The organism is Flaviflexus huanghaiensis (assembly GCF_014118685.1).
GTDB lineage: Bacteria > Actinomycetota > Actinomycetes > Actinomycetales > Actinomycetaceae > Flaviflexus > Flaviflexus huanghaiensis.
Genome location: NZ_JACFAK010000007.1, coordinates 57,672 through 163,658, shown reverse-complemented (window position 1 = coordinate 163,658; position 105,987 = coordinate 57,672). Strand labels below are relative to the sequence as shown.

General features: G+C 61.9%; 100 protein-coding genes, 3 tRNA genes, 1 other RNA gene and 3 pseudogenes (1 of these 107 cut by a window edge). 77 read left to right on the top strand and 30 right to left on the bottom strand.

Translation table 11 applies throughout. The features are described 5' to 3' along the window. Positions 1 to 126: 126 nt before the first annotated feature. The 9 genes and pseudogenes from H7E91_RS07110 to H7E91_RS12230 form a co-directional block, all read left to right on the top strand. Positions 127 to 288: pseudogene (locus H7E91_RS07110) on the top strand (IS30 family transposase); the annotation flags it as partial. Then, on the top strand, positions 269 to 592 hold the full coding sequence (locus H7E91_RS12005) for an integrase core domain-containing protein (RefSeq protein ID WP_338401756.1): 324 nt from the start codon (positions 269 to 271) through the stop codon (positions 590 to 592). The pseudogene H7E91_RS07110 and the gene H7E91_RS12005, both read left to right, overlap by 20 nt. A 27-nt stretch (positions 593 to 619) precedes the next feature. Beyond that, a pseudogene (locus H7E91_RS07100) lies at positions 620 to 1,012 on the top strand (transposase); the annotation flags it as partial. Between the two features lie 38 nt (positions 1,013 to 1,050). Next, positions 1,051 to 1,242: a hypothetical protein gene (locus H7E91_RS07095; protein WP_182354395.1), complete on the top strand. Its 192-nt coding sequence runs from the start codon at positions 1,051 to 1,053 to the stop codon at positions 1,240 to 1,242. Positions 1,243 to 1,339: 97 nt separating this feature from the next. Then, the gene (locus H7E91_RS07090) at positions 1,340 to 1,777 is read left to right on the top strand and encodes a helix-turn-helix transcriptional regulator (protein ID WP_182354394.1); all 438 of its coding nucleotides are present in this window, start codon (positions 1,340 to 1,342) and stop codon (positions 1,775 to 1,777) included. Further along, positions 1,770 to 2,255 carry a hypothetical protein gene (locus H7E91_RS07085; RefSeq protein ID WP_182354393.1) on the top strand — a complete coding sequence of 162 codons (486 nt, stop codon included), beginning with the start codon at positions 1,770 to 1,772 and terminating at the stop codon, positions 2,253 to 2,255. Before H7E91_RS07090 ends, H7E91_RS07085 begins: the two co-directional genes overlap by 8 nt. A 51-nt stretch (positions 2,256 to 2,306) precedes the next feature. Then, a complete protein-coding gene (locus H7E91_RS12110) occupies positions 2,307 to 2,510 on the top strand; it encodes an ImmA/IrrE family metallo-endopeptidase (RefSeq protein WP_182354392.1) in 204 nt (67 codons plus the stop codon). Next, positions 2,511 to 2,642 (top strand): hypothetical protein, encoded by a 132-nt coding sequence (locus tag H7E91_RS12000; RefSeq protein ID WP_277814791.1) that lies wholly within the window; start codon positions 2,511 to 2,513, stop codon positions 2,640 to 2,642. 41 nt (positions 2,643 to 2,683) lie between these two features. Then, entirely contained in the window at positions 2,684 to 2,908 is a 225-nt protein-coding gene (locus H7E91_RS12230) for a DUF4236 domain-containing protein (protein ID WP_422111036.1), read from the top strand. Here the strand turns inward: H7E91_RS12230 and H7E91_RS07070 are convergent. From H7E91_RS07070 to H7E91_RS07065, 3 genes and pseudogenes are all read right to left on the bottom strand, one after another. Then, a complete protein-coding gene (locus H7E91_RS07070) occupies positions 2,905 to 3,627 on the bottom strand; it encodes a tyrosine-type recombinase/integrase (protein ID WP_182354390.1) in 723 nt (240 codons plus the stop codon). The genes H7E91_RS12230 and H7E91_RS07070 overlap by 4 nt on opposite strands. Positions 3,628 to 3,642: 15 nt before the next feature. Then, positions 3,643 to 3,888: pseudogene (locus H7E91_RS12225) on the bottom strand (phage integrase central domain-containing protein); the annotation flags it as partial. A gap of 15 nt (positions 3,889 to 3,903) precedes the next feature. Then, positions 3,904 to 4,098, bottom strand: coding sequence for a hypothetical protein (locus H7E91_RS07065; protein ID WP_182354389.1), 195 nt, complete (start codon positions 4,096 to 4,098; stop codon positions 3,904 to 3,906). A gap of 429 nt (positions 4,099 to 4,527) precedes the next feature. Between H7E91_RS07065 and H7E91_RS07060 the strand changes: the two genes are divergently transcribed. The 4 genes from H7E91_RS07060 (at position 4,528) to H7E91_RS07045 (ending at position 9,156) form a co-directional block, all read left to right on the top strand. After that, positions 4,528 to 5,520: an ABC transporter substrate-binding protein gene (locus H7E91_RS07060; protein ID WP_338401755.1), complete on the top strand. Its 993-nt coding sequence runs from the start codon at positions 4,528 to 4,530 to the stop codon at positions 5,518 to 5,520. A gap of 56 nt (positions 5,521 to 5,576) precedes the next feature. Then, a complete protein-coding gene (locus H7E91_RS07055) occupies positions 5,577 to 6,554 on the top strand; it encodes an ABC transporter permease (RefSeq protein WP_182354387.1) in 978 nt (325 codons plus the stop codon). Then, complete coding sequence (locus tag H7E91_RS07050) at positions 6,554 to 7,339, top strand: ABC transporter ATP-binding protein (RefSeq protein ID WP_182354386.1); 786 nt, start codon at positions 6,554 to 6,556, stop codon at positions 7,337 to 7,339. The genes H7E91_RS07055 and H7E91_RS07050 overlap by 1 nt, the downstream gene beginning before the upstream one ends. Before the next feature lie 458 nt (positions 7,340 to 7,797). Beyond that, positions 7,798 to 9,156: an MFS transporter gene (locus H7E91_RS07045; RefSeq protein WP_182354385.1), complete on the top strand. Its 1,359-nt coding sequence runs from the start codon at positions 7,798 to 7,800 to the stop codon at positions 9,154 to 9,156. Positions 9,157 to 9,189: 33 nt separating this feature from the next. Here the strand turns inward: H7E91_RS07045 and H7E91_RS07040 are convergent, their stop codons facing one another. The 3 genes from H7E91_RS07040 to H7E91_RS07030 are packed head-to-tail and all read right to left on the bottom strand — an operon-like array spanning position 9,190 to position 11,532. Next, positions 9,190 to 9,687 (bottom strand): MarR family winged helix-turn-helix transcriptional regulator, encoded by a 498-nt coding sequence (locus H7E91_RS07040; RefSeq protein ID WP_182354384.1) that lies wholly within the window; start codon positions 9,685 to 9,687, stop codon positions 9,190 to 9,192. Further along, positions 9,665 to 10,348, bottom strand: a complete 684-nt coding sequence (locus H7E91_RS07035) for a CE1759 family FMN reductase (protein WP_182354383.1) — start codon at positions 10,346 to 10,348, stop codon at positions 9,665 to 9,667. Before H7E91_RS07035 ends, H7E91_RS07040 begins: the two co-directional genes overlap by 23 nt. Next, positions 10,348 to 11,532 carry an LLM class flavin-dependent oxidoreductase gene (locus tag H7E91_RS07030; protein WP_182354382.1) on the bottom strand — a complete coding sequence of 395 codons (1,185 nt, stop codon included), beginning with the start codon at positions 11,530 to 11,532 and terminating at the stop codon, positions 10,348 to 10,350. The genes H7E91_RS07035 and H7E91_RS07030 overlap by 1 nt, the downstream gene beginning before the upstream one ends. 211 nt (positions 11,533 to 11,743) lie before the next feature. Between H7E91_RS07030 and H7E91_RS07025 the strand changes: the two genes are divergently transcribed. The 4 genes from H7E91_RS07025 (at position 11,744) to H7E91_RS07010 (ending at position 13,843) form a co-directional block, all read left to right on the top strand. Further along, complete coding sequence (locus H7E91_RS07025; RefSeq protein ID WP_182354381.1) at positions 11,744 to 12,064, top strand: antibiotic biosynthesis monooxygenase; 321 nt, start codon at positions 11,744 to 11,746, stop codon at positions 12,062 to 12,064. A 106-nt stretch (positions 12,065 to 12,170) separates the two neighbouring features. Further along, complete coding sequence (gene aroD / locus H7E91_RS07020) at positions 12,171 to 12,887, top strand: type I 3-dehydroquinate dehydratase (RefSeq protein ID WP_182354380.1); 717 nt, start codon at positions 12,171 to 12,173, stop codon at positions 12,885 to 12,887. 10 nt (positions 12,888 to 12,897) lie between these two features. Continuing rightward, positions 12,898 to 13,059, top strand: a complete 162-nt coding sequence (locus H7E91_RS07015; RefSeq protein ID WP_182354379.1) for a hypothetical protein — start codon at positions 12,898 to 12,900, stop codon at positions 13,057 to 13,059. 46 nt (positions 13,060 to 13,105) lie between these two features. Beyond that, positions 13,106 to 13,843 (top strand): phosphoglyceromutase, encoded by a 738-nt coding sequence (locus tag H7E91_RS07010; RefSeq protein ID WP_182354378.1) that lies wholly within the window; start codon positions 13,106 to 13,108, stop codon positions 13,841 to 13,843. Between the two features lie 69 nt (positions 13,844 to 13,912). Here H7E91_RS07010 and phoU read toward each other — a convergent pair whose 3' ends face one another. Beyond that, a complete protein-coding gene (phoU, locus tag H7E91_RS07005; protein WP_182354377.1) occupies positions 13,913 to 14,605 on the bottom strand; it encodes a phosphate signaling complex protein PhoU in 693 nt (230 codons plus the stop codon). Between the two features lie 160 nt (positions 14,606 to 14,765). Between phoU and H7E91_RS07000 the strand changes: the two genes are divergently transcribed. Next, positions 14,766 to 15,920 carry a sensor histidine kinase gene (locus H7E91_RS07000; protein WP_182354376.1) on the top strand — a complete coding sequence of 385 codons (1,155 nt, stop codon included), beginning with the start codon at positions 14,766 to 14,768 and terminating at the stop codon, positions 15,918 to 15,920. Further along, the gene (locus H7E91_RS06995; RefSeq protein ID WP_182354375.1) at positions 15,917 to 16,603 is read left to right on the top strand and encodes a response regulator transcription factor; all 687 of its coding nucleotides are present in this window, start codon (positions 15,917 to 15,919) and stop codon (positions 16,601 to 16,603) included. Before H7E91_RS07000 ends, H7E91_RS06995 begins: the two co-directional genes overlap by 4 nt. Before the next feature lie 56 nt (positions 16,604 to 16,659). Here the strand turns inward: H7E91_RS06995 and H7E91_RS06990 are convergent, their stop codons facing one another. Then, on the bottom strand, positions 16,660 to 17,133 hold the full coding sequence (locus tag H7E91_RS06990) for a hypothetical protein (protein ID WP_182354374.1): 474 nt from the start codon (positions 17,131 to 17,133) through the stop codon (positions 16,660 to 16,662). 152 nt (positions 17,134 to 17,285) lie between these two features. Here H7E91_RS06990 and H7E91_RS06985 point away from each other — a divergent pair, with 152 nt between their 5' ends. Genes H7E91_RS06985 through ispF form a run of 3 tightly spaced genes read left to right on the top strand, consistent with a single transcriptional unit; the run spans position 17,286 to position 18,941 of the window. After that, a complete protein-coding gene (locus H7E91_RS06985; RefSeq protein WP_182354373.1) occupies positions 17,286 to 17,765 on the top strand; it encodes a CarD family transcriptional regulator in 480 nt (159 codons plus the stop codon). 1 nt (position 17,766) lies between these two features. Beyond that, positions 17,767 to 18,480, top strand: a complete 714-nt coding sequence (ispD, locus tag H7E91_RS06980; protein ID WP_182354372.1) for a 2-C-methyl-D-erythritol 4-phosphate cytidylyltransferase — start codon at positions 17,767 to 17,769, stop codon at positions 18,478 to 18,480. Next, positions 18,477 to 18,941 carry a 2-C-methyl-D-erythritol 2,4-cyclodiphosphate synthase gene (gene ispF / locus H7E91_RS06975; RefSeq protein WP_182354371.1) on the top strand — a complete coding sequence of 155 codons (465 nt, stop codon included), beginning with the start codon at positions 18,477 to 18,479 and terminating at the stop codon, positions 18,939 to 18,941. The genes ispD and ispF overlap by 4 nt, the downstream gene beginning before the upstream one ends. Before the next feature lie 76 nt (positions 18,942 to 19,017). On the opposite strand, the gene H7E91_RS06970 is transcribed toward ispF, so the two are convergent. After that, complete coding sequence (locus tag H7E91_RS06970; protein WP_182354370.1) at positions 19,018 to 20,343, bottom strand: MFS transporter; 1,326 nt, start codon at positions 20,341 to 20,343, stop codon at positions 19,018 to 19,020. A gap of 103 nt (positions 20,344 to 20,446) precedes the next feature. On the opposite strand from H7E91_RS06970, the gene cysS reads away from it, so the two are divergent. The 5 genes from cysS to H7E91_RS06945 are packed head-to-tail and all read left to right on the top strand — an operon-like array spanning position 20,447 to position 25,427. Next, positions 20,447 to 21,874 carry a cysteine--tRNA ligase gene (gene cysS / locus H7E91_RS06965; RefSeq protein WP_182354369.1) on the top strand — a complete coding sequence of 476 codons (1,428 nt, stop codon included), beginning with the start codon at positions 20,447 to 20,449 and terminating at the stop codon, positions 21,872 to 21,874. Continuing rightward, the gene (gene rlmB / locus H7E91_RS06960) at positions 21,871 to 22,839 is read left to right on the top strand and encodes a 23S rRNA (guanosine(2251)-2'-O)-methyltransferase RlmB (RefSeq protein WP_182354368.1); all 969 of its coding nucleotides are present in this window, start codon (positions 21,871 to 21,873) and stop codon (positions 22,837 to 22,839) included. Before cysS ends, rlmB begins: the two co-directional genes overlap by 4 nt. Further along, positions 22,836 to 24,170, top strand: a complete 1,335-nt coding sequence (locus tag H7E91_RS06955; RefSeq protein ID WP_182354367.1) for a hypothetical protein — start codon at positions 22,836 to 22,838, stop codon at positions 24,168 to 24,170. The genes rlmB and H7E91_RS06955 overlap by 4 nt, the downstream gene beginning before the upstream one ends. After that, positions 24,163 to 24,567: an ASCH domain-containing protein gene (locus tag H7E91_RS06950; protein ID WP_182354366.1), complete on the top strand. Its 405-nt coding sequence runs from the start codon at positions 24,163 to 24,165 to the stop codon at positions 24,565 to 24,567. Before H7E91_RS06955 ends, H7E91_RS06950 begins: the two co-directional genes overlap by 8 nt. A 2-nt stretch (positions 24,568 to 24,569) precedes the next feature. Continuing rightward, a complete protein-coding gene (locus H7E91_RS06945) occupies positions 24,570 to 25,427 on the top strand; it encodes an LCP family protein (RefSeq protein WP_182354365.1) in 858 nt (285 codons plus the stop codon). Positions 25,428 to 25,432: 5 nt separating this feature from the next. Here H7E91_RS06945 and H7E91_RS06940 read toward each other — a convergent pair whose 3' ends face one another. Then, positions 25,433 to 26,014: a LytR C-terminal domain-containing protein gene (locus tag H7E91_RS06940; RefSeq protein ID WP_182354364.1), complete on the bottom strand. Its 582-nt coding sequence runs from the start codon at positions 26,012 to 26,014 to the stop codon at positions 25,433 to 25,435. A 144-nt stretch (positions 26,015 to 26,158) separates the two neighbouring features. Here H7E91_RS06940 and H7E91_RS06935 point away from each other — a divergent pair, with 144 nt between their 5' ends. Next, entirely contained in the window at positions 26,159 to 26,926 is a 768-nt protein-coding gene (locus tag H7E91_RS06935) for a hypothetical protein (protein WP_182354363.1), read from the top strand. A gap of 120 nt (positions 26,927 to 27,046) precedes the next feature. Further along, positions 27,047 to 29,518, top strand: coding sequence for a DMSO/selenate family reductase complex A subunit (locus tag H7E91_RS06930; protein WP_338401754.1), 2,472 nt, complete (start codon positions 27,047 to 27,049; stop codon positions 29,516 to 29,518). Between the two features lie 82 nt (positions 29,519 to 29,600). Here the strand turns inward: H7E91_RS06930 and aspA are convergent, their stop codons facing one another. The 3 genes from aspA to H7E91_RS06915 form a co-directional block, all read right to left on the bottom strand. Then, positions 29,601 to 31,055: an aspartate ammonia-lyase gene (gene aspA, locus H7E91_RS06925; protein WP_182354361.1), complete on the bottom strand. Its 1,455-nt coding sequence runs from the start codon at positions 31,053 to 31,055 to the stop codon at positions 29,601 to 29,603. 194 nt (positions 31,056 to 31,249) lie between these two features. Continuing rightward, positions 31,250 to 32,206, bottom strand: coding sequence for a carbohydrate kinase family protein (locus tag H7E91_RS06920; protein WP_182354360.1), 957 nt, complete (start codon positions 32,204 to 32,206; stop codon positions 31,250 to 31,252). Between the two features lie 94 nt (positions 32,207 to 32,300). Continuing rightward, on the bottom strand, positions 32,301 to 32,966 hold the full coding sequence (locus H7E91_RS06915) for a DUF6198 family protein (protein ID WP_206680378.1): 666 nt from the start codon (positions 32,964 to 32,966) through the stop codon (positions 32,301 to 32,303). 218 nt (positions 32,967 to 33,184) lie between these two features. On the opposite strand from H7E91_RS06915, the gene H7E91_RS06910 reads away from it, so the two are divergent. Then, entirely contained in the window at positions 33,185 to 34,804 is a 1,620-nt protein-coding gene (locus H7E91_RS06910; protein ID WP_182354359.1) for an inorganic phosphate transporter, read from the top strand. Positions 34,805 to 35,012: 208 nt separating this feature from the next. Further along, positions 35,013 to 35,414, top strand: a complete 402-nt coding sequence (locus H7E91_RS06905) for a hypothetical protein (RefSeq protein WP_182354358.1) — start codon at positions 35,013 to 35,015, stop codon at positions 35,412 to 35,414. 29 nt (positions 35,415 to 35,443) lie between these two features. On the opposite strand, the gene ligD (H7E91_RS11545) is transcribed toward H7E91_RS06905, so the two are convergent. Together ligD (H7E91_RS11545) and ligD (H7E91_RS11540) are read right to left on the bottom strand one after the other, a co-directional pair. Continuing rightward, positions 35,444 to 36,424, bottom strand: a complete 981-nt coding sequence (gene ligD / locus H7E91_RS11545; RefSeq protein WP_206680377.1) for a non-homologous end-joining DNA ligase — start codon at positions 36,422 to 36,424, stop codon at positions 35,444 to 35,446. 137 nt (positions 36,425 to 36,561) lie between these two features. Continuing rightward, positions 36,562 to 37,950 (bottom strand): non-homologous end-joining DNA ligase, encoded by a 1,389-nt coding sequence (gene ligD / locus H7E91_RS11540; RefSeq protein ID WP_206680376.1) that lies wholly within the window; start codon positions 37,948 to 37,950, stop codon positions 36,562 to 36,564. Positions 37,951 to 38,043: 93 nt separating this feature from the next. Here ligD (H7E91_RS11540) and ku point away from each other — a divergent pair, with 93 nt between their 5' ends. Together ku and H7E91_RS06890 are read left to right on the top strand one after the other, a co-directional pair. After that, the gene (gene ku / locus H7E91_RS06895; RefSeq protein WP_182354357.1) at positions 38,044 to 38,862 is read left to right on the top strand and encodes a non-homologous end joining protein Ku; all 819 of its coding nucleotides are present in this window, start codon (positions 38,044 to 38,046) and stop codon (positions 38,860 to 38,862) included. Positions 38,863 to 39,164: 302 nt separating this feature from the next. Then, positions 39,165 to 40,853, top strand: coding sequence for an alpha/beta hydrolase (locus H7E91_RS06890; RefSeq protein WP_182354356.1), 1,689 nt, complete (start codon positions 39,165 to 39,167; stop codon positions 40,851 to 40,853). 205 nt (positions 40,854 to 41,058) lie between these two features. Here H7E91_RS06890 and H7E91_RS06885 read toward each other — a convergent pair. After that, a tRNA-Ser gene (locus H7E91_RS06885) sits at positions 41,059 to 41,146 on the bottom strand. 287 nt (positions 41,147 to 41,433) lie between these two features. On the opposite strand from H7E91_RS06885, the gene H7E91_RS06880 reads away from it, so the two are divergent. The 8 genes from H7E91_RS06880 to H7E91_RS06845 all read left to right on the top strand — a co-directional run bounded on the left by H7E91_RS06880 (position 41,434) and on the right by H7E91_RS06845 (position 48,531). Further along, positions 41,434 to 42,099 carry a VOC family protein gene (locus H7E91_RS06880; RefSeq protein WP_182354355.1) on the top strand — a complete coding sequence of 222 codons (666 nt, stop codon included), beginning with the start codon at positions 41,434 to 41,436 and terminating at the stop codon, positions 42,097 to 42,099. Between the two features lie 122 nt (positions 42,100 to 42,221). Beyond that, entirely contained in the window at positions 42,222 to 43,253 is a 1,032-nt protein-coding gene (locus tag H7E91_RS06875) for a zinc-binding dehydrogenase (RefSeq protein WP_206680375.1), read from the top strand. Then, positions 43,250 to 43,666 carry a PaaI family thioesterase gene (locus H7E91_RS06870; RefSeq protein ID WP_182354354.1) on the top strand — a complete coding sequence of 139 codons (417 nt, stop codon included), beginning with the start codon at positions 43,250 to 43,252 and terminating at the stop codon, positions 43,664 to 43,666. Before H7E91_RS06875 ends, H7E91_RS06870 begins: the two co-directional genes overlap by 4 nt. Then, positions 43,663 to 45,186, top strand: a complete 1,524-nt coding sequence (locus H7E91_RS06865) for a class I adenylate-forming enzyme family protein (RefSeq protein WP_182354353.1) — start codon at positions 43,663 to 43,665, stop codon at positions 45,184 to 45,186. Before H7E91_RS06870 ends, H7E91_RS06865 begins: the two co-directional genes overlap by 4 nt. Next, on the top strand, positions 45,183 to 45,971 hold the full coding sequence (locus H7E91_RS06860) for an ABC transporter permease (protein WP_182354352.1): 789 nt from the start codon (positions 45,183 to 45,185) through the stop codon (positions 45,969 to 45,971). The genes H7E91_RS06865 and H7E91_RS06860 overlap by 4 nt, the downstream gene beginning before the upstream one ends. Then, positions 45,968 to 46,732 (top strand): ABC transporter permease, encoded by a 765-nt coding sequence (locus H7E91_RS06855; protein WP_182354351.1) that lies wholly within the window; start codon positions 45,968 to 45,970, stop codon positions 46,730 to 46,732. The genes H7E91_RS06860 and H7E91_RS06855 overlap by 4 nt, the downstream gene beginning before the upstream one ends. Next, positions 46,729 to 47,550: an ABC transporter ATP-binding protein gene (locus H7E91_RS06850; RefSeq protein ID WP_182354350.1), complete on the top strand. Its 822-nt coding sequence runs from the start codon at positions 46,729 to 46,731 to the stop codon at positions 47,548 to 47,550. The genes H7E91_RS06855 and H7E91_RS06850 overlap by 4 nt, the downstream gene beginning before the upstream one ends. 12 nt (positions 47,551 to 47,562) lie before the next feature. Further along, positions 47,563 to 48,531 carry an ABC transporter substrate-binding protein gene (locus H7E91_RS06845; protein ID WP_182354349.1) on the top strand — a complete coding sequence of 323 codons (969 nt, stop codon included), beginning with the start codon at positions 47,563 to 47,565 and terminating at the stop codon, positions 48,529 to 48,531. Here the strand turns inward: H7E91_RS06845 and H7E91_RS06840 are convergent, their stop codons facing one another. Further along, positions 48,532 to 49,221, bottom strand: coding sequence for an SDR family NAD(P)-dependent oxidoreductase (locus tag H7E91_RS06840; RefSeq protein WP_182354348.1), 690 nt, complete (start codon positions 49,219 to 49,221; stop codon positions 48,532 to 48,534). 809 nt (positions 49,222 to 50,030) lie between these two features. On the opposite strand from H7E91_RS06840, the gene ffs reads away from it, so the two are divergent. From ffs to H7E91_RS06815, 5 genes are all read left to right on the top strand, one after another. Continuing rightward, positions 50,031 to 50,126, top strand: an RNA gene (gene ffs / locus H7E91_RS06835) — signal recognition particle sRNA small type. Positions 50,127 to 50,220: 94 nt separating this feature from the next. Further along, positions 50,221 to 52,725 carry a DNA polymerase III subunit gamma and tau gene (locus H7E91_RS06830; RefSeq protein ID WP_182354347.1) on the top strand — a complete coding sequence of 835 codons (2,505 nt, stop codon included), beginning with the start codon at positions 50,221 to 50,223 and terminating at the stop codon, positions 52,723 to 52,725. After that, positions 52,725 to 53,354, top strand: coding sequence for a recombination mediator RecR (gene recR, locus H7E91_RS06825; RefSeq protein ID WP_422111035.1), 630 nt, complete (start codon positions 52,725 to 52,727; stop codon positions 53,352 to 53,354). The genes H7E91_RS06830 and recR overlap by 1 nt, the downstream gene beginning before the upstream one ends. A 116-nt stretch (positions 53,355 to 53,470) precedes the next feature. Continuing rightward, the gene (locus H7E91_RS06820) at positions 53,471 to 54,733 is read left to right on the top strand and encodes an aspartate kinase (protein ID WP_182354346.1); all 1,263 of its coding nucleotides are present in this window, start codon (positions 53,471 to 53,473) and stop codon (positions 54,731 to 54,733) included. Next, complete coding sequence (locus tag H7E91_RS06815) at positions 54,730 to 55,773, top strand: aspartate-semialdehyde dehydrogenase (protein ID WP_182354345.1); 1,044 nt, start codon at positions 54,730 to 54,732, stop codon at positions 55,771 to 55,773. Before H7E91_RS06820 ends, H7E91_RS06815 begins: the two co-directional genes overlap by 4 nt. 175 nt (positions 55,774 to 55,948) lie before the next feature. Here the strand turns inward: H7E91_RS06815 and H7E91_RS06810 are convergent, their stop codons facing one another. Then, entirely contained in the window at positions 55,949 to 57,181 is a 1,233-nt protein-coding gene (locus H7E91_RS06810) for a DUF4032 domain-containing protein (RefSeq protein WP_182354344.1), read from the bottom strand. Between the two features lie 23 nt (positions 57,182 to 57,204). Continuing rightward, positions 57,205 to 58,335, bottom strand: coding sequence for an ABC transporter ATP-binding protein (locus H7E91_RS06805; protein WP_182354343.1), 1,131 nt, complete (start codon positions 58,333 to 58,335; stop codon positions 57,205 to 57,207). Between the two features lie 219 nt (positions 58,336 to 58,554). Between H7E91_RS06805 and H7E91_RS06800 the strand changes: the two genes are divergently transcribed. The 3 genes from H7E91_RS06800 (at position 58,555) to H7E91_RS06790 (ending at position 61,671) form a co-directional block, all read left to right on the top strand. Then, positions 58,555 to 60,279, top strand: coding sequence for a protein kinase domain-containing protein (locus H7E91_RS06800; protein ID WP_182354342.1), 1,725 nt, complete (start codon positions 58,555 to 58,557; stop codon positions 60,277 to 60,279). Positions 60,280 to 60,706: 427 nt separating this feature from the next. Then, positions 60,707 to 61,534 carry a DsbA family protein gene (locus tag H7E91_RS06795; protein WP_182354341.1) on the top strand — a complete coding sequence of 276 codons (828 nt, stop codon included), beginning with the start codon at positions 60,707 to 60,709 and terminating at the stop codon, positions 61,532 to 61,534. A 61-nt stretch (positions 61,535 to 61,595) separates the two neighbouring features. Then, positions 61,596 to 61,671, top strand: a tRNA-Thr gene (locus tag H7E91_RS06790). A 298-nt stretch (positions 61,672 to 61,969) separates the two neighbouring features. Here H7E91_RS06790 and ppc read toward each other — a convergent pair. Beyond that, complete coding sequence (ppc, locus tag H7E91_RS06785) at positions 61,970 to 64,759, bottom strand: phosphoenolpyruvate carboxylase (protein ID WP_338401753.1); 2,790 nt, start codon at positions 64,757 to 64,759, stop codon at positions 61,970 to 61,972. Between the two features lie 167 nt (positions 64,760 to 64,926). Between ppc and H7E91_RS06780 the strand changes: the two genes are divergently transcribed. From H7E91_RS06780 to H7E91_RS06765, 3 genes are read left to right on the top strand one after another with little or no spacing between them, the layout of a single operon-like run. Beyond that, on the top strand, positions 64,927 to 65,136 hold the full coding sequence (locus H7E91_RS06780; RefSeq protein ID WP_182354340.1) for a heavy-metal-associated domain-containing protein: 210 nt from the start codon (positions 64,927 to 64,929) through the stop codon (positions 65,134 to 65,136). A 29-nt stretch (positions 65,137 to 65,165) separates the two neighbouring features. Beyond that, entirely contained in the window at positions 65,166 to 67,685 is a 2,520-nt protein-coding gene (locus H7E91_RS06770; RefSeq protein WP_241698446.1) for a heavy metal translocating P-type ATPase, read from the top strand. After that, positions 67,682 to 68,017 carry a metal-sensitive transcriptional regulator gene (locus tag H7E91_RS06765; protein WP_277814790.1) on the top strand — a complete coding sequence of 112 codons (336 nt, stop codon included), beginning with the start codon at positions 67,682 to 67,684 and terminating at the stop codon, positions 68,015 to 68,017. Before H7E91_RS06770 ends, H7E91_RS06765 begins: the two co-directional genes overlap by 4 nt. A 63-nt stretch (positions 68,018 to 68,080) precedes the next feature. On the opposite strand, the gene H7E91_RS06760 is transcribed toward H7E91_RS06765, so the two are convergent. Next, on the bottom strand, positions 68,081 to 68,998 hold the full coding sequence (locus H7E91_RS06760) for an Fpg/Nei family DNA glycosylase (RefSeq protein WP_182354339.1): 918 nt from the start codon (positions 68,996 to 68,998) through the stop codon (positions 68,081 to 68,083). 125 nt (positions 68,999 to 69,123) lie between these two features. Between H7E91_RS06760 and H7E91_RS06755 the strand changes: the two genes are divergently transcribed. The 3 genes from H7E91_RS06755 to H7E91_RS06745 are packed head-to-tail and all read left to right on the top strand — an operon-like array spanning position 69,124 to position 73,652. Beyond that, positions 69,124 to 69,798, top strand: a complete 675-nt coding sequence (locus tag H7E91_RS06755; RefSeq protein WP_182354338.1) for a helix-turn-helix transcriptional regulator — start codon at positions 69,124 to 69,126, stop codon at positions 69,796 to 69,798. A gap of 45 nt (positions 69,799 to 69,843) precedes the next feature. Beyond that, positions 69,844 to 71,010: a hypothetical protein gene (locus tag H7E91_RS06750; RefSeq protein ID WP_182354337.1), complete on the top strand. Its 1,167-nt coding sequence runs from the start codon at positions 69,844 to 69,846 to the stop codon at positions 71,008 to 71,010. Further along, positions 71,010 to 73,652: a multicopper oxidase domain-containing protein gene (locus tag H7E91_RS06745; protein ID WP_182354336.1), complete on the top strand. Its 2,643-nt coding sequence runs from the start codon at positions 71,010 to 71,012 to the stop codon at positions 73,650 to 73,652. The genes H7E91_RS06750 and H7E91_RS06745 overlap by 1 nt, the downstream gene beginning before the upstream one ends. An 11-nt stretch (positions 73,653 to 73,663) precedes the next feature. Here H7E91_RS06745 and H7E91_RS06740 read toward each other — a convergent pair whose 3' ends face one another. Beyond that, the gene (locus tag H7E91_RS06740; protein ID WP_182354335.1) at positions 73,664 to 74,371 is read right to left on the bottom strand and encodes a uracil-DNA glycosylase; all 708 of its coding nucleotides are present in this window, start codon (positions 74,369 to 74,371) and stop codon (positions 73,664 to 73,666) included. Between the two features lie 23 nt (positions 74,372 to 74,394). Between H7E91_RS06740 and H7E91_RS06735 the strand changes: the two genes are divergently transcribed. The 3 genes from H7E91_RS06735 (at position 74,395) to groL (ending at position 77,087) form a co-directional block, all read left to right on the top strand. Continuing rightward, positions 74,395 to 74,661 (top strand): DUF3263 domain-containing protein, encoded by a 267-nt coding sequence (locus H7E91_RS06735; protein WP_182354334.1) that lies wholly within the window; start codon positions 74,395 to 74,397, stop codon positions 74,659 to 74,661. 18 nt (positions 74,662 to 74,679) lie between these two features. Next, positions 74,680 to 75,273, top strand: coding sequence for a hypothetical protein (locus tag H7E91_RS06730; RefSeq protein ID WP_182354333.1), 594 nt, complete (start codon positions 74,680 to 74,682; stop codon positions 75,271 to 75,273). Between the two features lie 191 nt (positions 75,274 to 75,464). Further along, positions 75,465 to 77,087 (top strand): chaperonin GroEL, encoded by a 1,623-nt coding sequence (groL, locus tag H7E91_RS06725; RefSeq protein ID WP_182354332.1) that lies wholly within the window; start codon positions 75,465 to 75,467, stop codon positions 77,085 to 77,087. Positions 77,088 to 77,196: 109 nt separating this feature from the next. Here the strand turns inward: groL and H7E91_RS06720 are convergent, their stop codons facing one another. Then, a complete protein-coding gene (locus H7E91_RS06720) occupies positions 77,197 to 78,351 on the bottom strand; it encodes an HD domain-containing protein (protein WP_182354331.1) in 1,155 nt (384 codons plus the stop codon). A gap of 129 nt (positions 78,352 to 78,480) precedes the next feature. Here H7E91_RS06720 and H7E91_RS06715 point away from each other — a divergent pair, with 129 nt between their 5' ends. Then, positions 78,481 to 79,275, top strand: coding sequence for an SDR family NAD(P)-dependent oxidoreductase (locus H7E91_RS06715; protein WP_182354330.1), 795 nt, complete (start codon positions 78,481 to 78,483; stop codon positions 79,273 to 79,275). Further along, positions 79,272 to 80,015 (top strand): lysophospholipid acyltransferase family protein, encoded by a 744-nt coding sequence (locus H7E91_RS06710; protein WP_182354329.1) that lies wholly within the window; start codon positions 79,272 to 79,274, stop codon positions 80,013 to 80,015. Before H7E91_RS06715 ends, H7E91_RS06710 begins: the two co-directional genes overlap by 4 nt. Positions 80,016 to 80,054: 39 nt before the next feature. Here H7E91_RS06710 and H7E91_RS06705 read toward each other — a convergent pair whose 3' ends face one another. From H7E91_RS06705 to H7E91_RS06690, 4 genes are all read right to left on the bottom strand, one after another. Continuing rightward, a complete protein-coding gene (locus H7E91_RS06705) occupies positions 80,055 to 81,569 on the bottom strand; it encodes a sensor histidine kinase (protein ID WP_182354328.1) in 1,515 nt (504 codons plus the stop codon). A 3-nt stretch (positions 81,570 to 81,572) separates the two neighbouring features. Continuing rightward, a complete protein-coding gene (locus tag H7E91_RS06700) occupies positions 81,573 to 82,277 on the bottom strand; it encodes a response regulator transcription factor (protein WP_422111034.1) in 705 nt (234 codons plus the stop codon). 129 nt (positions 82,278 to 82,406) lie between these two features. Next, positions 82,407 to 83,168, bottom strand: a complete 762-nt coding sequence (locus tag H7E91_RS06695; protein ID WP_182354326.1) for a PspA/IM30 family protein — start codon at positions 83,166 to 83,168, stop codon at positions 82,407 to 82,409. 64 nt (positions 83,169 to 83,232) lie between these two features. Beyond that, positions 83,233 to 85,101: a TPM domain-containing protein gene (locus tag H7E91_RS06690; protein ID WP_182354325.1), complete on the bottom strand. Its 1,869-nt coding sequence runs from the start codon at positions 85,099 to 85,101 to the stop codon at positions 83,233 to 83,235. A 213-nt stretch (positions 85,102 to 85,314) separates the two neighbouring features. On the opposite strand from H7E91_RS06690, the gene H7E91_RS06685 reads away from it, so the two are divergent. The 6 genes from H7E91_RS06685 (at position 85,315) to H7E91_RS06660 (ending at position 91,085) form a co-directional block, all read left to right on the top strand. After that, entirely contained in the window at positions 85,315 to 85,689 is a 375-nt protein-coding gene (locus H7E91_RS06685; protein ID WP_182354324.1) for a cold shock domain-containing protein, read from the top strand. After that, positions 85,686 to 86,453 (top strand): DUF3027 domain-containing protein, encoded by a 768-nt coding sequence (locus tag H7E91_RS06680; protein ID WP_182354323.1) that lies wholly within the window; start codon positions 85,686 to 85,688, stop codon positions 86,451 to 86,453. Before H7E91_RS06685 ends, H7E91_RS06680 begins: the two co-directional genes overlap by 4 nt. Further along, positions 86,453 to 87,673 (top strand): mannose-6-phosphate isomerase, class I, encoded by a 1,221-nt coding sequence (gene manA, locus H7E91_RS06675; RefSeq protein WP_182354322.1) that lies wholly within the window; start codon positions 86,453 to 86,455, stop codon positions 87,671 to 87,673. Before H7E91_RS06680 ends, manA begins: the two co-directional genes overlap by 1 nt. 84 nt (positions 87,674 to 87,757) lie before the next feature. Then, positions 87,758 to 89,218, top strand: coding sequence for an NCS2 family permease (locus H7E91_RS06670; protein ID WP_182354321.1), 1,461 nt, complete (start codon positions 87,758 to 87,760; stop codon positions 89,216 to 89,218). Between the two features lie 59 nt (positions 89,219 to 89,277). After that, complete coding sequence (locus H7E91_RS06665; protein ID WP_182354320.1) at positions 89,278 to 89,688, top strand: MarR family transcriptional regulator; 411 nt, start codon at positions 89,278 to 89,280, stop codon at positions 89,686 to 89,688. Continuing rightward, a complete protein-coding gene (locus H7E91_RS06660; RefSeq protein WP_182354319.1) occupies positions 89,685 to 91,085 on the top strand; it encodes an MFS transporter in 1,401 nt (466 codons plus the stop codon). Before H7E91_RS06665 ends, H7E91_RS06660 begins: the two co-directional genes overlap by 4 nt. Here H7E91_RS06660 and serC read toward each other — a convergent pair. Next, positions 91,030 to 92,118, bottom strand: coding sequence for a phosphoserine transaminase (gene serC / locus H7E91_RS06655; RefSeq protein ID WP_182354318.1), 1,089 nt, complete (start codon positions 92,116 to 92,118; stop codon positions 91,030 to 91,032). The genes H7E91_RS06660 and serC overlap by 56 nt on opposite strands. A 76-nt stretch (positions 92,119 to 92,194) precedes the next feature. Between serC and H7E91_RS06650 the strand changes: the two genes are divergently transcribed. From H7E91_RS06650 to H7E91_RS06625, 6 genes are all read left to right on the top strand, one after another. Then, positions 92,195 to 92,872 carry a metal-dependent transcriptional regulator gene (locus H7E91_RS06650; RefSeq protein WP_182354317.1) on the top strand — a complete coding sequence of 226 codons (678 nt, stop codon included), beginning with the start codon at positions 92,195 to 92,197 and terminating at the stop codon, positions 92,870 to 92,872. A 108-nt stretch (positions 92,873 to 92,980) separates the two neighbouring features. Then, positions 92,981 to 93,727, top strand: coding sequence for a C40 family peptidase (locus H7E91_RS06645; protein WP_182354316.1), 747 nt, complete (start codon positions 92,981 to 92,983; stop codon positions 93,725 to 93,727). Positions 93,728 to 94,275: 548 nt separating this feature from the next. After that, a complete protein-coding gene (locus tag H7E91_RS06640) occupies positions 94,276 to 95,052 on the top strand; it encodes a C40 family peptidase (RefSeq protein ID WP_182354315.1) in 777 nt (258 codons plus the stop codon). 185 nt (positions 95,053 to 95,237) lie between these two features. Then, the gene (locus H7E91_RS06635; protein ID WP_182354314.1) at positions 95,238 to 96,170 is read left to right on the top strand and encodes a universal stress protein; all 933 of its coding nucleotides are present in this window, start codon (positions 95,238 to 95,240) and stop codon (positions 96,168 to 96,170) included. 26 nt (positions 96,171 to 96,196) lie between these two features. Beyond that, a tRNA-Arg gene (locus H7E91_RS06630) sits at positions 96,197 to 96,268 on the top strand. A 349-nt stretch (positions 96,269 to 96,617) separates the two neighbouring features. Continuing rightward, positions 96,618 to 96,761: a hypothetical protein gene (locus H7E91_RS06625; protein WP_182354313.1), complete on the top strand. Its 144-nt coding sequence runs from the start codon at positions 96,618 to 96,620 to the stop codon at positions 96,759 to 96,761. A 344-nt stretch (positions 96,762 to 97,105) separates the two neighbouring features. Here H7E91_RS06625 and H7E91_RS06620 read toward each other — a convergent pair whose 3' ends face one another. Together H7E91_RS06620 and H7E91_RS06615 are read right to left on the bottom strand one after the other, a co-directional pair. Then, positions 97,106 to 97,852: an HAD family hydrolase gene (locus H7E91_RS06620; RefSeq protein ID WP_182354312.1), complete on the bottom strand. Its 747-nt coding sequence runs from the start codon at positions 97,850 to 97,852 to the stop codon at positions 97,106 to 97,108. A gap of 82 nt (positions 97,853 to 97,934) precedes the next feature. Further along, the gene (locus H7E91_RS06615) at positions 97,935 to 99,407 is read right to left on the bottom strand and encodes an NAD-dependent succinate-semialdehyde dehydrogenase (RefSeq protein ID WP_182354311.1); all 1,473 of its coding nucleotides are present in this window, start codon (positions 99,405 to 99,407) and stop codon (positions 97,935 to 97,937) included. Positions 99,408 to 99,551: 144 nt separating this feature from the next. Here H7E91_RS06615 and H7E91_RS06610 point away from each other — a divergent pair, with 144 nt between their 5' ends. The 5 genes from H7E91_RS06610 to H7E91_RS06590 form a co-directional block, all read left to right on the top strand. Beyond that, on the top strand, positions 99,552 to 101,105 hold the full coding sequence (locus tag H7E91_RS06610) for a fumarylacetoacetate hydrolase family protein (protein WP_182354310.1): 1,554 nt from the start codon (positions 99,552 to 99,554) through the stop codon (positions 101,103 to 101,105). Between the two features lie 48 nt (positions 101,106 to 101,153). Continuing rightward, the gene (locus H7E91_RS06605) at positions 101,154 to 102,686 is read left to right on the top strand and encodes an aldehyde dehydrogenase (protein ID WP_182354309.1); all 1,533 of its coding nucleotides are present in this window, start codon (positions 101,154 to 101,156) and stop codon (positions 102,684 to 102,686) included. A 117-nt stretch (positions 102,687 to 102,803) separates the two neighbouring features. Further along, positions 102,804 to 103,874: a 3,4-dihydroxyphenylacetate 2,3-dioxygenase gene (gene hpaD, locus H7E91_RS06600; RefSeq protein WP_182354308.1), complete on the top strand. Its 1,071-nt coding sequence runs from the start codon at positions 102,804 to 102,806 to the stop codon at positions 103,872 to 103,874. Then, complete coding sequence (locus tag H7E91_RS06595; RefSeq protein ID WP_182354307.1) at positions 103,874 to 105,286, top strand: MFS transporter; 1,413 nt, start codon at positions 103,874 to 103,876, stop codon at positions 105,284 to 105,286. The genes hpaD and H7E91_RS06595 overlap by 1 nt, the downstream gene beginning before the upstream one ends. 86 nt (positions 105,287 to 105,372) lie before the next feature. Then, positions 105,373 to 105,987 carry the 5' portion of a GntR family transcriptional regulator gene (locus tag H7E91_RS06590; protein WP_182354306.1) on the top strand. The gene runs 51 nt beyond the window's last position, so 615 of the gene's 666 nt are visible here — the first part of the coding sequence; it begins with the start codon at positions 105,373 to 105,375; the stop codon falls past the right edge of the window.

The following is a 105,987-nucleotide window of genomic DNA, read 5'->3' as shown; positions in this document are numbered from 1 at the left end:
AAAATGAAGGCTTCCCCTGAACGGGGATTGTCTGGCCTACTTCTTAGCGCTCTTTTGGCCTGAAACAGGCCGCTCACATGGCACACAACCAGAGCTGAAACGACCTACAAATAGTTGATCACAGACAAAGGCATCGACCTATCCAGGTGGGACGCCCACGACCTCGAAGCCGTCGCCCTAGCTCTGAATAACCGCCCCCGAAAAGTCCTGGCATTTCGAACCCCTGTAGAGGTCTTCGCCGAGCAGTTAGAATCGATTCAAGACAGCAGTGTTGCAACGACCGATTGAACCCACACAATTTACGTCCATTCGCTACGGCGAGACGCTCGGGGATTCCGAGGTGGTCGCTTCGGTGGGTTCCAAGGGCGATTCGTTCGATAACGCCATGGCCGAGGCACTGAACTCCAACTACAAAGGAGAACTCATCGACCGCAGATCCTGGTCCGGGCTGATCGAGGTTATGGCCAAGACGTCCGAATGGGTTGGGTGGTACAACCATTCCCGCCTGCACTCCTCGATCGGACACCAACCCCCACGCGAAGTCCACAACGAAGTAGTAACAGCCCCCTTCCTGCGGGCCACCGCAGCATAGAAAACCAGAAAAAGAACCCTCTACAAAAACCGGGGCTTGACATCTGATCTTGCCGTGGCCGCACTGGAAAACGCAGTCAGCATACGCGGGCCAGTTGCCGGTTGTGTCGTCCACAGCGACAGAGGCTCGCAGTTCCGTAGCCGAGATTTCTTGGCCGCGCTGAATCGCCACGGACTGGTCGGGTCAATGGGCCGGGTCGGGGCTGCTGGTGATAATGCAGCCATGGAGAGCTTCTTCGCTCTGCTACAGAACAACGTTCTCGATCGTCAGCGCTGGGCCACTCGTGACCAGCTGCGCGGTGCGATCATGGCCTGGATCGAAGGGACCTATCATCGTCGGCGCCGACAAGCCGGCCTGGGACGTTTGACTCCGATCGAATTCGAAACCATGATGAACACACCCGCCGCAACAGCGGCATGAAAACAAGCTGTCACCTAAACCTTCAGCAGACCCAAATGATGGGCTGGGATAAAGACTGGTTCCCTAAGAAGCGCCTGCGCCTGTACTTCGCTGAACCCGACAGCCGCGACGAAATCTGGTGGCTCCACTTGGCTCCGAAGAGTACACGCGGTAACTGGTATGAGGAGCAGAATGGCCATATCGAGGAGGCGGTCGAACGTGCGCATGACTGGGCGGACCGGAATATCTGAGTGGCACTTCACGTGACATCCGGAGGTCCCAGATGTAACCTTTAGGTTGAGCGCTGCTAGGCGGCGCCGATAAAGCAAGTAGGGAGGCGATTAGATCATGGACCTGTACGCGGAGCTAGGTATTGATCCGACGGAACCCGGCATGCGTAGCGCAATCGACATGGAGAGGCAACGTCGCTCTCTCATGCGCAAACTCATTGAGATCCGTAACTCGCGCGGCCTCAACACTTCGGACGTCGCTAAAGAGCTTCAGATTTCTCCTCAAGCGGCAGCACGCATCGAAGCCGGAAACCGCGATGCACGCCTGTCGACCATCACCCGCTATGCCATAGCGGTAGGCGCGCACGTCAGCATTGAAATCGAGCCTGTAGAGGATGTCTACGAGCGTCCCGAGCACGCCGTACGCGATGTGCATCGCCCGGGTCTCAAGGTGCGTCTGGAGAAGATGGCGGACCGTGCCATTTACGAGCCGCAGTTAGCAAGCGCTAGGACGCCCGCTGCGGGGACGAGCTTCAGGATGTCGGTCAATGGCTGAGAATGGACAAATGAATCCGGGGTTGGAAAGCTACCTCGGCTCACTGGACTTGACTGACCTAAAGTTCTTGAGTCTGAGTGTTGACACGCTTCTGGTGCAGGACGGTTCCCCGCCTTCGAGCAAGGCTCCCGAAGGTGCAAACGCGGCGTCAGAGCCTAAGGGTGAGTTCAATTTCGCAATCTCTGACCTTCAGGTGCGCGAGAGTGCACTTCAAGTTTCCGTAGAAGCCACCGTAATTAATCCCAAGGTGAGGGGGCGGATCAGTATAGGGGCCGCTTTTCAGTCACGAGCCGACCACCCCACAGTTGAACTAGACGAAAAGGCCCAGGCGCAGTTCGTGCGGCAGGTCGCATTCCCACATATTTATCCGCACCTGCGTGCGATCTTCCCGCCGCTCTTCGCTCTCGCGGGCCACAACATCCCGATGCTTCCAATGATTCGAATTGGGGATTTCGTAGAGCAGCCTGACGAAGGGTAACCTGCGAGTTTCACGGGCAATGTTTCCGACTCGACTCGTATCCTCGGGCTTGTGTCTGAATCCGATCTCATTGCCGCTCTCGAGGATGCGGGTGTGCATGCGGTCTTCCTGCCGTACCCGAAGCCTGGCGCCCATTGGCATGCTCAGCGGTTGATCGTGGTCGATGCTGGTCTGTCGCCGCGGTGGCAACGCTGCACTCTCGCACATGAAGCCGTCCACGCTTGGTATGGCCATGACGGTCCGTGTGGGCCGTAGGTGGATGAGCAGGCGGCCAGCCTTCTTGTCGCCGCAGAGGCTTACCGGGTGGCTGAGCGGCTACATGGTCCGGATGTGCATGCGATCGCAGACGAGCTCGACGTCACCGACTGGATCGTCCGCGCCTACTAGAGGACGCTACGCAAGGCGGCCTAAAAGCCACATTCCGCAGAATGTGGGTCCTCCCTTGGTTAGGCTTGGCAACAAGTATCTACCGAAAGGACATGACAATGGGGTTCTTCTTTCGCCGACGCAAGCGGCTTGGCAAGAACACAAGCCTGAACATCTCTAAGTCCGGCGCTTCAGTCTCTCGCAAGGCAGGTCCGATCACTTTTAACAGTCGCGGCCGCGGCAGTATCCGCCTTGGCAAAGGGAAATCCTGGCGGTTCAAGCTCTAGGCGATCTCGAGGAGTTTCGTCGAGACCTGTTCGAGCGCGAGCCGTGACTCGTCGAGGCTGACGTGGATGTAGGCCTTGGTGGAGATCATCGATGAGTGGCCCATGATGCGGATGATGACCGGCTCCGGCACGTTCAACGATGAGAGCAGTGTGCCGGTCGTGTGGCGGGCCTCGTAGAGGTGGTAAGGCCGATCGTCGCGGGCGATCTCGGCATCGACAGTGATCGACCGCCAGTCGGCCTGATCTTCGGGGTCCTTTTTCGGTCTGCCGCCGGTGCCGGGCCACACAAGCCCATACGGCGACACAGGTGAGGATGCCTGCCAGGAGGCGAGGAGTTCGGGCATCGGGTCGACGAGCGGGATGATGCGCTTGCCGGCAGCCGTCTTCGGCCGCACGAGATGCCACGCATCGACAAGGTACCGCACCTCGTGATCCTTCGGGACACGGAACCCCAACGCCCTGTCCCGCGGGATGTTGTAGCGCAGCGCCTTCAGCTGCCAGGACACATCCATCGTCAGCTCGTCGAGATCGAGCGCATCCCAGGTGAGCCCGCGGGCCTCAGCGGGCCGCAGGCCTTGGAGGAAGGCGGCGAACCAGCGAGACGCATCATCGCGCTCGAGCGCGGCCGCGAGGATGAGGCGGGCGTGGGGGAGTGGGATGTCTTCGCACGGTGACTCGCCGAGCTTGGGCGGTGGAACAGCGAACACCGAGACCGGCACTGTATGTCCTTCGGCGAGGGCTCCTTTCAAGCATTGGCGGAGGACGGAGTGGATGCGGACCGCGGTGGAGGAGGCACGCTTCGCGAGGACCGCGGTAGTGACCTCTCGGATGTGGGCGGCGGAGAGGCGTTCGAGGCGGACGTGGCCGATGGTGGGGATGATCCAGGTCGTGATGGCGGAACGGTCGGCGGTGTAGCCGTCTTGGCGGACCTGGCTGACCCGGATCTGCAGCCATTGCTCGGCCCAGGCTTTGACGGTGATGGTGCGTTGGGCGCCTTAGGCCGGGATGCCGGTGCGGGCGATCTCCCGCTCCTTGTCGCGCAGCTTGCGGAGGGCTTCGCGTTCGGTGCGTCCAGAGACGGTGATGCGCCGGCGGGTGCCTTTCGAGGTCCAGCCGGCTTCGATCGTGCCCCGCCAGCGGCAGTCGCCTGTTTGGTAGACGGAGCCGGATCCTTTCCGCCGTGTCCTCACATGCTCTCCTCACGAAAATGGTAGCCATTCTGGTAGCCATCACCAGCCCTAACTAGCCTATGCTGAGCGACGGTAAACGGCTATTTATCAACGTTTTCTCGCTTTCCATCATACCCGAACTAATCACTCGTAATGAATAGGTCAAGAGTTCGATTCTCTTAGGCGGCTCCGACATGATTCCCCGTCACTCGTGGCGGGGAATTCCCATCCCGTGGCACGCGAGCACGGCGATTCTTTACGAGCGTTCTCGAACTGGCTGGCGAGGCGTATTCGTCTCATCGTTACTGTTCACAGGTTGGGACGGTCATCCCGTCCTCTGAACGTCCTTCTACCATGTGGAGATACACGCTCGCCGTGTCGTCGGCCTGAAGGATCAAGACAACGCGGTCCATTCCTATTGACGCCGAATCTCCCATGAAAGGACACACCGTGAAGAACACGCGACATTTCCTCGCACTCGCGGCCAGCGCAACGCTTGTACTTGCTGGATGCGGCTCCGACACCGAGACCTCTGATGAGACCACCGCTGCGGCCGCAGATTCGTACTCCATCTCCGTCACCCAGATCGTTACTCACGCGTCGCTTGATGCGTCAATCCAGGGGTTCAAAGACGCGATCGATGACGCCGGTCTCGACGTGACGTTCGATGATCAGAATGCGAACAACGATCAGACCGTTGTTGCTTCGATCTCGGGCGCGGTCGCAGCGGGCGACTACGACCTCGCTCTGGCCGTGGGAACACCGATGGCCCAGGGCCTCGCGCAGGCCGTCTCTAACATCCCGGTGTTGTTCACTGCCGTGACCGATCCGGCAGGCGCTGGGCTTGTCGACACACTTGCAGAGCCGGGCGGTAACATCACGGGCACGTCCGACGCGAACCCCGTTGAGGAGCAGATCGGTCTCATTAAGGAAATCGATCCTGAGGTTGAGACGATCGGCGTCATCTATCACTCCGGCGAGCCCAACTCCCAGGTCCAGGTCGACTGGGTGAAGGAAGCCGCCGCTGACCTCGACATCACCGTTGAAGAGGCCACTGTCATTAACACGTCAGAGGTGCAGCAGGCCGCAAACTCACTCGACGTCGATGCGATCTACGTACCGACCGATAATACGGTCGTCTCCGCACTCGACTCCGTCCTTCAGGTCGGCGAGAGCAAGGGCATCCCCGTGTACCCGGCCGAGGGCGATTCGGTTGCCAACGGCGGTCTCGCCACCTACGGAATCTCCTACTACGACCTTGGCTACCAGACTGGCGAGATGGCGGTTCGGATCCTCGTTGAGGGTGAGGACCCGGCCACGATGGCGGTCGAGACCCAGCAGGACCTACTCGTCTATCTCAACCTCGCGGCAGCCGAGCGCATGAACGTGACGATTCCTCAGGCAGTCATCGACCGCGCCGAACCCGACAACATCATCGAATGACCTCGTGAGAGGCGGGTGCACGTCCCCGCCTCTCACAGGGTATGGAAGGATCCTGAATGGTCACCGCCGTTGAACTTGGACTGCTCTACGCCGTCATGGCGCTCGGCGTCTATCTCACGTTCAGGATCCTTGAGTTCGCTGACCTGACCGTCGACGGCAGCTTCACAACCGGAGCCGCCGTCGCGGCGGTCGGCATCGTCAACGGCTACCACCCCCTTGTCGCGTCAGTCGCTGCATTTGGCGCGGGGATGATCGCAGGCTCGATCACGGGACTCCTTCACACCAAGGCGAACATCGACGGGCTTCTCGCGGGAATCCTCACCCAGATCGGCCTCTATTCGATCAACCTGCGAATCATGGGTGCCGCGAACATCTCGCTTCTTCGCCAGGACACGGTTTTCTCCGGATTGCGAGAAGCCGGACACATGGGAAGCGGGTCGTGGGTTGGACCCGCAGTCCTCTTGCCGGTCGCCCTCGTCGTCCTCCTCATCATCATTTGGTTCCTCCACACTGACCTTGGGCTTGCCATGCGGGCCACGGGCGACAACGCCGAAATGATCCGCTCCTTCGGTGTTTCCACCGATACACAGAAAATCCTCGGGTTATCTTTGTCGAATGGCCTCGTCGCCCTCTCCGGTAGCCTCATCGCCCAGTACCAGGGATTCGCTGATGTCTCCATGGGAATCGGCATGATCGTTGCCGGCCTTGCCTCTGTCATCATCGGGCAGGCGATCATCGGCAGGCTCACAGTCTATCGGGCCGCCACGGCCGTTGTTCTCGGCGCGGTCCTCTACCGCATCGTCATTCAGCTGGCGCTGCAGGCGGGCCTCAACCCGAACGACATGAAGCTCATCTCTGCCGTCCTCGTCGTCCTTGCACTTGTCCTGCCTCAGATGAAGCTCTTCAAGCGAGTCCCTTCGCGATTCAAAGCGTCAGCTGACGTGCCGATCGACCGAGATCCCGTTCCCTCGGAACCGGTTGCGACGGGCGATGCGGATGCTCCCGGCCAGAACGCTCCCGGAAAGGCACTCTGATGCTTCACCTCACCAGCATCAACAAGACGTTCTTCCCTAGCACGGTGAACGAACGCAGAGCCCTCGTCGACGTCGAGCTCGAGCTCAAGGAACGAGACTTCGTTACTGTCATCGGGTCGAACGGCGCAGGCAAGTCCACCCTCCTCAACATTGTCTCCGGGTCAATTAAAACCGATACGGGGTCGGTTGAGATCGATAGTCGCGATGTCACGAAACTAACGGACTACCAGCGGGCCGCGTACGTCGGCCGGGTCTTCCAGAACCCGTCGGCAGGCACAGCACCGCACATGACGATCGAGGAGAATCTCGCGATCGCCTACATGCGGGGTAAGCGCCGCGGCGTGCGCCGCGCGGCCGCGAAGAGCCGGAGGGAGTTCTTCCGTGAGCAACTGACGTCTCTTGAGCAGGGTCTTGAAGATCGCCTCGACGACTGGGTGGGCCTGCTTTCAGGCGGTCAGCGGCAGTCTCTTTCGCTTCTCATGGCGACGTTCACTCATCCGCGGGTCCTTCTGCTCGATGAGCACACGGCAGCGCTTGACCCGCAACGAGCCGCGTCTGTGACGAAGCTGACGGTCGATCTGGTCGAACGCCACAGCCTGACGACGCTCATGGTCACGCATAACATGGAGCAGGCTCTATCAATGGGCAATCGCCTCATCATGATGCACGAAGGCCGGATCATCATGGATGTGTCCGGCGCGAAGAAGAAGTCGATGACCGTCAAGGATCTGCTCAATGCGTTCGCTAGCAGGGCTGAGCTCTCTGACCGCACCTTGCTCGGATAGGCTCCGCGATTTAATGGTTTCGGCGCTCATGGTAGGCGCGTAAGGGCGTCTCGCGTCATGGTCCAGAGTCAGATTCCGAGAATCAACGAGGCCCGTCCGATCAGGACGGGCCTCGCCAACTTTGACACTTGGGAAGTAATGTCGTGACTTCACTGTAAGCCTTCGTCCTGCAACGACATTGGGACTTAAGCCTAGTCTTTGAGTACTACTTTGGGTTTCCCCTCATGACATGTAGGTGCGTCATCACATTGATACGGTAAATATCGGAAGATTTGTGCATTCACGTCCCTCGTTATGTTTACCGTGTTCTGTGAACGGGCGCTGGTTATAGCGCCTGCCTCACAATGTGGAGCCTCGTCCTGCGTGGACGAGAATTCCAGCTCGATAGCAGTAGGCTCTGCGTGGAGGGCGTGCACAGTTGGTGTGACGCGCCGCAGATACGACCATCGAAGGGCCCGATGAATACTGAGGATGAGAAGCAGGACGTGCTTGCCCGGTCGGAACGACTCGAGCGCCTCCCGTTCACGAAAAAACTTGGGAAGCTTCTCGGCACCTCGGGTGTCGGCTGGGCATTGGACGCGATGGATGTCGGACTGATTTCCTTTATCGTTGCCGCTCTCGCGCAGCAGTGGGGGCTGACCGATACAGAACGATCGTGGATCATCTCGATCGGCTTCATCGGCATGGCGATCGGCGCAACCCTGGGAGGGCTCCTCGCCGACAGGATCGGCCGCCGCTCCGTATTCGCCCTCACACTTCTCGTCTACGGGCTGGCGACGGGAGCCTCCGCCCTCGCGGGGTCTGTTGCAGTTCTTCTTGTATTCCGCTTTATCGTTGGACTTGGCCTCGGTGCGGAGTTGCCGGTCGCCTCCACTCTCATGTCGGAGTTTGCCCCGAAGAATATTCGTGGCCGTGTCATCGTTTGGCTCGAGGCATTCTGGGCCCTCGGATGGATTGCCGCCGCCCTTATCGGCTACTTCGTCGTGGCAGGTTCCGACGACGGTTGGCGGTGGGGCCTCGTCATCGGCGCTGTGCCCGCCTTCTACGCCCTCATCATCCGCCTCCACACTCCCGAGTCCGTGAGGTTCCTCGAGACGAAGGGAAAGTACGCCGAGGCCGAGAAGATCGTGCAGGAGTTCGAGGCGTCCGCCGGTCCGGCCTATACCTACAGTGGCCCGACCGTCGAGTCGCACGAGGATGCTGAGCGGCTCGCTGTTCCCCAGCCAGACAAGAAGCTGACAATCTGGTCGAAGCCCATGAGACGGCGCACTGCCGCTCTATGGACCATTTGGTTCGCGATCAATTTCTCGTACTACGGAGCCTTCACGTGGATCCCGTCGCTGTTGACAGCTCAGGGTTTTTCTCTCGTGAGGTCGTTTGAGTTCACCCTCATCATCACGATCGCCCAGCTGCCAGGTTATTTCGTCGCGGCCTATCTCATTGAGAAAATCGGCCGCCGCAGCACACTCGCGATCTTCCTCGCTGGTTCAGCCGTCGCCGCGATCCTTTACGGTCAGGCGAGTGCGGACTGGCACATCATCAGTGCTGGCATGATGCTGAGTTTCTTCAACCTCGGCGCATGGGGCGCCCTCTACGCGATCGGTCCCGAGTTGTACCCAACGACGGTGCGCGGAACAGGGACAGGTGCGGCTGCTGGCTTCGGTCGTATCGCCTCCATCATCACTCCGCTCCTCGTGCCCGTCTTCCTGTCGGTTGGCGGCAATGTCCTCGTCTTCACGATCTTTTCGGTCGCGTTCGCGATTGCGGCGGGGGCCGTGTTCTTCCTGCCGGAACAGCGCGGAAAGCCCATTCTCTAGCTCGTCAGGCCCACGCACGGGAGCGTTATGTTCTCAGGCCTCGGCGTCGAGATGCTGCCCCACGGCGGTGAACACCCGAAGCAGAACCTCTTCGTCACCCGGTGAGAGACGGTTGAGGAAGTACTCTTCGACCTGACAGGAGTGAAGCTTGGCTGCCGCATGGAAGACGCGGCGGCCCTCCTCGGTCAGCGTCGCAACAGCGCCTCGCCGGTCGGCGTCCTCGGCCTCCCTTACAACAAGTCCGCGGTCAGCCAAGTGCCGTACGCGATACGTGATCCGCGAGGGTGCGAAGACCATGCGATTGGCGAGCTCCCCCATCCGCATCGAGCCGCCCGCCTCTGTGAGAAGAAGGAGCAAGTTGTAGTCGGTGAGTCGTAACCCCGTCTCGTCCTTGAGCGACTTCTCGAGTCGATCGCGCAGCAGGGCGGTTGCCTCCCAGTAGGCCCGCCAGGCCTGCCGGGAGATATCGGCTTCCCGATGCCCGGGAGTCGCCGCTCGCGACCAGAGATTATCTGTTAAGGAGCTGGTCAAAGGGAATCACCTCGAGCTCTTTCTCGCGAATCTGCTTCTTGCGGGGCCGGGCTGGCATGCCCTCGAGAAGGGCCGCGAGGCTCGCCCCTGCGCTTGCAATCCTCGTGTGGATGGGCTCCGTCTTAGTCGACTCGGCGGCCCCCTGAGCCTCGCCCCAATCATCCGATGCTGCGAAGACGGAAACGGGAGCGGCGACGGCCTTAAGATAGGCGAAGAGTGGCCGCATCGCCTGGTCGATGATGAGTGAGTGCCGTGCAGTGCCGCCGGTTGCCCCAAGGAGCACCGGTGTGCCAGCGAAGTCCTCTTCATCGATGAGATCCCAGAATGACTTAAACAAGCCAGAGTACGAAGCCTTGAAGGTCGGGGTGACGGCGATGACGGCGTCCGCCTGGAGGACCTGGTCGATGGCATCCTGAAGCTCCGGCGAATTGTTGTGGGCGATGAGGGCGTCGGAAATAGCGCTTGCTAGGAGCCTGAGTTCGATGACGTGCACCTCTGGAACGATGCCCACGTTGGACAGGGCGTCCGTTGTCGCCTCGGCGAGCCTGTCGGCCAGCATCCGCGACTGAGACGGATCGCCGAGACCTCCCGAGACGACAGCGATGTGTCGGGCCTCGGGCGTGAATGGGTCCGTGTTTTCAAAAGCTGCGTCGTACTGCATCAATTCCCTCCCTGGGCGGCTGCGGCCGCCTCAAGCTTCTCGAGACGCGCCTGAGCATCCTGCCAGGCGCGAGAGCCCTCCTTGCCGCCTGCGACGGGGTTGTCGCCCGACCGGGCGCGCTCGACGAGGAACTCGTGTGTCGGAGCATCCGGCACGTCGGCCGGACGATTCTTCGCGAACTCCTCGCGCAGGATCGGGAGAACGTGCTCACCAATCATGTCGATCTGCTCGAGGACGGTCTTCTGCGGCAGGCCAGCATGATCGATGAGGAACATCTGGCGTTGGTAGTCGCCTACCCACTCTCGGAATTCGAGGGTGCGATCGATGACCTGCTGGGGTGATCCGACGGTCAGCGGCGTCATCTTCGAGAAGTCCTCGAGCGACGGGCCGTGCCCGTAGACGGGGGCATTGTCGAAGTACGGCCGGAACTGGCGGACAGCCTCCTGCGAGTTCTTGTGGACGAAAGCCTGGCCGCCAAGCCCAACGTATGCCTGATGGGCTTGGCCGTGGCCGTAGTACTCGTACCGCTGGCGGTAGAGCCGCACCATCTGGATGACATGCTCCTTGTTCCAGAAGATGTTGTTGTGGAAGAAGCCATCACCGTAGTACGCGGCCTGCTCGGCGATCTCGGGGGACCGGATCGATCCGTGCCAGACGAACGGCGCGACATTGTCGAGCGGCCGTGGCGTCGACGTAAAGTTGTTGAGCGGTGTCCGGAACTGTCCCTGCCAGTCGATGTTCTCCTCGCGCCACAGGCGGTAGAGCAGGTTGTAATTCTCGACGGCGAGCTGAATCCCGTTGCGGATGTCCTTACCAAACCAGGGATACACCGGTCCCGTGTTGCCTCGGCCGAGTGCCAGATCAACACGGCCGTCCGCCAGGTGCTGAAGGTAGGCATAGTCTTCGGCAAGACGCACCGGGTCCATGGTCGTGATGAGAGTCGTTGCGGTCGAGAGAATGATTTTCTCGGTCTGCGCTGCGAGATAGGCGAGGAGCGTCGGCGGGTTGCCGGGTGCCACGAAGGGCGGGTTGTGGTGTTGGCCTGTGGCGAACACGTCAAAGCCTGCGTCCTCCGCATGCTTCGCCATCTCGACCGTGGCTTTAATGCGGGCGTTTTCCGTCGGGGTTTCCCCAGTCGTCGGGTCCGTCGTGATATCGCCGATTGTGAATATTCCGAACTGCATAGTCTCTCCTTCACCGGAATTTAAAGTAATTCAAATTTGAACTACTCGATGTAACGCAGGACTGTCCCTTTTATTCCCACGCCGTCCGGCGGCACCCGACAGCCCGGGGGACGAGTGGCTGGAGTCGGCTTGGTGATATCCAGACGAGAGTTATTCGTGGCATAACGTTGTGGTGGACCGTCCCGCAGTGGGAGGCCGGAAGGAGTGCGTTGTGATCTTCATCGTTGTCAAGTTTCCCGTTAAGCCCGAGTACGCGGACCGGTGGGGAGAGATTTCCGCAGAGTTCACCGAGGCGACCCGCGCTGAGCCAGGTAATAAGTTCTTCGAGTGGTCGCGCTCCCTCACGGATCCGAACACGTATGTTCTCGTCGAGGGATTCGAGAACGATGGGGCGGGTCCCCATGTTTCATCAGAGCATTTTAAGAAGATGCAGGAGGAGTTCCCCACGTACCTCTCCGCAACCCCGAAGATCCTCTCGCGCCACATCGATGGCGACGACTGGGACGATATGGGAGAGCTGGCGGTCGGGTAGGGACGTTCGCCACGTGGAACCGGGCGCTTGAGCAGATACATATGGGGTGTGAGGCCACTGGGTCTCGCCGTTGAGCGGCAAGAAGCCGCTGGAGCCAGGAGGAACAATGGAACCGCGTCTACCGCGCGCACTCACTGGAGTGGAATCGAAGCCTGCGCTGATCGTGCCAGTGTTCGGGACACCGCACGAACTCGCCGCAATGGTGGAGCAAGCCGCAGCGGCCGGCGCCGACGTTATCGAATGGCGGGCCGACCTGACGGATGACTGGGATTCGAGTGCCGATGTCTTGGCAGATTCTCCGCTTCCAACGATCGCGACGGTCCGCTCCGATCGCGAGGGCGGAAAGTTTCCCGGTGAAGGCCATAACTACGCGGCAGCCGCGATGAAGCTCGCAACCATGCAGTTCGACGTCCTCGACGTCGAGATCAAGCGCTCGGCTGCCTTCCAGATCGTCCCGATCGCTCACGACCACGGCATCCCCGTCATCACCTCTCACCACAACTTCGATGCGACGCCGCGCAATGAGGAGATCATCGAGACCCTCGAGGACATGGCCGTCGTGGGGGCGGATCTGCTCAAGATTGCCTTCCACCCCGCCCATGCTGACGACACGTGGCGGCAGATGGAGTTGACGAGGGGCCTGGGTCATCGTTTCGGCGCCCCCATCATCTCCATCTCCATGGGCCTCGACGCCGCGTGGACGAGGCTCGCCGCTGCCGCCTGCGGGTCGGTCGCCACTTTCGGAACCGTCGGCAGCGAGTCTGCTCCGGGCCAGATGGACGCCGTCTTGGTCCGTACTGTCCTCGATGCGCTCGATCGGTAGAATGAAGGGTGTGGAGAACCTACTCGCCGTCCTGCCGTCCATCCTCGCTCTCGGAGCCTTCGTCGCAGTTATCAAGCTGGTCATGAACTCCGACCGTCTTGAGCGCAAGGCGGAGGCCGAGCTGGATGCCCAGGAGGCGGAGAAGTCTCGTCAGGATGAACAGGCGGGCTAGGTCCGCCGTCCCGAATCCACGACATCTCTCATGGAAAGATAGATATATGGTCTACAAACTTGTCTTGCTCCGCCACGGCGAGAGCGATTGGAACGCAAAGAACCTATTTACCGGATGGGTCGATGTCCCGCTCTCCGAGAAGGGCGTGGAAGAGGCGAAGCGCGGAGGCACCCTTCTCACTGAGGCTGGCGTCTCGCCCGATATTCTCCATACGTCGCTCCTGCGCCGCGCGATCTCGACCGCGAACCTTGCGCTCGATGTCGCCGACCTCCACTGGATCCCCGTCAAGCGCAACTGGCGGCTCAACGAGCGCCACTACGGCGCCCTCCAGGGTAAAGACAAGAAGCAGATCCGTGACGAGTACGGTGAAGACCAGTTCATGCAGTGGCGCCGCTCCTACGATGTGCCGCCGCCGCCGATCGAAGCTGGCTCGGAATTCTCGCAAGATTCCGATCCGCGTTACGCGGGCGAACCCATCCCCGCAACCGAGTGCCTCAAGGATGTCCTCGAGCGCCTCTTGCCCTACTGGGAGGAAGAGATTGTCCAAGACCTGAAGTCTGGCAAGACGGTCCTCATCGCCGCGCACGGCAACTCCCTACGCGCGATCGTTAAGCATCTCGACAACATCTCCGACGAGGAGATCTCGGGCCTCAATATTCCGACCGGAATCCCGCTCTACTACGAGCTCGACGAGGATCTGTCACCCATCACTCCCCGGGGCACCTACCTCGACCCGGAGGCAGCTGAAGCCGCTATCGCGGCAGTCGCCAACCAGGGCAAGTAATACGCCTGAGCTAAAGATCTAGGCCCCGTTCAATCATGAACGGGGCCTATGTCATGTGAGCCGATTCCCTCAGCGTTGCTCTTCGACCGTCTCTGCGATCTCTCGAATCGTCTCATCGCGCTCGGCGAGGTGTCCGGTCACGAGGAAGGTAATGCGGCGAGCAATTGACACACCGTGGTCGCCGTACCGTTCCATGTAACGTGCGAGAAGGACCGTATCGATGACCTCCTGGCGAGAGAGCTCGCGAGACTCGTCGAGGATGAGCTCGAACGACTTGTGGTGTAGCGCATCGAGGACGTTATCCTCCTCCTCGATCATCTCGGCCAGCGAGAGATCGTGAGAGTCGAGAAGCTCGGCAACCCGCTGACCAACGACACTCGCGTGCTCCGCCATCTCAACCAGCAGATCGTAGACGGGCCCCGTGTTGACGCGCTCGGGGTAACGGCCGCGGGCGACGTAGGCGACATGCCGCGCGAGGTCTCCCATGCGCTCGAGGGTGGAGGAGATACGGAGGACCGAGACGACGGTACGCAGATCGGCTGCGACCGGGGCCTGCCGTGCGAGAACCGAGATGCCCATCTCGTCGAGGTTGCGTTCGAGGGCGTCGATGCGCTTATCGGCATCAATAACCTGTTCCGCCAGCGCGATGTTCGCGTCTTTCAGCGACCTGGCGGCACGTTCCATTGACCTGGCGGCTTCGCGACCCTGCTTGAGCAGATCATCGCCAAGTTGCTGCAATTCCTGCCTGAAGATCTCGCGCACAATAACTCCTGATGTTCTAAGGACGGTCCCTCATGACGTGAAGGTTTTCCTTGATTACCTCATCATACTGAGGTTAACGCGCGATGATCACGCGGTGAACTCCCGTCGCGGTAGGATGGGCGTCTGCATGCGATCTGTCAAACATGTCTATCCTGGTTTCATGCCAGACTCCGGTATCGTGTATCTCCTCGTCGCGGCGCTGGCGGGTATCGTCATCGGTGTGACCGTCATGTGGGCGCTCAATCGGTCGATGGAGACAGTCGAGGACGTCGACACCGTCGCCGCTTCCGTCGCTGACAGCGACATCCAGTCGGTGCTGACTGCCGTGCCACAGGCTTACATATTGCTCAATGCCATGCGCGATGTTGAGCGGGCGTCGACTATTGCCTACTCGCTCGGCCTCGTCCGGGGCTCACGAATCATCCGGTCCGAGATCGTCGCGGCGATCAACGAGGTATCCGGGGCGGGTGAGCCAAAGGATATGGAGCTGTCTCTGCGGCGTTCGTTTGCGAACACGGGGCGGATTGTTCTGTCGATTCGCATCGCCCCCATGAGCGGCGAGCGCACCCTCATCCTCTTCTTCGACACAACGGAAGCGAAAAGGCTTGAGGAGACGAGACGCGACTTCGTCGCCAATATCTCCCACGAGCTCAAGACGCCGATCGGCGCGATCGGGCTCTTGTCGGAAACGATCCAAGATGTGGCTGATGAGCCGGAGAATGTCCTCCTCTTCTCGGAGCAACTCCAGCGGGAGTCTGCTCGGTTGGCCTCACTGGTGCAGGACATCATCGAGCTGTCTCGCGTCCAGGACGGTGCTGCCATAGCCCACGGCGAGCTCGTTGACGTCGATACTGTGGTCAACGAAGCGATCGACAGATGCCGGATTGAGGCTGATAGCCGCAACATCACGCTCGTGACAGCCCCCTCATCGGGCGTTCAGGTTTTCGGCGACAGGCCGCTCCTCACGACCGCGGTGCGAAACCTTGTTGATAATGCGGTCCGCTACTCGAACCCGGGCGGCCGGGCCTCGGTCGGTGTCTCGCGCTTCGAGGGCGTTGTCCGTATCGCTGTCGTCGACCAGGGTGTCGGCATTCCCCCGGAGCTACGGGAGCGAGTATTCGAACGCTTCTTCCGTGGAGATAATGCGCGAACGCGAGAAGAGGGAGGCACGGGCCTCGGTCTCAGCATCGTCAAGCACGTCGCGGCCGATCACGGTGGTCGCATCGAGCTCTGGAGCGAGCCCGGCAAGGGGTCGACCTTCACTTTCATCATCCCTGAGGCATACGCGCCCGAAACTGAACAAGAGGAACAATGACGAAGATTTTCCTCGTTGAAGACGAGGCTGCCTACCGAGATACGCTCACGTTTAAGCTCAACCGGGACGGATACGATGTCGTCGCGGTTGGCGACGGCCAGGAGGCCGTTGACATGTTCGAGCGGACGAACCCCGACATTGTCCTGCTCGACCTCATGTTGCCCGGACTGTCAGGGACAGAAGTATGCCGTCAGATCCGTCAAAAGTCATCCGTCCCCGTCATCATGCTCACGGCGAAGGATTCGGAGCTCGACAAGGTCGTCGGGTTGGAGATCGGGGCCGATGATTACGTGACGAAGCCCTACTCGTACCGTGAGCTCGTAGCGCGGATCAGGGCGGTCCTGCGCCGCGGCGTGGCCGAAGATGATGAGGTTCGGGAGTCTGCCCTGCGGGTTGGTCGGGTTGCAATGAATACTGGCCGTCACGAAGTGGCGATCGACGGCGCGAAGGTGGCGATGCCGTTGCGCGAGTTCGAGCTTCTCGAACTCTTCATGCGAAATGCGGACCGTGTCCTCACCCGCGCCCAAATCATCGACCGGATTTGGGGGCCTGACTACACCGGCGACACGAAGACTCTCGACGTCCACGTCAAACGGCTCCGGTCAAAGATTGAGGTGGAGCCGTCCGCACCGACGATGCTTCTCACAGTGCGGGGCCTCGGGTACAAGCTCGTTTCCGACTAGACCCGGGTAACTCCAGTGCGCGGTATCGAGTACGCACTGGAGTTCGCGTGTGCCTGTCAGTCGCAGTCAGCGTCGAACGGGAACGCGTCGATATAGTCGCCCGTGCAGGCAGAGATCACGGGGATGGCGACGGGGGATTCGGCTCCGCCACTACTGACCGTGGCCGGCAGGTTCGTGCCGGGAGCGAAGTCGCCATTGAGTGTGATGAGATTTCCCTCTTCAGCGTCCTGCAACGTTCCCAGGTTGATGGAATCACGAGCGTCAACGGAGAACGATTCGTCGATGTCATCTGCCAAGATGACAGCCTCAACGTCGTCTGCGCTACGGTTGCTGATCGCCCCGTAGAGGACGCCCCTGCCGGATCCGTCGGAGACGACCATGAGGTTCTCGAAAACGACGTCCGATTCGAGGTGGACGCGAACCCCATCCGACGGTGCATACGGCATTTGGGTGATGGCCTCAGTTGTCAGGCTGCACGAGGCAAGCATGAATAGTGCCCCGCCAGCCGCAATCGATCGCAGTAGGTTCACAGATCCTCCTAAGTCTGTTGCCAAGGGTAGCCTAATTTCTCCAATGTGCGGCGCGAAAGGCCAGGAAAATCGGCATCTATCCGAGGACGGTCTCGCCCGAGGTGATAGAATAGGTGCCTAGTCGGGCTCACTCCGTGAAAGGCTGTCCATTTATGTCGCTCAAGATCGGCGAGACTGTTGTCTACCCTCACCATGGGGCTGCGTACATCGAAGATATCGAAACAAAAGTGGTCGACGGCGAAGAGCATCGGTATGTGACGCTTCGAGTCATCCAGGGCGATCTTGTCATTAAGGTGCCCGCTGCCAACATCGAAGATGTCGGCGTCCGCGACGTCTCCAATGAGGCTCAGCTCGAAGAGGTCTTTGACGTGCTTCGCTCAGAGGCCGCCGAGGAGCCGCAGAACTGGTCTCGTCGGTTCAAAGCCAACGGTGAGAAGCTGACGAGCGGCGATGTCATTAAGGTTGCCGAGGTTGTCCGCGACCTCACCCGCCGTGATGAGGACCGCCACCTATCAGCCGGGGAGAAGCGCATGCTGACCCAGGCACGCCAGATCCTCGGGTCCGAGGTCGCGCTCGCGAAGGACATCGACGAGGAAGAGGCCTCCGACCTGCTCGACGAGATTCTCGGCTGACGTGACCACTGCCGTTGTCGTGACGGCCGCAGGTATGGGGACCCGGCTCGGGTTCAACATGCCGAAGGCGCTCGTACCGCTGGCAGGGCGGACCCTTATCGAACATGCCCTCGACGGTGTCGTCGCCTCGAGAATCGCAGACAGGGTCGTCGTGACGATTCCTCCAGGTACCGAGGACATCTTCGGGGGTCTTATCGGTCCCGACGTCATTCTTGTGTCGGGTGGTGCGACCCGGCAGAGCTCAGTTCGGAGCGGCATCGATGCCGTCCTCGACTCGGATATCGTTCTCGTCCATGACGCAGCCCGCTGCCTGACGCCGCCGTCTGTCATGATCCGCGTCCGCGACGCAGTCGCCGCCGGCCACGCGGGCGCTGTACCCGCTATCCGCGTCACCGACACGATTAAGCAGGTGACTCCGAACGGGCCCTATGAACCGGTTATCGACACCCTCGACCGGGGCGTGTTGCGGGCCGTTCAAACACCCCAGGGTTTCAACGGCGATATCCTCCGCGCCGCCCATCGTCTCGAATGGCCGGGCGAAGAGGGTGCTCCGGACGATGCAAGCCTGGTTGAACACCTTGGCCATGATGTCGTGATCGTCGCGGGAAGCCACATGGCCGTGAAGATCACGACCGTTCTTGATCTGAAGCTGGCTGAGCTTCTCCTCGAAGAGCACGAGCGTGAACTCAAGGCTGAGCTAACGGGGGAGCGATGAGAGTCGCAACTGCGATCGACGTCCATGCCTTTGCAACAGAGCCGCGTCCCCTCATGCTCGCCTGCCTCGAATTCGCGCCGACGGGCGGCCTGGCTGGGCACAGCGATGCGGACGTCGCGGCACACGCTGCAGCGGACGCACTTCTCATTGCCTCCGGCATCGGTGAGCTCGGAACCGTCTTCGGTACGGACCGGCCCGAGTGGGCGGGAGCCTCGGGAGCGGCGCTCCTTGGTGAATCCGTGCGGTTTGTCCGCGCCGCCGGCTGGCAGATCGCCAACATCTCGATCCAGATCATTGGACAGAAGCCGAGGTTTTCACCCCGGAAGCACGAGGCTCAACAAGTCATGAGCGACATCGTCGGCGCGCCCGTCCTTATTGCGGCGACAACAACGGATGGTCTCGGCTCACTTGGCCGCATTGAGGGCATCGGCGCCCTCGCGACGGCTCTGCTCACCGACTGACGCCTGTCCCGGCGCAGACGGTCGCTTGTGAGCGTGACTGACTGGGTTCACTGAACGATGTTGCGGCTGGCTGAGATCAAGGAACAACGTTGTCGAGCACCCGCTCGTTCGATGGCCGAACGAGAAGGAAGGCGACGAAGCCGACGAGCAGGACGAGGACGATTCCGAGGATGCCGAAGTACGCGGCTTCCCTCTTCGATGAGTCGAGGAGAAGAGCGCCGAGGATGATGACGGTCGAGTACATGAAAGGTGAAAGGAACGAGACGGCCCTGCCGGTCGTCGCGTAGAGACCAAAGATTTCGCCCTCTTCGCCGGCCGGGATGATTCGGGCAAGATACGTGCGTGAGCTCGACTGCGCGGGGCCGACGAAGATACACAGGAGGAGACCCGCGATCCAGAAGACGAGTGGACCCTGGTCATGGAGGATAAAGATGAGAAGGCCGAGGGCGACCATCGAGCCGAGTGAGAAGAGAATGACGGGGCGGGCGCCGATCCGGTCGTCCAGGTAGCCGAACGTGATCGTAGCGATTCCGGCCACGAGGTTCGCGATGATGCCGAAGATGAGGACCTCACCCGAGCTGAAGCCGAATGCTTCGCCTGCAAGAACTCCGCCGAATGCAAAGACACCGGCAAGCCCGTCGCGATAGATGGCCGACGCGACGAGGAACCACACGATCGACCGATCTCGCCGCCACAGGCCTGCAATCGAGGTGAACAGCTGGCGGTAGGAACCCATGACGCCGATCCTCTTGGTTGTCTTCGGCTCCGAATTCGTTGCAGTCAGCATGAGGGGCAGGGAAAAGACGAGCGTCCACACCGCGCAGAGGACCATCGCGACGCGGATGTTCATCCCCTCCTCAGAAGTTACGCCGAACCAGCCGATCTCTGGGCCAATGATGCCGACGTAGAGGATGAGCATGAGGACAATGCCGCCAACGTAGCCCAACCCCCAGCCGAGACCGGAGATTCTGCCGATCGTCTTCGGTGTGGAAATGTCGGAGAGCATGGCGTTGTAGACGACGGAACCCGTGTCGAACGCGACATTGCCGACCGCGAGGAGGAGCAGACCCAACCACAGGTACGACTCGTCCGGACGGACAAATGCGAGCGCGGCGGTGGCGGCGATTGTTATCGCCGTTGTCGACGCGATGAGTCCCCGCTTCTTGCCGCTGCGGTCCGTCCATTGCCCAACGACAGGTGCGATGATTGCGACGAAGATGCCGGCCGCTGTCATCGTCCACCCGAGGGACGCATTGGCGTTATCGCCGAAAAGATCTGCGTTGGCGATATAGACGGAGAAAACGAAGGTTGTGACGACAGCGTTGAAGGCGGCTGAGGCCCAGTCCCACAGCGCCCATGCCGTGACCCGCCCGCGCATGGTTCGTCCTGACGTAGTGCTCATTGATGCACCGTAACGCGAATGAGGAAACGGAACGCGGTCAACGGCGAAAAATATCGCACTCGTGGCTGGTCAGTTCGGAGCCCGAGCCAGGTAGCCTAGGTGTGTGACTTTGGAAATTCATGATTCGGCATCAAAAACCCAGCGTGCCTTCGAGCCCCGTGTGCCTGGCCGGGCCAGCATCTACCTGTGCGGTGCGACCGTGCAGGGCGCGCCCCACATCGGGCACCTGCGGTCCGCACTCGCTTTCGACGTGCTCACCCGCTGGCTCACACGCTCCGGCTACCAGGTCACGACCGTTCGTAACGTCACTGACATCGATGACAAAATTCTTGCCAAGTCCGCCGAGGCTGGCTGGGAGTGGTGGGCGTGGGCGTACAGGTTCGAGCGGGAATTCTCAGACGCGTACCGGGCGCTCGGTGTCCTGCCCCCAACCTATGAACCTCGTGCGACCGGGCACATCACCGACATGATCGATCTCATCTCCACGATTATCGACCGTGGTCACGCCTATGTCGGCGACCCTGGCAACGTCTACTTTGATGTCCGGTCCCTGCCCACCTACGGCTCGTTGACGCGTCAGGACATCGGTCACATGAGCGTCGACGAAGAAGAGGCTGAGGCCGACAAGCGGGATCCGCACGACTTTGCTCTGTGGAAGGCCCCGAAGGAGGGCGAGCCGGACACCGCCTCATGGGACAGCCCGTGGGGCCGTGGCAGGCCGGGCTGGCACATTGAATGCTCGGCGATGGCGGGCCGCTACCTTGGCGACGCCTTCGACATACACGGCGGCGGCATCGACCTGCGCTTCCCACACCATGAGAACGAGCAGGCACAGTCCCATGCCGCCGGGCGGGACTTTGCAAAGTACTGGATGCACAACGCCTGGGTCACGGTCGACGGCGAAAAGATGAGCAAGTCGCTCGGCAACTCCCTCGTCGTCTCCGAAATCCTCAAGACGGTCTCGGCCCCGATCCTTCGCTTCGCTCTCACGACGGTCCACTACCGTTCCACTGTCGCGTTCTCGTCCACCACAGTGTCAGAGGCGACATCAAACTGGGAGAGGTTGTCCGGCTTCCTCTCTCGCGCTGCCGAAACAGTTGGCGAAGCCGACGCTGATCGCGTTGCTGCCCTCAGCGCAGACGAGCTCCCAACCGAATTCCGAGAGGCCATGGATGATGATCTCAACGTCTCGGTGGCGATGGCCGTCATTCACGACCACGTGACGAAGGCGAATGTCGCTCTCGGTGCCCGCGATGATGTCGCGGTTGCCGACGCACAGCTGACGATCCGCGCGATGCTCGACGTCCTCGGGCTCGACCCGCGATCCGAGCAATGGCGCGGTAGCGCCGACAGCTCGAACAGCGACGCGCTGGCTGTACTCGTCGAGGACGTGCTGAGCCGTCGCGCTCAGGCACGCGCCGATAAGGACTGGCCACTCGCGGACAGTCTGCGCGACACCCTCGCGGAAGCAGGAATCATTGTCGAAGACAGCACCGCAGGTGTGCGCTGGCACGTCAAGGAGAACTCATGAGCCACAACCCTGCTCGCAAGAAGGGCCCCAAGGTGGGCTCCGGAGGTGTCCGCAGGCGCCGCCTCGAGGGACGTGGCCCCACACCGAAGGCTACTGACCGCGAATACCATCCTGCGCACGCGAAGAAGAAGGCGAAAGAGGAGCAGGAGAAGAAGGCTGAGGCGATACGGATTGCTCGTGCAGGAGGCAAGCTACCGTCCTATCTCAAGCTCGAGCCAGGCCACGAACTCATTGTCGGCCGCAACGCGGTCCTCGAAGCAGTTCGCGCAGATGCGCCACTCACGCGAGTCTTCATCGTGTCCGGTTCCGTCGATGAACGGATGGAGGAGGCGGCGCGCGAGGCAGCGGATCGGGGAGCCCCCGTCATTGAGGTGAGCCGCGGCCATCTCGATGTCATGACGGAAAAGGCCGCCCACCAGGGCATTGCGATCGAGGTGCCGCCTTACGACTACACCGACATCGAGACGGTCGTCGCCGACATTGAGGAGTCTGGTCGGAAGGGTCTCATCCTCGCGGGCGACTCGATCACCGATCCCCACAACCTCGGTGCTGTCCTCAGATCAGCAGCCGCTTTTAACGCCGATGCCGTCCTCATCACCGAGCGCCGCTCGGCAAGTGTCAACGCGACAGTGTGGAAGGTTTCCGCGGGAGCTGTGGCCCGGGTCCCCGTCGCCCGTGAGACGAACCTCGTGCGTAGTCTCAACGATCTGAAGTCGCGCGGATATTTTGTCGTCGGTCTCGCAGGAGAGGGCGATGTCCTCCTCGATGATCTCGAGCTGGCGGACGTGCCGCTTGTTCTCGTGACGGGGTCTGAGGGCAGGGGTTTGTCGCGACTCGTCCGGGACACGTGCGACCAGATATGTTCCATTCCCATCTCCAGCGAGATGGAATCGCTTAACGCGGCAGTGGCCACCGGCATCGCACTGTACGAAGTCGACCGCCGCCGCAGGAAGGCAGGACAATGACCATGTGGCGCCCCGTGAGCGGGGATATTTATGGGCTCGATCCACACCTGTTCGACGAGGAGGCGTTCCAGCGGTTCTTTGCCGAGGAGCGGGTTCTTGCTCGCGGCAAGAATATCGAAAACGGGCATTACGAGATCGAACTGGCGGTCACCGGCCGCCGCCGCCGTGTCGCGCTCCTCGATGACGACGGCTATGTCCACCCGGGGATGCCCCTGTCGGAGCTTGTCGACACGATGGACGAGAAGCTCCGCAAGGTTCAGATCGTCATTGAGGACGAGGTTCGTTACGGCGACATCAATCTCGGCTCTGTCGCGCCCGATGTCGAGGCCGACATCGCTGTCTTCAAAGAGGGCAATGTCGCGTTTGAGAGTGAGAGTGAGTCTGATGAGGGCGAGGAACTAAGCGAGGTCGACGACGAAGAGGATCTACCTGACGTCCCGCTCCTCATGTTGAGCGATCTCGCCCTTGCGGAGGTCCCTGCACTCGCAGCTGTCACCAAGGTCCCCATGGCGGTTATTCCGCACGGCAACCTTCGGGCGGTCGTCGCGGAGCGCGCGGTCGACGTGAAGAAGAGAATTTTCCCGCGGCCTGTCTTCCACCTCACGCTGCGAACCCAGGGGGAGGACGCCCCCGTTCTCACGATCGGGTTGGACAACCAGAGGGTGCTGACGTGGACGTGGGATGAGCAGTTGCCCGTCATGGATTGGATGCGTGAGCATCGGGAAGCGATGGAGTTTGCGGACGAGCACCTCGGTGCTGGCGCCATTGCTCTGCGCTGCGTGCTCGAATCGAAACACGGATCCGCTATCGAAGTCCGTAAGGCTCTCCTGTCGTCCAAGGTGATGGGCCCAGCGTTCTTCATTCAGGCGATGGGGCTCAGCCCCGAGATCCTCGACGTGCTTGAGGGCCGCATGGATGTCAGTGAGATCCCCGACGCCGAAGTGTTTAAGCAGGCAACGCTGGCGGAGACTCTCCGGGAAGTCATTGCCCTGGAAATTTCTGGCCACGGGATTGCCAAACCGAAGCTGTGGGAGAACTACCGCAAGTTGTACTTGGACAACCCGGGGCTCATGAACGCCGTCGCGTCCGTACAGGCGGCGGTTGGCGGTTCCATCTTCGTCGGCGCACTCCAAACCAAGGGCCGCAAAGGCCGCTGGGGTGCCGGGCTCGGCGCGCTTCTCATGGTCAACTCCCTGTCCCGTATCCTCACGACCCAGTACATTCAAAAGTCTCTCGACCATTCGGAGGCGGTTAAGAAGCTCGCCGATGCTGCGGCAGAGGCTGAGGCGATGGTGAAGAAGGCCGAGTCGGGGCAGAGCGCCGATGACTGACATCGTCGAAGCGTTCTGGAACCGCGCGATTCTCAAAGCCCGGATCAACCAGCTCGAGGTAGTGACTGGGCCTGATCGGGACTCCGCGCTCATGCCTCCCACATGGTCGATGGATGACGAGAGCGTCACGGCGGCCCTGAAGAACAGAACGACCGTGCTCGCCTCGCTCGCTTCCGAGCACGAGGTGCTTCCCGAGGTCGGCGGCCTGTCCATTCTTCTGTGGCAGGATGGGGCGCCAGCAGCTCTCCTTCGGACGACGGATGTCTCTGTCCGCTCGAAAGCCGATCTCGATGATGCTGGCGAAGTTGTCGGTGACTGGGCGCAGGTGCGTGACTCAGCGCCCGAGGGCGCCGACATTGTCATCGAGCGTTTCCTTGTCATCGCCGACAATGACTAAAGTTGCGCTTCTTTTTTGCAACTACCCTGTTCCTCTCGGCGTGCGCGGGGCAGGCAGAGGCGCCGCTGACTCCCGCGGCGTCCGTCTACGAATCAGCGCCGACGGAGGATGCAGCTGAGGAGAACGTGGAGGACGAGCCGCTTACGGTGCTCCTCATCGGACTTGATCGAGACACCGGTGCCCAGCGGGCCGACGCAATTCTCCTCGTTCGGATCAATGGCGAGCGCGAGCATGCGGCCATAATGTCGATCCACCGCGACACGTGGGTAGCGATTCCCGGACACGGGGATGCCAAGATCAACGCCGCTTACGCCGACGGTGGTGCCGAACTTCTCGCGGATACGGTCGACATGCTGTATTCGGCTCGAATCGACCACACTGTGGCCGTCGACTTCGACGCCTTTGTCACCCTGTCCGAGATGCTTGGACCGATCACTGTCTCCACCTCTGCTGGCACGGTCGAGTTGGCTGGAGATGAGGCGCTGAGCTTCGTGAGGGAGAGGAGTTCCCTGCCGGGAGGTGATTTTGACCGGGTCCGCCGCCAGCAGGCATATCTGGCCGGTGTTGCAAACGCCCTGCGGGATGCGAATGCGGCGGAACGTGCGAGGACCGTCGCTGCCTTGTCCGAGCACGTGACGATTGGCGACGAGCAGACCCTGCCCCTTGGGCTACTCTCCGACGATCTCGAGATGGAGTTCTTCTCCAGCACGCATGGAGGCACCGGCTGGTCGGCGGATGGGCAATCGATCGTTCTTCCCGGCGACATCGAATCCCTTGCAGACGCGTTCGAAGGCGACACGGTCGATGAGTGGCTTGAGATGGCAGGCGCGCAGACTCTCGATAGTCGACCCGTCAGGTAGGACCGTCAGCGGTCGACGATGACACAGTCCTCCGGGTTTTGAAGCTCTTGACCGGCGGCGAGCTCGGCCAGCTCCTCGGGAGGTTTCAGGCCACCAAAGCTCTGACCGAGTACGACATCGAGAACCTCAGTCTCAGTTGTGCCGTCGAGCAAGACAACGGCGCTGGGGAACATCCGGGCGAGAGTGTAGGCCTGGTCAAGTGCGTTCTGCGCTGAGTAAATGACGACTGGTGCGCCGGGTTCCGTCCCGCCCCAATTCTCCTGTTCGGACACGGTGATGCCCTGTTCGATGAGTTGCCCGCTTACGGAGCTCGCCAATCCGGTTCTGTTCGACGCGTTGTAGACGTTGACGGTGATGGCGGAATGCTCGACAGAGGGCGTGCCTTCGGGAAGACACGGGACGGCGTTGGCCTGATCATCACTCGGCGCGGATGTGAACTCCCGATTAAACGGAGTGGGCAGGACTCCGGTGAACCACAGCATACTGACGAGCACGAGGAGGGTCAGGATCAGCGCGAGACTGCCGAAAATGACGGTCTGCCTCTGCTGGAGCCGTCGCCGATACCTGATCCGAGGATTTTCGTTCACCCTCCAACGTTAACCCACCCGATCCCTGCTGCGCCGCGCGACATAGAAGCGGCGTCAACCCGAGGCCGCGGGAAGCACTCCCCATCGGTCACCGGGATAGCACATCCTCGCGCGTTTACGATGAGCTGGATGAACAAAGGTTCGGTGAGCACTCGAGTCCTGCTGGCGACAGTAGCGATCGCTCTTGCAGGATGTGGGTCCGTCGCTGACGAGGAGTCAACGGACGGCTTCACTGGGAGCGGGACGGGGACACCGTTACCCTCCTCATCATCCGCCGAATCTCACGAGGCTCAGGGTTACCAGGCAGCCCCCTTCAACCGCGGTTTTCTCCTCGCAGAGGAGTTCACCAACAGCCGTGGAACATTCCGTCGGCTCCGCATGCCGGATCAATACGAAGGCATCTTCAGCCCCGACGTCGTGTCTCGCGCAGATATTGACACACCCGACGACGATCTCGACGAAGCGCTACTTTTTACGGGCCGCTTCGCTGCCGAAGAGCTCGCAACCTCCGAATTGGCGTTCAACTACACGGTCGAGGGTGCTGACGAATGGTTCGCAAAGCACGAACACATCTTCCGCCATCCGGAACGAGCCCGTGCCGGGCTACTCAACACCGACGAGCCAAACCAATCTCTAGCTCTGCTGTATACCGATAATGGCTGGGATCGCGGAACCCCTGAGCGGACGGGGCGTGTGCAAAACATGACAGTCGAGCTGGTCGGCCTCAACAGCGAAGGCGACCAGCTCGTCATCAGCCATCTCATCACCTTCGACGCGCGGGTGTGGGGCCCCGGCGGAGTCGACGGAGCCTTCATTGAGAAAACCCGTCTCCACGCGACCTACACGGTTGAGGACGTCGACGGCGCGTGGGTGATCGCTGATTACGAAACGGTGTGGGACACCCGGTATTGATCAACTCTTAGTTGTTCACAACTGAGAACCCATTTACGTGACGTTGACTGAGCGTAAATGGCCGCATGACGCCAATTCAGTGGGGACTATTCTCTCAGAACTGATGACGTAGGTGTGCCTATGGTTGGGGAAATTACAAGAGAGTGGGAATCAATGTCTACGACAATTGACAGTGGACTAAGTCGTCGATCATTTATGAAATGGTCCGGAGTTGCCGGTGGAACCGTTGCGCTTGTCGCCACAACGGCCAACCTCGGCATGCCGCAGGCGAGAAGTGAGAACGGCGATGGAGCGGCGGATGTCGACGCAACCGTCTGGTCGGCCTGCGTCGTCAACTGCGGTTCCCGGTGCCCGCTGCGGCTCCAGGTGAAAGACGGAACGGTCGTGCGCGTTCTCGCTGACAACACCGGCGACGACACCCTGTGGAACCGGCAGATCACGGCCTGTGTCCGCGGGCGCAACATGCGGGAGCGGATCTACAACCCAGACAGGATCAAGAAGCCCCTCAAACGAGTCGGCGCCAAGCGTTCCGACGGTGAGTTTGAGGAAATCTCGTGGGATGAGGCGCTCGACATCATCGCTGAGAAGCTCCGGTACACATACGACACGTACGGACCGGAGGCCGTCTACAACCAGTACGGATCCGGCGTGTGGAACGCCCATATCGCGAACTCCGGTGGCTGGGGCCGCCTCTTCAATCTCCTCGGCGGGCACCTGGGCTACTACGGCAACTACAGCTACCTTCAGATCTCCCAGTGCACACGGTACTTCTACGGGAGCCCGGATGAGCAGATCTCCAACTCGATCGAGGACTCGATTGAGAACTCCAAGCTCATTGTCTGGTGGGGCAACAATCCTCTCGAGACTCGCATGTCCGGAGGCGGCGTCCTCTTCACAGCGAACGAGGCGAAGCATGCCGGAGTCCGCCAGATCGTCGTCGACCCGCGCTACTCGGACAGTGCCGCCGTACTTGCCGACGACTGGGTCGCCCTCCGGCCTGGCACTGACTCCGCCCTTGTCGCCGGAATGGCGCACGTCATGATCAGCGAAAACATCCATGATCAGGAGTTCCTCGACCGCTACTGCGTCGGCTTCGACGAGGACCACATGCCTGAGGGAGCCCCGAAGAATGCCTCCTACCGCTCCTACATCGAGGGCAAGGGCCCCGATGGAGTTGAGAAGACCCCTGAGTGGGCCGCAGACATCACAGGCGTTCCAGCGGACAAGATCCGGCGGTTCGCGCGTGATGTAGCAACCGCGAAGCCGGCCAACATTGTTCAGGGCTGGGGCCCGCAACGTCACGCGAATGGCGAGAACCAGGCGAACTCCATCTACCTGCTGGCTGCCATGACGGGCAACGTTGGTATCCCGGGCGGCGGCACCGGCGGCCGCGAAGGCTACCTATGGCCCTGGACCCCATGGCTCGACGAGGGCGTGAACCCGGTCGAGACCGTCATCTCCTGCTACACGTGGACCGACGCTATCGACCACGGTCCGGAGATGACGGCGCTCGCGAACGGTGTGCAGGGGCGAGACCGGCTCGAGACTGGCATCAAGTTCATGGTGGCCTACGGCTCGAACATGCTGTCGAGCCAGCATGGCGACATTAATCGGACTCGGGAGATCCTCGACGACGAGACGAAGTGTGAGTTCATCCTTGGCATGGACAACCAGATGTGCGCGTCGATGGAAATGTGTGACCTTGTCCTTCCCGACACGACGACGGCGGAGCGCTGGGACATCATCCCATCCGAGTATACGGGCGACATGGCCTACGAGATCATGGCTGCCAAAGCCATCGAGCCGCTGTATGAGTCCAGGCCGTCGATCGAGGTGACGTACGAGCTCGCTAAGCGGTTGGGTGTTGGCGATGAGTTCGCTGAAGGTAAGGAGACGAGCGAGGACTGGGCACGCTGGGTCCAGGACACTGCCCGGGAGATGACCCCAGGATTGTTCCCGACCTTTGAAGAGCTGACGGAGATGGGAGTCTTCCGGTACACGAGCCCTGACGGGCCGACCGTCGCACTCAAGGAGTTCCGGGACGACCCCGAGGCAAACCCGCTAGGCACCCCGTCGGGCAAGATCGAGATCTATTCGACGCAGCTTGCCGAGATGGCGGCAACGTGGGAGTTCCCCGACCCTGTTGCAGGCGACGAGATCACGCCCATCCCGGCATATCTCATGACCCGCGAAGGCCCTGAGGAGGCTCGGACCAACGAGCTGTACCCGCTCCAGTGCATCGGCCATCACTTCAAGTCCCGAACGCACTCGACGTATGGCAACCTCGAGACGTTGCGTCATGCCCACCAGCAGCGCGTTTGGATCAATCCGAAAGATGCCGCCGAGCGCGACATCAAGAGCGATGACCTCGTCCACATCTACAACGATCGAGGCAGGATCGCCCTACCTGCGATGGTGACACCGAGGATCGTGCCCGGAGTGCTCTCTGTCCCTCAGGGAGCATGGATCGACCTTGATAAGGACGGCGTCGACCACGGTGGTGCGGTCAACATGCTGACAAGCCTTCGCATGACCCCGATCGCGAAGGGCAACGGCCAGCACACCAACCTCGTCCAAGCCGAGAAGGCCTGACGGGAGTGGCCAGCGAATTGACTTGCTGGCCACCCCCGTGAGCCATCGCCAATCCTCGCGACGCTTTGCTACCCCGCTCGGTTCACTTCGGGCGGGGTAGCGAGTCCGGGTCCTCCGCAGGGTAGATCTTGCCCTGATATCGCGGGTTCATGAGGTTGTCGTGGGAGAGAAGCTCATCGAGACGTTCGGGCTCAACAAGTTTCATCTCCAGCACGATGTCTCTGACGGATCTGCCCGTGCGGGCGGCCTCTTTCCCGACGATGTCGCCGTTGTGGTGGCCGATAACGGGGTTGAGGTAGGTAACGATCCCGATCGAGTTCATGACATTGCTGAGCCCAACCTCGGGGTTCGCGGTGATCCCCGTGACGCACTTGTCCCGCAGAGTTATCGTGGCATTCTTGAGAAGACTGATCGATTCGAAGAGAACCTGGGCGATGACGGGCTCCATGACGTTGAGCTGGAGCTGGCCGGCTTCGGCCGCTATCGTGACCGTCACGTCGTTGCCGATGACGTTGAAGCACACCTGGTTAACGACTTCGGGGATCACCGGGTTGACCTTCGCTGGCATAATCGACGACCCTGCCTGCATCTCCGGCAGGTTGATCTCGTTGAGCCCCGCACGAGGACCTGAGGATAGCAGTCGCAGATCGTTGCAGATCTTTCCAAGTTTGACTGCGGTGCGTTTGATGCCCGCATGCATCGACACATACGCCCCCGCATCCGACGTCGCCTCGATGAGATTGTGGGACAGGACAACTGGTAGTCCAGATACCTCGGCCAGCCATTCGACCGCGATCTCGGCGTAGCCCTCGGGTGCGTTGAGGCCAGTGCCGATTGCGGTGGCGCCGAGATTGACCTCGAGAAGAAGGCTCGCAAGGCTCTTGAGGTGCCGGACCTCTTCCCTCATGAGCACAGCGAAGGCTGTGAATTCCTGCCCTAGCGTCATCGGCACCGCATCTTGAAGCTGTGTCCGTCCCATCTTGAGATGGTCGGCAAACTCCTCGCCTTTCGCTTCGAAGGATTCCGCGAGACTTTCAATCTGCTCCCACAGCTCACAAACGCTCGTGTAGAGGGCAAGACGGAACCCGGTCGGATACGCATCGTTTGTCGACTGGCTTTTGTTCACGTGGTCGTTCGGGTTGACGACGTCGTAACGGCCCTTCTCGAATCCCATCGACTCCAGCGCGAGGTTTGCGATGACCTCGTTTGTATTCATATTGACTGACGTCCCGGCGCCGCCCTGGAAGACGTCGACTGGGAATTGGTCCAGACACCGACCCCTGACAAGAATTTCGTCGCAGGCCGTGAGAATCGCGGACGCGACATCGGAGGGAATCGCGCGTAGCTCGCGGTTTGCGTGGGCTGCGGCCTTCTTCACCTGAACCATGGCCCGGACCATTGCCGGCACATCACTGATCGTCAGGGGGCTGATCTGGAAATTGTTGATTGCTCGCTGAGTATGGATGCCGTAGTACGCGTCTGCAGGGATGTCGAGGGTGCCAAGCAGATCTCGCTCTGTTCTCGTCTCCAAGGACAATGCTCCTCTTTCGCCCGCATGGTCGGCGGGCGGTTCATGTGGTGTGGCAGGGATGCGGATGTTAGCCGCACCACATATTCAAGCACACTGGGTTGTCTTCTGGTCGGCTCTCACGGTCAGCAGATGACTGTCCCGCCGATGTCCGAGCGCTGATGAGATCCTGGATTCGTCGCGAGTGAGTCTGCAGTGATGACTCAGCGCAGGAGCGGCTGGGCGATGAGGACGTTCTCGACCTCACGGCGGGACGGGGCGTATGCACCTGCCTGGCTGACCGTAAGACCGGACGTGATGACGCCCCGATGAAGGGCAGGCTGGACGTCACTCCACCGAACCCTGCGAAGTTCCGCCTTTGCAGCTGCGCTGCCGAGGAGGTCTGCGTCGAGTAGGCCGGAGAGCAGGCCCGCCATGAATGAGTCGCCCGCACCGACGGTGTCAACGACCTCAACATCCAGGGCGTCGACCATGAGCATGTCGCGATCGCCCGAGAGTCGCGCGTAGGAGCCCCACGGACCGCGAGTGACGATGATGAGGGCCGGGCCCATGGCCGCCCAGCGGCGCATGACCTCTTCGACCGGTGTGTCCGGGTAGAGCCACTCGAGATCCTCGTCGGAGGCCTTGACGACATCGCAGTACCCGACGATCTGCTCCACCCTGCTCTTCACGAGGCTTGGCCGCTTCATGATCGCTGGTCGCAGGTTGGGGTCATAGGAGACTGTGCCCTGGATCGCCGCGCGTTTCACCGCCGCGATGACGGCCGTCCCACCGGGCTCGAGGGTGGCGCCAATCGAGCCGACGTGCAAGTGAGAGAACTCTGTCGGGGATGGCAAGGGCGGCACGTCCCAGAGCAGATCGAACTCGTAAGTGGCGCTTCCAGACTCGTCGATTGTCGCCTGTGCGACCGATGTGCGCTCTGCTCGATTACTGCCCTCGATAACGGTGAGCCCGTGTTCGGCCGCGGCGCGCTCGATGAGGTGCCCCCGAGCATCGTCGCCCCACCAGGAGGCGAGTGAGGTGGGATGGTCGAGACCTGCCAGCCCGGCCGCGACATTGAATGGACTACCGCCCACATGCTCGGAGGCCTTGCGGCCGCGTGTCACGACATCGATCAGCGCCTCACCGACACATAGGACATTCTTATTCGTGGAGTTCATGAGCTTTCCTCCTGCTTGACCGCGACGGGTCCGCGTTGACCCTCCCTACCAGAGTAATGCACCCTCGGCACGACAGTTGCTGTCCTCAGTCTGTTCAGTCATCCAAGGCGAGGGGAGGCGGATTGAGTTTGCCAAGCCAGGTCAGCCTCGTGAAATAAACGTTGACGAAGACGCCCACAAGAAAAGCACTGAGGATCGTCCCCAGGCCAACGCCGCGGAGTTCTTGAAAGAACGCGAACGAGCAGATGGTGGCAATGGCGATGAGAGTCCAGTCGAACGCAACCTTGATCGTTCCGAAACGGATCCTTGACACGATGGCGATCGCCCTAACCGCGCCCTCACCGGGTACGGCAAGCACACCGGGGGCAACCTGGACGGCGATACCGAACGCGAGAATCGCGCATCCAATGACAATGACGATGAGCTGGAGCCACAGGTCCTGCGGGTTCATCCAGCCGAGCGCCCACATCGATATGTCAATGGCTGCCGAGAAGACGACATTGACGAGGAGCTGGAGCCACTGGATCAGCGCAAACTCCCGCCTGAGAAGGACCGCCTGAAGGACGATGAAAAGGAAATTGAGGATGAAGGTGAAGACGCCAATTGACGGTGCAAACCGGAAGCTCATAACGTAGGGCAGCGATGTGATGGGAGTGGTCCCGAGCGCTGCTTTCGTGATGAAGGCGATGCCGAACGCCGTGATGACAACACCGATGAGGAACCACATATACCGAGCAGACAGGGAGGGTCGTTGAGCCACCTCCTGACTCTAAGCCCGTGCGTTCCATTTTCGTTGCCGTTAGGACGATCGTCCATTCACGCGAGCGCGCTGGAAGGGTTGCGGCTGGCCGGTGCCGAAGTGGCGGCTGAAAGTGTGAACTATCCTTAAACCAAGGGTGTCGAAACGCTGAGGCGGGCGTGTCATACTCGTTTTGGCGACTGGACGACAGCGTCCGGCACGAGACTATGTGGAGTGACATGGCGACCCGATCACCGAAGCCGAACTCAGCTGAAACTCTGGCGTTCCGCGATGTTCTTGAGAAGAACACAGGGTGGAATATTGGGTTCGCTCTTCTCATGGCCGTCTCGTTCTATCTTTTCGTGCGATGGGGGCTCAACTACATCGCACCGGACGCCAGTGTGCCCCTTTTCCTTCTGTCAAGCCTCTTTGGCCTCTTCATGGCCTTCAACATCGGAGGCAATGACGTCGCCAACTCGTTCGGCACGTCCGTAGGAGCGGGAACGCTGACGATCAAGCAGGCCCTCCTCATCGCGGCCGTGTTCGAGGTCAGCGGTGCCGTCATCGCCGGCGGCGAGGTGACGGCCACGGTCCGTAGCGGCATCGTCGACCTCGACGCGATCGCGCTGCAGCCAGAAGACTTCATGTACATCATGATGAGTTCACTCCTTGCGGCAGCGATCTGGTTGCTCTTCGCGTCGAAGAGGGGCTACCCGGTATCCACTACGCACTCGATCGTAGGAGGCATTGTCGGCGCCGCCGTCATGGTCGGCTTTGCGACAGGCGCAGACGATGCTCTCGAAATGGTTCAGTGGGGCGAGATCGGTCAGATCGTGATCTCCTGGGTCCTGTCACCGCTCCTCGGCGGATTCGTCTCTTACGTCATGTACCGATGGATCAAGAAGCACATTCTGCAGTTCAACGATGCGGCGGATGAAGCTCTGGCGGCGCTGGCCCAGCGTCGCCAGAGGCATCTCATGGAGCATAGGCGCGCCTTCGAGGTTTTGAGCGGACTGCAGAGAATGGCGTACACGGAGGCTCTTGAGCGCGACGAGAAGCAGGTGAAGACGGGCGATTACAAGCTCGATGAGCTCGAGTCCGACTATTTCCGAGAGCTTGAGCTCATCGACCGGGAGGCGCGAAAGATCGACTCCCACCGTGCGCTCGAGACCTGGGTGCCGGCGCTAGCCTCCTTCGGTGCTCTGGTCATCGGTTCGATGCTGATCTTCAAGGGCCTGTCGAACCTCAACCTTGGGCTGACAGCGGAGATGCAGTTCGGCATCCTTGCAATGGTCACCCTCGGTGCGTGGATGGCCACCTCGATTCTCGTCCGACTCCTCAAGCGGAAGTCCCTCCAGCGCTCAACCTTCCTTGTGTTTTCCTGGATGCAGGTGTTCACGGCCTCCGCTTTCGCGTTCTCACACGGTTCGAACGATATCGCTAACGCAATCGGCCCGTTTGTCGCCATCCTCGACGTTCTCCGGACTGGCAACCTCGAGGATATGGCGGTTGTCCCCACCGCAGCTCTCGTCACCTTTGGCGTCGCCCTTGTTGTCGGCCTGTGGTTTACGGGGCGTAACGTCATCCGTACTGTCGGCACGAGTCTGACGAAGATGCATCCCTCGTCCGGGTTCGCTGCGGAGCTGTCGGCCGCCATGGTTGTTATGGCAGCGTCCGTGCTCGGACTGCCCGTCTCGTCAACTCACATCCTCATCGGTGCGGTTCTCGGCATTGGCGTCGTGAACAAAGCCGCGAACTGGAAACTAATGAAGTCGATCGGCATCACGTGGGTCGTCACCTTGCCAGCCGTGTCTATCCTCTCCGCCATCATCGTTATCGCGTTGCGCTTCGTCTTCTGACGTTGGGGATGCGCTACAAGAGGAGGCCGGTCTGGCGTTGCCGACGTCGTACGCTTCCGAACGGTGCCCCGATTAGCGGGAGCATCGGGTCAATCTTTTCCTCGCCGCTGTGGCGTTGCTTTTCTCCGCTCTCAGCAATCTCACCGGTATTTTCCAAGTAGGCATGCCTAAACTCGAGAGATAGTGACAGCGACAAAGGAGACGAATCATGAAACTGAGCAACGCGGTACTTCGGGCAGTTCCCGGCGCATTCATCCTCAACTCGGGGATAGGCAAACTCGGTATGGACGATGAGACTGCCGAATATCTGCAGAACATGGCAAAAGTTGCCGTCCCCGTGCTTGGCAACATGAGCCCGAGGGAGTTCGGCAAGTTCCTCAGCTACGGTGAGACCGTCCTTGGTGTGGCGCTTCTGCTACCGATCGTCCCCACTCGCGTTGCCGGACTCGCACTCGCAACGTTCGGTGCAGGCATGGCAGCAAGCTACCTCAAGCTTCCCGGCATGACCCAGGCGGACGGCATCCGTCCGACCGATGACGGCGTTCCGCTAGCGAAGGATACCTGGCTTCTCGCCATCGGTGTCGCGCTCGCACTGCGCGGCTCCAAGTAGCCCGTGCTGCGGCCGGGTGGTCCGGCGTGTCAAACTTCCCAGCGGACCTCGCTCGGGTCTTTGTCATCGCGCCACCCGCGCCACACGGCGTGACGGACGCGACCGCCCCGAGTGCGGCCCGCGATTGAAACTTCGGCAACGTTCTTCGGCGTCACCCACCACGCATCTGCCATATCGGCCGCAGGGATGTCTGGAATGGGCGGAGTTTTGCGCTGGATTCTCTGCAGCTTCTCGTTGATATCCGCAAGTTGCGTCTGTGAGAACCCGGATCCGATCCTGCCTGCGTAGATGAGCTCGCCGTCCTCGTTCGGCACCGCGAGGAGAAGTGACCGGATACGGTCAGGGTTGTCTTCCGCACGACGGACTCCGACAACGACAACCTCCTGATGAATGTGAAGCTTGAGCTTGACCCAAGCGGAGCCTCGCTGACCGGGCAGATAGGTCGAGTCGAGCCTCTTGGCGATGACGCCCTCCAGCCCCAGCTCGCGGCTGACCCGCTGGGCAGTCTCGAGACGCCCCACATACTCCGGGGGAACGACGACAGCATCACCGTCTGCGAGAGACGCGCGAAGGGTCTCGCGGCGCTCGCGATATGGGGCCCGAAGAAGCGAGCGCACTGGCGAACCCGGTGGGCCGAGCTGAAGGATGTCGAACACCATGAAGCGAAGCTCAGCCTCGTCGCCGTTCTTGAGCGAAGCCTGCAAAAGCCCGAAGTTGGGGCGTCCCTCGTCGTCGAGCGCAACAAGCTCGCCATCGAAGATTGCTCCCCCATGTTCCTGCGCCTCACCTTGCAGCAGTACTGCAAGCTCGCCCGAGTCCCGAAACACGTGGGTGAGGTCCTTGCCGTTCCGGCTCGAGAGGACAACGCCGGAGTTGGTATCGACACCAGCGATCATGCGGTAGCCGTCCCACTTCATCTCAAACGCCCACTCCTCACCATCGGCTATCGCGCGTGCGATCTGCGATGGCGTCCCACGGGTGGCGAGCATAGGCGCGGGAAGGTCGCTCACGGTAAAACCGGGTGTAGTTTTGGCACTCCGCGCGTTCTTCTTCGCTCGGGAGGACGACGCACTATGAGGGCTCGCCGTATCCTTCGCCCGATGTTTGGGTGACGGCGGTGTCTGTCCGGGTTCTGGCTGTTCGTTGGTCAATCGGATGAGCCAGTTTTTTTATCACCCATTCCGGGTGCATTGATGAGAGCGTAGCGGCGAGGGACCCCTCCGAGCCCGCCGTCGGGTCTGCCGTGAAGGATGGCGATAATTTCTTGCCCTTCGCGCCACTTCTCGATCTCGTAGACACCGGAGTCCCAGATCCGCACCTCTCCCGCACCGTACTCGCCTTTCGCGATTGTGCCCTCGAACGTGCCGTATTCGAGGGGGTGATCCTCGGTCATGACCGCCAGCCGGTTCGTGTCCTTCTCGAGGGGAGGACTTTTCGGCACTGCCCACGAGACGAGAACTCCGGAGTGCTCGAGCCGGAAGTCCCAGTGAAGCCTCCGGGCGTCATGTTCTTGTATGACGAAGGACGGTAGTTCGCCTTCGCCGAAGTCGCGAGATGTGGGAGCGTCTGCGGGCACCGGCTCCGCCGTTTTCTTCGGGTCCCGCATCGACCGGTAGGTGGTCAGCCGGTCCACAGCAGGCTCGTCATCCTCGCTGTCGGATAAGGGTGCGATGGGGTTGAACCTGCGGGCGACCCGCTCGAGCACGTCGTCCATCGACAGGTGAGCAAGGTCCGGATCGTCCAGCTCCTCCCACGTGCGGGGCGCGGCGACTGTGGGATGGAGGCGACCTCGGAGCGAATATGGACTGATCGTCGTCTTCGACGCGCTGTTCTGGCTCCAATCGACGAATACTTTGCCGGTGCGCTTTGCCTTTTTCATGTCTGACACGACAAGGTCGCCGTGATCGGACTCAAGGGCACGGGCGAGTTCCTTTGCGACGGCCGAGATTGCATCGGAGTTATGTTTGCCGTCAAGCGGGGCATAGAGGTGGATACCCTTTGAGCCGGACGTCACGGGGTAGGTGTCCATGCCCATGTCGTCGAGAATGTCGCGGCACCAGCGTGCGACCTGTGCACATTCGACGAGTCCGACGTGAGGGCCCGGATCGAGGTCGAGGACGAGCCGATCGGGATTGCGAGGCTGCCCATTGCGCCCGAACCGCCACTGCGGCACATGCAATTCAAGAGCCGCGACCTGCGCAAACCAGGCGAGCACAGCAGGCTCTTCCGCGAGAGGATAGCGGTTGACGCCGCTCGAGTGGGTGATCTTGCCGACCGGGATCCACGAGGGCGCCGAATCTTCGAGGTCCTTTCGGAAGAACACGTCACCCGGTTTGTCCGCTGTTCCCACCCCATCAACCCAGCGTTTGCGGGTGACAGGTCGGCCGCGAAGGAGCGGAAGTATGACGTCAGCGACGGAGAGGTAGTAGTGGATGACGTCGGCCTTCGTCGTGCCACTTTCGGGGTAGAGAACCTTGTCGAGGTTCGTGACGGACAGGGATCGCTCGCCAGCCTTGAAAGTGTTCCGACGAGCCACGGCTGATCCTTCCTCCAGTGTTATCTGAGAGTAAACTCCATGCCTCAGTCTCTCAACCTTTCACAGTGCAGGCCTGCGGCTTAGGCTGGCGACATGCGAGCAGTGTGGACGGGTGCAATCACCTTCGGACTGGTCAACGTTCCGGTCAAGGCCTATAGCGCGGTGGAAGATCACGACATCCGCTTCCATCAGGTGCACGACGTGGATGGCGGCCGCATTCGATACGAACGCAAGTGCGAAGTGTGCGGCAGGAAAGTTGAGTACAAGGACATCGACAAGGCCTACCAGGAGGGTGATGAGACTGTCGTCATCACCGAGGAGGATCTCAAGTCGCTACCTTCTGCGGAAAACCGCGAGATCGAGGTCGTCCAATTTGTCCCGCGGGACCAGGTCGACCCGATCATGTTCGAACGCAGTTACTACCTCGAGCCCGAGGGGAAATCTCCGAAATCGTACCTGTTACTTCGCCAGACGCTCGACGACACCGACCTCATCGCCATCGTCCAGTTCGCGCTACGGCAGAAAACGCGGCTCGGCGCTCTGCGGGTGCGCGGAAAAGTACTCGTCCTCCACGGATTGCTGTGGGCGGATGAGGTCCGAGAGATGGACTTTCCGAACGCCAAATCAAGGGCGAAAATCAGCGACCAGGAGCTCAAGCTGTCAGCCGCGCTTGTCGATCAGTTCGCCTCCGACTTCACGCCCGAAGAGTTTGAAGACGAATACCAGATCGAGCTACGCAAGCTCATCGATGCGAAGCTCGCGGAGGGCGACACCCTCGACACGGCGGCAACCTTTGGCGAGCCCGTGGGCGATGAAGATGACGAGGCGGATGTTATCGACCTCATGGAGGCTCTGAAAGCCTCGCTCGACAAGAAGCGCGGAAAAGGGAAGAAGCCGTCAAAGAGCGCGTAAACCAGCACGCATAAAAGAGGGTATAGAAAAACTGACGTTCCTGGTTGCGGGTGGATCAGGACTTTCCCACGAGGTGTCATGAAGGGGGATACGTCAACCTCGGTGGAACCTCGTACCGCCCGACAGAAAGATCACGACTCGCTACGTTCTCTTTGATTGATCACTGCACTACGATGGTGCTCAGCCAACGTCGTGATCCGTAGTCACGGCCGCGGCTGTGGACTGATCGATAACAAGACTGGTCTCCCGCCGACAGAGTGTCCCGCCGCGTCGGAATGAGCCTGCTGATTCAGGATGACGCGATGACTGATCAAAAGACTGCCCCGGCGTACCACGGCAATGGCCTCGACCGCTCGACTATGAATACGCAACCGTGGTGGATGCCGGACCTCGTCGGCTCCCTCGTTGGCTTTATCTTCGCAGTCCTTTCCGTCACCCCGACACTCCTTCCGCGCCCCGCTGTCCTTCAGGGCATCCTCGGTGCACTCGCTTTTGCTGCCGGATACCTCATTGGTGTCGCCGCTTGGTCGGCAATCCGCAGGCTGTTGTGGAAGGACGGTGCGGTCCCGCCCTTCCGGCGAGTGTGGTGGTATGTCTACGGCCTCGCCTGGATCGCAGCGATCGTGGCTCTGTCAACAGCGACAATCACCTGGCAAAACGACGTCAGGGCGCTCGTCAGCATGCCGCCGGTCGATGAAGTTAACATCATCGGCTTCTTGACCGCCTTCCTGCCGCTCACGGTCATCCTCCTTCTCATTGGCAAAGGCGTGCGAGCCATGTATGGCCGGTTTAGGCGCAGGCGGAGTTGGATCGTCGCGAGCTCAATCACGGCCGGCATCGTCATCGCCGCCGTAGCTATCTTTGTCGCGGTCGTCATGGTCGGAATCGACCGGTACTTCTACTCACGCAACCAGACGTATGAGACGACGACTGAGCCGGGTTCGGAGCATCGCTCCGCTGGACCGGAGTCCGCAATGGAGTGGGAGGATCTGGGCCGGCATGGCGCCGCTTTCGTCGGGGGTGGCCCGACCAGAGAGGATATCGAGACCATCACCGGGAGCGAGGCGATGACACCGATCCGCGTCTATGCGGGACTGGAATCGGCAGAAACCGTGCAAGAGCGCGCCGAATTGGTCGTAGATGAACTTGAGCGGACCGGCGCCTTCGATCGCAGTGTCCTCGTCGTCGCCACACCGACCGGATCTGGTTGGCTTGAGCCGCAGACAATCGACTCAATCGAATACCTACACGGAGGCGATACCGCCATTGCCTCGATGCAGTATGCCTACACTCCAAGCTGGGTTTCCTTCATCTTTGATGAGGACGCCCCCGTTGCGTCAGCAACTGCTCTGACAGATGCGGTTCATGCCCGATGGTCAGAGCTACCTGAGGATGATCGACCCCAGCTTGTTGTCTATGGACTCAGCCTTGGTGCGCACGGCGGCCAGGCGGCGTTCGACGATGTGGCAGATCTGCGCTCGAGAACCGACGGCGCAATGTTTGCCGGCAGCCCGCCAAGTGCGGAGCTGTGGAGCACCCTGCAGTCCCAGCGGGACGAGGGGAGCCCAGCGTGGCAACCGGTCCTGGGCGGCGGCCGCGAAGTTCGCTGGATTTCAAAGACGGGCGATGAGGAGAAGCTGACAGGGCCGTGGATAGCGCCGCGGGTTCTCTACCTCCAGCATCCGTCGGACCCCGTTGTCTGGCTGTCACCAAAAGTGCTGTGGAGCTCACCCGAATGGCTGGAGCCGGATCAGCGTAGCGATGACATTAGCGCGTCGATGAGATGGATGCCGGTCGTGACGGGGTTGCAGGTGTTCATCGACATGCTAGGAGCCGAGTCCGTGCCCGCATTCTACGGTCACAACTACGGTAACGTCGCGCTCACCGGATGGCAGCAGATCACCGCCGACTCAGGTCTTGACGAGGAAGCGCTATCCAGAATTCGGGCCGAGATCGAAACCTACGCGCCCATCCCGCCCTTCGAGCAGTAGGCAACAGCAGCGCATCGCTGAGAGGATGCTCGCTGACCAATGCTTGAGCTCCCGAGCCTGTGGGGCCCGGAGGGCACACAGGGCCAGGGCGTGATGTCTCGACACGCTCGAGCCATCATCTGGCACCCCACGGTGCCCACGCACGGCGGCGCCGCTCACGTGCCCTAAACGAAAGAACCAGCCACACGTGCGTGACTGGTTCTCTTGGCGGAGGATGGGGGATTCGAACCCCCGAGGGCTTGCACCCAACCCGCTTTCCAAGCGAGCGCCATAGGCCACTAGGCGAATCCTCCTTGCATGCGACGATCCCGCAACATGCCCACTCATCGTAACGGATTCGGTTCTGCCAGAGAAATCTCGACGGTGTGGAAGGCCATGATGTTGCACACGAGAGTTCACGCGCGCGAAATGTCTCCTGTACGACCGTCTCATGGTCGAGCGTGACCCAGCATTCAACTGCAATTCAGTGCGCCAAAGTCCAAGGTGTGACCTGCTCCAACAATGAATATCTGTACAAACTAGACAGTCGCCTGCCAGAATGACAACGCACGCGACGATTGACGTCGAGGGAGGAGGGGAGATGGCTGACAGCAGTGCTGTAGTTCCACCGCTCCTCGACCACATTGTTGTGGCAAATCCTGACCTTGACGCCCTCGTGGCCGAATTCGAGTCGGCGACTGGCGTGCGGCCCGAGAAGGGCGGCTCTCACGAGAAGCTCGGCACGAGAAACTACCTTGTGAGTCTTGGGGAGGATTATTACCTCGAACTCCTCGGTATCGACCACGACCTTCCAGAGCCAAAAAATCCTCGACCATTCAACGTTGATGATCTGACGGAGACCGTCGTGTCGACGTGGGTGATCCATCCAGAGGATGCGGATGCTACGGTCGCTGCTGGCCGTGCGGCTGGCGTCGATGTCGGCGACCTCACCCCTGCCTCTCGCCGCAGGCCCAATGGCGAGCTCATTTCCTGGCGCTTCACGTCCCCGCTTCATGGGGGCATGAACGGCGCCATTCCATTTGTCATTGACTGGCAGGATTCGATCTCTCCTGCGCTGTCGACAGAGGCGCAGGCGCGCCTTGAGTCGTTCGTCATTTGCACGGACAACCCGGATTCGATCCGAATGCCCCTGGCTGCCCTTGGCACCCAGGCGTGTTGTCGCCTCTGTCCAAACGGCGAGTGTCAGGGCTGTACGCCGTGCCTTGAACTGGCCGTGAGTGGACCTGCAGGCACCTGGACTATCTGAGTTTCAGAACCGCCGCATTGCGGCACACCTGTGTCCACGACATTGCTGGGCAGCGCTAACTCACGGCCCCACCGCATCCGATCAATCCCTTGCGCGACCTTTCGCACCCTTGAGGAGACCCATTGCCGACAACCATGAGAGCCGTTGTCCTTCGAGAACACGGCACAATCGACAGACTTACGTATGAAGAGAACTACCCGAAGCCCCAGGTCGAGCCAGGCACGGTGATCGTCAAGGTCGAGGCCTCGTCGCTCAATTACCACGACATTTTCACAGTGCGTGGTATGCCGGGGATCACTATCCCCATGCCGGTCGTACCCGGTCTCGACATCGCCGGCACCGTCCACGAAGTCGGTGAGGGCGTGACCGGCATCGAGGTCGGCGATCGTGTCGTCGTCAACCCACTTGACTCAGGTTTCAACCTCATGGGCGAGGTGCGGGACGGCGGTCTCGCCCAGTACGCGCTCGTCGAAGCCAGCCAACTCATCCCGCTTCCCGACTCGGTCTCGTTCGCTGAGGCGGCGGCATTACCGGTCGCGTATGGCACGGCCCATCGCATGATCGTCGGAAAGAAAGCGGTCACGGAGGGCGACAAGGTTCTTGTTCTCGGGGCTTCGGGCGGGGTCGGCACGGCATCCGTGCTCCTCGCCAAGCAGCTCGGCGCCACCGTGGTGGCGGCCGTTGGCTCGCATGAGAAGGGTCGGGCACTCCTCTCGTACGGTGCGGACGACTATGTCAACTACCGTGAGGTCGCGATTGACCGGTGGACTCGTGAGAATGTTGGCAAGCCTTCTCGTAACTCGACAGAGACCGGCTTCGATGTCATCGTCAACAACACGGGTGGGGACACGTGGCGCCCGACTCTGAAGTCGACGAAGCTCGGTGGGACGATCCTCGTGTGCGGGGCGACCGCGGGCTTCGACCCGATCGAAGACTTGCGCTACATCTGGTCCTTCGAGCTCAAGGTCCAGGGGTCCAACGGCTTCGGACGCGAGGATATCGAAGCACTTATCACCCTTATCGATGAGCACGGCTTCCGCCCAGTCATCGACTCGGTCGTGTCGCTTGACGAGGCGGCGGATGCGCTGTGGAGGCTCGAGCGCCGTGAGGTAACCGGCAAGGTCATCATTGCTCCTTGGGGAGATAAGTCATGATCGACGCAGTTCAGGCCGCGATCGACTCCGGCCCCTACAACCGCTGGCTCGGACTCACGGTGATGGACCTGACGAAGGACAGCATCACGCTCGAGACAGAGGCGACGCGCGAGTGGACGAACGCGACGGGCGACGCCGTTGTGCACGGCGGAATCGTCTCCGCACTTCTCGATGTCGCCTCCTGCTTCGCTCTCGTTGGCTCTCTCGGCGGAACCGCCCCGACGATCGACCTCACGACTCACTTCCTTCGGGCGGTGACGCCCGGGAAGATCATCGTGACCGGCAGGCTCGTTAAACCCGGCCGGACGGTTGCCATCGCCGAGGCGGAACTGTCGAACAAGGGCGGCAAGACCGCCGCCATCGCTCGCGGCACCTTCGCCGCCTCCGCGGTCACTCCGGTGGTCCCGCGATGACAGGACATCCACGCAACGGCACTCCGCGCGGTACAGCGGGAGTCAACATCGGCGACGCCATCAGCACCGTCGAGCCGGACGCACTAGCGATCGCCGAGACGGACGGTCGCCAGGTGACATACGGCGAGTTCCTGCGCCGCATCTTCGAAGTCCAGGCGGATCTCGCCGCTCGCAAGATCGAGCGAGGTGACCATGTGGCGATCATCGGACTCAACTCGATCGACTGGCTGGCTGCGTTCTACGGGGTCATGAGGGCCGGTGCCGTCATCATCCCGATCAGCCACAAGTTTCCCGCACCGGTCCTTGACTACGTCCTCGACAATAGCGATCCGAGTCTCATCCTCGTCGACCGCGACGATCGGACGACGCGACGGGCAGTCCGACTCGACGTGCTCGGCTCCGAGGACCGCGAGCAGCCTGAGGCTGCGGACGTCGGTTGGGATGACCCGGCGCTCGTGCTCTACACCTCCGGGTCGACCGGCAGGCCAAAGGGCGTCGTCCGTTCTCACGGTTCGCACGCGTGGATCCTCGACCAGGGGGAGCGGGCCGCCGACAGCGGGCGCCGGACAATCCTCGTTGCCGCACCGCTCTACCACATGAACGGGCTGGCGACCGTTCAGGCGGCACTCCTTCATGGCGACCGCGTCGTCCTCCAGCCAGCTTTCGAGGCACGAGGCTTCCTTCGCGCCATCGCCGAGCACCGCGTCACGAAGACGACAGGAGTGCCGCCGATGATGGCGCTCGCGCTGCGCGAGAAGGATCTTCTCGCCGAGCTCGACCTCAGTTCGGTCACCGAGCACAGCCTTGGCTCGGCGCCCCTGACAGACGACCTCATCGACGATATCGAGGCGGCGTTCCCGAACTCGGCTCTATCAATCGGTTACGGGACAACAGAGTCAGGCCCGGTTGCCTTCGCACCGCCAGATGGACGTCCGACTCCGAAGAACTCCGTTGGAGTCGCCCACCCCGCTGTGCGGATCCGTCTTCTCGACGAAAACGGCCTTATCGTCGTCACCGATGGGGCAGACGCAGGCGAGGCTCCCGCCGAGGCATTCGGCAGCCTCTCGATCAGCTCACCCGCCTCCTTCTCCCGCTACCTGGGCGGGCCCGCCAGTCCGGTCGATGAGGAGGGCTTCTATCCGACAGGCGATCTGTTCCGGCGCGACGCGGAGGGCTTTTACACCTTCGCCGGGAGGGTGGATGACATGTTTGCCTCCGGCGGAGAAAACGTCCACCCAGCCGTTGTCGAACAGATCCTGCTCGAGCATCCCGATGTGCGGGAGGCCGCCGTCGTCCCCGTGGCGGATGAGGTCAAGGGTGCGAAACCGGTCGCCTTCGTCGTCATTTGCTCGGAGGTTTCCGAGCAGGATCTCAAGGAGTGGACGCTCGAGAGGTTGGAGCCGTATGCGCACCCGCGCCGCGTCTTCTTCACCGATGCCATGCCCTTGTCCGGTACGAACAAGGTCGACAAGAATGCGCTCGCGGAGCGGGCTACTGCACTTCTTGGGGGTGGCGCATGATGCTCGACTATCGCCGGCTCTCAGTGCGGATCGGGCTCCCGCTCGCCACCGCACTGCTTCTCCTCGTCCTCTGGCAGATCTCGGCGATCGCGGAATACATCCCGACAAGGTTCGCACCGGCGCCGACGCAGATCCTCTCCCAGCTCGTGAGCATGCTCGGCTCAGCCTCCCTCTGGGCTGCAGTTGGAGCGACGCTCTATGCGTGGGGCCAAGCCCTGCTCATCGCCGTCGTCCTCGGCACGACGGTCGGACTCGCGCTCGGCTCGTCGAAGCACCTGTCGGCGCTGTTCGGACCCGTCATCGAGTTCCTCAAGCCGATTCCCTCGATCGCGATGATCCCGCTCGTCATTTTCACCCTGGGCACGGGCAAGAGCGCCGAGGTGTTCATCGCGGCCTACGCCGCGCTGTTCCAGATGCTCATGTCAGCCATCTCAGCAACGAGGAACATCGATCCCGTCGCGCGGGACACGGCCGCCGCCTATTCGCTCGGGTACGTCGCGCGCCTGCGCCATCTCATCATCCCGTCGATGCTGCCCCAGGTCATGACGGGCGTCCGCATCGCCTCCAACACGGCCCTCATCTTCTGCATCACCGCCGAGTTGCTCATGGGCATGGAGGGGCTGGGAAGTTCTCTCGGCTCGGCTGACTCTGCTGGCAACCTCCCGGTCATGTACGCCTACATCCTTGTCATCGGTCTTGTCGGGTTCAGCCTCAACACAGCCTTCCTCGCCGTTCAGCGCCGGGCCCTGTCGTGGCACGAGACGTACCGGAATGAGGTCGCATGAGAACGAATGTCTCACTCGGACTACTCGGCGCAATCCTTGTCCTCGCCCTGTGGTGGGTGACGTCGACGAACTCGACTGAGCTTTACTACCCGGCCGCCCCCGACGTACTGCAATCCGTGTGGGAGTACTGGTTTATGGGGGAGGGCAGGCCCGATCTGCTGTCGAGCCTTGCGAACCTCGCGGTCGGCCTCCTCGCCGGCATCGTCGGTGGTTTCGCGCTCGGCCTCCTCATCGGCCAGGTCCCCTTCGTCCGGTACGGTCTGACGCCGACGCTCGAGTTCGTCCGAGCCATCCCCGCCACTGCACTCATCCCCTTCGCCATTGTCATCTTTGGTCTGGGCGACCAGATGAAGGTAACGATCATCGCCCTCGGCACGCTCTTCCCTGTGCTTCTCAACGTTATTGATGGGGTCCGCTCGATCCCCCGGGAATCGCACGACACGGCGAAGAGCTTCGGAATTGTTGGATGGACGAAGCAGGCGTTCGTCGTCATACCCGCGGTCCTGCCGCGTGCGGTCGCCGGGATCACCGTCGCCATTCCCCTCTCCCTCATCCTTGTCGTCACGAGTGAGATGAGGGGATCGCGAGAGGGAATTGGCGCCTACCTCGTGACGGCCTCGAACTCGTTCGACCAGAGCGCGGTCTGGGGCGTCATCGTTCTCCTTGGTGTGCTGGGTTTCGCGCTCACGACCGCCTTCACCTTCATCGAACAGCGACTGCTGGCCTGGGACCGGGGCCTGCATGGAAGGGACACGCTATGACTGACGTCCGACTGCGGATCGACGGTATCCACAAGACCTACCCGCCCCGCGGGCGCCGCGACAGCGGCACCGAGGTGCTACGCGACGTCACCCTCGACGTCTACGACGGCGAATTCCTTACGATCGTTGGCCCCTCGGGCGCCGGCAAGACGACTCTCCTGCGCACGGTGTCGGGACTGCTCGAGGCCACGAGTGGGGAGGTTCTCCTCGACGGAAAGAGGATCGACGGCCCTCCCCGGGAGATTGCCCTCGTCTTCCAGGACTACTCTCGCTCCCTCTACCCGTGGATGAGCGTGGCGAAGAACATTGCACTGCCGCTCAGGGCTCACGGCATCGATCGAGCCGAGATCAACAAGCGTGTCGAGGCGAGCCTCTACAACGTCGGCCTTGCTGGCGTTGGTGAGCGCTATCCGTGGCAATTGTCGGGCGGAATGCAGCAGCGCGTCGCGATCGCCCGCGCTATCGCCCACCGGCCGGAGGTCATGATCCTCGACGAGCCCTTTGCCTCGGTCGATGCGCAGACCCGCAACGATCTCGAAGATCTGCTCTTGCGGGTCAAGGAGCAGATGAACTCGACGTTCGTCTTCGTCACCCACGATGTCGACGAAGCCGTCTACCTGTCCGACAGGGTCGCGATCCTGTCGAAAACCCCGAGCAGGATCGAGAAGATCATCGACATCGACCTGCCGAGGGAGCGAAGCCAGCTCAAGACCCGAGCCTTGCCCGCCTTCTCGAAGCACCGCGCCGAGATCTTCGGCACGATCCGCAACCTTGTCACCCCCACCGATCAGGGCCCGCTCCCTGAATACATCATCTGAATAAGGACACTCATGAAGACACTGGGAAAGATCTCTGCGTTTGCAATTGCCGGCCTCATGGGCCTCGCGGCGTGCGGCTCCGACACGAAGGAGACGGCCGATGGGCTGACCCCTATGACCGTCTACCACATCACGACCGTCGACTCGACGCCGCTCTACCTCGGCGTCGAGGAGGGCTTCTTCGAGCAGGAGGGCCTGGACGTCAAGGTGAAGATCGCCGAGTCCGGATCCGCGATCATCCCCTCTGTCGTCAATGGCGAGAGCCCGATCGGCTACGCGAACGTCGTCTCGGACCTGGCCGCCATCGACCAGGGGCTCGACATCAAGTTCGTCTCGAACTGCTGCGGCGTCGCCGGTGAGGAGGACGAGACCTCGTCCCGCGTGTTCGTGCTTGAGGACTCCGAGATCCAGGGTCCCGAGGACCTGGCGGGGACGACGATCGCCGTTAACTCGACGAAAAACCTCGGCGACGTCACGATCCCCGTTGCTCTCGAGAACCTGGGCGTCGAAAGCTCCGGCATCGAGTACGTCCCGATGAACTTCTCGGACATGTCAGCCGCCCTCGAGCGGGGCGATGTCGATGCGATCTGGATGGTGGAGCCCTTCCAGACCATTGCCTACAACAACGGCTACCGCCCGGTGCTCGCGAACTTCGCGTCAGCGTTCCCGAACTCGACCCTCGGCTACTACATCACCTCAGGCGACTACGCGGAAGAGAACCCCGAGACGGTTGCCGCCTTCCAGAGGGCGATGAGCAGGGCGAATGAATTCGCCTCCGAGAACCCGGACCGTCTGCGCGAGCTCGCCGTTTCGGAGATCGGTCTCGAAGAGGCTGTCGCGGAGAACATCTCCTTCGCAACGTTCGAGCCGGGGCTCGATACCGAGTCCGTCGAGGTCTACGCCAAGGCCGCCGTCGAGCTCGGTGTCATCGAGGAGGAGCCGAACTACGCGACACTCTTCGTCGCGCCGGACGGCGAATAGTTAACTGTGCGGGGTAATCGTCAGTTTATCGACTGCTAAATCAGAGGGTGCTTCGAGCGCCATCTCAATCGCCCACGCGACCGAATCGGGGGACATGGCGGTGGAAGGATCGAATTCACGCAATTCCTTCTCCGCCATGTCCCTCTGCATGTCGGTGTCGATGCGGCCCGGGGTCACGGTGCTCACCCGGATCGCCCGCTCCTCGGATCGGAGCACAGCGGCCGCCTTTTCGAGGGCGGCCTTGCTCGTCGAATAGGGCAGCCAACCCGAGAAGTCGAGGTGGGCGGCCGTCGAGCCGACGTAAACGACAGTGCCGCGCGCCTGCCGCAGGCGCGGTAGGAGACCGCGGGTGAGGAGGACGGGGGAGAGGACGTTGACCGAAAAGACCTGTCGGAGGAACTCATCCGTCGTCTTCTCTAGGGGCGCCGCGCCCTCGATGCCGGCGCAGCTGACGAACGCATCGAGCCCGTCGTCCCCGAGCATGGTATCGATGCTCTCCGTGATCGACCGCGCGGCCGACTCCTGGGACAGGTTGCCGGCGATGATCGAGGCCCGGGGGTGCCGCGCCTGCAGTTCGGCCGCGCTGTCCTCATTGCGAGCAAGGAGAATGAGGCGCCACGAGTCGGCGAGGCGGTCGGCCAGGGCCGCGCCCACTCCGCGGCTAGCCCCCGTGAGGAAAAGAGTCTTCATGCGTTCAGTATCCCAGGCACCTTGCTCGCGTGATCAGCCTCTGTGAACCGGTGTCGCCAGGGGATGGAGGATGAGCGTAAAGGCCCGTCCATTCAGAGCTCGGCTTCGAGCCAGAGTCAGGTGCAACGACAACAGCAAGGCCGCCAGCCACGATGCTGAAATCAAGCAGAGGAGATTCTCTCTGCCGGGTTCTGCCGGCCCCCTTACGCAATACACACGCAGGTCACTGGTCGGGCCACAAGGAAGAGTCAGGGGATTGGAGAGACTTTATGAGTCGGTCTACTGACCAGGCTCTGGGGTCCCCATGACGCAGGAGTGTCAAAGCTGGCGAGAAGCGATGCTATGCAACTCAAGGCTTTGTTGTGCAGCCAGCTGCGGCAACGAAGACTTATGCGGCTGTCATCGTTGAACCAAAAATAGTGACCACCGCATATCCTCCAAACGGTATGAGGGGCTAGCCATGGAATCCAGTCCGACCGATGGCTTCAGTTTCGAAAACGATATCAATGTGGAGAATCCCGAATCGTTTGTCGGTAGGCGGCCCGTGGTGACGTGTGCCCAGATGGCGTGAGAGATTCAACGCGACGTTCGTTAAAGAGACAGGAATGCTCGGCTCAGAAAGACTGCGACGTGGGATCGAGAGTGCGTCGCCCTCGCGATGGAGATTCAGAAAAGACTGCCTGCGAGTGAGGTGGTTCAGCTCGACAGGTCAGGGTGATCGCAGTGTCGGAACGCGGCGATAGCTACAGGAGTCATCGGCAGCCCGTGTCTCTACATTTTCTCGTCTGCACGTTGTGCGCTAGGCTAGACGCGGCTCCCCACGTGACGCCACCTCGTATACCGCCCCAGGGTCGGAAGGCAGCAAGGCAATGCGGGCTCTGGCGGGTGCGTGGGGAGTCCTCTACATCCCGTGCGCACAGCGACGTCGCATGACCCCGAGAGAACCGCTACGGTGCACGACGTTCGAATAAAGCCGAGCGGGGGAACTAGACTGTGCCCGTGAGCATTGCACTGTATCGACGCTATCGGCCAGAGACCTTCGACGAGGTTGTCGGCCAGGAGCACGTAACCGTTCCGCTCATGGCCGCGCTCGAAGCCGACCGCACCAACCACGCTTACCTCTTTTCTGGCCCACGCGGGTGTGGAAAAACGACATCGGCGAGGATTCTCGCCCGTTGTCTCAACTGTGCTGAAGGGCCGACCGCCACACCGTGCGGGGAATGTGAATCCTGTATCGAACTATCCCGTGGTGGGACCGGCTCCCTCGATGTCGTCGAGATGGACGCAGCATCTCACGGCGGTGTCGATGACGCTCGCGAACTCCGTGAGCGCGCTAGTTTTGCGCCACTACGTGATCGCTACAAGGTGTTCATCATCGACGAGGCTCACATGGTGTCGAACCAGGGTTTCAACGCGCTTCTCAAGCTCGTAGAAGAGCCGCCCCCGCACGTGAAGTTCATCTTCGCGACGACGGAGCCGGACAAGGTCATTGGCACGATCCGCTCCCGCACACACCACTATCCTTTCCGGCTCGTCCCGCCCGGCATTCTCGAGGACTACCTCGCCGATCTCGCAACTCAGGAGGACATTGAGGTAAGAGCAGGGGTGCTCCCTCTCGTCGTCCGCGCAGGCACCGGGTCTGTGCGAGACAGCCTTTCGGTCCTCGACCAACTCATCGGCGGCGCGACGGATGGCGTTCTCGACTACCAGACCGCGGTCTCTTTACTCGGGTACACGGACGGTGCCCTGCTTGACGCGGCCGTTAACGCGATTGCCGACGTTAACGGTGAGGCACTCTTCGGCGCCGTTGCCGACGTTGTCGAATCCGGCCACGACCCGCGCCGCTTCGTCGAGGATCTACTCGACCGGCTTCGTGATCTCGTCGTCATCGCCCTCGCGGGTGACTCTGCGAAGGATGTCCTCTCCACAGTGCCGGAGGACCAGTTAGGAAGGATGAGGGAACAGGCCGAACGGATCGGAGCGGCCCGCGCCACCGCATGTGCGGACCTCACGAATAGCGCACTGTCCGACATGGTCGGTGCGACCTCTCCACGCCTTCAGCTCGAACTCTTGTGCGCGCGGCTTCTTCTTGCCTCCGATAGCGCTACACCTGCTGTGTCAAGCTCTCCGGCGGCGAGCGGAGCAGACCTCGCCGATATTCGTGCGGCGGCCCGCAGCTTCGGCAAGAAACGAGAGCCTCGGCCCGAGAGTAACCAGCAGGAGCGTCCGCCGGCGCCGCCGGTCCAGGCCGCACCACCCGCCTCCGAACCGGCTCAGCAGGCCCCCGAACGTCTTGTCCCGCCACGGGAGGAGTCGCCATCTCCGACACCTGCGGAAACCTCGCCTCAGGACCAGGCCGAAGAACAAGCCTCCCGGCAGGACCAGGCTCCCAGTGGAGAACACTCCTCAACGCGGGGTGAAGCGCGTTCGGAGAACGCCAGCTCGGCCGAAGCTGACGGTACGAGGGCTCATCCGCCTACCCCGCCAGTGACGCCACAGGAGCCGGAGATCTCGGATAAGGAGATGCTTGCCGTGCTCCGCGGCCTATGGCGTGAAGCGATGGCTGATCCGAGAGTTCCGAAGGGCACGTCCGACTTCATTCGGCATCGCGAAGGCGCAGTGTCTGTCGTCGGCGGGGTGGTGCACGTCGACTTCAAGACGAAGAACTTCGCGGACGCGTTCACCGGCGAGGGACGGGCTGTGGGCCTTGAGGTCGTCTTCAGCGAGAAGCTCGGCAAGCCCCTGACGGTGCGTGTCGGTGTCGCTGGCACGCACGAACCCGCAGGTGAAAGCGATGATCGCGAGCCTGACGATGCGGAGGCTGACTCACAGGTAGCCTCACCTGCTACCTCATCACCTGAGCGCGCCGTTGGCAGTCCGGCGTCCGCGCCGAGCGCCCATCCCACGTCCCAGTCACGCGGTGGCTCACTGTCGGCGGTCCCCGATCTCTCACGGCAATCCGCCTCATCGCCGAGCCAGCCGGAGGGGCAGGGTAGCGTAGCTGCCGCCATCGCTCGGGCTTCGGCCCGCAGTGGCGGTTCGGCTATGTCGCCGGAAGAAAGCGGGCCGTTCGGTGGCTCGCCCACGAGGGCGCAGTCCCGCGAATCGCATCCGTCGTCGTATCAGGTCGAGCCATCGCACGATGAGGACGAGTATGGGCTAGGGCCTCATTCACTGCCTCCCGACCTGCCGGATATTGTGAGGGAAGATTTCCCGGCCGCGCCGCCTGCTACGATGCCGAGGTTCCCCGCCCCGCCCCCACGAGAGGCTCCCAGTACGGCAACTCCGGGCGCTCCGTCCACCAGTAGCGCGAACACATTCGCGAGGCTCGCTAGCCATCGAGGATCCCCAGAGCCTGTCGAAGAGACCATCGACGTTGAGACCGAACATGAGCTCGTGTCGAGGGACGACCCGTTGGCGCTCGAAGCACACGGTATCGGGCTCAGTATCGTACTAGAGGTTCTCGGCGGTAGCGTCATCGAAGAAGTGGAAGAGGAGTCGTAGTGGCCGGAGTGTATGACGGGGCAGTTCAGGACCTCATCGACGAGCTCGGCCGCTTGCCCGGCATTGGCCCAAAAAGCGCTCAGCGGATCGCGTTCCACATCCTTTCCTCCGAGGAGGTGGATGTCCAGGCGCTCATCGATGCCATGAGCGCAGTGAAAGCCAGGGTTCGGTTCTGCGAGATTTGCGGCAACGTAACTGAGCAGGAGATCTGCCGAATCTGCAGTGACGCACGGCGCATCGACTCTGTCATCTGTGTTGTCGAGGAGGCCAAGGACATTGTGGCGGTCGAGCGGACGCGCGAATATCGCGGGAAGTATCACGTACTCGGCGGCTCCATCAATCCCATTGAGGGAGTCGGCCCCGAGGATCTGAGGATCCGGCAGCTCTTCACCCGGCTGGCTGACGGGAAGGTCCAGGAGATCATTATTGCGACCGATCCAAACATCGAGGGGGAAGCAACAGCCTCCTACCTCATCCGGTCGCTGGCACCCATGGGCGTCAACGTGTCGCGGCTAGCCTCCGGTCTGCCCGTGGGTGGTGACCTGGAGTATGCGGATGAGATCACGCTCTCTCGCGCGTTCGAAGGCAGGACGATGGTTCACCGCTCAAGCGGTGAAATGGCTGATTGAGACGCTGTTTGGCTATTGCGCTTCTCACCATCCGTATCGTGAGAAACGGATGACTGAGTAAGCTCTGCGACAGCAGGTTTGTCGACAATAGAGGACACCCAACGGACGGAGTCACAGTGAGCCTAATTGTCCAGAAGTATGGCGGTTCATCCGTATCGGACGCCGAGGCGCTCAAGCGCGTCGCCGCTCGCGTCGTTGCCGCCAAGAAAGCCGGCAACGATCTCGTCGTTGTTGTCTCCGCGATGGGTGATACGACGGATGAGTTGCTCGACCTCGCCGGTCAGGTGACCGAAAAGCCACCGGCACGCGAGATGGACATCCTGCTGACTGCGGGCGAGCGAGTTTCCATGGCGTTGCTGTCGATGGCAGTCAACGATCTTGGTGTGACCGCTCATGCCTACACGGGGCAGCAGGCGGGTCTGCGCACCGACAACCAGTACGGCAAAGCCTCCATCGTTGGCATTGTGCCAGAGCGGATCGCCCGCGACGTCAAAGAGGGGACCGTTGCGATCATTGCCGGTTTCCAGGGCGTCAATGAACTCAACGATGTCACGACCCTTGGCCGCGGTGGCTCCGACACCACCGCTGTTGCCCTCGCGGCCGCCATGCACGCGGATGTCTGCGAGATCTACACAGACGTCGACGGACTGTTCTCAGCCGACCCTCGGATCGTGCCGACCGCTCGCCGCGTCCGCTCCCTCGACTACGAAGAGACACTTGAGCTTGCCGGGCAAGGCGCGAAGATTTTGCACCTGCGCGCCGTCGAGTTCGCCCGCAAGTACAGCGTGCCGCTGCATGTGCGCTCCTCATATTCCGAATTGGAAGGAACCTGGATTATGAACCCGGACGAAAGGGACATGGAATCCCCCATCATCACCGGCATCGCCCACGACCGCTCGCAGGCGAAGCTGTCGATCCTCGGCGTTCCTGACGTGCCCGGAAAGGCTGCGAAGGTGTTCGGTCGGGTCGCGGAAGTGGGCGCGAACATCGACATGATTGTTCAGAACATCGCCGCCTCCGATCCAGGCAAGACAGATATCTCCTTCACCCTTCCGCACGACAGCGGCCCCGTCGCCCTCGCCGCGATCGAGGACATGAAGGATGAGCTGCAGTACCGTGAGGTCACCTACAACGAGCAGATCGGCAAGCTGTCACTCATCGGTGCCGGCATGCGATCCCATCCCGGTGTCTCTGCCAAGCTTTTCGGCGCTCTCGCCGCCGCAGGCATCAACATTGAAATGATCTCCACCTCCGAGATCCGCATCTCGGTCGTGGTCAATATCGAAGAACTAGATAAGGCGGTCCGGGCGGTCCACACGGCATTCGATCTCGATGCTGAAGACACCCAGGCTGTCGTCTACGGAGGTACAGGCCGATGAGCATCACACTCGCAGTAGTCGGAGCAACCGGGCAGGTTGGTCACGTCATGCGTGCCCTTCTCGAGGAACGGGGCACGAAGGCGGACAGGGTGCGCTTCTTCGCATCCGCCCGCTCCGCAGGTAAGGAGCTCGCGTTCCGCGGCGAGCAGATCGTCGTCGAGGACGTCGCTACGGCAGACCTCTCTGGCATCGATATCGCGCTCTTCTCCGCGGGAGGTGCGACCTCGAAGGAGTACGCGCCGAAGTTCGCAGCCGCAGGCGCAGTCGTGGTCGACAACAGTTCTGCGTGGCGCAAGGATCCCGACGTTCCGCTCGTCGTCTCCGAGGTGAACCCGGGCGCGCTGAAGAACCGTCCGAAGGGCATCATCGCGAATCCGAACTGCACGACGATGGCGGCAATGCCAGTGCTCAAGCCCCTCCACGACACGGCTGGCCTGCGCCGCCTCATTGTCTCTTCTTACCAGGCCGTTTCCGGCTCTGGCGTCGCAGGTGTCGAGGAGCTGACCAACCAGGTCAAGGCCGGTGTTGAGCAGGATCTGTCGGCACTTGCCACAGACGGTAGCGCCGTGACGCTACCGGAGCCGAAGACGTATGTTGCCCCCATCGCCTTCAACGTTGTCGCTCTCGCAGGAGCTATGACGGACGATGGCAGCCTCGAGACCGATGAAGAGCAGAAGCTCCGCTTCGAGTCGCGCAAGATCCTCGACGTTCCCGAGCTCGCGGTCTCCGGAACATGCGTCCGCGTCCCCGTTTACTCGGGCCATGGCCTCGCCATCAACGCCGAATTCGATAGCCCCATCGACGTCGAGAAGGCGAAGGAGCTCCTGGCGACCGCCGACGGCGTTCAGGTGGTCGACGTGCCGACCCCGCTCGAGGCAGCCGGCAAGGACCCCTCGCTCGTTGGCCGAATCCGCGTCGACCAGTCCGTCCCGGACGGCCGGGGACTCGCGATGTTCGTTGTCGGCGACAACCTCCGCAAGGGTGCTGCCCTCAACACGATTCAGATCGCTGAGCTTCTCATCGACGAACTCAGCGCCTGATCCCACCGCCACTCGCGGCGCTAACCGACGCAGACTGCGGCCCTTCGGGGCCGCAGTCCTTGCTTACCGACTCTCCCCGCGTGGGTTAAGATCCCGCACACACATCGGCGGGTGGTGACGCACGGGCTGTCAATCGAGTTGCGTTCGATGGAGCAGACGCTGGTGTCGAACCGACTCATAGCTCGCTGAGCAACGTGCCGAAGAGAGTCTTCTCGTCAGGGCGGTAGACGAGGATGTTGTCAATGTAGGAGCGGACCGCGTAGTTCATGGACACGTCGTGCCCCGCTTTCTCTGACATGTACCAGCGATGCTCTAGAAGTTCGTGGAACATTTCTGCGGGCTGTAACCTGCCGCGGAGATTGACCGGGATCGCGTTGACTGCAGGCGTAAAGACTGTCGCCATCCAGTCCCGGGCGACGTCAGCCAGCGGCTGGTCGTTAAGGCCAGCCAGCGCACGGTGAGACTTGATGTCATTGAGGAGTCGGCGAGCTTGGTTTTCTTCGACCTGGAGCCCGGTAAGCCGCATAATCTGCCGGTGGTAGTGGCCAGCGTCAACAACCTTTGGCTGGACGGACAGTGTCGTGCCGCCAGCTTCGGTCGTGACCGACAGTTCCCCGACATCGAAACCGAGCTCGTTGAGTCGGTTGATCCGGTCCGCCATCCGCCAGCGTTCGTTCGAGGCGAACGAATCGATTCGGGTGAGCTCGCCCCAGAGCGTGGTGTAGCGCTCTTCGAGTCGGTCGCCGAGCATGATGACATCGACGTCCTCGTCGAGCATTCCTCCCGACTGGAGGTCCATGAGCTCGCCAATAATGTTCGTCCGGGCCACGTCGATGTCGTAGGCGCGCTTCCCATCTGACAGGTTCGTGTGCAACTCGCCCGTCTCAGCGTCGACGAGATAGGCGGCGAACTCGCCAGCATCCCGTCTGAACAGTGTGTTCGACAAGGACACGTCGCCCCAGTAGAAGCCGAGCAGGTGGAGCTTGACGAGAAGGACGGACAGGGCGTCGATGAGACGGTCCGCAGTCTCGGGTCGCAGGTGCTGCCCGAAGAGCGCTCGGTACGGCAGAGAGTAGGGCAGGTGTTCCGTGACGAGAACGGCAGCGAGCTTGTTGCCGTTCTCGTCACGTCTGCCTGTCACGACCGCCAACGGGGTCACGGCAGGGGCTGACAGCCGTCCGAGGTCCCTCAGCAGTTCATATTCACCGTGGGCGACGACTTTGCCGATCTCCTTGATCGCGATAATCCTCCCGGCCATGTGCACAAAGCGCACGACATGCCGAGAGATACCGCGGGGGAGGGCAGCGATTTTCTCCTCTGGCCAGTCCTCGAGAGGAAGGTGCCACGGGAGGTCGAACAGCTCGGGTTCGACGGTTGCGGCGGTGATCTCGAAGGGCACAGTGACCATTCTGGGCGCGGAGCGCCCTGCGGTTATCGCGTGGTGAGCGTGGAGCCGTCAGCGTGGCTGAAGAAGTGACCTCCATGGTTCTTCAGCGCGACGCGGACGATGTCATCAGGCTTCGGAACTTCGTTGGGAGGAATTCGGACGACGACCTGATCAGACCCGTCACCCGAGCCGAACGTCTCAGCCTCGCGCTCCGCACCAACGATCTTGCCGTAGATGTACGCGTCGGAGCCGAGTTCTTCGACGAAGGTCACCTTGATCGGAATCTGCGAGTCGGAACCCTCGGCGGCGCGCTCAAGGTTCTCGGGGCGGAACCCCACGATCACCTTGCCGTCATCCTCCGGGCGCAAGGCAGCTACGACGTCGTCTGGAAGTGTCGTCACGGCATCACCGAAGGTCGCCTGATTGCCGTTTACGGTCCAGGAGCCAATGTTCATGGCCGGGGAGCCGATGAAGCCGGCGACGAAGCGGTTCGCGGGGCTGTCGTACATGTCGCGCGGGGTACCAACCTGCTGGAGGAGACCGTCCTTGAGGACGGCGATCCTGTCGCCCATCGTCAGGGCCTCCGTCTGGTCGTGCGTGACGTAGACGGTCGTGATGCCGAGGCGGCGTTGGAGCGAGGCGATCTGTGTGCGGGTCTGAACGCGGAGCTTCGCATCCAGGTTCGACAGCGGCTCGTCCATGAGGAACACCTGCGGCTGCCGGACGATAGCCCGGCCCATGGCGACGCGCTGACGCTGACCGCCGGAGAGGGCCTTCGGCTTGCGTTCGAGGTACTCCTCAAGGTCGAGGATTTTGGCGGCCTCGAGGACGCGCCGATCGATCTCCTCCTTGTCTGTGCCCGCGATCTTTAGAGCGAAGCCCATGTTTTGGGCAACGGTCATGTGCGGGTACAGCGCATAGTTTTGGAAGACCATGGCGATGTCGCGGTCTTTCGGCGTGACGTCGGTGACGTCGCGGTCGCCGATGTAGATGCGGCCGGAGTCGACCTCTTCGAGACCCGCAAGCATGCGGAGAGACGTGGATTTCCCACAGCCCGAGGGGCCGACAAGAACGAGGAATTCCCCATCTTCAATGTCGAGGTTGAGCCCGTCGACAGCCGGCTTTTCTGAGCCGGGGTAAATTCGGGTGGCGCTTTTAAATGTCACAGTGGCCATGAGAGGTCCCTTCACCGGCAGGTACGTGCCGGACGATCCGTAGTGAGGAAGCCGGTGCCGTGAGGTCGACACTGACGAGGTTGCCAGCCAGTGTGGACATCTGTGTCCGGTCCGACCGGGCAACCTCCTCAATAGTGCCGTTTCGCCGTGACTCTTTTCAAGTGACGCCGCCCTCACTTTGGTGATGTGTGCAGGTAAAACTCAGGTACCGTAGAAAGCGTGCGAGACCGCGACGAGATCGGCGGCTACCGGCTGGTCGAGAAGATCGGGTTCGGCGGCATGTCGACGGTGTACAGGGCGCTGGATGGCGGCGGGAACACCGTTGCTCTCAAGCTCCTTCACCCCTCCATCTCAGCCGACCCCAACGCGCGGGACCGGTTGCGCCGAGAGGTGCGCACGCTCAGACAGGTGACCGGGCCGTACGTCGCCCATGTCATCGATGCCGAGACGGAGGACGATGAGGCTTTCATTGTCACCGAACTTATCGACGGCCCCACGCTCTCCGTGGATGTGTCTGAGAATGGCGTCTTCATGGGAAGCGATCTTGCTGACCTCGCGAAAGAACTCGCGGAGGCCCTTCAGGCGATACACGACAAGGGGGTTCTCCACCGAGACCTCAAACCGTCAAACGTCATGATGAGCCATCGCGGGCCCGTCCTCATCGACTTCGGCATAGCCCAAATTGCCGAGGAGTCTCGGCTGACCGCCACGGGCCTGCTCGCACATACGCCCGGTTACGCCGCTCCGGAGGTCCTCAACGGAGAAGACCCGACCATCACTGCGGACTGGTGGTCGTGGGCCGCTACTCTCGCCTACGCTGCCACTGGTCATGCCCCGTTCGGCACAGGGCACAGCCCAAAGGTGACGAGACGTGTGCTGACGGGAGAATGCGATCTCGCAGGAGCGGATCCAGTCGTCGCCTACGCTCTTGAAGCCGCGCTTGACCCGCGCCCCGAGCGACGACCATCCCCTGAACTCGTCGTCGGCATGCTGGATGGCACAATCGAGGTCGACGACGAGACTCTCTCCCGTGGCCCTCGCCATCGGGACCACACCTCCACCCCGCCGCTCGACAGTGACATGCCGGAGGGGGGCGCCTACCCCGCCGACGCGAGGTTCTATCCTCCTGACGACGCACCGCAGAGCGCTCCGGGGGACAGGACCAACCTCGTTGCCCCGCCCCCGCAGTACCCGCCGCAGACTAGTTTGCCGCCCCTGCGGCAGGGAGAAAGTCAGTCTGGTTACGTGTCGGCGCCCAGCCACTATGACGTTGAAGGGCCTGCGGTGTTCCGCCCGACCAATGAATCGGCCGTCGTGGCGCACGCCCGCTTCGATCCGTGGTTTGATCCCCGTCTCCAACCGGCGCCGATCCCCGACTGGCTTCACCCAGCCCCGCGCCGGCCCGGCATCGTTCTCATGCTGTGGATTGTCTTCGTCGCATGGGCTGGCGTGCTTCCCACATATTCCGTCATTGTGTTTGCGATCTATGCGGCGATCACGTCAATCATTGGGGTTGCGAGGGATAGTCTCATTCGAGCCCGGCTGGAGAAGGGTGGACGGTTCAAAGCAGAGTCAATTACCGTCATCGGGCGCTTGCCGCTCTCCATTCTTGGCGGGCTGGCTCGAACCGTCGCCGCTGTGGGGTCCGGTATCGTCGTCGGCGGAGCGTTCGCATGGATGCTTCGCGACCTTTTGCTTGTCGAGGAGGTCATCGCGATCGCAGGCGGCTCAATGCTCGGTTCGTTCCTCGCGTGGGTGTACCCAAGCGGTAGACCTGCACGCGAAACGACGCGCCACCTCTTGGCCACGATTGCGCCCAGCCCCGGTTATCGACTGTTCTGGATCGTTCTAGCGGTCGCGCTTCTCTCCCTCGCGCTCGCCATGTATTCGGCCGGCGTCGAGCCCGACTGGAGCCCACTCTCGAAGCCTTTCCCTTTCGACTAGACTTGCGCCCATGAGCCCGAGGATCCTTCTCACCGCAGTGCCCGCGGCTGCGGCCACCTTTGTGGTGCTCGGATCTTCATGTGCTCAGTCAGCCCATCCGTTCCTTCTCAATGTGGGAGTCGTCCACGCAGACGCTGCGTGCGCCAGTGGGGCATCACTCGGGCCGAGTGCGCTGCAGACGCTCAGTGTCACGGCTCTGCTCCTTCTTGCAGTGACGGCAAATTCGACCTTCGTCCGCGATGCGGTCGATGCGGTTATGGGCAGGATCGGTCAGCAGCCGGTTCCTGTCCGAGTCCCCCCACCCCCGCCGGTGTCTGCGACCTATCGAGCGATGGTCACACGTCGAAGTCTTCGCGCCGCGAGCTCACGGGACCCGCCCTCGGCTTGGTGAGCACAGGCTGACGGACGACGAGGAAGAAAGATCGCAATGGCAGAAAAGAATGTGACAAAGGCAGAGCGCCGCGAGGCGGCGCGTGAGAAAGCAAGGAAACTCCAAGAGGCTGAAGCGCGGCGCGCGAAACGAAATCGGAACCTCACGATCGGCGTCATCATCGCGGCGATCGTCCTCATCGGTGTCGTCGTTTGGTCGATCGTCAGCAACGGACGGGGTGCCGCGGACGATGATTCATCGGGCAGGCAAGAATGGGACCCCGTCGCCGTCCAGGTTGAGCCCGTCGTCAAGGACGGCACCGATATCACGACCGGATGGTCGGTTGTTGGCGAGGGCGCCGAGCTGGCAACGGATGCTAATCGAGTCGATATCTACTTTGACTACATGTGCACCTACTGCAATGAACTCGAGCAGATGAACGGTGGCGATATTAACGACATCGTCGCGGCGGGCGATGCTGAATTCGTTTATCACCCGGTCGCCATCCTCCGGAACGACTTTTCGGCGAAAGGCGCGGCCGCGTTCAAGTACATCGCCGAGAACTCGCCTGAGCACCTGACGGCTTTCCACAAGAACGTCTTTGATGAGGCGGACGCGGTCCTCAACAACAGGGCATCAGCTTTGCCCGACTGGGGTAGCATCGCAAACGCGGCCCGCGATGCAGGGGTGCCGGAGGACATCGCTTCCTCAATCGAGAAGGAGGCTGATCTCGACTGGGTCAACACGGCCACGCAGTCGTTCCTTGAGGACTACCGCGGCACGCCCACGGTCCTGCTCAACGGAACCGAAACGACAGCCTGGGCCGCCAACGACTTCCCGGCCTTGCTTGGCCTGGCAGAACCGAAGGCGACGCCCACCGAATAGGATCACAGTGCGCGGGTTGGCCATGCCGGGCCGGTGTCTGGCAGAATTAACCCGGCACGTCGCCGCCTTAGCTCAGCTGGTAGAGCACCCGCCTTGTAAGCGGACGGTCGTCGGTTCGAATCCGACAGGCGGCTCCACGGGGCCCTGACAGACGCCACAAGCGTGATCAGGGCCCCGTATCCATGTGCATAGCCCCAGCGCTCGATGTGCGGCTATGCCGTCAAACAGAAATGAGGGGCATTCCCGCATTCGGAACGCCCCCCACGCCTGGTGTGGCCACTTGAAATGGTACAACTAAACACAGGCATGCGCAGGACTGCATGTTGCGGCCATTACACTCGGAACTGTCACTTAGCATGTAATTCCAGGCCGGAGAGATGAATATCACATCTAACCAGACAGTGTGACATCATCACAGCCGCTCCGGCCTGTCCTCTAGCCGGTGTTCCTCATGCCGGCGGAGATGCCGTTGATCGTCGTCAATAGAGCACGCTTGAGCTCCTCGCTAGCCTCCGGGCCAGCTTCGCGGATCCGGGTGAGGAGGCTGACCTGCATGTAGCTAATCGGGTGCAGATACTGGTCGCGGACCTCGAGGGTGCGCTTGAGAACAGGATTGGATTCCACGAGCTCGTCGCAGCCTGTCAGTGCTGTCAGCTCCTCGATTGTGATAGCGAACTCGTCGCGGATGAGGTCGAACAACGGCCACAGGTGCTGAGGCGCGAGCGAGTGAACGTAATGCTGTGCAATGCCGAGATCCGTCTTCTTCGCTGTCATCTCCACATTCGAGATCACGGCGCGGAAGAAGTGCCAGCTGTCGAACATCTCCTTGAGCTGGTCACCGTAGCCTGCCTCGCGGGCCGCGCGTAGCGCGGTTCCCACACCGAACCAGCCGGGGACAATTTGCCGAGACTGCGTCCATCCGAACACCCAGGGGATCGCTCGCAGGCCGTCGATGCCGCTGTCTGCCGTCGTCCGCTTCGCGGGCCGGGAGCCGATGTTGAGCATGCCGAGCTGCTGGACCGGGGTCGTTGTGACGAAGTATTCGGGAAGGTCCGGGTTGTCCGTGAGTTCGCGGTAACGACGGAAGGCCGCCTCTGACATGAAATCCATGAGCTCGTCGCGGGTCGCCTGAACCTCTGCGGACGCCCGAGCGGCGCGGTGCAGTGAGGACGCTTCCATGACTGCTGCGACGGTCAACTCCATGTTCTCGCGAGCGAGTTCGGGGTGGAGATACTTGTCAGAAATGACTTCACCTTGCTCGGTGAACTTGATTTCGCCGTCAAGGACTCCGTTGGGCTGGGACAGGATTGAATCGTAGGTCGGTCCGCCGCCACGGCCGACCGAGCCGCCCCTGCCATGGAACAACCGGAGCTTGATGCCATGCTTGGCCGCGACATCACGCAGGCGCCGCTGGGCCTGGTGAATCTCCCACTGAGACGTCAGCACGCCCGAATCCTTATTCGAGTCCGAGTATCCGAGCATGACTTCCTGGAGGTTGCCCCTCATGCGAACGATCGCGCGATAGGAGGGATCAGCGAACAGGGTCTCGAGGATCTCATCGGCAATCCGCAATTCGCGGACCTCTTCGAGGAGCGGCACAAAGCCGATCATCGCATGTCCCGAAGTCGTCCCGTTAGGGATGCTGACAAGACCTGCCTCACGGGCGATGACGGCGGCAGCGAGGATGTCGTGCGCTCCGTGAGTCATCGATACGATGTACGTTTCGGCGACATCGGGACCGTAGATGGCCTGGGCTCGAGCGATTTCGGCGAATGTGTCGTACGTGCGCTGAGCCGAATCGGTTAGGCCGAGGGTGCCATTGACGATTCCCGCGCCCGCCAGCGGACGCTTCGAGGCGAGTTCCCGGGAGAGCAGATCGGTGAGCTCCTCATCGGACTTCTCCGCGTAGGGGGTGCCATTCTCACCGAGTCGCGCATACAGCTGCTCCAGCAGCTCGTGATGCTTCGACGAATGCTCTCTGACGTCGATCGAGGCCAGAGTGAGCCCGATCCCGCCCAGCGTGCGGCGAATATCCCCGGCGAGACCGCTGACAGCCCGGCCGGATCCTGTTCGCTCGAGAGCGTCGGTGAGCACGGCGAGATCGCTCCGGATGTCTTCCGAGTTGGCGTAGTCTGCCCCGGCCACGTGCGGAGTGCCGTCGTTAATTCGTGTCCGTGTCCGAAGGAACTTGCCCTTCATGAGTTCGATCTTGAGACGGAACGGCTCGTCGACGAACAGCTCTTGGACAAATCGAGGGAATCGCGTCAGCGTAGCGAGGTCGGCCTGGATCGACGTCTGAAGCTGCTCATCAGGCTCAACAAGCTTCGTTGAGATCGACAGAACGTGCGATGCATAGGTGAGCTTGTCGAGGGCGACATCGATTGCCTCATTCGCCTGCATCCGCAAGATCTCGGCTGTCACCTCGGGGGTGACGAACGGGTTGCCGTCACGATCTCCGCCGATCCACGAGAACAGTTGAAGGGGTTCACTGCCAGAGGGAAGCTGAGCACCCGCGGCCTCGAGCTCGGCTGCGAGGACGCCAACAGTTTCCGGCAGAGCCTCCGTGTACAGCTCTTTCAAGTAGTAGAGGAGGTTGCGGGCCTCGTCGACCGGGGTCGGCGCGGTGCGGCGCAACTCGTCCGTCTGCCAGAGCAGCTCGATGATTTCCTCAAGCTTGCGGTCCTGACGGCGGCGCGCGGCCGTCCCCTCCTCCGTTGTTTCAGAGAGCACATCAAACAGTCGACGCAACTTTCCGAGAAGTGCCCGGCGGGATGCTTCCGTGGGATGAGCGGTGAAGACAAGTCGAACGTCGAGCTTCTCGGCTATGCGGTTGAGCTCGTCCGTGCCGAGCACCTCGCCGATCCGCGTGACCGCCCGGGTGATCCACTCTTCGCTCTCCGGCCGGTTCCTGCGAACGCGGGCACGCTGATTTTGCTCAGCCGTGTTCGCAAGCTGGAAGTAGAGAGTGAAGGCTCGGACTAGATCTGTCACGCGCTCCATCGGCAGATCGCGAAGCTCATCCACCATCTGATCGAACACTTCGACACGGTTGGTCGACAGGCGGGCGTCCTTCGTGAGCTGGCGGATTCGCTCCACCTGGTCAAGAAGGTCCTGCCCCTTTTGCTCAGCGAGAATTCGGCCGAGCATGCTGGCGAGCCGACGGACGTCCGCGCGAAGCTCTGCGTCGCTGTCCGCGTGTTGCTGAATCTGCCTGTCCTCTGTCACATGTCCTCCTCTTGTGGGACGAAGAAGACTCTAGTGCACTCCCGGGACGGTCGCGCCCACCCACTCATTTTGTGGGACAAACGTCCCGTTGCGGTATACCCCCATGGGGTATAAAGTGGACACCGCTATACCCCATGGGGGTATCCGACATGCGAAGGGAAAAGCACATGACGACGACCGAATACAAGGTGACCGGAATGACGTGCGGCCACTGCGAACGGCACGTAACCGAGGAGGTCACCCAAGTCGACGGCGTCGAGTCAGTCGATGTCTCGCACGAGACGGGCCGTCTCATCGTCACCTCGTCGAAGGACATTACAGACGCCGACATTATCGCCGCAGTCGACGAAGCCGGCTACGAGGCCGTTCGCGCCTGACCCATTCTCTCAACCTGGAAGGCTCGTCTATGACATCGATGACCGCAGCAGACTCTGTCGAGCTGGAGGTGGGCGGAATGACGTGCGCCTCCTGTGCGGCGCGCGTGGAGAAGAAGCTCAATCGCCTCGAAGGCGTATCGGCGACCGTTAACTATGCGACGGAGAAGGCCCGGGTGGAGATCCCGGAGGGCTATGACACGGACCTTCTTATTTCCCAGGTTGAATCGGCCGGCTATACCGCGAAGCTGAAAAAGCGTGAGATCCCGCCTGGCGCGCTTGAGCTCACGATCGGTGGGATGACGTGCGCTTCGTGTGCCGCTCGCGTCGAGAAGAAGCTCAATCGTCTTGAAGGCGTATCAGCGACAGTTAACTATGCGACGGAGAAGGCCCGGGTGGAGATCCCGGAGGGCTACGACACGAGCCTTCTCATTTCCCAGGTTGAATCGGCCGGGTACACAGCGGCACTGCCAGAGCCTCCGAAGGTGGATGAGCCGAGGCCCGAGGACGATGGGCCGGATCGGGAGATGGAGAGCCTGCGCCAGCGCCTTATTGGCTCCATTGTCCTCTCCGTGCCGGTCATCATCATTTCCATGATCCCTGCACTGCAGTTCACGTACTGGCAGTGGCTCAGCCTGACCCTGACGGCGCCTGTTGTCGTCTGGGCCGGCTACCCGTTCCACAGGGTTGCGTGGTCGAATCTCAAGCACGGCACTGCGACGATGGACACCCTGATCTCACTCGGCACAATGTCGGCCTTCCTCTGGTCGCTCTACGCCCTCTTCTTCGGCACTGCGGGCATGCCCGGCATGACCCACGGATTCGAGTTTGCTCCGACCCGCGCCACGGGTGAGGGCAATATCTACCTCGAAGTCGCGGCGGGAGTGACGATGTTCGTTCTCCTCGGCCGCTACTTTGAAAAGCGTTCGAAGCGCGAGGCTGGATCGGCGATGAGGGCGCTCATGGACATGGGCGCGAAGGATGTGGCCGTTCTGCGCGGCGGTACCGAAGTTCGTGTGCCGATTAGCGAGCTTGCCGTAGGCGACGAGTTCGTCGTTCGTCCCGGAGAGAAGATCGCGACCGACGGTGTCGTCATCACTGGAAATTCAGCGGTCGATGCCTCCATGCTGACGGGGGAGTCAGTCCCCGTTGAGGTTGGCGTCGGCGACAGTGTCACGGGCGCGACTGTCAACGCGGGTGGCCGCATCATCGTCCGGGCCACAAGGATTGGCGCCGATACTCAGCTTGCGCAGATGGCGCGGCTCGTCGAAGAAGCACAGACCGGCAAGGCCGAGGTTCAGCGACTTGCCGACAAAATCTCTGGAATCTTCGTCCCTATCGTTATTGTCGTCGCTCTCATGACCCTCATCGCCTGGCTGGCGACGGGTAGCGGGGCTGACATGGCGTTCACGGCGGCGGTTGCCGTTCTCATCATCGCCTGCCCCTGTGCCCTCGGGCTCGCGACGCCGACCGCACTGCTCGTTGGCACGGGCCGCGGCGCTCAGCTCGGCATTCTCATCAAGGGCCCCGAGGTTCTCGAGCAAACCCGCGTCATCGACACGATCGTCCTTGACAAGACGGGCACGGTGACAACCGGGGTTATGACACTCGAAGAGGTCCATCTCTCCGGAACCGATCGGGAAACTCTCTTGAGCGTTGCAGGAAGCCTCGAGAACGCGTCAGAACATCCGATCGCCCGCGCCATCGCTCAGGGCGCTACCGCTGAGATCGGCTCCTTCGTGGACGTCAAGGATTTCGCCAACCATGAGGGCCACGGCGTGTCCGGCACCGTCGACGGCAAACGAGTGCTCGTCGGCAAGCCGTCACTGCTAGCCGAACACGGCATGGTACTCGGCAACCTTGACAGCGTCTTCCAATCCGCCCAGCAGGCTGGCAAGACCGTTGTGGCCGCCGGCTGGGACGGCGCGGTGCGCGGAGTCCTCGTCGTTGCGGACCAGGTGAAGCCCACCTCCGCAGAAGCCGTCAGCCAACTCAAGGGTCTCGGTCTCGAGGTTGTCCTGCTGACAGGCGACAACGATCGCGTGGCCCAGCACATTGCCACCAAGGTTGGCATCGACCGTGTCATCTCCGAGGTGCTTCCGGAGGACAAGGTCGAGGTCATTGAGAAGTTGCAGAGTGAGGGGAGAAGCGTTGCCATGGTCGGCGACGGTGTCAACGATGCTCCTGCACTTGTTCAGGCAGATCTTGGCCTCGCCATGGGAACGGGCACTGACGTAGCCCTCGAGGCTGCCGACATCGCTCTCGTTCGAGGCGACCTGCGAAGCGCGGCAGATGCGATGAGGCTATCAAGGAAGACTCTTGGCACGATCAAGGGCAACCTATTTTGGGCCTTTGCCTACAACACGGCGGCAATCCCGCTCGCAGCGCTTGGCATGCTTAACCCGATGATTGCTGGCGCCGCCATGGCGTTCTCGTCCGTGTTTGTCGTGTCGAACTCGCTCCGACTGCGCAGCTTCACGTCGACGGCGGGTGGCGATGAGCGGACTGTTGAGGCCCCAGCGCCGACGGCAGTGCAGGAGGCTGCGGCATGAGCACGGACATGGTTGACGAAGCGACCGGCCAGTGCTGTGGAACCGAACATCACCACGGCTACCACGACAACAAGGCGAAGTACCTTGCCCGGCTACGCCGGATCGAGGGGCAGGCTCGCGGCATCCACCGCATGGTGGATGAAGAGGAGTACTGCATCGACATCCTCACGCAGATCGCTGCACTGACGAGCGCGCTCGAGAATGTCGGACTGTCTCTCCTCAAGGATCATCTGAGCCACTGCGTCATGGACGCCGCGAAGACGGGCGGTCAGGTCGCGGATGACAAAATCGATGAGGCGATGTCCGCGATTACGCGCTTGGTCAAGTCCTGAGAATTAGGGCGACAACGACGGTGAAGACATGCTGGGGGCAAGGGTCAAACCCTTGCCCCCAGACTATCGCTGGCATCCGGGGCACCAGAACAGTCGGCGCCCCGCCATATCCGCTCCAGCCACAGCTGTCCCGCACCGCCAGCAGGGCCTTCCGGTTCGCTGGTACACGGCGAATCTGCGATCAATAACGTCGATAGGATCCTCGGGAACGCAGTCGGGCGGGTTGGTCAGGATGACACCGTCCCGCTTTCCCTCCCTCATCGCACCCACGAGGTCGTCCCAGAGAGCACGCAGGCGTGCCTCCGACACTCGGGTGCCAGGCCGGAACGGATGAATTCCTACCCGCCACAGGCAATCCGCGCGATAGATGTTGCCCGGCCCAGCAGCGACCGCCTGGTCCATGACGAGTTGGCCGATTGAGACGCGCCGCTTCCGAACGAGCCTGACAAACTCCTCCCGGTCACCGGGATCATTGCGGATGGGGTCGGGACCAAGCCTGCTGAGAACCGCGCGCACGCCAGCACCATCGAGGACTCTGCACTGGTTGGGGCCAGTGAGATCAGCGACGCCGTGGGGTTGTTCGAGACGGACTCTCACGGTGGCGCGCGGGGCGGGTGGTTCCCACGTGTCCGCGGCCCACGAGTTTCCGATTTCTGCCTCTCCGATCCGGCGGCGTGGAGCGCCGATTGTCTCGTGGGCGACAAAGTGCTCATCGCCGTCGAACGACCACGAGCCGTACAGTCCGAGGTGGACGTGCAGCCAGTCCGGGCCGTCCGCACCCAGGTCAACAACCTCTGGTTGATCGAGGAAGGGCATAAAGAAGTGTTTGCCCCACGCGTAGGCAGGCAGTGCCATCCTGCCGTTGAGGCGGTCCGCACCGTGAGTGAACCGGCCTTGCGGGGACGTGACTGTCGGGCGGATCCCCGAAAAGAGCTCAGTCAACGTCCCGGCAAGACGGTGAATGGTATGGCCCTCAGGCATCGATCTTCCTCCCGGCGATGGCACGACCTGCCACGTTATTCCCCTATATAGGCCAAACGGCGCATGCGACGCAAAGTACGCGTGATAATCTCCAGGAAGAACCGGGAGTAATGAAGGGGTTTTCCATGACTGTCATCCCTGTCGGTGGCCCGCGGCCCATGGCGGAGGCGCTCAATGAGGCGACACCGTTGACACGTCAGCAACGACGCCTTCTTGACCTCCTCGCTGAGCTAGGGCGTTCGGTCACTGTCGTCGAGCTGTCAGACGCGCTTGAATCCCATCCCAACACGGTGCGCGAGCATCTCGCTGTGCTCGAAGGGCACGGACTTGTCAGTTCATCGACGCTCCCCGGAAAGGGGCGCGGTAGGCCCCGCAAGGCGTATCGGACGAATGCGGGCGCTCGCGGTGCCCCTGCCCGGCATCTCGTCGGACTCATCACGGCTGCCCTCAAAGCGCTCCCCGAAGAGACTGCGCGCGCCGACGCCTACCGGTGGGGTCAAACATGGGGTGATGACATCGTGAAGAGCAAGGTGTTCTCGACAGAGAACGGACTTGTCGAGGGGGTCGCGTGTCTCATGGCCGACATGGGTTTCGCGCCCGAGCCGAAGGCATCGCAAGACACCTGCATCAATCTCACCCAATGCCCGCTTCTCACCTCCTCGAACGTTGTCGCACCGGGGCTGTGCGAGATCCATCAGGGCATGCTCGATCGGCTCTTCGACCTGGAGGCGCCAGGTGCGCAGGCTCGGGTCGAACCGTTTGCCGAGCCCCATGCCTGTAGGCTCACACTCCATATGTGACAGCCGTCCTGGCCCTCCTACCGTCGCTTTAGTACGGTTAATGCCGTGAGTAATATGGCAGGGCCGATTCCGGCATGGATGCGGTGGCCCGTTCTGATCACCGGGGGCGTGTGCCTCATCATCGGTCTCAACCTTGCCCTCAGCCTGCTGGGAGTATGGGCGCCGGTGCCCTCGGGAGACACTGACGCCGCTATCCACGGCCAGGTCATGACGTTCGGCTTCGCTGGCACCCTCATCTGCCTCGAACGCGTCATCGCGCTCCGAGAGAAGTGGGCACTCATCGCCCCCGCCGCACTCGGGATCGGCGGCACCATCCTCCTCTTCGAACCCACTATCGGTCGAGCATTCCACGCAGTCGGCATGGCGTTGCTCGTCGCGGTGTACTGGCGTCTCGCCCGCCGCGGACTCACGGCCGCGATGTCGATCCAGATCCTCGGCGCACTCTTTGGTCTCGGAGCTGTTCTCCTGTGGTGGACTGGCGCAGCCACATGGGCGATCATCCCGTGGATTGCAGGCTTCTTTGTTTTGACGATTGTCGGCGAGCGCGTCGAGCTCGCCCACCTCTCTCTTCCGGCTGGCGCTGAGCGTCTCGCCTGGGGATTGGCACTCGCACTCTCCTTCGCGATTGTTGCGGTCCTGGCCGCTGGCCGAGGCGGCGAATTTGTCGGGGTGCTCTTTCTCGCGCAGGCAGCGTGGCTCGCGCGGTATGACATTGCCCGGACGACTGTGAGATCGGCAGGACTGCCGCAATACTCGGCAGCCAACATGCTCGCCGCCATGGTCTGGCTCGCGATCGCTGGTGCTACCTGGGTGCTCGGAGGTGAGCTCACAGCGTCACCGGTCTACGACACGGTCGTTCATTCGTTGACGATCGGATTCACAATCTCAATGATCATGGCCCACGCCCCGATCATCCTTCCCGCGGTCCTCCGCCGCCCCCTGCCGTATCGGCCGATCTTCTGGGTTCCCGCTGTCCTCCTCAATGCGGGTCTCCTCATCAGACTTATCGGCGATGTCAGAGGGCTCACGGTCACGTGGCAAATTGGTGGTGCGCTCCTCGTCGCCACCATCCTCGCCTTCGTCATCACCGCGGCCGCGTCCTCAGCCGCCGGTCCTCCGAAAGTGAAGAAGCGGCAACCGGAGTTCCGTGACGAGCCGCGGGCCACCGGCGGACTGATGATCGGCCGACCGGACACGAAGGGGAGAGGCTGATGGCTCCGCGCTCGATCTGGCATAGAGGAACGGCAACACTCGTCATCTTCTGGATGGCGATAGCGGCAGCCGCTATCACCGCCCACCGCTTCATCCCGGAAGCGACGTGGATCATGGTCCACACGTTCACCCTCGGCGTTGTGACCAACGCCCTCCTGATTTGGACCAACCACTTCACCGTCGCCGTATTGCGCTCGCGACCAGAAAGCCGCCGTGGCGAAGCCGCGACCCTCGCGTTGCTCAACGCCGGTATCACCACCCTGGGCATCGGCATGATCGCCGGCAATGACTGGGTCGCAGGTGGCGCGTCCCTCGTCATCGGCGTAGCGATCCTCACTCACATCCTCCGGCTGTGGGGAAGGTTGAAGAGCGCACTACCGGCTCGGTTCGAGGTCGCCGTGCACGCCTATCTTGCGGCCGCGGTGCTGTTCATTCCCGGGATCATTCTCGGCTATCTCCTGTCGCTCGACTCCTGGCAACCCGCGACGTCCGTTGCCATCCGGGGCGCCCACGTGGCACTCAATGTGCTCGCCTGGGTCGGCATCCCGATCGTCGGCACGCTTCTCACGCTGTGGCCGACAATACTCAGAGCCAAGCTACCGCCGGGAGCGGAAACCGTGGCGAAGAAGCGCCTGCCACTCCTCATTGGCGCAGCGCTTGTCGCGGCGTCCGGTAGCCTCCTCATCGCGCTCACCCCGCTCGGCGGGATCATCTCGGGGCTCGGGTACCTCGGCTTTGCGGCTTCCGCAATCCTCATGCTGGCTCCGCTCGTCGGGATAACGTGGAAGATGGCGGGGGGAAGCTACGCTGCACTCTCCGTCGCTGCTGGGGCGCTGTGGCTTCTCGGCACAATCGTCTTCATCGGGTTGCAGCTACTTTTCGTCGATCCGCTCTCCGTCATCGGCAATTTCGGCCCGATCGTTCTTCCCCTGCTCGCCGGAGGCGTCGCCCAGGTCGTTCTTGGGGCCCTCAGCTACCTCCTGCCGGTTGTCATCGGCGGCGGGCCTAAGCACGTCCGTGTCCGCAACGCCCGAGCAGATGCTGGTGCTGCCTGGCGGATCATCGTGCTCAACGCTTCGCTTACCCTCTACATCATCTCTGAAGCGAGCCTCGTCCTCGTCTTCACATCGCTTGCGGCCCTCGTGGCCGCTGTAGGCACCGTGTGGTGCCTTATCTGGGCGATCCTCCCCGTTCGGGAGAAGCATCTCCATGATGCTCCGCCGCCCATGACCGATCGGGAAGGAAACGTGACACCCGTGTCCCCGCAGCGCGGCCCTATCCTCTTTTCAATTGGCGCAGTCGCGCTCCTTGTCATCGGCGCTGTCGCCGCCGACCCCGCCTCCTCCGGTATTGTCCGCCCATCCCCATCAGGAACCACCACCGCATCCCCCGTCGACGCGTCGGGCGAGGTGACGGCTGTCGAGGTCGACATGGTCGACATGCGGTACGTTCCCGATCTCGTCACCGTGCCAGCTGGCAACACTCTTGAGCTGACACTGACGAATTCCGACGGCCAATCCCACGACCTTGTGCTCGAGAACGGCTTCACCTCTGGACGTATTGCGCCGGGCGAAACTGTCGTACTGGATCTCGGCGTCATGAACGAGGACGTCGACGGATGGTGCTCCGTTGCGGGGCACCGGCAGATGGGGATGGTGTTCACCATCGACGTTGGCGATCAGGGGACAGATCCTGGCGCTCGCAGTGACGCCGGCGACCACGGCATGGACATGGGGGGAGCGCAGCCTGATGCCGCGGACCCGTCGTTTGATCTTATGGGGGAGATGGACGAGGGAAGGTACATGGACCCCGCGCTCGAGCCCATCGACAGTGATGAGGCAACCGAGCATCGGGTGACCTTTACCGTGAGCGAGATGGACATGGAGGTCGCACCCGGGCTGACTCAGAACCTGTGGCTTTTCAACGAGACGATGCCCGGCCCAACCCTGCACGGCAAGGTGGGTGACACCTTCGTCATCACGCTCGTCAACGACGGGTCGATGGGCCACTCCATCGACTTCCACGCTGGCGCACTTGCCCCGGACCGTCCGATGAGGACGATCGAGCCTGGTGAAGAGCTCACGTACACGTTCACCGCGGAGAGAGCCGGAGTGTGGATGTATCACTGCTCAACTGCTCCCATGTCCCTCCACATCGCCAATGGCATGTATGGCGCAGTCGTCATCGAACCGCCGGACCTGCCGGAGGTCGATCACCAGTTCGTCATGGTCCACGGCGAGTCCTATTACGGCCCTGCGGGTGACGTGGCCGATTCGGGCAAGATTGCAGACGGTGACCACGACACGGCCCACTACAACGGCTACCCCAACCAGTACGTGCAGCACCCTCTCGAGGTGAAGACCGGCGAGCGCGTCCGCTTCTGGGTTCTCGATGCAGGACCTAACGTTGCCACGAGCTTCCACATCGTCGGCGGCCAGTTCGACACGGTGTGGAAGGAGGGTAGTTACCTCCTCGGCCCCGAAGAAGAGATAGGCGGATCCCAGGCCCTCGGGCTGTTGCCCGCCGAAGGCGGCTTCGTCGAACTCGTCTTCCCCGAGGCTGGCCACTACACGCTTGTCAACCACATCATGTCGGAGGCGGAGCGAGGAGCGAAAGGCACGATCCGTGTCACGGACAGATAGTTGAGCCTGCCTCAGGTAGCCCAGGAAGGGTCTAACGCCCGCTCGGGCTCGAGCCGCCAATCTATCGGCGATGCGCCCTGTTCTTCGAGCAAGGTGTTCGCGCGGCTGAAGGGGCGCGAGCCGAAGAACCCGCGCGAGGCTGACAGGGGCGAGGGATGGGCGGAGGCGATAATGGGGACCGACCCCAGGAGTGGTGACAGTTCTTGGGCCTGGCGGCCCCACAGGATGGCGACAAGTGGGCTGCCGCGTTCCGCGAGCTGAGAGATCGCGTGGGAAGTAATCGCCTCCCAGCCTTTGCCCCGATGGGAGCCAGTCGCGCCCGGCCGGACGGTGAGCACCCTGTTAAGGAGCATGACTCCCGCCTCCTGCCACGGACTCAGATCACCTGTCTGTGCTGGTGGAATCCCAAGGTCCGATTCAAGCTCTCGAAAGATGTTGTCAAGAGAGCGGGGGAGTGGGCGCACGGAGCGTTCGACGGAGAACGACAGGCCCATGGAATGCCCGGGGGTCGGGTAGGGGTCCTGGCCGACAATGAGGACCCGCACGTCAGCCATCGGTGCGCGAAAGGCGCGGAGAATGTTGTGGCCGGCGGGCAGGAAGCCGTGGCCACTGTTGGCCTCCTCTCTCAGGAAATCCCCCATCTGGCGGATCTCGCCTTCCACAGGTGCCATGGCAGCGGCCCAATCGGTGGCCATGAGGTCGCTAAGCGGTTTGAGCATGACCCCAGGCTACGATGATTCCCGTGGAAGCGAAGATGAAGGAGCTCAGCGGAGAAGATGCGGCCGTGCTTGAGCTGGAGGAGACATGGCAGGAGAGATATGCCACGAAGGCTGAGGCTATTCGTGCCACCTTCGGCTGGACCAGCTCGAAGTACCACATTCGGCTCAATAGTCTCCTCGACAATGAAACGGCGATTTACGCAAAGCCGGTGACTGTCGGGCGCCTCCGCAGGCTTCGTGAAGCCAGATCCGCAGAACGCGGCGGGGCAAGCGCAGGCTCGGCCGACTGACAGGCTAGAGTAATGGCCGTGGTCCAGTATCCCCCGGACGAATTCGACGAGCTTGCTGACGCTCGGCGTCTTCGCGGCACTCATCGTCAGAGACGCCACTGGCTTCTCACCATCGCCCCCATCCTCGCCGCCATCGTCCTCGCACCCCTTGCCGGGTGGGGCATCGTCGAGATCATGAGTCAGGACGGGGTCGCCAACCCTTTCATCACACAGGATGCGGAAGAGTCCGCGGTCGAATCCGAGGAGCCGACGACACCGGCAACCGACGAAGCCTCGAGCGATCCCGAACCGACACCGGAGCCTGAAGAGTCCGAGGAACCAGAACGGGAGACGGACCCGCCGATCCCTGGCGTGGATTACGGTGCACGAATCGATCTCCTCGACGGCGGAGGGGCAGCCGAAGCCGCAGAATCAGCTCTTGTGACCGCCGGTTTCACCGCTATCACCAGCGGTGGTTTTGAGGGAGCGAATCCCGCGCAGAGCGCGATCTTCTTCGCCACGCCCGACCTCTACACGACCGCGCAAAACATCGCCCGGACACTGAACATCGACTACTGGGCCGAAAACGCGGCGATGACGGGCGGGGCTGACATCCTCATCATCGTCCGCTGACATTCGCTTTCAGCGTGAACCTCGGACTCGTCTTGCACTCGGCCGATGAGAGTGCCAGAATCTGTTTAGCACTCTCCATGCGAGAGTGACAGATTTCGGCTAGTGAGGTCATGACGCTCCGGAAAGTCCGGGGTCCGATTGATCGTCCGTCGCGGGCATTGGCCGACCATTAGTGGAGGTTTAACACTGCTATGGCAAAGACCATTGCTTTTCACGAGGATGCTCGTCGCAAGATGGAGAGGGGTCTTAACACCCTCGCCGACACCGTTAAGGTGACGCTTGGCCCCAAGGGCCGCAACGTTGTGCTGGACAAGAAGTGGGGCGCCCCCACCATCACGAACGACGGCGTTTCCATTGCTAAGGAGATCGAGCTCGAGGATCCCTACGAGCGGATCGGCGCTGAGCTCGTCAAGGAAGTTGCGAAGAAGACTGACGACGTCGCGGGCGACGGCACAACGACTGCCACCGTTCTCGCCCAGGCACTTGTCCGCGAGGGCCTGCGCAACGTTGCCGCCGGTGCCAACCCGATTGCTCTCAAGAAGGGCATCGACACCGCTGTTACTGCCATCACCGAGCGTCTGATCGCCGACGCGAAGGAGATCGAAACCAAGGAGCAGATCGCCGCGACCGCAGCGATCTCGGCCGGTGACATGGAGATCGGCGAGCTCATCGCCGAGGCTCTCGACAAGGTCGGCAAGGAAGGTGTCGTCACCGTCGAGGAGTCGAACACCTTCGGCCTCGACCTCGAGCTCACCGAGGGCATGCGCTTCGACAAGGGATACCTCTCGCCGTACTTCGTCACCGACCCGGAGCGCCAGGAAGTCGTCCTCGAGGATCCTTACGTCCTCCTCGTCGAGTCCAAGATCTCGAACGTCAAGGACGTCCTGCCGCTGCTTGAAAAGGTCATGCAGACCAACAAGCCGCTCGTCATCATCTCCGAGGACATCGAGGGCGAAGCCCTTGCAACCCTCGTCGTCAACAAGATCCGTGGCACCTTCAAGTCCGCTGCGGTCAAGGCTCCCGGCTTCGGCGACCGCCGCAAGGCGATCCTCCAGGACATGGCGATCCTCACCGGCGGCCAGGTTATCTCCGAGACCGTCGGGCTCAAGCTTGAAAACGCCGACCTTGACCTGCTTGGCCAGGCCCGCAAGGTCATCATGACCAAGGATGAGACGACGATCGTCGAGGGCGCAGGTTCGAAGGACGCCGTCGAGGGCCGCGTGAGCCAGCTCAAGGCTGAGATCGAGGCCGCCACGTCGGACTACGACCGTGAGAAGCTCCAGGAGCGTCTCGCGAAGCTTGCTGGCGGCGTCGCCGTCATCAAGGCCGGCGCCGCAACGGAGGTTGAGCTCAAGGAGCGCAAGCACCGTATTGAAGATGCCGTCCGCAACGCGAAGGCAGCAGTCGAAGAGGGCATCGTCCCCGGTGGCGGTGTCGCGCTCATCCAGGCCGCGAAGGACGCACTCGCCGACCTCAATCTCGAGGACGATGAGGCCACCGGCGCAGCGATCGTTTCCTGGGCAGTGTCCGCACCGCTCAAGCAGATCGCCGAGAACGCTGGCGAAGAGGGCGGCGTCGTCGCAGCCCGCGTTGCCGAGTCGGACAAGGGTGTCGGCTACAACGCCGCCACCGGCGTCTACGAGGATCTCCTCGCAGCGGGCGTCAATGACCCCGTCAAGGTGACCCGCTCTGCCCTGCAGAACGCGGCCTCCATCGCGTCGCTGTTCCTCACGACCGAGGCAGTCGTCGCAGACAAGCCCGAGCCGCCGGCCCCGGCCGCTGGTGCGGGTGACGACATGGGCGGCATGTACTGATCCGCAACTAGCACGTCATAGCACGAGCAGTGGGGGAGCGCGAAAGCGCTCCCCCACTCAGTGTTTCCGAAAGCCCCACGGTTCGTGACTATCTGTGGGCGGTCCGGCGTTAGTAGTCTGGTTCCCGTTCGAAGCCAGCTCGCGCAGATTCGACCTCGTCATCCCACTCGGGCGTGGGGGCGGACGGCGGTGTCACAGGTGACGGTGTCTCGTCTGGCGCCGTGGGCGTGTCGGGAGCAGCCGTCTTCGCAGGTGTGGTGCCCTCATCCAGGCCAGCCTGGCGCCGGGCTATCCTCTCCTGCATCCTCCGTGCGATCTCTTGCCGCTCTGCCTTCTTGCTTTGCTCGGCGTCCAACGCTCGCACCGACGCGCCACTCTCCATATCTTCAGGCATCGTCTCCAGCGAAGAGCGGTCCTCCTCGTTCTCGTCCTCGTCCTGCTCGGGGGCAAGGAGAGGATGGTCCATGTCGGGGCGGGCTTTCGCCGCATCCTTCAAGCCGAGTCCCTGTTGCTCTTCTGCGAGCCGTTCTTCGAGCGGGTGAGGATCGGAGCCCCTGATCGCAGCGAGGCGGCCCTCGATTCGTTCCAGCTCCCCCTCAAGGTTGTCGCGAGCAGCGGTTTCCCACTGGCGGCCGAGCGGGGTGAGGAAGATCTGGCGCCGAGCGAGAAGCCGGCCGATGATTTCTTTTCGTGCCTGGAGAAAGTCGGCCTCGGGAACATGGCTGTATTCCTGGGCGACCTGACCGAGGTACTTCGTGTACTTCTGCGGGCCGGCAGCAAGCGCGCCCAGGTGGGCGTCGCGAAGGGCGAGCTTGTCGATGTCGATCGTACTGAGCGTTGTCGACGCCGTCGGATCGACCTCCTTGGGTTGCTTCTTGAGGCCGACAATGAGGGCGGCGATCCGGTCGACGGTCTCCTCTGGCACCCCAATCGCACTGAGCTCGGCCCGTGCGACGCTTGCCGACTCGACCTCTTTCTCGCCGCCGTTGCGCGTGTACGTGTCCCTGTCGGCCGTGGAGAACACGCAGCCGTGATAGAAGGCCGCGAGGAAGACAAGCTCCGACTGGTGGGTCTCCGGGGCCAGAGTCGTGATGCGGGACAGCATGTCGCACAGGTGGTGGACGTCGTGATGGTGCCTGTCAGGCTCGCTCCATCGAGCGATAAGCCGCTTCGCGACAGCTGTGATCTCCTCGTCGGACGCTGTCGCGCCAGCCGCCCGAGCACTCCGAATGTAGGTCGGAAGAAGCCATTGGGGGTAGTCCATCTGGATCTGACGCCTTTCTCTGATCACCGGCAGTCTAGACCCTCGAGCGTGGCAGGGACAGACCGGGTGAAGCACATCCCGTCAGCGTGCACTAACCTGGACATGTCACTAGTAGGAAGGTCCCATTCCATGGCTCATGGCTCAGGAACTCGGTTGCGCGGACGGGCGCTCATTACCGGCGGAACGTCGGGGATCGGGCTCGAGTTTGGTCGCCAGCTTGCCGATCGCGGACTAGACCTCGTTCTTGTTGCTCGGGACGCAGAGCGGCTTGAGCGGACAGCGACGTTGCTCGAGTGGCGACACAGCATCCACGTGGAGTCTATCGAAGCCGATCTCGGCACAGACGAAGGCAGAGAAAGAGTCGCTGCGCGGCTTGCGAGCACGGACTCTCCCATCGAGGTTTTCGTCAACAACGCCGGAGCAGGGCTGTATGAGCCGCTCGTGACAACGAACCTCGAGCCCCACCGGAAAGCACTCGACGTCATGCTGTGGGCGGTGCTACGCCTGGGAGCGGCCGCAGGAGGCGCGATGAAGGAGCGCGGTCACGGCGTCATCATCAACACCGCATCTGTCTCTGGGCTCGTTCCCATGGGCGGATATTCCGCAATCAAGTCGTGGGTCATCACCTACTCAGAGTCGCTCTACCTGCAGCTGCGCGACCACGGTGTCCACGTCACGACCTTTATGCCCGGATGGGTGAGGACAGAATTCCATCAGCGCACCGGCGTCAAAACCTCAAACATCCCGGACTTCCTCTGGCTTGATGTCCAACGAGTTGTCCGCGAATGTCTGGCCGACACAGAGGCGGGCCGGATTCGCTCAATACCGTCAAAACGTTTCAAAGTCATCTCGTTCCTTGCCGAGCGGGGGCCGCAGCAGGCAGTGCGCGCCGTCGTCCAGAAGATCAACCGGGGGCGACGATGAACGCCCTCCATCCACTCACCCAGTACACGTCATCAAGCCACCGTCGCGCGCGCCGCTTTATCCGGCGCTATATCGCACGGCCCGTCCTCTCGAGCCTTGTGAGCCCCTCCGTTGAAGGGCAGGAGAATGTCGCGGGTCTCGACGGCGCTTACATCGTCGTCGGCAACCATTCCAGCCATCTTGATGCGCCGATGATGTTCACTCTCCTACCGGGGGAGATAACGGATAATCTCGCCACAGGCGCGGCCGCGGACTATTTCTACCGCCGCCGCTTCGTTTCGAGGCTGACAGCACTGTTTTTCAACACGTACCCGATCGAGCGCAAGGGCAAGATCAAGAAGCTAGGCGGCCGGGGCCTCACGACTCACGACGGCCCGAGCCCTGCCGCGGGTATGACAGGCAGGCTCCTCAAAGCCGGAATCCCCATCCTCATCTTCCCCGAGGGCACACGATCGCGGGATGGGCGCATGGGCGAATTCAAGGCTGGCGCAGCCGCACTGTCTCAGAAACTCGGGGTCCCCATCGTCCCAGTCGCCCTCATCGGTGGCTATGACGCGATGCCGGTAGGCACGTTCTGGCCGAAGAAGGGCAGGCCCCGCGTCAAGCTCGTTATCGGACGCCCCATGCACGCGGAGCCAGGCGAAAACGTTGAGCACTACAACGCCCGTATCCGAGCGAGTGTGGCGGCGATGAGGGCAACCGGACACCCCCATAGCGGAGAGGGCGCGGAAGCCGCCTGATCGCGGAGCTGGCCCTTGTGTCTTGGGCTGGCACGTGCGCTAGCGGCGCCGCCTCGTGAACGTGTACGGGACTCGTGCAGAGCGTTGGGTCGTGACCTGCGTGCTCGGCACGGAGCCAGCCGGCTGAGGATCCCGAGGGATCGGGAAGTTGAGCGACACGGTCGTTCCGCCGCCGGGGGTCTCGCTGATATTGGCTGAGCCGCTGTGCGCTGCCGCGATGGAGGACACGATGGCAAGCCCGAGGCCCGACCCGCCTGACGCTCGCGACCGTGACGTGTCGGAGCGGAAGAAGCGCTCGAACGCTTTCGCCTGGTCTTCGGTGCGGATGCCGGGACCGTGGTCGCGAACCTCAATAACAGCCATGTCGACGGTCCCCGTCACGGAGTTCATCTGCTCCACTCCGACCGCAACCTCGACTGTCGTGCCCTGCGGCGTGTGCTGGCGAACGTTACTCAACAGGTTGCTGATGACCTGGGAGATCTTGTCCTTGTCGATCCGGGCAATAGCGGGGGAGGGTTCCTCCCCGTGCAAGCCCGTCACTTTCGCCGGGTACTCGGGGGCACGGGCGTGGAAGTCGAGGACAGCTCCCTCGGCGATGTCGACCAGGTCAGCTGACGTCATGTTGAGTGGACGGGACTCGTCGAGCCGAGCGAGCTGCAAAAGGTCCTCAACTAGGCCCCCCATGCGGCGTGCCTCGGACTCGATCCTCCCCATCGCCTGCTCGATCTTGTCGTTCGGAATCCCACCGATGCGGTAGAGCTCTGCATAGCCTCGGACCGAGGCGAGCGGGGTGCGTAGCTCGTGCGAAGCATCCGAGACGAAGCGCCTCATCTGCTCCTCGGAGCGCTGCCGGGCCTGCATGCTCGCTTCGATCTGGCCGAGCATGATGTTGATTGATCCGGCAAGATGGCCCACTTCGATGCCGAGACTCTCCGTCGGTACGCGCTGGCTGAGGTCTCCCTGCGAGATCTTGCGGGTCGTCTGCTCGATGATGCGCAGCGGTTTCAGCGAATGTTGCACCATGAAGTAGGAGACGATCGCACCAAGCGCGACGATGCAGGTGGCGATGATGAAGAGGATCAGCATCATCTGCGCCTTCGTCTGCTCCATAGTCGCCAGCGGATACGCGATTGCGACGGCCGGGAACTGCTCGGACACGGTGTTGAGATACATGATCCGCCACGTCGAGTGCTCGATGGTGCCCGGGATCGTGATCGAATTGCCAGGTTCCTCGTCGAAGACGGGTGACACATCGAGGGGCCTGCCGTACCGCTCCTGCATCGACGGCGACATGAACTGCCAGTCGGATGCAAGCTCGTTGCGCACGTAGATGTAGTAGGGGGATGGGACCACTTGAACATCGGTTCCCGACATAGCGCTGAACGTCTGCTGGGCGATCGTCGCCCCTGACGACCGCAGATCATCATCGACCTGGTTCATGAGAACCTGATTCATGACCGTCATCGTGCTGATGAAGACCGCCCCCAGCGCGAGGCTGAGGATCAGCACATAGAGGGCGACGAGTCGCCCTGTCAGACTCTGTTCGCGGCGCAAGGTCTATTTCTGTTCGCGGAGCACGTACCCGATCGCGCGCTTCGTGTGGATGAGGGGCGACACCTCGACACCGAGCGTGTCAGATGAGTCGATCTTGCGGCGCAGGTACGAGATATAGGACTCGACGATCGAGATCTCGCCGTTCCAGTTGTAATCCCACACGTGATCGATGATCTGCTCTTTTGACACGACTCGCTCGGCGTTGACCATGAGGTAGCGCAACAGTTTGAACTCGGTGGGGGATAGTTCGACGTTGACCCCGGCGCGGTAGACCTCGTACGAGTCTTCGTTGAGGACGAGGTCGGAGTAGACAATATTGCCCTCCTCCCGATCATCCGTCGTCCTGCGGAGGATGGCGCGGATCCGGGCAACGACCTCTTCAAGAGAGAACGGCTTCGTCACATAGTCGTCCCCGCCGACCGACAGGCCGCGGACCTTGTCCTGAATGTCGTCCTTTGCGGTGAGAAACAGGACGGGAAGACCGGGTTCGTGCTCACGCAGCTTCTTGAGAACTTCGAACCCATCCATATCGGGCAACATGATGTCGAGGACGACGAGATCGGGGTGGACGAAGGACACTTGGGAGATGGCCTCGTGGCCATCCGCCGCCATACGGACCTCAAACCCAGCGAACGACAGCGACGCGCTGAGAAGTTCACGGATCGAGGGTTCATCGTCGACGACGAGGATTTTTGCTTCGGAGCTCATGGTCCCCATTATCTTGAAATCGACTGGACAGTTGCTGTGAACGGCAAGTTTTCAGCTCCCAGCGGGAGAACTGGCCCGCGGGAACATCAGCTGGTCAGCCGCCCGCTGCTCGGCTGACCAGCCGTGTCGCTAGTAGATCGTTGTGTTCTCGCCAGACTCGATCTCGCCCTGAGGGGTCTTGCCAGCCTTAAGCGCGGCTAACCGCGCCTCGACCTCGACATCCTTCGAGCTGGCCTCAAGCTCAGCGAACTGATCCGCGAGCGAGGCACCCTGCAGCTCCTTGCGACCTGCAACGACAGCCTCCTCTCGCCGGATCTGCTCCTCGAAGCGGGAGATCTCCGACGTCGGGTCAAGAACGTTGATCGATGCCATCGACTCCTGGACCTTCGCCTGAGCTGCGACCGACTTCTGCCGGGCAACAAGAGAGTCCCTGCGCGACTTCAGCTCATCGAGCTTTTGATGCATCGTCTGCAGGCCGTCTTTCAGCTGATCAACGACCTGGTTCTGGGATTCGATCATCGGCTCGGCCGAGCGGGCCTCCGACTCGGCTGCAATCTGCTTCGAGATCGCGACCTTCGCGAGATCATCGAACTTCTTCGCATTCGCCCCATCACCGCCCGAACGGAACTGCTCCGCGCGATCCGAGGCGGCGATGGCCTTGCGGCCCCAATCCTCCGCTTCCCGGAGATCTTCGGCATGGTCAGCTTCCGCTAGCCGAAGATTGCCGATCGTCACGGCGATCGCGTCTTCAGCCTCGGCAATGGAGTTCGTGTAGTCGCGGACAAGCTGGTCCAGCATTTTCTGCGGGTCCTCAGCGCGGTCGAGGAGCGCGTTGATATTAGCCCGGGTGAGCTGGCCGATGCGGCCGAGAATGGACTGTTTTTCAGCCATGGTGAACCTTTCGTTGGAAACCGTTGCTTACAAAATTTGACTTGGTGGGAAGCGAAGTGCGGACTCAGAAATCGATGCCTCCGCCGAAGCCACCTCCACCACCGCGGCCGCCTCCACCACCGCCGAAGCCGCCGAAGGACCCGCTCGAGAATCCCCCGCCGCGACCGCCGCCGCCGAAGCCGCCGGAGAGGATTGAGCCGAGGATCATACCGGCCATCATGTTGCCGCCCCCTCCGCCGCGGCGCCCGCCGAAGTAATCCTGCTGCTGGTGTCGGCGGATGTCCGACTGTGCCTGATCCTCCGCCTGACGCGCGTAGCGCTCGGCCTGCTGGTAGTGAGCAAGTTGCTCCTCCACAGAACCTGCCCGTTCGCCAGCCGTCTTCGCAGACATGGCCGCCGAGAGCGAGGTTCGCGCCCCCGAGCCCACGGCACGGCGGTTTGAGTCGATGAGGACATCGGCGACGTGAATCTTCCGATCGGCCGCATGCATCGCCTTCTCAACCCCAGCCATGAGGCGGCGGTGATTCTCATCCGCTTTGCGCACCCCGACGAGAGCCGCGTCGATTGCGGTCTCGGCCTCTTCGAGCTGATCGAGAGCGAGAAGCGGGTCGGCGCCTGAGTCAACCGCATACGACAGCGCACGCTCTGCCGCCGCGCGGCGCGCGTGAATTGTGGGATCTGCGCCTCCGAGACGCTTCGCGTCCTCAACATCGGATGAGAGTGAGGCGATGGCCTCCTGAAGATTCGCGCGGGCGTTGAGTAGCGTCTGTTCTGCATTGCTCACATCACCGAGCAAAGTTGCGGCCTGTTGAACATTCGTCTCCGCGATCCGGGCGAAGACCGAGGCCTGGCTGCGCTGGCCACCCGCGACTTGCTCTTGGCCACGAACGACTGCTTCGCGAGCTGCGGTAAGGAACTCAGCAATCTTGTCGGGGTAGGTCTGTAGCGTGGCGAGGGCGGCCTGAGGGAACCGATGGCGCAGGTTATCGATTTGTGCCTGAGCCGTCGGCACCCGTGGGCTCAGCTCCTGGATCCGTGTCGACAGGCTGGCGAGGATCTCGTGCACGCGAGCATTCATGTCTCTCAGCTTCGCGAACTCCTCTTCCTGGGCTGCGATCGCCTGCCGTGCGCGTGAGGTGTGTTCGAGGATGGCCGTGTAGTAGGCATGCCTCTCCTGGTCCGTGTCCGGCACATCGTCGTCGAGCTTTTTTCGGTACTCGAATGCCTCGCGAACTTCGGCACGGGCGTGATCGAGTGCCTGGTCAAACTGGACAGTTGCCTGAAGACCGAACTCAGCTTTGGCGAAGTCGAGCTCGGCAGCGGATTCGCGGACACCGTCATCAGCCTCTATGAGAGCGTTTGCGGCTCTCTTCCCGAGAGCCTCCAGGCTTTCTGCGCGCTTCTTCCTCTCTGCGGACGCCTTGCGCCGCCTGCGGAACAGAGTGAAGACGATGAAGCCGCCGACCAGGAGAAGGGAGACACCGACGAATGCGAAAAAGCCAGAGGAGTCCGTGCCGCCCCCGAGCCCCTCACCATCCGAACGGAGCTCATCGGTGATCGTCGCGATTGCCGCGTCCCAGTCCCCATCCCGAAGCTCGGGGCGAGCGAGGATGATCGCTTCCTCGACGCTACCTGCGACCCCCTCATCGAGCGACCAGTACCCGGCTTCGGTCGTCTCCGTGGCGAACGCGATGAGGGCATCTCCCTCATCAATAACAGCGCTACTGGCCTGCTGAGCCCATTCGCTCGGTCCAAGGTCGCCGAAATCATCGACGAAGATGACATACAGCTCATCGCCAGCCTGATCCGCAAGCGAGTACAGGGCGTCCTCCGCAACCTGGGGTTGCTCGAGCACGCCATTGGGATCGCTGAGAAGGTCGGTCGGGCGGAACGGTTCCACGCTCACCGCGATGCCCCCATCGATATCGGTCATTCTTTGTGCTCTGCTTCCAGTCGTCTGCCCCGAGGGGAATGGTGGCATCAGTGTAACCGGTTTGTGTTCTGGAGCACCCTGTGACTGCAGAGTATAGGCCGGTGTTGCGGTGCGCCAGAACGTGAGGTCACTGCCGATGTCATTGACGAATACAGTCGCCTACTCGAGGCGGTAGACTAGGGGAGTATCTGCGCAAGAATATAAGGAGCTGTCGTGCCAACGGGCAAGGTTAAGTTCTTCAGCCAAGACAAGGGTTTCGGCTACATCACGGGCGATGATGGACGTGATGTGTACTTCCCTGAGTCCGTCCTGCCCGCTGGGGCTCGCCCACGCAAGGGCACTCCCGTCGAATATTCGGTCGCCGAGGGGCGGCGCGGCCTCCACGCGCTGTCGGTTGAGCTGAAGGAGCCACCGGTCTCCCTCGCGAAGGCGTCGAGGCGCAAGCCTGAAGACATGGTCCCGATCATCGAGGACCTCATTAGGTTGCTCGACCACGCTTCTACCCAGCTACGCAGGGGACGCTATCCCGAGGGCAGCCCCCGCATCGCCCAAGCCCTCCGAACATTGGCAAGCGAGTTCGACGCATGACCCGTCTAGTTCCCGTCCAGACAGTGACGAAAGAAAAGACTCTCGCGCAGGCTGTCGAGCCTGCGCGCGATGCGCTTTTCGACATCACCACGCCCGACATGATTGGCGAACACGTCGGTGTCGTCCTCGAAGGGGAGCGTGTCCTCACCCACGCATTCACCTGCCTGCTTCCAGGCTACGTCGGGTGGTACTGGGCGGTGACCCAGTCGCGGGCGCCGCGCTCCCGTAAGGTGACGGTTAACGAGCTGTCCCTCAAACCGGGCGCGGAGGCACTTGTCGCACCAGACTGGGTGCCGTGGGCTGACAGGCTCGAGCCCGAGGACATATCCGGCACCGAGCCGCTCCCGTACCGGGACGACGACCCGCGCCTTGTCGAGGGCTTCGAGGACACCTCGGACGACGCCGATCAGCTGCGGGAGTTCGAACTCGGCCTCGGCCGAGCCCGGGTTCTCTCCCAGGAGGGCCGCGCGGAGACATTCAACCGCTGGTACAACTCTGACCGAGGCCCCAATAGCCCGTCCGCGCGCGCCGCCAAGGCAACGTGCTCGACCTGCGCGTTCATGATGCTGATGGCAGGCTCCGCGCGCAGTCTGTTCGGCGTGTGTGCGAACGAATGGTCACCGGACGACGGCAAGGTCGTCTCACTCGATCACGGTTGCGGCGCACACTCGGAGACGGATGCACCGAAGCAGCGGAAGCTCTGGGATCAGTCGGATCCCGTGCTCGACGATGCTCAGATCGACGTCGCCGAGGGCACGTCGTAGTGGAGCGGCTTCGAGGAGCCGTCAAGGATTACGCGTGGGGTTCGACCACGGCGATTCCCAGCCTATTCGACGTGGCAGAGAGTGACACCCCGGTCGCGGAGCTGTGGCTCGGCACTCACGAAGCAGGTTCGGCTGTCCTTGGTGGCGGCCTAGCCTACAGCCCGGACGCGTCGCCGGGCGAGATCGATCTGCGCTCGTACGTTCGTGATAACCCGGAGGGGGCACTCGGCGCGGACGTGGCCCGCATGGGCAATACCCTGCCGTACTTGCTCAAGCTCATCGCTCCCGCCAAGCCGCTTTCCCTCCAGGTCCATCCCTCACGCGAGCAGGCCGCCCGCAGGTTTGAGGACGAAGAGCGGGCAGGCGTTCCCCTATCCGATCCCACCCGGTCCTATCGGGACCGCAACCACAAGCCCGAACTTCTTCTCGCGCTCGACCGGTTCGAGGCTGTCGCAGGATTCCGTGCCCCGCGCCGCGTCGCCGACGTCATCACGGGCCTGCCGTGCGAGATCGCGGACACGATGCTGTCCTATCTGCGTGAGGATCTCAGCTCTGTGGGCATGCGGCGGTGCTTCGAATATTTGCTGAGCGACGAGACGCGGCCGAGCCCGGAGAAGGTTGCCGATCTGGTCTACGGGTGCCGGGTGCGGCTCGACAGCGGAGATTCGCCGTCCGTGCGTGCCGACCGGATTGTCACTCTGCTCGCGGGCCACTACCCGGGCGATCCCGGTGTTGTTGCCTCACTGCTGCTCAACCCCGTGACGCTTCATCCAGGGGAGGCCCTGTTCGTTCCGGCCGGTACCGTTCATGCCTACCTGTCCGGCCTCGGGGTCGAAATCATGGCGAACTCGGACAACGTGCTCCGTGCCGGCCTCACGTCGAAGCACATCGACGTTCCTGAGCTACTCGCCACGGTGGATTATGTGGCTGCGCCGCCCATCCGCATTGCACCGGAGTACGTCTCGGACGTCACCCGCACTTACTATGCTCCGGTTGAGGATTTCGAGCTGTCTGTCATCGAGCTTCGAACGTGGAATGAGGTTCGAACGGTGCCCGGCGGCGGCCCCCGAATACTCCTTGCACTCGCTGGAGCGATCGAGGTGGCGACAAAGGAGCAGAGAATCACACTCAACCGTGGCGAGGGGGTCTTTGTGAGGGCGGACGAAGGAAAGCTCGAGGTCTGCGGAGTGGGAACCCTCATTCAGGCCGACGTCCCCTAACCTCCATCTCACCATATGGATGATTTTTCGTCCAGCATGTGGAATGACGTCGATTTGGCGCGCTAAACAACGAAATATCGGGCTGTGAACGATTTACTTGAGCGCACCAAGCCAACTAGCTTCCTCGATCGCACTTTCAAACTGACGGAACGTCGCTCCTCGGTCGGCCAGGAGATTCGCGGCGGACTCGTCACGTTCTTCGCGATGAGCTACATCCTCGTCCTCAACCCCATCATCTTGTCCACTCCGGACTCAACGGGTCACTTCCTCGGCGGCGGTACCGAGGGCGCGAACACCCCGGCGATCGCCGCAGGCACCGCGCTCGTCGCAGCTGTCATGTCGATTCTCATGGGATCAGTCGCCAACTTCCCGATGGCGATGGCGGCGGGCCTTGGCCTTAATGCCATGCTCGCGTACACCATCGTGTCGCTTCCCGGAATGACATGGGCGGACGCCATGGGCATCGTCGTCCTTGAAGGCATCCTCATCTTCGTTCTCGTCATGACCGGCCTGCGCGAGGCGATCTTCAAGGCTGTGCCGAGCTTCCTCAAGACCGCAATCTCGGTCGGCATCGGCCTGTTCATCGCTCTTGTTGGTCTTGTCAACGCCGGCATCGTCCGCCCCGGCGGTGGCACCCCGCTCGACCTCGGTATTAACGGCTCGATCGCCTCTTGGCCGCTCGTTGTCTTCCTCATTGGCCTGCTGTCGATCACGATCCTCATGGTCAAGAAGGTTCGCGGCGCGATCCTCATCGGTATCGTCATCGCCACTGCAGCTGCGATCGCACTCGAGGCGATCCTCAAGCTTGGGGGTCAGACCCCCGACGGCTCAAACCCGGGCGGCTGGGGCCTGACCGTTCCCGCTCTTGACGGCTCGCCCGTCTCGGTTCCGGAATTCTCGACACTCGGGACATTCTCGATTACCGGTCCGTTCGAGAAAATCTCGATCATCGCCGTCCTTGTCCTCGTCTTCTCGCTCATGCTCGCCGACTTCTTCGACACAATGGGAACGATGGTTGCCGTCGGCTCCGAGGCAGAGCTCCTCGACGCGAACGACAACCCGCCCCGTATGCGCCAGATCCTCGCCATCGACTCCCTCGGTGCAATCGCTGGTGGCGTTGGTGGCGTCTCATCGAACACCGCCTACATCGAGTCGACGACCGGCGTCGCCGATGGCGCGCGCACAGGCCTCGCGAGCATCGTCACCGGCACGCTCTTCCTTCTCAGCACCTTCCTCGCGCCGCTGGCCGGCATGATCCCCTACGAGGCGGCAACGCCTGCGCTCGTCATCGTCGGTTTCCTCATGATGCAGCAAGTCGCCAACATCGACTGGAAGGACCTCGTTGTCGGCATCCCGGCGTTCCTCACGATCGTCTTCATGCCGTTCTCGTACTCAATCACCGTCGGCATCGGCATGGGCTTCATTTCTTATGCGATCCTCGCAGGTGTCTCGCGACGCAAGGTGCACCCCCTTCTCTGGATCGTCAGCGCCCTGTTCGTCCTCTACTTCGTGCGCGGACCGATCGAGGCAGCCCTCGGTTTGTGATGGAGTAGACCAGCACCAGCTATGGTTTACCTGGCTAACCATTTGTTACAATGGAGCCCGTGGTAAACAATGCTGACGTCGCCGATTCGTTGAGATTCGCCGCGCTTCACCTTTCCCGCGCATTGCGTGGATCGGGGTCGCTCGGCGAATCTCGTTTCTGCGTCCTCACTGTGCTCGCACGAGGCCCCATGACGGTCAGTGAGCTCGCCGCCCATGAGCGCGTCTCACTCCCCACCATGTCGAAGCTCATCTCAGCGATGGTGGAGGCAGGTCTCGTACGCCGCGAGCGGGACGCAATCGACAATCGGAAGACTGCTGTCACGATGACTGACGCGGGGCGCGTAGCGCTCGAATCGGCGTCGCTTGAAGGAGCAGCATGGCTTATTGAACATTTCGGAACATTGGAAGGAGATGACATCGCCACCCTCGACCGAGCGGCGAGGATCATGACGGCGATGATCACTAGGTGAAGCGGACTTTTCTCTCACTCAAGTATTACAACTATCGACTCTGGTTCTTCACTGCCATTGTGGCGAACACAGGGACCTGGATGCAGCGCGTCGCGCAGGACTGGCTTGTCCTCACCGAGCTCACAGACAATGATGCGTTCGCCGTCGGTGTGACGACAGCCCTCCAATTCATGCCGCTGCTCCTCATCACACCGTATGCAGGGGTTCTGGCTGACCGCTACGACAAGCGGAAGATCATGTACGTCACGCAGTCACTGATGGGGCTGCTCGCCGTCGGTCTCGGCGCCCTCGTCCTCACCGGCTTCGCGACGGTCGAGATCGTTTACGGCTTCGCCCTCGCGCTCGGAACGGTCTCTGCATTCGATACCCCGCCCAGGCAGGTTTTTGTTTCGGAGCTCGTTGAGCCCAAGCATCTGACGAACGCGATCGGACTCAACTCCGCAAGTTTCAACAGCGCCCGCCTTATTGGCCCCGCGCTCGCTGGCCTACTCATTGCTGTCGTCGGAACGGGTTGGGTCTTCGTCATCAACGGCGTCTCATTCGGTGCCACCCTCATCGGTCTGGCAATCATGAAGTCCGACAGATTCTTCCCGATCAAGCACCAGCCCCGTGAGAAGGGACAGATCCGGCAGGCGGCCCGCTACATCCGCCACCGCTCCGATATCGTCGTCATCCTCGTCGTTGCCGGTGTCATCTCGAGCCTTGGTCTCAACTTCCAGCTGACAAGCGCGTCGATGGCGAGTGAGGTCTTCGGTAAGGATGCGGGGGAGTACGGTCTGCTTGGCTCGATCATGGCAATTGGATCTCTCACGGGCGCGCTCATGGCGGCCCGGCGCAAAGAGTCCCGCGTCCGCCTCGTTGTCGTCGCCGCCTTCGGATTCGGCATCGCAGCTGGTGTTAACGCAGTCATGCCGACGTACTGGAGCTATGCGATTTCCTGTATTTTCGTCGGCTACTTCACCCTCACCCTGCTAACGAGCGCGAACATGGCGATTCAGACGTCAGTTGACCCGATGATGAGGGGGCGGATCATGGCCCTGTACCAGGTGGTCCTCATGGGCTCAACACCGATCGGAGCTCCGATCGTCGGGTGGATCGCCGCGAACATCCACCCCCGCTGGGGAATTGGAATCGGCGCTGTCGCTGCCATTATCGTCTCAATCGGTGCCCTCATCTGGGTGCGCCGCAACTGGAATGTCACGTTCGAGTACCGGCGCCGCGTCAAGCCACACCTCGTCATTATCGGACCGGCCGAGCACGCCCAGCGGCGCCAGGAGCATGGTACCAAGCGGCGTAGCAGGGAGCGGACGCTGGACGCGACAACTCAGGAGCAGGCGGCTCTCAGCTCTGGGGTAGCTGCTGTCCCACCCAGGTCAGCGACTCCAGAAGAGCCGTAATATCGGCGGGCTCGACGGCCGGGAACGTCGCCACTCTCAGCTGGTTGCGGCCGAGGCCACGGTAGCCGTCAATGTCGACGATGCCGGAGGCGCGGCAGACAGCGCTCACCTCATCGGCCGGCAGGTCGATGTCGATCGTCGCGACAACCTGGGAGCGATGCTGTTTCTCAACGAAGGGATGCGCCCAGTCCGTGCGCTGCGCCCAGTCGTAGACAATCGCTGAAGAGGCCTGGGTCCGGGCATCCATCGCACGAAGGCCGCCCTCCTCAAGCATCCACTCAAGCTGAGCGAGCATAAGGTGAAGAGTGGCGAGCGCCGGCGTGTTGAGGGTCTGGTTCTTTCGTGAACTGTCGAGCGCGAGCTTCATGTTGAGGATGTCGGGGACCCAGCGCTCGGCCGTGAGTCGTTCTATACGCTCGATAGCTGCTGGCGAGAGGGCTGCGAACCACAGTCCACCATCCGATGCGAAGCACTTCTGGGGTGAGAAGTAATAGACATCAACCTCGGCCGCGTCGAAATCAACTCCGCCGGCGGCGGAGGTCGCGTCGACGATCGTCAACGCTTCCGGCCCACCGATCCTCTTCACTGGAAGCATCGCGCCCGTCGAGGTCTCGTTGTGAGGGTAGAGATAGGAGTCGACACCCTCGCTAGTACGTGGGAGAAGCGCGGTGCCAGGCTCTGCGGAGTCGATGACGGGATCGGACACCATCGGGTTTGTGCGAAGTGCGTTGGCTGCTTTGGTCGAGAACTGGCCAAATGTCGCCGCCCTGGGACGATCCTCGACGAGACAGAAAGGAATTGCATCCCAGAGCAGTGACGCGCCACCGTTGCCGAGCGCGACTTCGTATCCGTGCGGTAGGCGGAACAGGTCGTGCAGGCCCTCGCGAATTCTGCCGACGACGTCCTTGACTGGAGCCTTCCTGTGGGACGTGCCCATCCATGTCGCATCGAAGGACAGATGATTGGCGGGTACTTTTGAGGGCCCCGAGCCGAACCGACCATCGCGAGGAAGAAGCGCACTGGGTATCAACATGCTCCAACTCTCGCAGATTCACGCGCCTAGTACACGGGCGTCCAGATAGAGTGGAGACATCTGTGCAGGAGGAAAAGTGGCTGATCTGATCGACACCGGCGAAATGTACCTGAAGACGGTATACGAACTTGAGGAGGAGGGTATCCCACCCCTCCGTGCCCGCATCGCCGAACGTCTCGATCATTCTGGTCCGACCGTGTCGGAGACCGTCAACAGGCTCGCCCGTGACGGGCTACTCGTCATCGGACCGAATCGCCGGATCGAACTGACCGTAGCCGGCCGACGCAAGGCGACCGAGGTCATGCGCAAGCACCGCATCGCCGAGCGCCTGCTCATCGATGTCATTGGAATGGACTGGGAGTACGCCCACGAGGAGGCGTGCCGGTGGGAGCACGTTATGTCAGATCGGGTCGCGGAGAAGCTTGACGTCATCCTCGGCCACATCTCCCACGATCCGTACGGCAATCCAATCCCGTCCGCTGCGGAGGGTCCTGGCGATCTTGCCGCCGAGGAATCGGGCCTCATCGCGCTCGCCGATGTGGACAGCGACCGCTTCACCGCGACACTTCGGAGAATTGCTGAGCCGTTACAGGTCGATGTCGAGCTTCTGTCCCGGCTCAAGGCGGCCGGCGTTGTACCCGGAGTCGAGATCAGCGTTGAGAAAATGCCGCAAGGACTCGCCATTACGGGGTCGAAAGGAATGTTGGAGCAGCTTGGGGACGCAGTCGGCAAGCACCTCTTCATTGATAGGTAGGTCACACTGCCCGTGATTTTTAGGTCACAAGTTGTAATTGTTCGTGACATATTTGTTATCTTCCGTTACTCTCTTGATCTGTAAGGAAAACTTCCTGTCAGGAGAGATATGTCCAGCCGTCGTGGCCGCCACACCGCCCCCAAGGTTCGACCTTCATCTGCTTTTACTGTCGCCGCAGTATCCGCTGCGTTCGGAATGACGGCCACGGCCGCTGTCGCCGCGCCTGAGACCGAGGCCGTCGCCAAGACCGTCTCCCTCGCGGCCCCGCAGGCCCCCGCCGTTATCGGTGTCAACCTTCCGGAAGACGCATCCGTTGAACTGGCCCCCATCTCGGTTGTATCCGAGGCTGCTCCCGAGCCGGTTGTTGAGGAGGAGCCCGAGGTCGAGGCCGCAGTTGAAGCCCCCGCACAGGCAGAGCCCGTGCAGGCGCAAGCAGCTCCGGTTCAGGCTGAGGCCGCTCCGGTTCAAACCCAGGCCGCCCCCCAGGCCGCGGCCCCCGCCCCCGCTCCCGTCGTTTCCTCGGGCAACCAGTCCGTCGTTGGGATCGCACGCCAGTACGTTGGCGCCCCCTATGTGTACGGTGGGACAACTCCGGCAGGCTGGGATTGCTCTGGCTTCACGTCCTATGTCTTCGCCCAGGCTGGTATCTCGCTACCCCGCTCATCGGGCGCCCAGCTCTACGCTGGCCGCGTCGTCCCCGCCTCGCAGGCACAGCCGGGCGACCTCGTCTGGTGGCCGGGTCACGTCGGCATCTACACCGGCAACGGCATGCACATTGCGGCCCGCAACCCCTCCTCGGGCACATTCGAGGGCCCGGTATACGGTAGCCCGACCTACGTTCGCGTGGGCGGCTGAGAAGAATACGAAGTAGAGAGCGGCCAGCGCTGAGCGCTGGCCGCTTCTTCGTATCCGCAACCGACTGCATATACGATCGCGCGGCGTACACCTAACTCTGCTCTTGTCTCGTTGCGTGCGCCGAAGAACGATCCGGAAAAGGTGTTGCGAGATAGGGGTCGCCTCCCGTGTGGTCGGTATCCCCGCATTGCACCTTCGTCGATGACGTTCTCGCGGACCGTGGGGCGGGTTCACTGCTTGATCATTCGGTGGGGCCGCGAGAAGCATAAAGTCCGTGGTCGTGGGCGGAAATGAGATGCGGAAAAGTGCGAAGTGAGACACGTTTATAACATTCTGTGACGCGTGTCGCGCGATTTTTCGTTGCTAACAAGCGGTTTCATTTTCTCCGCGTTCACCAGCCGAAACGCGATGTTATCGAAGCGTGACATTCCCGTTTCACTATTGTTATAGTTCTTGGAGTTCGCCCAGCGGACAGGTGTCGACCAGATGCCATGCAAACCGAAAGACGAATTAAAAAAACCCGCGGGGTCACCCGCTTGGAGAAATTTATGATCAAGTCTCAGCGTTCCGGCCGCCACGTCGCTGTTCCCGCTATGAAGCCCATGGCCGCCGGCGTTGTTACTGCCGCAGCCGCCACGACGGGCATGCTGTTTAGCGCAGCTGCACCCGCCGCCTTCGGTACCGAAGAGCAGATCGGCGCTTCCGAGCGTATCGACCTAGCCGCACAGCCTGTCGAAGAGGTTGTTGAGCAGTTCACGGTGCAGTCACCGGGCGCGGCAGAGTTTGCGCTTGACGAGGTGACAGTGACAGCGGTGGCTCCCGAGCCCGAGCCCGTTGTTGAAGAAGAGACCTTGGCCGCCGCAGAAGCCCCCGTGGCAGAGCAGGCCGCCGCACCCGCTCCGGCTCCGGCCGCGCCAGCTCCAGCCGCTCCGGCTCCGGCCGCGGCAGCACCGGCTGCCGCCGCACCAGTTGCGGCACCGGCCCCAGCTTCGGGCGTCGGCTCGCAGGTTGTTGCCATCGCACGTTCCTACGCAGGAGCCCCGTATGTCTGGGGCGGCACGAGCCCCGCAGGTTGGGACTGCATCGGCTTCGCTAGCTACGTCTACCGCCAGGTCGGTGTGTCGATTCCTGCCTCCTCCTCCGGCGCCCGCTTTGCAGGCACGCAGGTTCCCGCCTCGCAGGCGCAGCCCGGTGACCTCATGTGGTGGCCCGGGCACGTCGGTATTTACACCGGCAATGGCATGCATATCGCCGCATGGAACCCGACCATGGGCACGAAGGAAGCCCCGGTCTGGGGCAGCCCCATCTATCTACGCGTTCTCTAAGAACCGTGACGAACGGGGACCGGTCCACATGGACTGGTCCCCGTTCCGCTATGTCCCTCGCCATCGGGGAGACGTGAAGGATAAATGGTCTCGTGTGTGCTCAGATCTGGGTCAATAGCCATCTGCCGGTCCGCGCAGAGCATTCGGAAGGTAAAGTGAAGGCAAGACCTGAGAAGGAGGCCGTCATGATGCATGACAATGTTGTCGCCGTTGGTATCGATGGTTCAGAGAGATCAGATATCGCCCTGACGTGGGCGATCGAGCAGGCGAAGGCGCGGCGGGCGAGGTTGCACATCGTGACCTCGTACGAGCTACCGACGTACACGGCCCACACGTTCGAGGGAGCCGGATCGTCAATCGACTCGAGGCTGTTCGAAGCAGCGAACGAGTACCTTGACATCGCAGTCAAGCGGGCGGAACGCGCTGGAGTTGAGACATCATCGGCACTCGAGACGGGCGACCCGGCCGCAGTTCTTGTAGAGATCTCCAAGAAGGTTGCAACTGTCGTCGTCGGTTCTCGGGGGAGAGGCAGTTTCGCCGACAGGATCCTTGGCACTGTTTCTAGCGCCGTGCCTGCACACTCGTATTGCCCCGCTGTCGTTGTCCCGGAACAGTCGGCAGGCTCCTGCCTACCGATCCGTCATATTGTCGTCGGTGTCGACGGGTCGGAGGCCTCCAACATTGCCCTCGAACGGGCAATCTGGGAGGCGGAGAGGTGGCAGGCGAAGCTTACCGCCGTTGCGGCCGTCAACATGGGTTCGATCGCGTGGATGCCGGGTGCGGGATACTCGGTCGACGTTCTCGATGACGTGAGATCGGGCCTTGAGGTTGTCGTCGAAAAGGCAACGCAAGGATTTGACATCGAGGTGCGCACACATGCGCTCGAAGGCAACCCGGCTGCGCTCATGGCCGAGTTCTCAACCGCTGTCGACATGCTCGTCATCGGCACACGGGGGAGGGGCGGTTTTGCTGGCCTTCTCCTCGGTTCGACGTCCCAGGCGATACTCCAGCATTCGACCAGCCCGGTCATGGTCGTGCCTCGACGGATCAAGCCCGGTGACGATATTCCGCCCACCCCGCCGAGCGTGACAGACGTCCCGTGGAATAGGCCCGAATGAGTTCTTTCGCTAGAATGTAGGGCGTTGCCCTTGTAGCTCAGCGGAAGAGCAATCGCCTCCTAAGCGATAGGTCGTTGGTTCGAATCCAATCGAGGGCACCGCCCATCCCGGCCCAGTACGAGCATCGACTCGGCTGGGCCGGTTGTCATATCCCGCCGGATATGGCGTGCGGCGCACACTGCCGTGACCTGCGTTGACGCCGTCGCGCGAGCCAAAACCTGTGGTCGGCCATGGGGTTGTCTGGGAGAAGCCTGGCGGAAACGGCGAATGACCGCTGGAATATCGCTGTAGAAGAAAAGATTCGTCGCTCTCCGGTCGCCGTCCACTACCGTCAGGACCACACTATGACTGTGAGGCCCGTTGCAACCAGTAACGTCGCCACCCGCCCGAGGTCACCAACTTCGGCACAGACAGTCGCCCACGATCGTTGCAACCAAGGAGAGAATCATGTGGTTAACACTCATCATCATCGGAATCGTCATGGTGCTGTTCGGCGTCTTCGTCGAAGCAGCCAAGTTCCTCATCTGGCTCGGTATCGCGCTACTGGTCGTCTCTCTCGTCCTGTCGCTCGTCAGCCGCTCGCGAAGGTAGAGGCCGGTCGCTCGCATCCGCTTCACGGGCGACCACGGCTTGAAAACGCGTACTGGGATTGGCTCGCTACTCTGCGAGAAACCATCGAATGAAACTGCTCCCCAAGAAGTCTGGGCATGATGCTTCAGCCCACCTTCTGGGGAGCAGCTTCGTACATCTGTAGCGACCTCGCACGAACACTGGCCGACGAAGGGTTCGGTCAGCTCCCGCACCGATGATGCCTGTGAAATCACAGGGTGGGTATCTCGCCTTCGGCCGTGGCGGAGCGGCACTTTTGGTTACGGTCGAGAGCCGCGCGCACCGAGTGAACGTCAGGACACGGTCGGCGTCTCAGCCGGGCTGATCTAAGAGCTCTCGAGGAGGCCGACGAGTTCTCCGGGATCACGCAACGTGGCATCCGGTTCGACTGGAACAGGAAAAGGGCGTGGGGGCGCGCCAGGCACGGGGATGAGAATGGTCGCGGCAACCCCTGCTCGATGGCCGCAGAGGATGTCCCTGTCCACCCTGTCTCCCACGTACCAACAGCGGTCCGCTGTGAGACCGAGGAGGTCCGCCGCGCGGTGAATGAGTGCTGGATTGGGTTTGCGAACAGCGGCTTCATCGGAATAGACCTGGCCAAGAATGAGATGGCTAAACCCGAACTGCTCGATTGTCGCGCGGTGCACGGAGCCGCTGAGCGCATTTGATGCAACAGCCACCGGGAGGTCGTGCTCATCGCACCACTTAAGCAGGCGCGCGATCCCAGGTCGGACGGTACGTGTCACCTGCACTGTCGACACCATCTGGCATATCTCAGACTCATGGCCGACGAGGCGGTTGCGTGCCATAGCGGGCCAGTCGGCAGCCATGAAATCGTGAACGTAGGCTTCGTGGCTGATTTCCGAGGGGTCCGCCGGGCGGGACATGGCGTCCCGCCACAGCGAATACGCGGTATCTGCCGCGCTGACGTCGTCGGCGATTCGAGCGACCGACAGATCATCGGTGCGCACGAGGTCCCAAACGGAGGAGGCAACGATCCTTTGCCATCCAGCGTTCTTCCGGGAGAGGGAAATGACGCCTCCGAAATCAAGAATTAGGCCGTCCGGCCGCATAGGTACCCTTTCAGATCGCCGCCACTAACGTCAGTCTAAGCGGAGGAGTAGCGGCGCCTACGAGGCCGGGCGGGCACCGGTCTCAGCTGATGTCGGGGGCGGGCATGCCGACGTAAACGGTCTCGAGGTATTCCTCGATCCCCTCCTTGCCGCCCTCGCGCCCCATGCCCGACTGCTTCATTCCGCCGAAGGGGGCTGCCGTGTTGGAGATCGTGGCACTGTTGACACCGAGCATGCCAATCTCCAGCTTTTCAGCGAGCCGCAGGATTCTTGGCAGGTTGTTCGTGTGGAAGTATCCGGCAAGGCCGACACTATCCGCGTTGATGACCTTGACGAGTTCCCTCTCGTCGGAGAACCTCACAACCGGAGCGACGGGTCCGAAGATCTCGGTCATCATAATCTCGGACTGAGGGGCGATGTCGGTGATAACGGTGGGCTCGAAGAAGAAGCCCTCCTCGCCGATCCTCTTGCCACCCGTCGTGATCTGGGCTCCTGCCTCAACAGCTCGCTCGACAAGGCCGCTCACGTCATCGAGCTGCTGTTGGGAGACGAGCGGGCCGACGTTGACGCCCTCGTGCGTTCCATCGCCGACCCGTTGGGAGGCAAGCGCCTTCGTGAACTTTTCCGTGAACTCGTCGTAGAGGTCCTCGTGAACGAAGAAGTGGTCGGCGGCGTTACACGCCTCACCCATGTTCCTCAGCTTCGTTGCGACCGCGCCCTCAACCGCCCGGTCGATGTCGGCATCCTCGAACACGATGAACGGGGCGTTTCCGCCGAGTTCCATCGATGTGCGCAGAACGTTGGCGGATGCTTCCTGGAGGAGTGCCTTGCCGACGGCGGTTGAGCCAGTGAAGGAGAGCTTACGAAGCCGCGGATCTGCGATGAGGGGGCCGGTGATCGTCCGCGATGACGCAGATGGGATGACGGCGAGGACGCCTGCTGGCAGGCCCGCCTCGTGCATGATCTTGGCGAAGAACAGCGCGGTCAACGGTGTCTCGCGAGACGGCTTGAGGATCGCGACGTTGCCAGCTGCGAAGGCGGGGCCGGCCTTGCGGGTTGCCATCGCGAGCGGGAAGTTCCAGGGCGTGATGAAGAGACAGGGCCCAACCGGGCGTCGGACAACAATCGCCTGGAGGTGCCCCTCCGGGATTCGGAAGTAGTCGCCTCGGATCCTGTTGGCCTCCTCCGCGAACCAGCGGAGGAATGACGCCCCGTACGTGACCTCGCCGTCGGCCTGGTCAAGCGGTTTGCCCATCTCGAGCGTCATGATAAGGGCGAGGTCCTCGCGGTACGTTGTCGTCGCAAGCTCAAACGCCTTGTAGAGGATGTCAGAACGTGTTCTCGGCGGTGTCGCCGCCCAGGACTCCTGCGCTGCGACGGCAACATCGAGTGCTGCGGCGGCGTCGTCGGGCGTCGCGCTCGCGACCGTCGTGAGGACCTCGCCTGTTGCCGGGTTGTAGACGTCGAAACGCTCACCCGAGCTCGACGGCCGGAAGCCGCCGTCGATGTAAAGATCCGTGGGGATCGAGGATAGAAGTTCGTCGATTCTGGCCATGGTGACTTCTCCTTCGAAGTATGAGGGTTCTCCTCGGCATCATCCCGCAAGACCCGGAGCCTGCTGCACATTCGTGCACCTGGTCAGGGAAAGTTCGCGAGAGCAGTTTCACATGTTCAATTGACAACCATGTGGTGACACAGCATGATCATATCTCAGATCGTATACGAAACAAGATACGACCGGAGAAGAATTGAAAGAGATTCTTTCGAGAGGGAGATCTGGTCGGTTGCGAAGGAGCAGGCGTTGAACATCATCGCGGACACGCTTACACACCCGGTGGGGAAGGTTATCGCCGTCCACCTCGCGTACCCTTCCCGCGCCGAACAGCGCGGACGGATCCCGTCGGAGGCCTCCTACTTCTTCAAAGCACCCTCTTCGCTCACCGGCCCGGGTGAGGTCGTCCGCCCCGACGGTACCGAGCTCCTTGTTTTCGAAGCGGAAATCGCCCTCGTCATCGGGACCGCTGGCCGCAACATCCCTCAAGAGGATGCGTGGAGTCACGTCGGCTGGGTGACCGCGGCGAATGACATGGGCCTGCTCGACTTCAGGTCGGCAGACAAGGGCTCGAACGTTCGCTCGAAGTCCGGTGACGGGATGACCCCGATTGGTCCGCGGCTTATCGAGGCAGCCTCCATCGACCCGGCGGCGTTGCGAATCACGGCCACTGTTGACGGCACGGTCGTTCAGGACGATTCATCGTCCACTCTTCTCTTCAGCTTTGCCCACTTCATCGCAGACCTATCCCGCTTCATGACGCTCGAGCCGGGCGATGTCATCCTCACTGGCACACCGGCAGGGTCCTCTGTCCTGCGGCCCGGACAGACCGTCACCGTTGAGGTGACCTCCGAGACGGACCCGTCGATCACGTCCGGAGAGCTCACGACAACGGTCGTTGCAGGACCGGCCCTTGCCGACATCGGATCGGCGCCAAAGGCGGATGATCGCCAGCGCATCGATGCGTGGGGTAGCCGTGAGGCCGCTGGTCTTGAGCCGGCGTTCGAGTTAACTCCGAAGATCCGCGAGCGGCTGGCGAACGTCGCGGTCGCGACACTGTCGTCCCAGTTGCGGCAGGCAGGTTACCCGAACGTGTCGATCGATGGTGTCCACCCGATGACACCGGGTACGAAGCTCGTCGGTCGAGCCCGCACGCTACGTTACGTTGCGCACCGTCCCGACCTGTTCAAGGCCCACGGCGGCGGATATAACGCGCAGAAGCGCGCGGTCGATACGATCAACGAGGGCGAAGTCCTCGTCATGGAGGCACGCTCGTTCGAATTCGCGGGCACTCTCGGTGACATTCTCGCCCTGCGGGCGAAGGTGCGCGGCGCCGCCGGCATCATCACCGATGGAGCGGTGCGCGACTGGGGCCCGGTGGGCGATGTCGGTTTACCCGTCTTCGCCCAGGCCGCCCATCCGTCCGTGCTCGGCCGCGTCCACATTCCGTGGAGCGTTGACGACACGATCAGTTGTGGTGGGGTCACCGTTCAGCCGGGCGATGTCATCGTGGGCGACGATGACGGTGCCCTCGTTATTCCCCCGCACATGGTCCTTGGAATCCTCGAGGCTGCAGAACAGCAGGAGTCCGAGGAGGAGTTCATCGCCCAGATGGTATCCGAGGGCCACTCGGTCGACGGGCTGTACCCCATGAATGCAACGTGGCGCGAGCGCTACGACGAGTGGGCTTCGGCCCGCTGACCCAGACGTGATGTGACGGCGCGCGTGCGCCTGTGAGAAGGAGAGACAATGATCGACAAGCCTGCAGGGCTTCCCGAGCGAATCCAGCACTACTACGGCGGTGCGCTACACGATTCTGTGTCCGGCGAGGTCTTCGACGTCCTCGAGCCGACGACGAACCAGAACTACATAACGGCCGCCGCGGGCGGTAAGGAGGACGTCGACCGCGCTGTCGCAGCGGCGAAGAAGGCGTTCGACGAGGGACCGTGGCCGCACATGCTGCCCCGCGAGCGTGCGACGATCCTCAACAGGGTTGCCGACGAGGTGGCGAAAATCAACGATGAACTCGCCGCCATTGAGTCCTTCGACTCCGGCCTGCCGATCCGTCAGGCGAAGGGTCAGGCAAACAGAGCGGCCGAGAACTTCCGCTTCTTTGCCGACCTTATCGTTGCCCAGGTCGACGGCGCGTTTAAGATGCCGGGTCGGCAGATTAACTACGTCAACCGGAAGCCGCTTGGTGTCGCCGGCCTCATCACCCCGTGGAATACGCCGTTCATGCAGGAGTCGTGGAAGCTCGCGCCTGCCCTTGCCTCGGGTTGCACCGTCGTGCTCAAGCCTGCCGAGTTCACCCCTGTCTCCGCGAACCTTTGGGTCGACATTATGGAGAAGGCGGGTGTACCCGAGGGTGTGTTCAACATCGTCTACGGCGATGGTGCGGGCGCGGGAGATGCGCTCGTCAAGCACCCGGACACGAACCTCATTTCTTTCACGGGCTCGCTCGCCACCGGCAAGATCGTCTACGGCAACGGCGCTGAGCACATGAAGCACCTGTCGCTTGAGTTGGGCGGCAAGTCGCCCGCCATCATCTTCGAGGATGCCGACTTCGAAAAGGCTCTCGACTCGACGCTGTTCGGCGTCTTCTCACTCAACGGAGAACGATGCACCGCATCCTCCCGCATACTCGTCCACCGCTCCATTTACGACCGATTCCTCGAGGCGTACGCAGAGAGGGCGAACAAGATCGTCGTCGGGCCCCCGTCCGACCCGGTCACGGAGCTTGCCGCGCTCGTCCACCCCGAGCACTACGAGAAGGTGACGAGCTACATCGAAATCGGCAAGCACGAGGCTCGCCTCATTGCTGGCGGCGGCCGCCCGCACCACCTGCCAGAAGGCAACTACGTCGAGCCAACCGTTTTTGCCGATGTCGCACCGGACGCTCGAATCTTCCAAGAGGAAATCTTCGGCCCGGTTGTCGCCATCACCCCGTTCGACACGGACGAGGAAGCGATCGAGCTCGCGAACAACGTCGAGTACGGGCTTGCAGCCTACGTGTGGACCAACGACATCGCTCGCGCACATAACGTCGCCGGTGCTATCGAGTCCGGCATGGTGTGGATCAACTCTCACAACGTTCGTGACCTGCGCACCCCGTTCGGTGGGGTCAAGGGTTCCGGTCTGGGCCACGAGGGCGGTTACCGTTCGCTCGACTTTTACTCCATTCAGCAGTCCATCCACGTCACCCTCGGTGACGTTCACACGACACGCTTCGGTGCCACCGGGTACTCCGAAAGAGACCTCGGCCTCGGCGGACCAAGCGCCTAAGTATCCCGCTCCACGGCCTGCTGGCCGCGGACCCGACCGCGGAGGGAACCGTCCCGCCGCACCACGTTCACATCTGAGAAAGCTTGCCCGACATGGGCAGAGATTAAGGAGACTGATATGTCGAAGAAGACATTCGCCAGCCCTGACGTACCCGCTCCGGATATCCTCCGCTGCGCCTACATGGAACTGGTCGTCACCGACCTCGCGAAATCGCGGGAGTTCTACGTCGATATCCTTGGACTTGTCGTGACCGAAGAGGACGATGACGCGATCTACCTGCGGTCTTTCGAGGAGTTCATCCACCACAACCTTGTTCTCCGCAAGGGTGACACCCCCGCGGTCGCTGCGTTTTCCTACCGGGTCCGTAGCCAGGAGGAGGTCGACAAGGCTGAGGCGTACTACCAGGCCCTTGGCTGCGAGACGCGCCGCGGCGACTTCACGAACGGCATCCGCAACGCTCTGCGCGTTGTCGATCCACTCGGCTTCCCCTACGAGTTCTTCTACGAGGTCGACCACGTCGAGCGTCTCGCGTGGGCATACGAACTTCAAGGTGCTGGCGCCCTCGTCAGGCTCGACCACTTCAACCAGGTTTACCCGGACGTGCCCTACGGCGCCGACTACCTCTCTGACCTCGGTTTCCGCAAGACAGAGCAGATTGCCGATGATAACGATGTCACGTACGCGGCATGGTTTGCTCGTAAGCCCACCGTCCACGACACGGCGCTGACCGGTGGCAACGGGCCTGCGATGCACCACGTTGCGTTCGCAACGCACGAGAAGCACAACATCCTCTACATCTGCGACAAACTGGGTGCGCTGCGCCAGTCCGACAGGATCGAGCGCGGCCCAGGCCGCCACGGAGTCTCCAACGCCTTCTACCTTTACCTTCGTGACCCGGACGGTCACCGCGTGGAGATCTACACCCAGGACTACTACACGGGTGACCCGGACAATCCGACCGTCACATGGGATGTTCACGACAATCAGCGTCGCGACTGGTGGGGCAACCCCGTTGTCCCGTCCTGGTACACGGACGCCTCCCGGGTTCTTGATCTTGACGGGAACCTGCAGCCCATTGAGCGGCGCACGGAGGCGAAGGAAATCGATGTCACGATCGGAGCTGACGGTTTCTCGTACACCCGCAAGGGCGACAACGTCGAAGGATTTAAGCTGGGTGAGCAGGTCTGATGGAACAGGTGAAGCCCGAGATTGTTCTCAATGAGAAAAGGCCGGAGGACCGCAGGGTCGCAATCGGCACGCTTGTAGGGACGGCGGTGGAGTGGTACGACTTCTTCATCTACGCCAATGCGGCGGCGATCGTCCTCGCCCCACTCTTCTTCGATCCGTTCGTCGCGAGCTCGGGCGAACTGGCGGGGCGTCTTATTTCTTTCGCCACTGTCGGCATCTCGTTCTTCTTCCGTCCACTCGGTGCGGCGGTGGCAGGACACTACGGAGATAAAATCGGCCGTAAGGCCATGCTGGTTGCGACTCTCATGCTCATGGGCGCCGCGACCTTCCTCATCGGTGTCCTGCCGACGTACGCACAGATTGGTTTCTGGGCCCCTGCCCTCCTCCTTGTCCTCCGCATTGCACAGGGCTTCGCGGCAGGCGGGGAATGGGGCGGAGCCGCGCTCATGGCGGTGGAGCACGCCCCTGCCCACAAGCGCGGACTGTTCGGCGGCTTCCCGCAAATAGGTGTTCCTCTCGGCATGCTCATGGCGACCGTCGCCCTCTGGGCCGTCGACAACCTCACCACCGAGGCACAGTTCCTCTCGTGGGGCTGGCGCATCCCGTTCCTCTTCTCGATCGTCCTCATCGTCATCGGGACCGTCATCCGCCTCGGTGTGTCCGAATCGCCGGTCATGGAGGAGATCGCCGACAACGATGAGCAGGTGAGACTACCGATCGTCGAAATGTTCCGGACCTCATGGCGCCCGCTCATCCGCATGGCCCTCATCTTCATGGGCAACGGTGTCGCTGGCTACATGATCGCGGGCGGATATGTCCTGTCCTATACGGTCAACGACCTCGGCATGCAGCGGGAAACCATCCTCACCCTGATCTCGTTGACCTCCGCGTCCTGGATTGGAACGACGCTTCTTGCCGCGTGGGCCTCTGACAAGATCACCCGAAAGAAGACGTACCTCATCGGTTTCGGCTGGCAGCTCCTATGGATCTTCCCGTTCTTCCTCCTCGTCGATACCCAGAACTATGTCGTCATCGGCATCGCCCTCATCGTCCTGTCGTTCCCGCTCGGCCTGACCTACGGCCAGCAGGCTGCGACGTTCGCAGAGGCCTTCCCCGCGAAGATCCGCTACTCCGGCGCTGGCCTGGCCAACGCCATCGGTGCGATCCTCGGCGGCGCCTTCGCACCGCTTATCGCCACCGCCCTCCAGGCGAACTTCGGGACGTCGATGGCGGTCGCGGCCTACATCTTCGGAGTGACAACCATCGCCTTCATCGCGACGATCACGATGAAGGACATGACCGGACGTCCGCTCTCCATCGAGGCAGATGCTGAGCTCAACAGGAAGATCGAGGAGATCGCGGCCGAAACGGACGCTATCCCCGTCACCTTTGAGCGCGGCGCCGGCTTCTGAACCCCGTCCACCACCGTGTTCTAAACTGAGGGGCAGGCCTCAGGGCCTGTCCTTCAGCAGAACTCGGTCCTCACGAAAGTAAAAGCATGCCCAGAACGGCAGCGTCGACATCAAAATCCGACCAGGTCTATGCCACGCTTCGTACCCGCATCATCGACGGGTACTACAGTCCTGGCTACCGGCTGGTGCTCTCCACCCTCGCGGCGGAGTTCGGAGTGTCGACTGTCCCAGTTCGCGAAGCAATTCGCTGGCTGGAAGCCGAGGGGCTCGTGGAATATACACACAACGTCGGGGCTCAGGTGTCCAGGGTGGATGCCACGAGCTACGCGGAGTCGATGAGCGTTCTTGCCGTTCTCGAGGGAGCGGTCACAGCGCTGTCGGCGCCGCATCTGACGGAGGCGGACCTGGAAGAGGCGGAAGCCTACAACAGGGAGATGGCGCTCATGACGCAGGCGCCCAGCTTCGACTCCAATGTGTACCGGAGGCTCAACGGGCACTTCCATAGCACCCTGTCCCTCCGATGCCCCAACGAACGCATGCATTCGCTCATGACAACCGAGGCCGAGCGGGTCAACCGCATTCGCAGAACGTCATTCAGGTTCACGTCCAGCAGGTCGCGACTCTCCGTCGAGCAGCACGACCACCTTATCCACCTCATCCGCATAGGCGCGGACCCGGGGGAGATCGAGCTGTACGCGAGG

Bases quoted from the DNA above. Each gene is read 5' to 3' on its own strand.
- H7E91_RS06890 (WP_182354356.1), top strand. From the start codon at position 39,165: ATGACTGATCAAAAGACTGCCCCGGCGTACCACGGCAATGGCCTCGAC.
- H7E91_RS06850 (WP_182354350.1), top strand. From the start codon at position 46,729: ATGACTGACGTCCGACTGCGGATCGACGGTATCCACAAGACCTACCCG.
- H7E91_RS06595 (WP_182354307.1), top strand. From the start codon at position 103,874: ATGGAACAGGTGAAGCCCGAGATTGTTCTCAATGAGAAAAGGCCGGAG.
- H7E91_RS07090 (WP_182354394.1), top strand. From the start codon at position 1,340: ATGGACCTGTACGCGGAGCTAGGTATTGATCCGACGGAACCCGGCATG.
- H7E91_RS06755 (WP_182354338.1), top strand. From the start codon at position 69,124: ATGACTGTCATCCCTGTCGGTGGCCCGCGGCCCATGGCGGAGGCGCTC.
- H7E91_RS07010 (WP_182354378.1), top strand. From the start codon at position 13,106: ATGGTCTACAAACTTGTCTTGCTCCGCCACGGCGAGAGCGATTGGAAC.
- H7E91_RS07000 (WP_182354376.1), top strand. From the start codon at position 14,766: ATGCCAGACTCCGGTATCGTGTATCTCCTCGTCGCGGCGCTGGCGGGT.
- H7E91_RS06920 (WP_182354360.1), bottom strand. From the start codon at position 32,206: ATGAACTCCACGAATAAGAATGTCCTATGTGTCGGTGAGGCGCTGATC.
- groL (WP_182354332.1), top strand. From the start codon at position 75,465: ATGGCAAAGACCATTGCTTTTCACGAGGATGCTCGTCGCAAGATGGAG.
- H7E91_RS06745 (WP_182354336.1), top strand. From the start codon at position 71,010: ATGGCTCCGCGCTCGATCTGGCATAGAGGAACGGCAACACTCGTCATC.
- H7E91_RS07030 (WP_182354382.1), bottom strand. From the start codon at position 11,532: ATGCAGTTCGGAATATTCACAATCGGCGATATCACGACGGACCCGACG.
- H7E91_RS06645 (WP_182354316.1), top strand. From the start codon at position 92,981: ATGTCCAGCCGTCGTGGCCGCCACACCGCCCCCAAGGTTCGACCTTCA.
- H7E91_RS06950 (WP_182354366.1), top strand. From the start codon at position 24,163: ATGACTGACATCGTCGAAGCGTTCTGGAACCGCGCGATTCTCAAAGCC.
- H7E91_RS06930 (WP_338401754.1), top strand. From the start codon at position 27,047: ATGGTTGGGGAAATTACAAGAGAGTGGGAATCAATGTCTACGACAATT.
- H7E91_RS06760 (WP_182354339.1), bottom strand. From the start codon at position 68,998: ATGCCTGAGGGCCATACCATTCACCGTCTTGCCGGGACGTTGACTGAG.
- H7E91_RS07045 (WP_182354385.1), top strand. From the start codon at position 7,798: ATGAATACTGAGGATGAGAAGCAGGACGTGCTTGCCCGGTCGGAACGA.
- ku (WP_182354357.1), top strand. From the start codon at position 38,044: ATGCGAGCAGTGTGGACGGGTGCAATCACCTTCGGACTGGTCAACGTT.
- H7E91_RS06855 (WP_182354351.1), top strand. From the start codon at position 45,968: ATGAGAACGAATGTCTCACTCGGACTACTCGGCGCAATCCTTGTCCTC.
- H7E91_RS06910 (WP_182354359.1), top strand. From the start codon at position 33,185: ATGGCGACCCGATCACCGAAGCCGAACTCAGCTGAAACTCTGGCGTTC.
- H7E91_RS07050 (WP_182354386.1), top strand. From the start codon at position 6,554: ATGCTTCACCTCACCAGCATCAACAAGACGTTCTTCCCTAGCACGGTG.
- H7E91_RS06690 (WP_182354325.1), bottom strand. From the start codon at position 85,101: ATGACCGATATCGATGGGGGCATCGCGGTGAGCGTGGAACCGTTCCGC.
- rlmB (WP_182354368.1), top strand. From the start codon at position 21,871: ATGAGCCACAACCCTGCTCGCAAGAAGGGCCCCAAGGTGGGCTCCGGA.
- H7E91_RS06880 (WP_182354355.1), top strand. From the start codon at position 41,434: ATGGCTGACAGCAGTGCTGTAGTTCCACCGCTCCTCGACCACATTGTT.
- H7E91_RS06770 (WP_241698446.1), top strand. From the start codon at position 65,166: ATGACATCGATGACCGCAGCAGACTCTGTCGAGCTGGAGGTGGGCGGA.
- H7E91_RS06985 (WP_182354373.1), top strand. From the start codon at position 17,286: ATGTCGCTCAAGATCGGCGAGACTGTTGTCTACCCTCACCATGGGGCT.
- H7E91_RS06615 (WP_182354311.1), bottom strand. From the start codon at position 99,407: ATGGCCAGAATCGACGAACTTCTATCCTCGATCCCCACGGATCTTTAC.
- H7E91_RS06605 (WP_182354309.1), top strand. From the start codon at position 101,154: ATGATCGACAAGCCTGCAGGGCTTCCCGAGCGAATCCAGCACTACTAC.
- H7E91_RS12230 (WP_422111036.1), top strand. From the start codon at position 2,684: ATGTGGGTCCTCCCTTGGTTAGGCTTGGCAACAAGTATCTACCGAAAG.
- H7E91_RS06995 (WP_182354375.1), top strand. From the start codon at position 15,917: ATGACGAAGATTTTCCTCGTTGAAGACGAGGCTGCCTACCGAGATACG.
- H7E91_RS06805 (WP_182354343.1), bottom strand. From the start codon at position 58,335: ATGGCCACTGTGACATTTAAAAGCGCCACCCGAATTTACCCCGGCTCA.
- H7E91_RS06955 (WP_182354367.1), top strand. From the start codon at position 22,836: ATGACCATGTGGCGCCCCGTGAGCGGGGATATTTATGGGCTCGATCCA.
- H7E91_RS07095 (WP_182354395.1), top strand. From the start codon at position 1,051: ATGGGCTGGGATAAAGACTGGTTCCCTAAGAAGCGCCTGCGCCTGTAC.
- H7E91_RS07035 (WP_182354383.1), bottom strand. From the start codon at position 10,348: ATGCAGTACGACGCAGCTTTTGAAAACACGGACCCATTCACGCCCGAG.
- ispF (WP_182354371.1), top strand. From the start codon at position 18,477: ATGAGAGTCGCAACTGCGATCGACGTCCATGCCTTTGCAACAGAGCCG.
- H7E91_RS06710 (WP_182354329.1), top strand. From the start codon at position 79,272: ATGAACGCCCTCCATCCACTCACCCAGTACACGTCATCAAGCCACCGT.
- hpaD (WP_182354308.1), top strand. From the start codon at position 102,804: ATGTCGAAGAAGACATTCGCCAGCCCTGACGTACCCGCTCCGGATATC.
- H7E91_RS06795 (WP_182354341.1), top strand. From the start codon at position 60,707: ATGGCAGAAAAGAATGTGACAAAGGCAGAGCGCCGCGAGGCGGCGCGT.
- H7E91_RS06765 (WP_277814790.1), top strand. From the start codon at position 67,682: ATGAGCACGGACATGGTTGACGAAGCGACCGGCCAGTGCTGTGGAACC.
- serC (WP_182354318.1), bottom strand. From the start codon at position 92,118: ATGTTGATACCCAGTGCGCTTCTTCCTCGCGATGGTCGGTTCGGCTCG.
- H7E91_RS06620 (WP_182354312.1), bottom strand. From the start codon at position 97,852: ATGCGGCCGGACGGCCTAATTCTTGATTTCGGAGGCGTCATTTCCCTC.
- H7E91_RS06700 (WP_422111034.1), bottom strand. From the start codon at position 82,277: ATGAGCTCCGAAGCAAAAATCCTCGTCGTCGACGATGAACCCTCGATC.
- H7E91_RS07085 (WP_182354393.1), top strand. From the start codon at position 1,770: ATGGCTGAGAATGGACAAATGAATCCGGGGTTGGAAAGCTACCTCGGC.
- H7E91_RS06695 (WP_182354326.1), bottom strand. From the start codon at position 83,168: ATGGCTGAAAAACAGTCCATTCTCGGCCGCATCGGCCAGCTCACCCGG.
- H7E91_RS06625 (WP_182354313.1), top strand. From the start codon at position 96,618: ATGTGGTTAACACTCATCATCATCGGAATCGTCATGGTGCTGTTCGGC.
- H7E91_RS06905 (WP_182354358.1), top strand. From the start codon at position 35,013: ATGAAACTGAGCAACGCGGTACTTCGGGCAGTTCCCGGCGCATTCATC.
- H7E91_RS06860 (WP_182354352.1), top strand. From the start codon at position 45,183: ATGATGCTCGACTATCGCCGGCTCTCAGTGCGGATCGGGCTCCCGCTC.
- H7E91_RS06740 (WP_182354335.1), bottom strand. From the start codon at position 74,371: ATGCTCAAACCGCTTAGCGACCTCATGGCCACCGATTGGGCCGCTGCC.
- H7E91_RS06865 (WP_182354353.1), top strand. From the start codon at position 43,663: ATGACAGGACATCCACGCAACGGCACTCCGCGCGGTACAGCGGGAGTC.
- H7E91_RS06870 (WP_182354354.1), top strand. From the start codon at position 43,250: ATGATCGACGCAGTTCAGGCCGCGATCGACTCCGGCCCCTACAACCGC.
- H7E91_RS06845 (WP_182354349.1), top strand. From the start codon at position 47,563: ATGAAGACACTGGGAAAGATCTCTGCGTTTGCAATTGCCGGCCTCATG.
- H7E91_RS06780 (WP_182354340.1), top strand. From the start codon at position 64,927: ATGACGACGACCGAATACAAGGTGACCGGAATGACGTGCGGCCACTGC.
- H7E91_RS06640 (WP_182354315.1), top strand. From the start codon at position 94,276: ATGATCAAGTCTCAGCGTTCCGGCCGCCACGTCGCTGTTCCCGCTATG.
- H7E91_RS06720 (WP_182354331.1), bottom strand. From the start codon at position 78,351: ATGGACTACCCCCAATGGCTTCTTCCGACCTACATTCGGAGTGCTCGG.
- H7E91_RS06610 (WP_182354310.1), top strand. From the start codon at position 99,552: ATGATCATATCTCAGATCGTATACGAAACAAGATACGACCGGAGAAGA.
- H7E91_RS06840 (WP_182354348.1), bottom strand. From the start codon at position 49,221: ATGAAGACTCTTTTCCTCACGGGGGCTAGCCGCGGAGTGGGCGCGGCC.
- H7E91_RS06810 (WP_182354344.1), bottom strand. From the start codon at position 57,181: ATGGTCACTGTGCCCTTCGAGATCACCGCCGCAACCGTCGAACCCGAG.
- aroD (WP_182354380.1), top strand. From the start codon at position 12,171: ATGGAACCGCGTCTACCGCGCGCACTCACTGGAGTGGAATCGAAGCCT.
- H7E91_RS07055 (WP_182354387.1), top strand. From the start codon at position 5,577: ATGGTCACCGCCGTTGAACTTGGACTGCTCTACGCCGTCATGGCGCTC.
- H7E91_RS06635 (WP_182354314.1), top strand. From the start codon at position 95,238: ATGATGCATGACAATGTTGTCGCCGTTGGTATCGATGGTTCAGAGAGA.
- H7E91_RS06680 (WP_182354323.1), top strand. From the start codon at position 85,686: ATGACCCGTCTAGTTCCCGTCCAGACAGTGACGAAAGAAAAGACTCTC.
- H7E91_RS06815 (WP_182354345.1), top strand. From the start codon at position 54,730: ATGAGCATCACACTCGCAGTAGTCGGAGCAACCGGGCAGGTTGGTCAC.
- H7E91_RS06970 (WP_182354370.1), bottom strand. From the start codon at position 20,343: ATGAGCACTACGTCAGGACGAACCATGCGCGGGCGGGTCACGGCATGG.
- H7E91_RS06715 (WP_182354330.1), top strand. From the start codon at position 78,481: ATGGCTCATGGCTCAGGAACTCGGTTGCGCGGACGGGCGCTCATTACC.